General features: G+C 57.0%; 92 protein-coding genes and 3 pseudogenes (2 of these 95 cut by a window edge). 36 read left to right on the top strand and 59 right to left on the bottom strand.

Annotated features, from left to right (window positions below):
- On the bottom strand, nt 1–675 hold the 5' portion of the coding sequence (gene efeU, locus AACY18_RS13100; RefSeq protein ID WP_339465094.1) for an iron uptake transporter permease EfeU. 171 nt of this gene lie to the left of the window's left edge; the window shows 675 of its 846 coding nt (coding positions 1–675); the start codon lies at nt 673–675; its stop codon lies off the left edge, out of view.
- Nucleotides 676–905: 230 nt separating this feature from the next.
- Between efeU and AACY18_RS13095 the strand changes: the two genes are divergently transcribed.
- The 6 genes from AACY18_RS13095 to AACY18_RS13070 all read left to right on the top strand — a co-directional run bounded on the left by AACY18_RS13095 (nt 906) and on the right by AACY18_RS13070 (nt 7,899).
- Complete coding sequence (locus tag AACY18_RS13095) at nt 906–1,922, top strand: AraC family transcriptional regulator (protein WP_339465093.1); 1,017 nt, start codon at nt 906–908, stop codon at nt 1,920–1,922.
- 267 nt (nt 1,923–2,189) lie between these two features.
- Nucleotides 2,190–3,854, top strand: coding sequence for an AMP-binding protein (locus tag AACY18_RS13090; RefSeq protein ID WP_339465091.1), 1,665 nt, complete (start codon nt 2,190–2,192; stop codon nt 3,852–3,854).
- A 16-nt stretch (nt 3,855–3,870) separates the two neighbouring features.
- Nucleotides 3,871–4,632, top strand: coding sequence for an SDR family NAD(P)-dependent oxidoreductase (locus AACY18_RS13085; RefSeq protein WP_339465090.1), 762 nt, complete (start codon nt 3,871–3,873; stop codon nt 4,630–4,632).
- Nucleotides 4,633–4,644: 12 nt separating this feature from the next.
- Nucleotides 4,645–5,838, top strand: a complete 1,194-nt coding sequence (locus AACY18_RS13080) for an acetyl-CoA C-acyltransferase (protein WP_339465089.1) — start codon at nt 4,645–4,647, stop codon at nt 5,836–5,838.
- Nucleotides 5,839–5,981: 143 nt separating this feature from the next.
- Complete coding sequence (locus tag AACY18_RS13075; protein WP_339465088.1) at nt 5,982–7,109, top strand: acyl-CoA dehydrogenase; 1,128 nt, start codon at nt 5,982–5,984, stop codon at nt 7,107–7,109.
- Between the two features lie 16 nt (nt 7,110–7,125).
- On the top strand, nt 7,126–7,899 hold the full coding sequence (locus AACY18_RS13070; RefSeq protein WP_339465087.1) for an enoyl-CoA hydratase: 774 nt from the start codon (nt 7,126–7,128) through the stop codon (nt 7,897–7,899).
- A 130-nt stretch (nt 7,900–8,029) separates the two neighbouring features.
- Here the strand turns inward: AACY18_RS13070 and AACY18_RS13065 are convergent, their stop codons facing one another.
- The 13 genes and pseudogenes from AACY18_RS13065 to arnB form a co-directional block, all read right to left on the bottom strand.
- Nucleotides 8,030–9,181: an acyl-CoA dehydrogenase family protein gene (locus tag AACY18_RS13065; RefSeq protein ID WP_339465086.1), complete on the bottom strand. Its 1,152-nt coding sequence runs from the start codon at nt 9,179–9,181 to the stop codon at nt 8,030–8,032.
- 3 nt (nt 9,182–9,184) lie between these two features.
- The gene (locus tag AACY18_RS13060; RefSeq protein ID WP_339465084.1) at nt 9,185–10,291 is read right to left on the bottom strand and encodes an enoyl-CoA hydratase/isomerase family protein; all 1,107 of its coding nucleotides are present in this window, start codon (nt 10,289–10,291) and stop codon (nt 9,185–9,187) included.
- A 188-nt stretch (nt 10,292–10,479) separates the two neighbouring features.
- Nucleotides 10,480–11,166, bottom strand: coding sequence for an HPP family protein (locus tag AACY18_RS13055; protein ID WP_339465083.1), 687 nt, complete (start codon nt 11,164–11,166; stop codon nt 10,480–10,482).
- A gap of 155 nt (nt 11,167–11,321) precedes the next feature.
- Nucleotides 11,322–11,904: pseudogene (locus tag AACY18_RS13050) on the bottom strand (MFS transporter); the annotation flags it as partial.
- A gap of 105 nt (nt 11,905–12,009) precedes the next feature.
- Nucleotides 12,010–13,608, bottom strand: coding sequence for an ArnT family glycosyltransferase (locus AACY18_RS13045; protein WP_339465082.1), 1,599 nt, complete (start codon nt 13,606–13,608; stop codon nt 12,010–12,012).
- Nucleotides 13,605–14,984, bottom strand: a complete 1,380-nt coding sequence (locus tag AACY18_RS13040) for a UDP-glucose dehydrogenase family protein (protein WP_339465081.1) — start codon at nt 14,982–14,984, stop codon at nt 13,605–13,607. Before AACY18_RS13040 ends, AACY18_RS13045 begins: the two co-directional genes overlap by 4 nt.
- A complete protein-coding gene (gene arnF, locus AACY18_RS13035) occupies nt 14,981–15,385 on the bottom strand; it encodes a 4-amino-4-deoxy-L-arabinose-phosphoundecaprenol flippase subunit ArnF (RefSeq protein ID WP_339465080.1) in 405 nt (134 codons plus the stop codon). The genes AACY18_RS13040 and arnF overlap by 4 nt, the downstream gene beginning before the upstream one ends.
- Nucleotides 15,382–15,726 (bottom strand): 4-amino-4-deoxy-L-arabinose-phosphoundecaprenol flippase subunit ArnE, encoded by a 345-nt coding sequence (gene arnE / locus AACY18_RS13030; RefSeq protein WP_221731700.1) that lies wholly within the window; start codon nt 15,724–15,726, stop codon nt 15,382–15,384. The genes arnF and arnE overlap by 4 nt, the downstream gene beginning before the upstream one ends.
- Entirely contained in the window at nt 15,723–17,375 is a 1,653-nt protein-coding gene (arnT, locus tag AACY18_RS13025) for a lipid IV(A) 4-amino-4-deoxy-L-arabinosyltransferase (protein WP_339465078.1), read from the bottom strand. The genes arnE and arnT (AACY18_RS13025) overlap by 4 nt, the downstream gene beginning before the upstream one ends.
- Complete coding sequence (gene arnD, locus AACY18_RS13020) at nt 17,372–18,256, bottom strand: 4-deoxy-4-formamido-L-arabinose-phosphoundecaprenol deformylase (protein WP_339465077.1); 885 nt, start codon at nt 18,254–18,256, stop codon at nt 17,372–17,374. The genes arnT (AACY18_RS13025) and arnD overlap by 4 nt, the downstream gene beginning before the upstream one ends.
- A complete protein-coding gene (gene arnA, locus AACY18_RS13015; RefSeq protein ID WP_339465076.1) occupies nt 18,256–20,262 on the bottom strand; it encodes a bifunctional UDP-4-amino-4-deoxy-L-arabinose formyltransferase/UDP-glucuronic acid oxidase ArnA in 2,007 nt (668 codons plus the stop codon). Before arnA ends, arnD begins: the two co-directional genes overlap by 1 nt.
- Entirely contained in the window at nt 20,259–21,281 is a 1,023-nt protein-coding gene (gene arnC, locus AACY18_RS13010) for an undecaprenyl-phosphate 4-deoxy-4-formamido-L-arabinose transferase (protein ID WP_221731704.1), read from the bottom strand. The genes arnA and arnC overlap by 4 nt, the downstream gene beginning before the upstream one ends.
- Nucleotides 21,278–22,426 carry a UDP-4-amino-4-deoxy-L-arabinose aminotransferase gene (arnB, locus tag AACY18_RS13005; RefSeq protein WP_339465074.1) on the bottom strand — a complete coding sequence of 383 codons (1,149 nt, stop codon included), beginning with the start codon at nt 22,424–22,426 and terminating at the stop codon, nt 21,278–21,280. The genes arnC and arnB overlap by 4 nt, the downstream gene beginning before the upstream one ends.
- A gap of 429 nt (nt 22,427–22,855) precedes the next feature.
- Here arnB and AACY18_RS13000 point away from each other — a divergent pair, with 429 nt between their 5' ends.
- Nucleotides 22,856–23,746 carry a site-specific integrase gene (locus AACY18_RS13000; protein WP_339465112.1) on the top strand — a complete coding sequence of 297 codons (891 nt, stop codon included), beginning with the start codon at nt 22,856–22,858 and terminating at the stop codon, nt 23,744–23,746.
- Here the strand turns inward: AACY18_RS13000 and AACY18_RS12995 are convergent, their stop codons facing one another.
- The 6 genes from AACY18_RS12995 to AACY18_RS12970 form a co-directional block, all read right to left on the bottom strand.
- The gene (locus tag AACY18_RS12995; protein WP_339465073.1) at nt 23,747–24,805 is read right to left on the bottom strand and encodes an ABC transporter ATP-binding protein; all 1,059 of its coding nucleotides are present in this window, start codon (nt 24,803–24,805) and stop codon (nt 23,747–23,749) included.
- Entirely contained in the window at nt 24,802–26,397 is a 1,596-nt protein-coding gene (locus tag AACY18_RS12990; protein WP_445261954.1) for an ABC transporter permease, read from the bottom strand. The genes AACY18_RS12995 and AACY18_RS12990 overlap by 4 nt, the downstream gene beginning before the upstream one ends.
- Nucleotides 26,398–26,400: 3 nt before the next feature.
- Entirely contained in the window at nt 26,401–27,414 is a 1,014-nt protein-coding gene (locus AACY18_RS12985; protein ID WP_339465070.1) for an iron ABC transporter substrate-binding protein, read from the bottom strand.
- A 211-nt stretch (nt 27,415–27,625) separates the two neighbouring features.
- Nucleotides 27,626–29,143 carry an ArnT family glycosyltransferase gene (locus AACY18_RS12980; protein WP_339465069.1) on the bottom strand — a complete coding sequence of 506 codons (1,518 nt, stop codon included), beginning with the start codon at nt 29,141–29,143 and terminating at the stop codon, nt 27,626–27,628.
- Nucleotides 29,140–30,861 (bottom strand): lipid IV(A) 4-amino-4-deoxy-L-arabinosyltransferase, encoded by a 1,722-nt coding sequence (arnT, locus tag AACY18_RS12975; RefSeq protein WP_339465068.1) that lies wholly within the window; start codon nt 30,859–30,861, stop codon nt 29,140–29,142. Before arnT (AACY18_RS12975) ends, AACY18_RS12980 begins: the two co-directional genes overlap by 4 nt.
- Before the next feature lie 275 nt (nt 30,862–31,136).
- Nucleotides 31,137–31,802 carry a histidine phosphatase family protein gene (locus AACY18_RS12970; RefSeq protein ID WP_339465067.1) on the bottom strand — a complete coding sequence of 222 codons (666 nt, stop codon included), beginning with the start codon at nt 31,800–31,802 and terminating at the stop codon, nt 31,137–31,139.
- 328 nt (nt 31,803–32,130) lie between these two features.
- On the opposite strand from AACY18_RS12970, the gene AACY18_RS12965 reads away from it, so the two are divergent.
- The gene (locus tag AACY18_RS12965) at nt 32,131–33,435 is read left to right on the top strand and encodes a sensor histidine kinase (protein WP_339465066.1); all 1,305 of its coding nucleotides are present in this window, start codon (nt 32,131–32,133) and stop codon (nt 33,433–33,435) included.
- On the opposite strand, the gene AACY18_RS12960 is transcribed toward AACY18_RS12965, so the two are convergent.
- From AACY18_RS12960 to AACY18_RS12940, 5 genes are all read right to left on the bottom strand, one after another.
- Nucleotides 33,393–33,944, bottom strand: coding sequence for a PqiC family protein (locus tag AACY18_RS12960; protein ID WP_339465065.1), 552 nt, complete (start codon nt 33,942–33,944; stop codon nt 33,393–33,395). The two genes, AACY18_RS12965 and AACY18_RS12960, sit on opposite strands and share 43 nt — an antisense overlap.
- A gap of 16 nt (nt 33,945–33,960) precedes the next feature.
- Nucleotides 33,961–35,616 (bottom strand): PqiB family protein, encoded by a 1,656-nt coding sequence (locus AACY18_RS12955; RefSeq protein ID WP_339465064.1) that lies wholly within the window; start codon nt 35,614–35,616, stop codon nt 33,961–33,963.
- A gap of 105 nt (nt 35,617–35,721) precedes the next feature.
- Nucleotides 35,722–37,023 (bottom strand): NAD(P)/FAD-dependent oxidoreductase, encoded by a 1,302-nt coding sequence (locus tag AACY18_RS12950; RefSeq protein ID WP_339465063.1) that lies wholly within the window; start codon nt 37,021–37,023, stop codon nt 35,722–35,724.
- A complete protein-coding gene (locus AACY18_RS12945) occupies nt 37,020–38,108 on the bottom strand; it encodes a polyamine ABC transporter substrate-binding protein (RefSeq protein WP_339465062.1) in 1,089 nt (362 codons plus the stop codon). The genes AACY18_RS12950 and AACY18_RS12945 overlap by 4 nt, the downstream gene beginning before the upstream one ends.
- 98 nt (nt 38,109–38,206) lie before the next feature.
- Nucleotides 38,207–39,565: a glutamine synthetase family protein gene (locus AACY18_RS12940; RefSeq protein WP_339465061.1), complete on the bottom strand. Its 1,359-nt coding sequence runs from the start codon at nt 39,563–39,565 to the stop codon at nt 38,207–38,209.
- A gap of 162 nt (nt 39,566–39,727) precedes the next feature.
- Here AACY18_RS12940 and AACY18_RS12935 point away from each other — a divergent pair, with 162 nt between their 5' ends.
- Nucleotides 39,728–40,636: a helix-turn-helix domain-containing protein gene (locus tag AACY18_RS12935; protein ID WP_339465060.1), complete on the top strand. Its 909-nt coding sequence runs from the start codon at nt 39,728–39,730 to the stop codon at nt 40,634–40,636.
- Between the two features lie 83 nt (nt 40,637–40,719).
- On the opposite strand, the gene AACY18_RS12930 is transcribed toward AACY18_RS12935, so the two are convergent.
- The gene (locus AACY18_RS12930) at nt 40,720–42,969 is read right to left on the bottom strand and encodes a response regulator (RefSeq protein ID WP_339465059.1); all 2,250 of its coding nucleotides are present in this window, start codon (nt 42,967–42,969) and stop codon (nt 40,720–40,722) included.
- A 377-nt stretch (nt 42,970–43,346) separates the two neighbouring features.
- A complete protein-coding gene (locus AACY18_RS12925; protein ID WP_339465111.1) occupies nt 43,347–44,048 on the bottom strand; it encodes a VIT1/CCC1 transporter family protein in 702 nt (233 codons plus the stop codon).
- Nucleotides 44,049–44,264: 216 nt separating this feature from the next.
- Here AACY18_RS12925 and AACY18_RS12920 point away from each other — a divergent pair, with 216 nt between their 5' ends.
- Genes AACY18_RS12920 through AACY18_RS12900 form a run of 5 tightly spaced genes read left to right on the top strand, consistent with a single transcriptional unit; the run spans nt 44,265 to nt 48,094 of the window.
- Complete coding sequence (locus AACY18_RS12920; RefSeq protein ID WP_339465058.1) at nt 44,265–44,513, top strand: hypothetical protein; 249 nt, start codon at nt 44,265–44,267, stop codon at nt 44,511–44,513.
- Complete coding sequence (adhP, locus tag AACY18_RS12915) at nt 44,510–45,544, top strand: alcohol dehydrogenase AdhP (RefSeq protein WP_339465057.1); 1,035 nt, start codon at nt 44,510–44,512, stop codon at nt 45,542–45,544. The genes AACY18_RS12920 and adhP overlap by 4 nt, the downstream gene beginning before the upstream one ends.
- A gap of 13 nt (nt 45,545–45,557) precedes the next feature.
- The gene (locus AACY18_RS12910) at nt 45,558–47,048 is read left to right on the top strand and encodes an NAD(P)H-hydrate dehydratase (protein ID WP_339465056.1); all 1,491 of its coding nucleotides are present in this window, start codon (nt 45,558–45,560) and stop codon (nt 47,046–47,048) included.
- Nucleotides 47,049–47,073: 25 nt separating this feature from the next.
- Nucleotides 47,074–47,901, top strand: a complete 828-nt coding sequence (locus tag AACY18_RS12905; protein WP_339465055.1) for a c-type cytochrome — start codon at nt 47,074–47,076, stop codon at nt 47,899–47,901.
- A gap of 7 nt (nt 47,902–47,908) precedes the next feature.
- The gene (locus AACY18_RS12900) at nt 47,909–48,094 is read left to right on the top strand and encodes a hypothetical protein (protein WP_445261955.1); all 186 of its coding nucleotides are present in this window, start codon (nt 47,909–47,911) and stop codon (nt 48,092–48,094) included.
- 78 nt (nt 48,095–48,172) lie between these two features.
- Here AACY18_RS12900 and AACY18_RS12895 read toward each other — a convergent pair whose 3' ends face one another.
- From AACY18_RS12895 to AACY18_RS12870, 6 genes are all read right to left on the bottom strand, one after another.
- Nucleotides 48,173–48,979, bottom strand: coding sequence for a PRC-barrel domain-containing protein (locus AACY18_RS12895; protein WP_339465054.1), 807 nt, complete (start codon nt 48,977–48,979; stop codon nt 48,173–48,175).
- A 141-nt stretch (nt 48,980–49,120) separates the two neighbouring features.
- On the bottom strand, nt 49,121–49,576 hold the full coding sequence (locus AACY18_RS12890; protein ID WP_339465052.1) for a YeeE/YedE family protein: 456 nt from the start codon (nt 49,574–49,576) through the stop codon (nt 49,121–49,123).
- A 2-nt stretch (nt 49,577–49,578) separates the two neighbouring features.
- A complete protein-coding gene (locus AACY18_RS12885; protein ID WP_339465051.1) occupies nt 49,579–50,013 on the bottom strand; it encodes a YeeE/YedE family protein in 435 nt (144 codons plus the stop codon).
- A gap of 181 nt (nt 50,014–50,194) precedes the next feature.
- Complete coding sequence (gene dctM, locus AACY18_RS12880) at nt 50,195–51,478, bottom strand: C4-dicarboxylate TRAP transporter large permease protein DctM (protein ID WP_339465050.1); 1,284 nt, start codon at nt 51,476–51,478, stop codon at nt 50,195–50,197.
- Nucleotides 51,475–52,107 (bottom strand): TRAP transporter small permease, encoded by a 633-nt coding sequence (locus AACY18_RS12875; protein ID WP_339465049.1) that lies wholly within the window; start codon nt 52,105–52,107, stop codon nt 51,475–51,477. The genes dctM and AACY18_RS12875 overlap by 4 nt, the downstream gene beginning before the upstream one ends.
- Nucleotides 52,108–52,169: 62 nt before the next feature.
- A complete protein-coding gene (locus AACY18_RS12870) occupies nt 52,170–53,165 on the bottom strand; it encodes a TRAP transporter substrate-binding protein (RefSeq protein WP_401157649.1) in 996 nt (331 codons plus the stop codon).
- 454 nt (nt 53,166–53,619) lie between these two features.
- Here AACY18_RS12870 and AACY18_RS12865 point away from each other — a divergent pair, with 454 nt between their 5' ends.
- The 4 genes from AACY18_RS12865 (at nt 53,620) to arcC (ending at nt 57,459) form a co-directional block, all read left to right on the top strand.
- On the top strand, nt 53,620–54,384 hold the full coding sequence (locus AACY18_RS12865; protein ID WP_339465048.1) for a Crp/Fnr family transcriptional regulator: 765 nt from the start codon (nt 53,620–53,622) through the stop codon (nt 54,382–54,384).
- Nucleotides 54,385–54,455: 71 nt separating this feature from the next.
- Nucleotides 54,456–55,571, top strand: coding sequence for a hypothetical protein (locus tag AACY18_RS12860; protein WP_339465047.1), 1,116 nt, complete (start codon nt 54,456–54,458; stop codon nt 55,569–55,571).
- Entirely contained in the window at nt 55,571–56,479 is a 909-nt protein-coding gene (locus AACY18_RS12855; protein ID WP_339465046.1) for a F0F1 ATP synthase subunit gamma, read from the top strand. Before AACY18_RS12860 ends, AACY18_RS12855 begins: the two co-directional genes overlap by 1 nt.
- A 29-nt stretch (nt 56,480–56,508) precedes the next feature.
- Nucleotides 56,509–57,459 carry a carbamate kinase gene (gene arcC / locus AACY18_RS12850; RefSeq protein ID WP_339465044.1) on the top strand — a complete coding sequence of 317 codons (951 nt, stop codon included), beginning with the start codon at nt 56,509–56,511 and terminating at the stop codon, nt 57,457–57,459.
- Between the two features lie 68 nt (nt 57,460–57,527).
- On the opposite strand, the gene AACY18_RS12845 is transcribed toward arcC, so the two are convergent.
- The 3 genes from AACY18_RS12845 to AACY18_RS12835 form a co-directional block, all read right to left on the bottom strand.
- Nucleotides 57,528–57,914 (bottom strand): DUF1850 domain-containing protein, encoded by a 387-nt coding sequence (locus tag AACY18_RS12845; RefSeq protein WP_339465042.1) that lies wholly within the window; start codon nt 57,912–57,914, stop codon nt 57,528–57,530.
- Nucleotides 57,911–59,938, bottom strand: a complete 2,028-nt coding sequence (locus tag AACY18_RS12840) for a TRAP transporter permease (RefSeq protein WP_339465041.1) — start codon at nt 59,936–59,938, stop codon at nt 57,911–57,913. Before AACY18_RS12840 ends, AACY18_RS12845 begins: the two co-directional genes overlap by 4 nt.
- 82 nt (nt 59,939–60,020) lie before the next feature.
- A complete protein-coding gene (locus AACY18_RS12835; protein ID WP_339465040.1) occupies nt 60,021–60,974 on the bottom strand; it encodes a TAXI family TRAP transporter solute-binding subunit in 954 nt (317 codons plus the stop codon).
- 232 nt (nt 60,975–61,206) lie between these two features.
- On the opposite strand from AACY18_RS12835, the gene AACY18_RS12830 reads away from it, so the two are divergent.
- Nucleotides 61,207–62,529, top strand: coding sequence for a chloride channel protein (locus AACY18_RS12830; protein ID WP_339465109.1), 1,323 nt, complete (start codon nt 61,207–61,209; stop codon nt 62,527–62,529).
- On the opposite strand, the gene AACY18_RS12825 is transcribed toward AACY18_RS12830, so the two are convergent.
- A complete protein-coding gene (locus AACY18_RS12825) occupies nt 62,523–63,818 on the bottom strand; it encodes a DUF2254 domain-containing protein (protein WP_339465039.1) in 1,296 nt (431 codons plus the stop codon). The genes AACY18_RS12830 and AACY18_RS12825 overlap by 7 nt on opposite strands.
- 294 nt (nt 63,819–64,112) lie before the next feature.
- Here AACY18_RS12825 and AACY18_RS12820 point away from each other — a divergent pair, with 294 nt between their 5' ends.
- The 3 genes from AACY18_RS12820 (at nt 64,113) to AACY18_RS12810 (ending at nt 68,326) form a co-directional block, all read left to right on the top strand.
- On the top strand, nt 64,113–65,567 hold the full coding sequence (locus AACY18_RS12820; RefSeq protein WP_339465038.1) for a TrkH family potassium uptake protein: 1,455 nt from the start codon (nt 64,113–64,115) through the stop codon (nt 65,565–65,567).
- A gap of 162 nt (nt 65,568–65,729) precedes the next feature.
- Nucleotides 65,730–67,604: a DUF294 nucleotidyltransferase-like domain-containing protein gene (locus tag AACY18_RS12815; protein WP_339465037.1), complete on the top strand. Its 1,875-nt coding sequence runs from the start codon at nt 65,730–65,732 to the stop codon at nt 67,602–67,604.
- On the top strand, nt 67,604–68,326 hold the full coding sequence (locus AACY18_RS12810) for a 3'-5' exonuclease (protein ID WP_339465036.1): 723 nt from the start codon (nt 67,604–67,606) through the stop codon (nt 68,324–68,326). The genes AACY18_RS12815 and AACY18_RS12810 overlap by 1 nt, the downstream gene beginning before the upstream one ends.
- Before the next feature lie 28 nt (nt 68,327–68,354).
- Here AACY18_RS12810 and AACY18_RS12805 read toward each other — a convergent pair whose 3' ends face one another.
- The 6 genes and pseudogenes from AACY18_RS12805 to AACY18_RS12775 form a co-directional block, all read right to left on the bottom strand.
- Nucleotides 68,355–69,842, bottom strand: a complete 1,488-nt coding sequence (locus tag AACY18_RS12805; protein WP_339465035.1) for a SulP family inorganic anion transporter — start codon at nt 69,840–69,842, stop codon at nt 68,355–68,357.
- 161 nt (nt 69,843–70,003) lie between these two features.
- On the bottom strand, nt 70,004–71,125 hold the full coding sequence (locus AACY18_RS12800) for a mechanosensitive ion channel family protein (protein ID WP_339465034.1): 1,122 nt from the start codon (nt 71,123–71,125) through the stop codon (nt 70,004–70,006).
- Nucleotides 71,126–71,226: 101 nt separating this feature from the next.
- On the bottom strand, nt 71,227–72,897 hold the full coding sequence (locus AACY18_RS12795; RefSeq protein WP_339465033.1) for a BCCT family transporter: 1,671 nt from the start codon (nt 72,895–72,897) through the stop codon (nt 71,227–71,229).
- A 195-nt stretch (nt 72,898–73,092) separates the two neighbouring features.
- A complete protein-coding gene (locus AACY18_RS12790) occupies nt 73,093–73,716 on the bottom strand; it encodes a GH36-type glycosyl hydrolase domain-containing protein (RefSeq protein ID WP_339465032.1) in 624 nt (207 codons plus the stop codon).
- Nucleotides 73,717–73,729: 13 nt separating this feature from the next.
- A pseudogene (locus AACY18_RS28050) lies at nt 73,730–78,659 on the bottom strand (glucoamylase family protein); the annotation flags it as partial.
- 58 nt (nt 78,660–78,717) lie between these two features.
- Complete coding sequence (locus tag AACY18_RS12775; protein ID WP_339465029.1) at nt 78,718–79,365, bottom strand: BON domain-containing protein; 648 nt, start codon at nt 79,363–79,365, stop codon at nt 78,718–78,720.
- A gap of 208 nt (nt 79,366–79,573) precedes the next feature.
- Between AACY18_RS12775 and AACY18_RS12770 the strand changes: the two genes are divergently transcribed.
- The gene (locus AACY18_RS12770) at nt 79,574–80,263 is read left to right on the top strand and encodes an HAD family hydrolase (protein WP_339465028.1); all 690 of its coding nucleotides are present in this window, start codon (nt 79,574–79,576) and stop codon (nt 80,261–80,263) included.
- On the opposite strand, the gene AACY18_RS12765 is transcribed toward AACY18_RS12770, so the two are convergent.
- From AACY18_RS12765 to tpiA, 3 genes are read right to left on the bottom strand one after another with little or no spacing between them, the layout of a single operon-like run.
- Complete coding sequence (locus AACY18_RS12765; protein WP_339465027.1) at nt 80,250–81,293, bottom strand: class I fructose-bisphosphate aldolase; 1,044 nt, start codon at nt 81,291–81,293, stop codon at nt 80,250–80,252. The genes AACY18_RS12770 and AACY18_RS12765 overlap by 14 nt on opposite strands.
- The gene (locus AACY18_RS12760; RefSeq protein ID WP_339465026.1) at nt 81,290–83,716 is read right to left on the bottom strand and encodes a phosphoketolase family protein; all 2,427 of its coding nucleotides are present in this window, start codon (nt 83,714–83,716) and stop codon (nt 81,290–81,292) included. Before AACY18_RS12760 ends, AACY18_RS12765 begins: the two co-directional genes overlap by 4 nt.
- A gap of 2 nt (nt 83,717–83,718) precedes the next feature.
- Nucleotides 83,719–84,567, bottom strand: coding sequence for a triose-phosphate isomerase (gene tpiA / locus AACY18_RS12755; RefSeq protein WP_339465025.1), 849 nt, complete (start codon nt 84,565–84,567; stop codon nt 83,719–83,721).
- Between tpiA and AACY18_RS12750 the strand changes: the two genes are divergently transcribed.
- Both AACY18_RS12750 and AACY18_RS12745 read left to right on the top strand, forming a co-directional pair.
- Complete coding sequence (locus AACY18_RS12750) at nt 84,566–84,763, top strand: hypothetical protein (protein WP_339465024.1); 198 nt, start codon at nt 84,566–84,568, stop codon at nt 84,761–84,763. The genes tpiA and AACY18_RS12750 overlap by 2 nt on opposite strands.
- Nucleotides 84,764–84,862: 99 nt before the next feature.
- Nucleotides 84,863–85,471: a hypothetical protein gene (locus AACY18_RS12745; RefSeq protein ID WP_339465023.1), complete on the top strand. Its 609-nt coding sequence runs from the start codon at nt 84,863–84,865 to the stop codon at nt 85,469–85,471.
- A 388-nt stretch (nt 85,472–85,859) separates the two neighbouring features.
- Here the strand turns inward: AACY18_RS12745 and AACY18_RS12740 are convergent.
- Nucleotides 85,860–86,543: pseudogene (locus AACY18_RS12740) on the bottom strand (IS5 family transposase); the annotation flags it as partial.
- A 469-nt stretch (nt 86,544–87,012) separates the two neighbouring features.
- Here AACY18_RS12740 and AACY18_RS12735 point away from each other — a divergent pair.
- From AACY18_RS12735 to AACY18_RS12725, 3 genes are all read left to right on the top strand, one after another.
- A complete protein-coding gene (locus AACY18_RS12735) occupies nt 87,013–87,684 on the top strand; it encodes a hypothetical protein (RefSeq protein WP_339465022.1) in 672 nt (223 codons plus the stop codon).
- 77 nt (nt 87,685–87,761) lie between these two features.
- Entirely contained in the window at nt 87,762–89,678 is a 1,917-nt protein-coding gene (locus AACY18_RS12730; protein WP_339465021.1) for a hypothetical protein, read from the top strand.
- 16 nt (nt 89,679–89,694) lie between these two features.
- Nucleotides 89,695–90,651 carry a hypothetical protein gene (locus AACY18_RS12725; protein ID WP_339465019.1) on the top strand — a complete coding sequence of 319 codons (957 nt, stop codon included), beginning with the start codon at nt 89,695–89,697 and terminating at the stop codon, nt 90,649–90,651.
- A 1,743-nt stretch (nt 90,652–92,394) separates the two neighbouring features.
- Here the strand turns inward: AACY18_RS12725 and AACY18_RS12720 are convergent.
- On the bottom strand, nt 92,395–92,868 hold the full coding sequence (locus tag AACY18_RS12720; protein ID WP_339465018.1) for a helix-turn-helix domain-containing protein: 474 nt from the start codon (nt 92,866–92,868) through the stop codon (nt 92,395–92,397).
- Nucleotides 92,869–93,210: 342 nt separating this feature from the next.
- On the opposite strand from AACY18_RS12720, the gene AACY18_RS12715 reads away from it, so the two are divergent.
- Genes AACY18_RS12715 through AACY18_RS12705 form a run of 3 tightly spaced genes read left to right on the top strand, consistent with a single transcriptional unit; the run spans nt 93,211 to nt 94,493 of the window.
- On the top strand, nt 93,211–93,660 hold the full coding sequence (locus AACY18_RS12715) for a hypothetical protein (protein ID WP_339465016.1): 450 nt from the start codon (nt 93,211–93,213) through the stop codon (nt 93,658–93,660).
- A gap of 21 nt (nt 93,661–93,681) precedes the next feature.
- Nucleotides 93,682–94,077, top strand: a complete 396-nt coding sequence (locus AACY18_RS12710) for a DUF6957 family protein (RefSeq protein ID WP_339465015.1) — start codon at nt 93,682–93,684, stop codon at nt 94,075–94,077.
- A 41-nt stretch (nt 94,078–94,118) separates the two neighbouring features.
- Nucleotides 94,119–94,493, top strand: a complete 375-nt coding sequence (locus AACY18_RS12705) for a hypothetical protein (RefSeq protein WP_339465014.1) — start codon at nt 94,119–94,121, stop codon at nt 94,491–94,493.
- Between the two features lie 700 nt (nt 94,494–95,193).
- Here AACY18_RS12705 and AACY18_RS12700 read toward each other — a convergent pair.
- The 5 genes from AACY18_RS12700 to AACY18_RS12680 form a co-directional block, all read right to left on the bottom strand.
- Nucleotides 95,194–97,494, bottom strand: a complete 2,301-nt coding sequence (locus tag AACY18_RS12700; RefSeq protein ID WP_339465013.1) for a DEAD/DEAH box helicase — start codon at nt 97,492–97,494, stop codon at nt 95,194–95,196.
- A complete protein-coding gene (locus tag AACY18_RS12695) occupies nt 97,469–98,764 on the bottom strand; it encodes an ATP-binding protein (protein ID WP_339465012.1) in 1,296 nt (431 codons plus the stop codon). Before AACY18_RS12695 ends, AACY18_RS12700 begins: the two co-directional genes overlap by 26 nt.
- Nucleotides 98,761–101,199 carry a tellurite resistance TerB family protein gene (locus AACY18_RS12690; protein WP_339465011.1) on the bottom strand — a complete coding sequence of 813 codons (2,439 nt, stop codon included), beginning with the start codon at nt 101,197–101,199 and terminating at the stop codon, nt 98,761–98,763. The genes AACY18_RS12695 and AACY18_RS12690 overlap by 4 nt, the downstream gene beginning before the upstream one ends.
- 440 nt (nt 101,200–101,639) lie before the next feature.
- Nucleotides 101,640–102,920 (bottom strand): translesion error-prone DNA polymerase V subunit UmuC, encoded by a 1,281-nt coding sequence (gene umuC / locus AACY18_RS12685; protein WP_339465010.1) that lies wholly within the window; start codon nt 102,918–102,920, stop codon nt 101,640–101,642.
- Entirely contained in the window at nt 102,907–103,338 is a 432-nt protein-coding gene (locus AACY18_RS12680) for a LexA family protein (protein ID WP_339420457.1), read from the bottom strand. The genes umuC and AACY18_RS12680 overlap by 14 nt, the downstream gene beginning before the upstream one ends.
- Nucleotides 103,339–103,435: 97 nt before the next feature.
- On the opposite strand from AACY18_RS12680, the gene AACY18_RS12675 reads away from it, so the two are divergent.
- From AACY18_RS12675 to AACY18_RS12665, 3 genes are all read left to right on the top strand, one after another.
- Nucleotides 103,436–104,146 carry an SOS response-associated peptidase gene (locus AACY18_RS12675; protein WP_339465008.1) on the top strand — a complete coding sequence of 237 codons (711 nt, stop codon included), beginning with the start codon at nt 103,436–103,438 and terminating at the stop codon, nt 104,144–104,146.
- Nucleotides 104,147–104,442: 296 nt separating this feature from the next.
- Nucleotides 104,443–104,742 carry a hypothetical protein gene (locus AACY18_RS12670; RefSeq protein ID WP_339420459.1) on the top strand — a complete coding sequence of 100 codons (300 nt, stop codon included), beginning with the start codon at nt 104,443–104,445 and terminating at the stop codon, nt 104,740–104,742.
- 169 nt (nt 104,743–104,911) lie between these two features.
- Nucleotides 104,912–105,277: a histone-like nucleoid-structuring protein, MvaT/MvaU family gene (locus AACY18_RS12665; RefSeq protein ID WP_339420460.1), complete on the top strand. Its 366-nt coding sequence runs from the start codon at nt 104,912–104,914 to the stop codon at nt 105,275–105,277.
- Between the two features lie 517 nt (nt 105,278–105,794).
- Here the strand turns inward: AACY18_RS12665 and AACY18_RS12660 are convergent.
- The 6 genes from AACY18_RS12660 to AACY18_RS12630 all read right to left on the bottom strand — a co-directional run bounded on the left by AACY18_RS12660 (nt 105,795) and on the right by AACY18_RS12630 (nt 113,165).
- Entirely contained in the window at nt 105,795–106,472 is a 678-nt protein-coding gene (locus AACY18_RS12660; protein ID WP_339420461.1) for an NAD(P)H-binding protein, read from the bottom strand.
- A complete protein-coding gene (locus AACY18_RS12655; RefSeq protein ID WP_339428422.1) occupies nt 106,469–107,488 on the bottom strand; it encodes an AraC family transcriptional regulator in 1,020 nt (339 codons plus the stop codon). Before AACY18_RS12655 ends, AACY18_RS12660 begins: the two co-directional genes overlap by 4 nt.
- 4 nt (nt 107,489–107,492) lie before the next feature.
- On the bottom strand, nt 107,493–108,242 hold the full coding sequence (locus tag AACY18_RS12650; protein ID WP_339420463.1) for an SDR family NAD(P)-dependent oxidoreductase: 750 nt from the start codon (nt 108,240–108,242) through the stop codon (nt 107,493–107,495).
- 532 nt (nt 108,243–108,774) lie between these two features.
- Nucleotides 108,775–109,686, bottom strand: coding sequence for a LysR substrate-binding domain-containing protein (locus tag AACY18_RS12640; protein WP_339465007.1), 912 nt, complete (start codon nt 109,684–109,686; stop codon nt 108,775–108,777).
- 1,036 nt (nt 109,687–110,722) lie between these two features.
- The gene (locus AACY18_RS12635; RefSeq protein ID WP_339420465.1) at nt 110,723–111,643 is read right to left on the bottom strand and encodes a DMT family transporter; all 921 of its coding nucleotides are present in this window, start codon (nt 111,641–111,643) and stop codon (nt 110,723–110,725) included.
- A gap of 373 nt (nt 111,644–112,016) precedes the next feature.
- On the bottom strand, nt 112,017–113,165 hold the full coding sequence (locus AACY18_RS12630; RefSeq protein ID WP_339420466.1) for an aromatic ring-hydroxylating oxygenase subunit alpha: 1,149 nt from the start codon (nt 113,163–113,165) through the stop codon (nt 112,017–112,019).
- Nucleotides 113,166–113,796: 631 nt separating this feature from the next.
- Here AACY18_RS12630 and AACY18_RS12625 point away from each other — a divergent pair.
- Both AACY18_RS12625 and acnA read left to right on the top strand, forming a co-directional pair.
- Nucleotides 113,797–114,708: a LysR family transcriptional regulator gene (locus AACY18_RS12625; RefSeq protein WP_339428419.1), complete on the top strand. Its 912-nt coding sequence runs from the start codon at nt 113,797–113,799 to the stop codon at nt 114,706–114,708.
- A 146-nt stretch (nt 114,709–114,854) separates the two neighbouring features.
- Nucleotides 114,855–115,343: the start of an aconitate hydratase AcnA gene (gene acnA, locus AACY18_RS12620; protein WP_339465006.1), read on the top strand. Its footprint extends 2,190 nt past the window's final position; only the first 489 of its 2,679 coding nucleotides appear in the window; it begins with the start codon at nt 114,855–114,857; the stop codon falls past the right edge of the window.

Below are 115,343 nucleotides of genomic sequence, written 5' to 3'. Positions count from 1 at the left end.
CATCGGCAGCGTGGCACTGAAGTCAAAAACTACGGTTTGCAGGTGATTCCACAGCCCGGCTTCATGCAGCGCCTGCACCGAGTTGGCGAGAATCCCCGCAGCGACGACGAGAATGAACAGCCCGGTCCACTTGAAAAACGCAGAAAGGTTGAGGCGCATGCTGCCGCTGTAGATCAGGAACCCAACAACGATGGCCAGCATCAGGCCGAGCAGGGCGCCAATCGGCGCGCCGGGGCCTTCGCTCTGTTGGAACACGGCGAGCAGGAAGAACACCGTTTCCAGACCTTCGCGGGCCACGGCGAAGAACACCATGGCGATCAGCGCGATGACCTGGTGTCTGGAAGAGGTCAGCGCTTCGTCCAGCGAGGCGTGCAGCGAGTGTTTGATCGAGCGCGCGACCTTGCGCATCCAGAAGACCATGGCGCTTAGAACCCCCACGGCCACCAGCCCGACCATGCCTTCGAACAGCTCCTGCTGCTTTTGCGGGAACTCGGCACTGACCAGTTCCAGCCCGCCACCCACCAGCAGCGCTAGCGCGGCGGCGAGAAATACGCCGATCCACACGGCGGGCATCCATTGGCCACGGCCGGTCTGTTGCAGGTAGCTGGCGATGATGCCAACGATCAGCGCGGCTTCAATGCCTTCGCGCAGCATGATCAGGAAGGGGACAAGCATTCGGTATCCAATAGGTCGTTCGAAGAAGTTACAAGTTGTAACATAATGACACTCATTCGCAAATGAAACTGATTGGCATAAACCTGAACGTTAGCTGAACAATCCTGATTTTTGTGCTGCGCAGGTCTCTGGAGCAGCGGGCTTGCTCGCAACCACGGTTGATTCGTGTTGAATTCAAGTCCTGCGTTAAGATGCCGCACAGTCAAAAACAACCAGGTCTGCCTCGCTCCATGTCGGAAAAAGACACCATCGCCGTTCAATTGGTGCGTGAAGCACTGCTGCAGAGCTGTGCCCCGGGCGCGGCCACTGAAGACGTCTTGAACAAGGTCGGCATTGCTCCAGCCTTGCTGCACGCAGGCGATGGCCGAGTAGCGGCCTCGCAATACGCCAAACTCTGGCGCTTGCTGGCGCGGCGCGGCGATGACGAGTTTTTCGGCATGGACCCGCGCAAGCTCAAGTCAGGCAGCCTTGAGTTCCTCTGTCGTAGCGCGATGGCGCAACCGACACTTGCTGCCGGTTTGAGCAGCGGCCTGGGATTTCTGTCGCTGATGCTTGAACGTCTGCCTGCGCAACTGGTGCATCAGCAGAGCCTCGCGGAAATCGTTTTGCTTGAAGACGAACCTGAACCCGCCCGCGCCTTTACCTATTTCACCTACTGGATGATCGTCCACGGTGTTGCCTGCTGGCTGGCCGGGCGACGTATCCCGATCATGGCCATCGAACTGCGCTGCCCGGAACCGGACTTCACCGATGATTATCGAGTGATGTTTTCGGAAAACCTGCGGTTCGACCGACCTCGCACACGGATGATCTTCGCGGCCGACGTGCTGGATCTACCGATCAAACGCAGTGTCGAGGAGTTGCAACGTTTCCTGGCCCACGCGCCGGCCAACATCCTGGTGAAGTACCGCGACCCACAAAGCTTTGCCAGTCGGATCAAACAGGATTTGCGTCAGTTGCCCGCCGAGAGCTGGCCTGAAACCGAAGCGCTGGCGCAGCAATTGTGCATGTCGGCTTCAACGTTGCGCCGACGCCTGGCGGAGGAGGGGCAGACGTATCAAGGCCTCAAGGACAGTGTGCGCAAGGAGTTGGCGATTATGTGGCTGGCGGAGCCTTCGATCAGTTTTGTCGAGATCGCAGCGCGGCTAGGGTTTGCCGATGCCAGTTCGTTCTACAAAGCGTTTCGCAAGTGGTCGGGGTCCAATCCTGGGCACTATCGCACGTTGATCCTGAATGAGGCGGTCTGATCCAGATCATCCGTCGCCCGGCCCGACGCCTTCGGGAGCAATCCCCCTCCCACAGTTCAGATCAGCTCCCTCAGCTTGAAATGCATTCCCCTGTGGAAACAGACCCGCTCCCGAAGAGGCCGGAACGGGCAGCACACTTACCAGCGCTTGGCCAAACCAGTCAGCCACTTTGATGGCTTTGACCATTGCCCCAAGCCCACCACAGCGCGACTATCGCTGTGTTGTTTACGGTTCCCAGCCTAATAAAAACACAGAGGGATTCTGGCAATGCGCGATTACTTGTCTGCCACCGAACAGTTCAACTATCAGCACACCGTCGATGCCGCGCTCAGCGCAACGCTTGAGGCGCTCAACGCCTGCGTCGAATGTTGCGACCGTCATGCATTGCCGGGGCGCATCGCGCTGTTCTGGGAAGGCCGCGACGGCGCCAGCGCGACCTACACCTTCAGCGACTTGCAGGACAAAGCCGCGCGTTTCGCCAATTTTCTCCTCGCCCAAGGCGTGCAGAAGGGCGACAAGGTTGCCGGCCTGCTGCCACGCAACATCGAATTGCTCATCACCGTGTTTGCCACCTGGCGTATCGGCGCGGTGTATCAGCCGCTGTTCACCGCGTTCGGCCCCAAGGCCCTCGAACATCGCCTGAACAGCTCCGGCGCCAAAATCGTGGTCACTGACGCCGTCAACCGACCGAAACTCACGGAAGTTGCAGACTGCCCGACGCTGGTCACCGTCAGTGGCGCCAAAGGGCAGGGCATCGTCCGGGGCGATTTCAGTTTCTGGGCCGAACTGGCTCATTATTCCAATGCCTGCGAACCGGTGCTGCTGACTGGCGAAGACCCGTTCCTGTTGATGTTCACCTCGGGCACCACCGGCCCGTCGAAAGCGCTGTCGGTGCCGCTCAAAGCCATCGTCGCGTTCCAGAGCTACACTCGCGATGCCGTGGATCTGCGCCCGGAAGATGCGTTCTGGAACGTCGCCGATCCGGGCTGGGCCTACGGCATCTATTACGGCGTCACCGGCCCTATGTCGATGGGCCACCCGATCACCTTCTACGACGGCCCGTTTACCCTGGAAAGTACCTGCAGGGTGATCAACAAGTACGGCATCACCAACCTCACCGGTTCGCCAACGGCGTATCGCTTGCTGATTGCCGGCGGTGACGAGTTCGCCAAGTCGATCAAGGGCAAACTGCGCATCGTCAGCAGCGCCGGCGAGCCGCTGAACCCGGAAGTGATCCGCTGGTTCGCCGACCACCTCGACGTGGTCATACACGACCATTACGGCCAGACCGAACTGGGCATGGTCCTGTGCAATCACCACGGCCTCGAACACCCTGTTCATGTTGGCGCTGCCGGGTTTACCTCGCCGGGTCATCGCATCGCCGTGCTTGATGAGCAGTGCAACGAGCTCGGTGTCGGCCAGCCCGGCATCCTCGCCATCGACCGGCCCAGGTCGCCGATGTGCTGGTTTGCCGGTTACGAAGGCGTGCCGACCAAAGCCTTCATTGGCGATTACTACCTGAGTGGCGACACCGTGGAATGGAACCCGGACGGCAGCATCAGTTTCGTCGGTCGCAGCGACGACGTGATCACTACCTCTGGCTATCGCGTCGGCCCGTTCGACGTCGAAAGTGCGTTGATCGAACACCCGGCCGTGGTCGAAGCGGCGGTGGTCGGCAAGCCCGACCCGGAGCGTACTGAACTGGTCAAAGCGTTCGTCGTGCTCAGCGCGCAATACCGCGCCGCGCCGGAGTTGGCCGAAGAGCTGCGCCAACACGTACGCAAGCGTCTGGCCGCGCATTCCTACCCGCGTGAAATCGAATTTGTCAGTGAGTTGCCCAAAACCCCGAGCGGCAAATTACAGCGCTTTATCTTGCGCAACCAGGAAATCGCCAAGGCTCAAGAGGCCGCGGCGAAGAACGTTTCAGCTTGAATCCAAGGAAACAGTCATGCAGATCGAGAACAAGGTTTTTATCGTCACCGGCGGCGCGTCGGGCCTGGGTGCGGCCACCGCTGAACTGCTGGTCAATGCAGGCGTCAAAGTGATGCTGGTGGACATGAATGCCGAAGCGGTTGCCGCGCAAGCCGAACGCCTCGGTGCGCACAGCGTGGTGGCCGACATCAGCAACGAAGCTGCTGCCGAAGCCGCCGTGCAGGCGACCGTCAAAGCCTTCGGCAGCCTGAACGGTCTGGTCAACTGCGCCGGTATCGTGCGTGGCGAAAAGATCCTCGGCAAGAACGGCCCGCATGCGCTGGCCAGTTTTGCCCAGGTGATCAACGTCAACCTGATCGGCAGCTTCAATATGCTGCGTCTGGCCGCTGCGGCGATTGCCGAAAGCGAAGCCAATGCTGACGGCGAACGTGGCGTGATCATCAACACCGCCTCGGTGGCGGCATTCGATGGCCAGATCGGTCAGGCCGCCTATTCGGCGTCCAAAGGCGCCATCGCCAGCCTGACCTTGCCGGCCGCCCGCGAACTGGCCCGCTTCGGCATTCGTGTGATGACCATCGCTCCGGGCATTTTCGAAACCCCGATGATGGCCGGCATGACCTCGGAAGTACGCGACTCGCTGGCCGCTGGTGTGCCGTTCCCGCCGCGTCTGGGCAAGCCTGCCGAGTACGCCGCACTGGTTCGGCATATCATCGAAAACAGCATGCTCAACGGTGAGGTGATCCGTCTCGACGGTGCCTTGCGCATGGCCGCCAAGTAAGGAGGATTTGTCATGACCCTTTCCAACGATCCGATTGTCATCGTCAGCGCTGTCCGCACCCCCATGGGCGGCTTTCAAGGCGAACTGAAAAGCCTCACCGCGCCACAACTCGGCGCTGCCGCGATCAAGGCGGCGGTGGAGCGTGCAGGTGTTGCCAGCGACTCGGTCGACGAAGTGCTGTTCGGTTGCGTATTGCCGGCAGGCCTCGGTCAGGCGCCTGCGCGTCAGGCCGCACTGGGCGCCGGGCTGGATAAATCGACCCGTTGCACCACGGTCAACAAAATGTGTGGCTCAGGCATGGAAACCACCATGCTCGCCCACGACATGTTGGTCGCTGGCAGCGCCGATGTGGTCATTGCCGGCGGCATGGAAAGCATGTCCAACTCGCCTTATCTGCTGGATCGTGCCCGCGCCGGTTACCGCATGGGCCATGGCCGCGTGCTTGATTCGATGTTCCTCGACGGGCTCGAAGATGCCTACGACAAAGGCCGGCTGATGGGCACCTTCGCCGAAGATTGCGCCCAAACCCATCACTTTAGCCGTGAAGCCCAGGACGCGTTCGCTATCGCTTCGACCACCCGCGCCCAGCAAGCGATCAAGGACGGCAGCTTCAAGGCCGAAATCGTCCCGCTGACCGTGACCGTTGGCAAAGAGCAGGTGCTGATCAGCCACGATGAACAACCGCCGAAAGCCAAACTCGACAAGATCGCCTCACTGAAGCCTGCGTTCCGCGAAGGCGGCACGGTGACGGCGGCGAACGCCAGTTCGATCTCTGATGGCGCCGCTGCACTGGTGCTGATGCGTCAGTCGCAGGCGCAGAAACTCGGTTTGAAACCGCTGGCGGTGATTCACGGCCACGCAGCGTTCGCCGACACCCCGGGCCTGTTCCCGGTGGCGCCGGTTGGTGCGATCAAGAAATTGATCAAGAAAACCGGTTGGTCGCTGGGCGACGTTGATCTGTTCGAGGTCAACGAAGCGTTTGCTGTGGTCGGCATGGCGGCGATGACTCAATTGGAAATTCCTCACGACAAACTCAACGTGCACGGCGGCGCCTGTGCCTTGGGCCATCCGATCGGTGCATCCGGCGCGCGGATTCTGGTGACCTTGCTCTCGGCCTTGCGCCAGAGAAACCTCAAACGCGGTATCGCGGCAATTTGTATCGGCGGCGGCGAAGCGACGGCCATGGCCGTGGAATGCGTCTACTAAGGCCAACCATTCCCAACGCTGGGAGGAGATTTGCTCCCGAAGTGGCTGTGTCAGGCACATCACTTTTGAATGACACACCGCTTTCGGGAGCAAGCCCCCCCCACAGGGTTCTGTGTAGTCACCCCCGGATTTAAGGATTCACCATGATTGCCAACGAAGACCAAAACCAGATCCGCGACATGGCCCGGCAGTTTGCCGAGGAGCGGCTGAAACCGTTCGCCGCCGAGTGGGATCGCGAACACCGGTTTCCCAAGGAAGCCATCGGCGAAATGGCCGAACTGGGCTTCTTCGGCATGCTCGTGCCGGAGCAGTGGGGCGGTTGCGACACCGGTTACCTGGCCTATGCCATGGCCCTGGAAGAAATCGCGGCCGGCGACGGCGCCTGCTCGACCATCATGAGCGTGCACAACTCGGTGGGGTGCGTGCCCATTCTCAAGTTTGGCAACGACGATCAGCGCGAGCGCTTCCTCAAACCGCTGGCCAGCGGCGCGATGCTCGGCGCGTTCGCGCTGACCGAGCCGCAAGCCGGTTCCGATGCGAGCAGCCTGAAAACCCGTGCACGCCTGGAAGGTGATCACTACGTGCTCAATGGCTGCAAACAGTTCATCACGTCCGGGCAAAACGCCGGGGTCGTCATTGTGTTTGCGGTGACCGATCCGAGTGCCGGAAAACGCGGAATCACCGCGCTTATCGTGCCGACCGATTCGCCGGGCTACAAAGTGGCCCGCGTTGAAGACAAGCTCGGCCAGCATGCTTCGGACACCTGCCAGATTCTCTTCGAAGACGTCAAAGTCCCAGTCGCGAACCGTTTGGGCGAGGAGGGCGAGGGCTACAAGATCGCCTTGGCCAACCTTGAGGGCGGGCGCGTCGGCATTGCTTCGCAATCGGTGGGCATGGCCCGCGCCGCGTTCGAAGCCGCGCGCGATTACGCCCGCGAGCGGGACACCTTCGGCAAGCCGATCATCGAGCATCAGGCCGTGGCGTTCCGCCTCGCTGACATGGCCACGCAGATCGCCGTTGCGCGGCAAATGGTGCATTACGCTGCCGCCCTGCGTGACAGTGGTCAACCGGCCTTGGTCGAGGCGTCGATGGCCAAGTTGTTCGCCTCGGAAATGGCCGAGAAGGTCTGCTCGATGGCATTGCAAACCCTGGGCGGTTACGGTTACCTCAACGACTTCCCGCTGGAGCGCATCTACCGCGACGTGCGTGTCTGCCAGATCTACGAAGGCACCAGTGATATTCAGCGCATGGTCATTTCGCGCAATCTTTGAGAAGGAGTTTTTATTCATGACTTACGAAACGATTCTGCTGGAAATCCACGGCCGCGTTGGCCTGATCACCCTGAACCGCCCGCAGGCGCTGAACGCGCTGAACGCGCAACTGGTCAGCGAAGTGAACCATGCGCTCGATGGGCTGGAAGCTGACGCGAACATTGGTTGCATCGTCCTCACCGGTTCGAAGAAAGTCTTCGCGGCCGGTGCCGACATCAAGGAAATGGCCGAGCTGACCTATCCGCAGATCTACATGGACGATCTGTTCAGCGACAGCGACCGTGTCGCCAATCGACGCAAGCCGATCATCGCAGCGGTCAACGGCTTCGCCCTTGGCGGGGGCTGTGAACTGGCGTTGATGTGCGACTTTATTCTGGCCGGCGACAACGCCAAGTTCGGCCAGCCGGAAATCAACCTCGGCGTCCTGCCGGGCATGGGCGGCACCCAGCGCCTGACCCGTGCCGTGGGCAAAGCCAAGGCCATGGAAATGTGCCTGAGCGGGCGCATGATCGATGCCGTGGAAGCCGAGCGCTGCGGCATCGTCGCGCGGATCGTGCCCAGTGATGAACTGCTGGATGAAGCGCTGAAGGTGGCCGCCGTCATTGCCAGCAAGTCGCTGCCGATTGCAATGATGACCAAAGAAAGCGTCAACCGAGCGTTCGAGGTCAACCTGACGGAAGGCGTACGTTTTGAGCGCCGGGTGTTCCATGCCGCGTTTGCCACACAGGATCAGAAGGAAGGGATGGCGGCGTTCGTGGCCAAGCGGGCGCCGGAGTTCCAGGGCAAGTAATTACTGACGCTATCGCGGGCAAACCCGCCCTCACAGGGCTGCACAGAACCTTGTGGGAGCGGGCTTGCCCGCGAAGCTTTTGGGGGTTTGACCATTGGGCCGCCTCTCCACCGGGAGGAGGCCCGCACGGTTATAGCGGGTAGTTCTTCAATTCCCGGGCAATCACCATTCGCTGAATTTCACTCGACCCTTCATAAATCTGGGTAATCCGCGCATCGCGGTAATACTTCTCGACCGGATAATCCTCCAGATACCCATACCCGCCATGAATCTGAATCGCTGACGAACAGACCTTCTCGGCCATTTCCGAAGCAAACAACTTGGCCTGTGAAGCCTCTGACAGGCACGGCTTGCCCGCCGTGCGCAGCCGCGCCGCATGCAGGATCATCAGCCGCGCTGCGTTCAATTGCATGTGCATGTCGGCCAGCAGATTGGCGATGCTCTGATGCTCGTTGATCGGTTTGCCGAACTGCACCCGATCACGCGAGTAAGCCAGCGCCGCTTCAAACGCCGCACGGGCGATGCCGAGCGCCTGCGCAGCGATGCCGATGCGTCCGCCTTCAAGGTTGGACAGGGCAATCGCCAGACCCTTGCCGCGCTCACCGAGCAGGTTGGCCTCGGGAATGCTGCAGTTGTTCAGCGTCACCGCGCAGGTGTCGGAGGCGCGGATGCCCATTTTGTGTTCGGTGCGATCGACGATGAAACCGGGCGTATCGGTCGGTACCAGAAACGCGGAAATCCCTTTCTTGCCAAGATCCGGATCGGTCACCGCAAACACGATAGCCAGTTTCGCCCGTTTGCCGTTGCTGACGAATTGCTTGGCGCCGTTGATCACCCACTGGCCATCATGCAGTTCGGCGCGAGTGCGCAGGTTGTGCGCTTCGGAGCCGGCCTGGGGTTCGGTCAGGCAGAAGCAGCCGATGACCTGACCGCTGGCCAGATCCGCCAACCAGGTCTGCTTCTGGGCGTCACTGCCGTAATTGAGCACCGGGCCGCAACCGACGGAGTTGTGAATGCTCATGAATGCACCCGTCGCGCCGTCGCCAGCGGAGATTTCTTCGACCGCCAACGCATACGCCACATAGTCGACGTAAGTGCCGCCCCATTCTTCTGGCACGACCATGCCGAGCAAACCCAGTTCGCCCATTTGCGCCACCAAAGCGTCGTCGATCCAGCCAGCCTTTTCCCAGGCTTGCGCGTGGGGTGCGATTTCGCCGCGGGCAAAGTCCCGGGCCATGTCGCGGATCATGACTTGTTCTTCAGTCAGTTCGAGATCGTGCATGGCTCAGCTCCCGCTCTCATCAAAACCGTGGAAGAAACTCGCGACATGCGCAGCGTCCAGCGCGGCGAGGGTCGGTGGGTTCCAGCGAGGTGTCTTGTCTTTGTCGATCAGCAGGGCGCGCACGCCTTCGATCAAATCACCGCGTGCGAACCACTGGCGATCCAGATGCAGTTCCAGCGCGAAGCAATGTTCCAGGCTCAGATGCCGGCCACGACGAAGCATTTCCAGGGTCACGGCCATGGCTAATGGCGAACGGGTTTCCAGCAGATCAGCCGTAGTGGTCGCCCATTCGTGGCTGTTGGCCACGGTCACAGCGCGCAATTGCTCGACCATGCTCGGCACGTCCGGCAGGGCGAAGAAATGGTCGATGACCGGACGCAGTTTTTGCAATGGCGCATCGGACAGGGTTTGTACGCCCATTTTGGCGAGCTGGTTCTGCAGATCCTTGAGCGGCGTGTCACTCCATTGCAGATGATCGAGTTGCTGATCGAGGGTCGCCAGTTTGTCACTGTCGACGTACCAGTCGGCCAGCCCGCAATACAGTGCATCGGCGGCGCGAATCTGCACACCGCTGACGCCCAGATAAATCCCCAGTTCACCGGGAATGCGCGACAGGAAATAGCTACCGCCGACGTCAGGGAAATAACCGATGGCCACTTCCGGCATCGCCAGACGGCTCTTCTCCGTGACGACCCGCAGATCGGCGCCTTGCACCAGCCCCATGCCGCCGCCAAGGACAAAACCATCCATCAGCGCGAGCACCGGTTTGCGGTAATGGTGGATCGTCAGGTCGAGAGCGTATTCCTCGACGAAGAAATCTTCGTGCAGCGTGTCGCCGCTTTTGAAGCTGTCGTACAGCGAGCGAATGTCGCCACCGGCGCAGAAAGCTTTTTCACCGGCACCGCGCAGTACCACGGCATGGACATTGGCGTCCGCGGCCCAGGCATCGAGCTGCTGTTGCAGCAGGCGAACCATGTCGAGGGTGATGGCATTGAGGCCGGCGGGGCGGTTGAGGGTCAGGTGACCGATGTGGTTGCGAACCTCGGCCAGCACTTCGTTTTGCGTGGCATCCATGGACAAAGTCCTCGGGGATGAAGCCTGAGCAGTCATCACTAACTCCCTGCTTTTATTGTCTTTATTCGAGAAGCTCGCGCGCGAGCGTTACCGGATCGTAACAGTGCAAATTTGCCGTGTACAACGGGGATATGTGCAGGGGGAGTTTGCGTTTTTGCCTTGGGTACAAGATTGCCGTTGTGGCGAGGGAAGTGGCCCCCTCGCGCCATTGATGCAGGTGGCTGTCAGCTGAAAACTTCACCAATACTGCGACGTTTGGCATGCAGTTCACTGGCGTGGATCAGCCGTTCAAGATCCTCAGGAGTGACGTCGATGAACGCGTCCATGTCGGCCAGCGCCCGTTTCAGGTCTTGGGCGGTGATCGCCTGGCTGTCGACCGGGGCGACCGCTGGCGCCAGTTCAGCGGGGCGTTTTGGATAACGAATACGCGTGAGGTTGTTGTAGGCCAGCGCACTGAGCAGCATGCACGCCGCGCCGAGCATCGCGGGCGCCATGGCTTTCCAGTCCATGGCAATGGTGGCGGGATCGGCCAGCACCAAGGTGAGTGCCAACGCACCGGCCGGTGGGTGCAGGCACCGCAGCCAGCACATCAGGATCAACGCCATGCCCGCCGCCAGGCATGCGCTACCCAAAGTTCGCCCGAGTACGTGGGCAACCAATATCGACACCCCACCTGCGCACAGATAACCGCCGATGATCGACCACGGCTGGGCGAGCGCCCCGGACGATACGGCAAACAGCAACACCGCCGACGCACCCAACGGCCCGATCAGGTGATAAGCCACCTCATGGCCAAACACCTGCGCACACAGCCACACACTGAACAACGTGCCCAACGCCATGCCGATAGCGGCGCGGCTCCATTCGGTGGGGCGGGTGTTGATGGCGGCGGGCAACCAGCGAGCGAGCATGTGAAACCGATCCTGTAAAAAGTCCGGGCAAAAAAAAGGACTTGTCCGGCAATCCGGAAAGCCCTCGAAGTTGTTCCAACATTGGGGGAGGAACGCGCACAGTTTGCCGATCAATCTCTATGCTGACAAATTCATATTAATGCAGTTTTAGTGCATTATTTTTGCACTGAAGCGACACGACGACCACTGATGTAACAGAGGTAACCGCCTAATGCGGCCAGAGCGCTCAAGGCATAAAACATGCTCGGCGCGGGTGTGTGCATTAGCAGAAAACCGCACATTACGGGGCTCGCACCGCCGACCAGTGCCGCCAGGTTCTGTGCACCGTAGTAACTGCCGCGCAGTTCTTCAGGGGCCAGGGTGTCGACGAAGAGGAAATCCGCCGGGTAAATGATCATCTCGCCGAGGGTGAAGATGAACATCGCCACGCACCAGCCGACGAGGCTGTCAGCCAGACTGAAGCCGATCAGGCCAACGATGAACAATGCAGTGCCCGCCGCAATCCAGAAGTGCAGGTACCAGCGTGCTGAGCAGGCAACCGAGGGTGAACAGGATCATCGTGCGGTCGTTCTTCAGGATGATCAGGGTCTTCACAAAGCTTTGTGGCTGACCGACCGTTGATATTGGCTTTGCCTCCAGTGAGACACCGAGCAGCAAAAAAATGCTGCCAATGGCGATCATGCCGGCAACGATGAAGGGGGCCTGTGGCTGGATACCGGCAATCACCACACCCATCATCTCTATGTCCTTATTTCAGCGCTCGGTTGGCGCGCGGCCATCCTCGCCGCGCACAGGCCACCGGTCAAGCTGAACCCTCCCGATGGCGGGGAGGGTGGTTAGCGGCTACAAGGGCTTGAGGTACAACAGGACGTAGTTGTTTTTATCAAACGCGCCGCTGAGTACCGGTTGTAACGAATCGAGTGACGACCCCTTCAATGTCAGAAAATCACTGCGATCCATGATCAGCCACGCCGGGCCTTTAAGCGCTTCCAGCGCCTGTGCGGTGTCGGTGAACTGCGGTTGCAGATCCTGTTCGATGTTGACCATGAACTTGATCGCCTTGGCGTCCTTGCCCATCCCGTGCAGCACCAACGGTGCAGGGTTTTGCTGAACCTGGGCAAACGCGGCACGACTGAAGGTCTGTGTGTCATACAGCCGCCGCTCAACCGGCTCAAACACTGACGCATACACCGTCCACAACGCCAGCACTGAACACAGTGCCAATGTTTCAGCGCGCCAGCGGGGCCGCAACAACCGCCACAACGCCGCCAATTGGAGGGCGCCCAACACGATCATAACGAGGGTGATTTCGCCCAGTTGCTCGGGGAAACGCTTCTTTGCGACCAGCAAGGCCAATATCAACAATCCGGGCGTTACCAGCCAGAGGCCAAGTATCAAACCGCGCAGCCACGCGAACCCCCGACCTTGAGCAACCTGAAACGGATACGCCGCGATGATCGCCGCCATCGGCAACATCGGCAGCAGATACCGTGCCTTTTTCGCCTGCGGAATCGACAAGCCGACGATCACGATCAGCCCGGCCGCCGCGCAATACTGCACCAGCCGCAAGGCCGGCCCGCGCTGCTGTGGTTTGCTCAGCCAGGCAGCCGCCAACGCCAGTAAGGCCAAGGGATATGCCAGCGCATAGTTGCCCAGCGAACTGGTGAAGTAATACAGCGAACCGCTGACGCCTTCACTGCCGTCCATGCGCCCCATGAACTGCATGCGAATCACATCCTGCATAAACGCTGGCCCGCCGCTGAGTCTGGCAAACCACAGCAGCAGGCCCACACACGCCACCAGCAGCACTGAGGCCAACAGACCAAACACGAACAACCGCGACCACTGTCGGTTGAGCAGGTAATAACTGCATAACATGCCGGTCGGCACCACCAACCCGATCGGCCCGCGAATGCCGAAACCGAGCAACAGCAGCACGAAAATCAGCGGCCAACGTTGTCCGCCGCCGAAATGTTCATGGGCGTAACCGAGGTAGAACACCGCAAACGCCACGGCGGCTAGCATCAAGTCCTGAGATACAGCACGCACTTCGGTGACAAAAGTGCCGGTCAGCATCAGCAACAAAATGCTGATCAGCGCCCAGGGGTGCGAATAGGGCGCCAGTAGCCGGTACATCAACGTCACGATCACCGCGCCGGCGACAGCACTCGGTGCCCACGCCGTGAACGCATTGACCGCACCGAACGGCAACGACAAAAACCAGATAAAGAGCGTCGACAGCGCCGAGTAATCGGCATACGGCTGACCATACGTCGTGGGAAACACCGTCGGCCCGTGGCGCAGCATCTCCTGAGCGAACAGCACAAAACGCGAGTCAAAACCGATAGGGGCCTGCCCGTAGACCCCGGCGACGAACAACAAGAATGCCAACAGTCCCGCGATCAGGGACTGCTGGCGGATGGCAGGCGACAGCGTGTTCAAGCGACGTCTGAGGTGTGAGGCCACTGTTGCAGCGGGATCGGCAATGTGCGCGATTCACCACGGCCCATCGGGAAGTAGTGGAACCCGTTACGTGCCAGACGTTCCGCGTCGTACAGGTTGCGTCCGTCGAAGATCACCGGATTATTGAGGCGCTGTTTGATCAAGTCGAAATCCGGCGCCTTGAATTGCTGCCATTCGGTGCAGATGATCAGCGCATCAGCCCCCGGCAATACCGATTCCGGTGTACCCATGAGCATCAGTTTCAGTTCGTTGGGGTACAGGTTCTGGGTTTCCTGCATGGCTTCGGGGTCGAACGCACGCACGCTGGCACCTGCGGCCCACAACTCTTCAAGCAAAACCCGGCTCGGCGCATCGCGCATGTCATCGGTATTGGGCTTGAACGCCAAGCCCCAGAGCGCGAAGGTCTTGCCGCGCAGATCACCTTTGTAGAACGCGTTGATGCGCTCGAACAACTTGTGCTTCTGCCGCTGGTTGATCGCCTCGACCGCTTGCAACAAGTCGCTGGAGCAATGCGCCTCTTCGGCACTGTGGATCAGCGCACGCATATCCTTGGGGAAGCACGAACCGCCATAACCGCAGCCCGGGTAGATGAAGTGGTAGCCAATACGCGTATCGGCGCCGATGCCCTGACGCACCGACTCGATGTCGGCGCCCAGGTGCTCGGCGAGTTCGGCGATCTGGTTGATGAAGCTGATCTTCGTCGCCAGCATGCAGTTGGCGGCGTACTTGGTCAGCTCGGCGCTGCGCAGGTCCATGAACATGATGCGGTCATGGTTGCGGTTGAATGGCGAGTACAGATCGCGCATCACGTCGCGCACTTCGTCACCTTCACAGCCGATGACGATCCGGTCCGGACGGCGGCAGTCGGCAACGGCCGAGCCTTCCTTGAGAAACTCCGGATTGGAGACGATATCGAACTGCAGCAACCGGCCTGCCTTGACCAGCGCCTTTTCGAGGTGCGCACGCAGCCTGTCGCCAGTGCCCACCGGTACCGTGGATTTCTCCACCAGGATCAGGGGTTGCTCACGATGACGGGCAATCGCGTCACCGACTGACAGCACGTAGCGCAGGTCGGCCGAGCCGTCCTCACGGGACGGCGTGCCGACCGCGATGAACGCAACGCGACCGTGTTGCACGGCGAGTTGTTCATCGGTGGTGAATTGCAGGCGTTTCGAATCCAGACCTTCGCGCACCAGGCTGGCCAGCCCCGGTTCGAAGATGCTGACATGGCCTTGCTTGAGCAGATCGACCTTCTTCTGGTCGACGTCCATACACACAACGTCATGCCCGACCTCGGCCAACACAGCCGCTTGTACCAGACCGACGTAACCGCTTCCAAACACTGTGATTTTCATGGAGCACTCCTGAATTCGGGCGCACGAGCCGGACGAGTGTTAATGGTGATGACCCCGAGCATGACCAGCGCCACGCCCAGTGATTTAGTGAAACTGAAGGATTCGTTGAACAGCGGCAGACTGGCCGCCAGCAGGTAGACCAGCGCATAGCTGATGCTCAGCAGTGAATACGCGCGGCCCAATGGCAGATCGCGCAGCGCGGCGAGCCAGCACAGCATCGACAGGGCGTAGGCGAAAATGGCCGTGAACACGACCGCCAATGCGTGCAGGTCGATGCCGTCCAGCGCCAGCCATTGCTCAGGCGCTGGCAGGCGCGTCATGCTCCAGCGCATGCCCAGTTGCGCCGCGCTGACCAACAACACGCTGCCCATGGCGAAGGCGATCCCACGACGTTGGCTCATGATTGTTGCCCCAGCAGTACGACACCGCCGATCACCAGCGCTACCCCCAGCCAATGCCGGCGATCAATGTGTTCGCGGAAAACGAAGCGAGCGATCAACGTGATCAGCACGAAGTTGAGGCTGAGCATCGGGTAGGCGATGCCGACTTCCAGACGCTGCAATACCAACAGCCAGACCAGCAAGCCACTGCCCAGCGCCAAAAGTGCAAGCCACAACCACGGCGAACGCAGTTTTTCAGCCCAGGAGGAATCGACGCCGCGCCAACTCTCCACCGCGTATTTTTGCGCCACCTGACCCAGGCAGGTCAGCAGGCACGCGACCAACAGCAGCAACAGGCTCATGACGCCTCCTTGGGAAGGATCATGATCACCAGATTGCCCTGCTCGTAACGGATGCCGTCCTTGGGCAGTTTGTCGATTTCGTCCAGTTCTTCCTGCCCCTTGACGCGCATCACCACGCCGACCGAACCGCTGCGGCGAGCCTCGTGCATCCACTGTTGCACTTGATCGGAATCGACCCGTTGTTGAATGCCGTCAGGATAGGCAAGGCCATATTTCAGTTCGCCTATCGTGTTGTACAGCGCAACCTGCGGGCGTTTCAGGCGCCAGGCGAGGGCCGAGGCCGCGCCCAGATCGTTGCTCAACAAGTGCGTGGTTTGTGCCAGTTCAGTGACGTGATGACAGATGAACTGATCGGGCATCTTGTTGGCGACCACCGATTTGGGCAGCGCCGCGGGCAACACGCCAATCAGCAACAGGCTGCCGAATGCCGGCGCCGCCCAGCATTGCAGAGGCAGGAAGGCTTGCAGCAGGTTGGCGATGATCCAGCCGGTCAGGGCAATGAACACCAGCACCATGCTGTGCAATTCGTGGTCGTACAGCGGTTTTTTCAGTTGCAGGTAGACCACTGCGATCAGCGTCACCAGCCCCAACAATAGGTTCAGCAGACCATTGATGCTCAGCGCCCGGCCTTGCTCCAGACGTAAACGGTCGGCCAGCGCATGACCGAGCAGCAACGCCATTGGCAGCAGGCAGGGCAGGATGTAAGTCGGCAACTTGCCGTTGCTCAAGCTGAAAAACAGCAGCGGCATCAGCAGCCACAGCAGCAGGAACACGACTTGGGGCTGAGCGCGGGTTTGCCACGCCTGCTTGAATGCCGTCGGTAACAGACCGACCCACGGCAGACTGAACGCCACCAGCAGCGGCAGGTAAAACCACCACGGCGCATCGTGCTGGGCATCGTCACCGGCGAAGCGGCGGATGTGTTCGTGCCAGAAGAAGAACCGCCAGTAATCCGGCTCTTGCGCATGCACCGACAGCACCCACGGCAGGCTGACGATGATCGCGACGGCAATCGCCATCGGGCCGTACATCAGCAATTCACGCCAGCGTTTTTGCCAGAGCATCCACGGCAAGGCGATCAGCACCGGCAGCAGCCAGGCGAGAAAACCCTTGGTCATGAACCCCATGCCGCAGGCCAGTCCCAACAACGCCCAGGCGGCCAGGCGCTTGCCGCCGGTGTGACTGTCGACAGCAAACCACAGCGCCACCAGGCTCAGGTTGACCCAGAAAGTGAATTGCGGATCGAGGTTGGCGTATCCGGCCTGCCCGGCAACGATGGTGAAACTCATGTAGAGCAGGGCGCAGACAAAACTTTTGCGCGGGTCATTCCATAAACGTCGAGCGATCAAGAAGCACAACAACACGCTCAAACCGGTGCTCAATGCCGAGGCAAAGCGCACGCCGAACAGGTTTTGCCCGAACAACTCCTGACCCAGCGCGATCATCCAGTACCCGGCAATCGGCTTCTCGAAATAGCGCAGGCTCATGAAGTGCGGCGACACCCAGTTACCGCTCAGGAGCATGTCCTGGCTGATCTGTGCGTAGCGGGTTTCGTCTGGAATCCACAAACCGTGAGTGCCCAGCGGCAGCAAATAAGCGAGCAGGAAAAAAACCAGCAACAGCAGCGGCAATGTCCAGCGTTGAGTCATGCGCCTTGCACTCCCAACCAGCCTTCACGGCCATCGAGGACGCCGCGCTCTACGCGGCCTACGGGCAAGGTGTTGAGGAACTCGGGCAACAAGTTGCCCAAAGGGTTGAACTCGATGTTTCGCTGGCGTGCCTCGGCCAGCAATTGACGAAAATCCTGAGCCATCAGAATCCCTTCTACTTCGGCATGAATGGTATAGACGTTGAGGTTTTCCGGGCGCAAGCGATCGAGGATGTACGCATTGAAGTCCTGCGCAGCCACGCTCGGGCCGACGACTTCGTCGAAGGTCGGCAAGTCCACCGGTATCTGTGGCGTGCCCGGTGTGCCGTCAGCCAACAGCGCACGGAACATCCGCTGCCCACGGCAATCGCTGTTGTAGCGAAAACCGAAAGCTTGCTTGGCCTCGATCACGCGCTCGTCCGCACGCCAACCGGCGGCGGCCGAACATTCAATCTTCTGGCCAAGAATGTCGCTCAAGGTGTCGACACCCTGACGAATCTGCTCGATCAGTTGCTTGTCGCTCCAGCGCCCGGCATTGGCCTGCCAGCCATGGTGATCCCAGGCGTGCAGGCCGACTTCATGACCGGCGTCCCGGGCCTGACGCATCAGGTGCCCGAGATCGCGGCCAATCGGTTTGCCGGGCCAGGCCGTGCCGGCCAGCAGAATGTCCCAGCCGTACAGGCCAGCCGCGTTGGAACGCAGCATTTTCCAGAGGAACTGCGGGCGGATCAGGCGCCACAGATGCCGGCCCATGTTGTCCGGGCCGACACTGAAGAAAAACGTTGCCTTGACCTGCGCCTCGTCGAGCATCTCCAACAGTCGCGGCACACCTTCACGGGTGCCGCGGTAGGTGTCGACATCGATACGAAGACCTGCCTGCATCAGCGTGCCTCTTTATCGCAGCTCTCCGAGATTTCGAGCATGGCCTCGCGCAAGAAGAAGTCGAGCGTGTTGCCAATGGTCTCGCGCATCTCAACGGTCGGCTCCCAGTTCAACAGGCGCTTGGCGTTGGCAATGCTCGGTTTGCGGTGTTCGACGTCCTGATAACCGGCACCGTAGAACGCCTTGCTCTCGACGTCGCGGAAACCGGCGAACGGCGGGAAGTTGTCGCGCAGCGGGTGGGCTTCGAACTGACGCAGCAGCTCTTCGCCCAACTGACGGATGCTCGCTTCGTTGTCCGGGTTGCCGATGTTGATGATCTGGCCGTTGCAGGCGTCGTTGTCGTTATCGATGATCCGCGCCAGCGCTTCGACGCCGTCGGCGATGTCGGTGAAGCAGCGTTTCTGCTCGCCACCGTCGAACAAACGAATCGGCGTGCCTTCCACCAGGTTGAGGATCAGTTGGGTGATTGCACGGGAGCTGCCGATACGCGCCGAATCCAGACGATCGAGGCGCGGCCCCATCCAGTTGAATGGGCGGAACAGGGTGAAATTCAGCCCCTTGGCGCCATAAGCCCAGATCACCCGGTCCAGCAGTTGCTTGGACACCGAATAGATCCAGCGCTGCTTGTTGATCGGGCCAACAATCAGGTTTGAAGTGTCTTCGTCGAAGTTCTTGTCTTGGCACATGCCATAGACTTCCGACGTCGACGGGAAGATCACGCGCTTGTTGTACTTGACGCAGTAGCGCACCAGTTTCAGGTTTTCTTCGAAGTCGAGCTCGAACACGCGCAGCGGATTGCGGGTGTATTCGATCGGCGTGGCGATGGCCACCAGTGGCAGCACCACGTCGCACTTCTTGATGTGGTACTCGATCCATTCGGAGTGAATGCTGATGTCGCCTTCAACGTAGTGGAAGTGCGGATGACTGCGCAGACGGTCGATGGCATCAGAGCCGATGTCCAGACCGTAGACTTCATAGCGATCATCACGCAGCAGGCGCTCGGACAGGTGATTACCGATGAACCCGTTGACGCCCAGGATCAGCACGCGAGTACGGCGTGGCCCACGACCGGATTCAGCGCCGCGCAGCAACGAGCCGTCGACCAGACCCAGTTCGCTGGCCAGTTGCGGGCCACTGAGGAACAGACCGTTGTCGTTGCGCTGACCCGAGAGGATCACCAGCGAATCTTCACCGCAGGCAATGCGCAGCGGATCGACACTGATCACCCGGCCCGGGGCCTGGCCTTCGTTGCCTTTGACGACTTCGGCGCTCCAGACGATCAGCTTGTGTTCGCCCACGGCGCAGAAAGCGCCCGGATACGGCTGAGTCACGGCGCGAGTCAGATTGAACAGTTGCTCGGCCGGATTGGCCCAGACCAATTTGCCGTCCGCCGGCGTACGACGCCCAAACACCGTGGCTTTGGATTCGTCTTGCGGCGTTTCGCTGATCTTGCCTTGAAGCATCGCTGGCAAGGTGTCGCGCAACAGATCAGCGGCGGCAGTACGCAGTTTGCCGTGCAGGCTCAGTGCGGTGTCGCTGCGTTCGATGGCGACGCGTTGCTGAGCCACGATGGCGCCGGCATCGGCACGTTTGACCATGCGGTGCAGGGTCACCCCGGTTTCGGTTTCGCCGTTGACCAGCACCCAGTTCGCCGGAGCGCGGCCACGGTAGCGCGGCAGCAGCGAACCGTGCAGGTTGAACGCGCCTTTTTTGGCAAGGGCCAGCAGCGGCTCGCTCAGCAGGTTGCGGTAGTAGAACGAGAAAATGTACTCAGGGTCGAGTTTGGCAATGCGCTCGATCCACAGTGGGTGGTTAACGTCTTCCGGCGCGTGAACCGGGATACCTTTGTTGGCGCACAGTTGCGCCACAGAACTGTAGAAGGCGTTTTCTTTCGGGTCGTCGGCGTGAGTGAACACCGCTGCGATGTCAAAGCCGCTGTCGAGCAGGGCTTGAATGCCGGCGCAGCCAATATCGTGGTAAGCGAAGACAACAGTTTTTGCACTCATGAGTGAACCTGACCGGTAGTAGAGGAAGAAGAGAGACCATCAACAGTGACGGCAGGCGCCGGGCTATCGGCGTGGCTGCGCAACACTTTTTCAATGAAGAAACGCGGGCGGGCGCGCACATCGCTGTACATGCGGCCCAGGTATTCGCCGAGCAGGCCCATGCCGATGAACTGGCCGCCGGTGAACACGAACAGCACGGCGAACAGCACGAACGTGCCGTCACCGGCCCAACCGGCGCCGAAGGCCAGCCGCAGTACGATCAACGCCACCGCAAACAGCACGCCCAGCCCAGCCATCGCGAAGCCGACAATGCTCAGCAAACGCAGCGGTGTGGTGGTCATGCAGGTGATCAAGTCGAACATCAGGTTGATCAGGCGCATCGGGCTGTACTTCGAATCGCCATGCTCACGCTCAGCGTGGGCGACGACGATTTCCGTGGTGTGGCGGGCGAAGCTGTTGGCCAGAATCGGAATGAACGTGCTGCGTTCGCGGCAGGCGAGCATCGCGTCAATGATCGTGCGGCGGTAGGCGCGCAGCATGCAGCCGTAGTCGCTCATGGCGACGCCGGTTGAGCGTTGCACGGCAAGGTTGATCAGCTTCGACGGATAGCGGCGTAGGGCCGAGTCCTGACGGTTGCCGCGCACGGTGCCGACCACGTCGTAACCCTTTTCGGCTTCGGCCACCAGTCGCGGGATTTCTTCTGGCGGGTTCTGCAGGTCGGCATCGAGGGTGATGACCACGTCGCCCTTGCACTGTTCGAAACCGGCCATGATCGCCGCGTGCTGGCCGTAGTTGCGGTTGAGGATGACCGCCACAAACGGGCTGTCTTCGCGGGTGGCGGCTTCTTCAAGAAGCATGGCGGAGTCGTCGCGACTGCCATCGTCCACGAGGACAATTTCAAAGTCGTGACGCAGCAGCCGGCAGGCCGCTTCGGTGCGGCGCAGCAGTTCCGGCAGGCTCTCCTGTTCGTTGTAGACCGGGATAACGATCGACACGCAACGGATTGGGTAAGGTTTCACAGGCGTTTGTCCATTAGGGTGGCGATGGCGCCGACCACGCGATCAAGGTCTTGATCGGTCATGTCGGGGAACAGCGGAATCGAGCACAGCCGCGCCGAGTTCCATTCGGTGTTGGGCAGGTACAGGTCGGGGTCACGCTGGCGATACCAGGTGTGCAGGTGGGTGGCGATGAAATGGATACCGGTGCCGATGCCCTGATCCTGCAAACCTTTCATGAAGGCTTCGCGGTCCATGCCGCAACGCTCGCTGTCGATGCGCAGGATGAACAGGTGCCAGGCGTGCTGTTGCGCGTAGTCGGGCACGGCCAGTGGCTGCACCGGCAGGCCTTCGAGTTTTTGTCGGTAGGCAGTGGCCAACTCGGTACGGCGGGCGTTGATCGCGTCGAGGCGCTGCAACTGCACCAATGCAATCGCTGCGTTGATGTCGGCCAGGTTGTATTTGAAACCCGGCTCCATCACTTGCGCCTGTGGCTTGCGCCCACCGGTCAGGCGGTCGTAGGCATCGACGCCCAGACCATGGAATTTGAGCATGCGCACGCGACTGGCCAGGGCTTCATCGTCGGTGACGAACATCGCGCCTTCGGCGCAGGTCATGTTCTTGATCGCATGGAAGGAAAAGATGGCTGTGCCTTGCGCGCCAACGTGGCGGCCCTTGTAGCGGGTGCCGGCGGCATGGGCCGCGTCTTCGATCACTGCGATACCGTGCTTGTCGGCCAGGGCGTACAGCGGATCGAGATCGAACGCGGCACCGGCGTAATGCACCGGAATAATCGCTTTGGTGCGTGGGGTGATGGCCGCTTCGATGCGCACAACGTCGGTCATCAAGGTGTCGCGGTCGACGTCGACAAACACCGGTTTGGCGCCGATCAGCGAGATCATGTTGGCGGTCGACACCCAGGTTTGCGACGGCGTAATGACTTCATCGCCCGGGCCGATGCCCAACGCCAGCAACGTAATATGCATCCCGCCGGTAGCCGAAGACAGTGCCACGGCATGATGGCACCCCACGTATTGAGCGAACTGTTCTTCAAGTGCCTGGTTTTTCGGTCCGGTGGTGATCCAGCCCGAGCGCAATACTTGCTCGACGGCTGCAATTTCTTCATCGCCGATACTCGGGCGGGAGAAGGGGAGAAACGCCTGACTCATGGGCACCTCAATGAGAAAAAAAGAAAGCCTCACGATTTTCATCGGATCCAGTACCAGCGTAGACGCAGAATTCTTTTCTACATCAACAGGTTGTTAGAACAACCTGACGTCGGGCTTTGGTTGACTTTTCGAGCCTCGCCCGGCAGTTTGTTCACTGCCGCCGCTGGCTCTATCGGGCTTAAGGTTATGCCCGATTTTGTGAAAGGAATATGAAAAAGTAGTCGGCGATTCGTTTATCTAAAGTTCATTAAGCCACTGTTCAGACTTCTGCCTTTTATTGATTTTTTTACAGGAAAAGTCTTACGGAATTAATCGGCTTATATTAAAAACATTACATTTTAAAGTTGTTGTGTTGAACAGTTTTTACTCAAGGCATTTCGTTTGATTGACTTACCCCTTACACCGACAGAACCGCCAAAAACCAACCCGATGTCTCTGTATCTGGCGCGCTTGGCCCCCTCCAGCCAACTGACCATGCGCTATGTTCTGCAGGACGCCGCTGACCGTCTCGGCTTCGAAGACATGAATGTCGAGGACATTCCCTGGCACGCTTTACAACCGGAAGATGTTGTTGCGTTAGTCGCAGCATTGCGCGAAGACAACTATGCGCCGAATACGTCTTCGCTTTATGTAAATGCCGTGCGCGGCGTCATGAACGAAGCCTGGCGCATGAGCCTGATTAGTCAGGATCACCTGTTAAAGATGCGTTCGGTAAAAGGTATTGCCGGCACGCGACTGTCTCAGGGCCGAAATCTAAAGCGCACGCTGATCCATGAGTTGATGGAAGTCTGCGCCGCCGACCCTCGTCCGCAAGGGCTGCGCGACGCGGCGGTGATTGCGTTGCTGTACGGCACCGGCATGCGCAAGTCAGAGTCGGTGGACCTGGATCTGAACCAGGTCGACTTCAGCGAGCGCAGCCTGACCGTGGTGGGCAAGGGCAACAAGCAACTGATCAAGTACGCCCCCGCTTGGGCGTTTGCCAAGCTCAATGCATGGCTGGAATTGCGCCGTACGCAACTCAAGGAAGGCGAGAGCGACGATGCGTTTCTGTTCAACCGCATCCGCCGTGGCAGCCATATCACCCGCGAGCGCATCACCAAACACGCGATCTATTACATCGCCCGTCAGCGTGGCACGCAGGTCGGGGTAAAAATCATGCCCCACGACTTCCGGCGCTCATTCATCACCCGCGTCATCGAAGAACATGATCTGTCGATTGCACAGAAACTGGCGCACCACAGCAATATCCAGACGACCGCCAACTACGACGTGCGTGATGACAACGAGCGGCGGCGTGCGGTGGATCGCTTCGATCTGTGATCAGGCCATCGCCAACACATGGGCCGCGCCGAGTACCGACAGATGAACCTCGCTACCGGCCGGCGGCGCGTGCATGCCGGAGCTGCGCACCAACAGTGAACGGCCAGGGCCATGGCTGGTTTCTGCGCGTAGTTCGACCGTCAATGTGCAGGTGTTACCCGCGAACTCCCGCTCAGTGACCACCGCATGACAGCCTTTGGTGCTGGTCATGGCGTCGGACAACTGCAATTGCTCAGGGCGCAACATGATTTGTGCATGGCCGATGAAACCGTCGCTGTTGACCGGCACCGCGCCCAGCTCGCAATGGGCCCAGCCGAATTCGATCCGCGCCGGCATCACGACGGCTTCACCGAGAAAATGCGCGGTCTGCTCATCGTCCGGGTATCGGTAGAGATCCATGGGATGCCCGGATTGCACCAGACGCCCGGCACGCATGACCGCCAATTGATCGGCAAACGACAGCGCCTCACCCTGGTCATGGGTGACCAGGATCGTGGTGACGCCAGCGTCTTCGAGCAGCCGCGCGACCATTTTGCGCATGGCGCTGCGCAGGCCGGTGTCGAGGGCAGAAAACGGCTCATCGAGAAGCATCAGTCGGGGCTGCTGGGCCAGTGCCCGGGCGAGTGAAACCCTTTGTTGCTGGCCGCCGGACAATTCGTGGGGCCATCGACCCGCCATGTTGGCCTCCAGCGATACGCTGTCCATCAGCTGTGCGATGCGTTCATTTCGAGCCTCACCCGTCAGCGTCAGCCCAAAGCCGATGTTGGCGGCGACGGTCATGTGCGGAAACAGTGCCCCGTCCTGCGGCACATAGCCGATCTGGCGTTGATACGCCGGCACCGCATGAGTGCTGTCTACCAGCACCTGACCGTTAAGCAACAGGCTGCCGGCATCAGGAAATTCGAATCCGGCGATCATTCGCAGCAACGTGGTTTTGCCGGAGCCGGAAGGGCCGACGATGACCGTGCGGCTGCCGGTGGGGACGGACAGACAGATGTTATCCAGCGCTTTCTGTGCGCCAAAGGATTTGCTCAGGGTAATCAGTTCGAGTGCGTTCATCGGCCAGCGGTGCGCCTGGATTGGTGATAGAGAATGGCCGTCAGCGGTAGCGATAGCAGCACCATCAACAGTGCATAAGGCGCCGCAGCGGCGTAGTCGATTTCGCTGGTCATGGCCCAGAAGCCCGTGGCCAATGTCCGCGTGCCGTTGGGAGCGAGCAGCAGGGTCGCCGTCAGTTCATTGGTGATCGCCAGAAACACCAACGCGGCACCTGCCGCTGCGCCCGGTGCGGCCAGGCGCAAGGTGATCAGCCACACGGCGCGTAACGGCGAGCGGCCGAGGCTTTGCGCGATGTTTTCCAACTCCACCGGCGCTTGGGCGAAACCGGCACGCAGGCTGACCAGCGCCCGTGGCAGGAACATCAGCAGATAGGCCAGCAGCACAGTGATGGTGGTCTGGTAGATCGGCCGGGCGAAATGGATAGTGATCGTCACCAACGCCAGCGCCACAACGATTCCTGGCAATGAACTGGTGATGTAATTGCAGCCTTCAAGCAGGCGCTGCAACCTGCCCGGTGCGCGGATCGACAGCCAGGCAATCGGAATTGCCGCCAGGCTGGTCAACAGTGCACCGGCCACGCCCAATGACAGGGTTTGCAGTAAAGCGGGCAACAACTCATCGCCTTGCCAGACCTCAACGCCGCCAGTGACGAGCCAACGCCCCAACGTCAGTAAAGGCACCCCGAGGGCGAGCAGAGCGATCACGGTTTGCAGGGTCAGCCCGAGTGCAACGGTGCCGCGGCCCAAAAGCACCGTGCGTTGTTCACGCGCACTGCCTGAACCCACGCGGGCATAACGCGCCTGACCACGGGCGGCAGATTCGACCGTCAGCATCGCCAGACAACACAACGCCAGAACCCCGGCCAGCATGTTTGCCGCCGGGCCGTTAAAGGTCGATTTGAACTGATCGAAAATAGCCGTGGTGAAGGTGTCGAAACGGATCATCGCGTAGAGGCCGTATTCGGCGAGCAAATGCAGGCCGACCAGCAAGGCACCGCCGCCAATCGCCAGGCGCAACTGCGGCAATACCACCCTGAAAAACACCGCCCACGGTTTGAGACCCAGGGATTCGGCGACGTCTTCAATGGCCGGATCCAGTCGACGCAACGTTGCCGCAATCGGCAGATAAAGAAACGGGAAATAGGCGATCACCGAGACCAGCACACCGGCCGGCAGTCCGTGAATCGATGGAATCAGACTGACCCACGCATAACTGTGAACGAACGCCGGCACCGCCAGCGGCGCGACGGCCAATAAGGACCAAAAGCGCCGACCGGGCAGGTCAGTGCGCTCAGTCAGCCACGCGAGCGCGGTGCCGATCACGATGCACAGCGGCAGAGTGATCAACACCAGCAGCACCGTGTTGATCAACAACTCGGCTACCCGAGGGCGAAACACCAACGCTTCGATGGTCGCCCAACCCGTGGCCCACGACACACCGACCACAAACGCAATCGGTAGCAGCGACAACAATGAAACCCCGATCGCCAGGGCGACCACCCACGAGCCCCGACGCCCCGTCACGGCGCGGGCTCTGCGCGGGCGGTGGGCACCCGTGGTCGCGGCAACTTGTGCAGGTAAGGTTTGCGGCAGCACTTACAGCAGTCCTGCCTGGGTCATCAGCTCGACGGCTTTTTGGCTGTCGAGTTTCGACGCATCGACTTTGGGCGCATCCAGATCTTTCAGCGGCGTCAGCTTGGCATTGGACGGTGCGCCTTTGCCTACGGCGTATTCAAACGAATTGCCGCTATGCAGAATTTCCTGACCTTGTTTGCCCGTGATGTAGTTGAGGAACTGCTGGGCCTCCTCCTGGTGTTTGCTGGAGGCCAGCACGCCTGCGCCGGAAATGCTCACGAATGCACCCGGATCCTGATGTTTGAAGTAATGCAGTCGGGTGTTCTTGCTGTTTTCGCCGGTTTTGGACTGATCGACGAAGCTGTAATAGTGATAGATCACGCCGCTGTCGATCTGCCCGGCGTTCACCGCTTTGAGCACGGCGCTGTTCCCACGATACACGGAGACATTGGCTTTCATGCCTTTGAGCCAATCGAGCGTGGCGGCTTCGCCTTTCTGCTCAAGCACGGCGGCGACGATCGCCTGGAAGTCGGCACCGGCAGGGGAGGCGGCCCAGCGATCTTTCCAGCCGGGTTCTGCCAGATCGAGCAGGGATTTGGGCAAGTCTTTTTGCGCCAGTTTGGCCGGGTTGTAGACGAACACCGTCGAACGCGCTGCGATACCGACCCAACGCCCATGGGCCGGGCGGTACGCCGAATCCACTTGTTCCAGCGTTTTCGGCGCTACGGGGGCGAACAGCTTGGCGTTGTCGACCAGCACCATCGCCGGTGAGTTCTCGGTGAGGAACACGTCTGCCGGTGAGGCCGAGCCTTCCTGTACGAGCTGATTGCCCATCTCGGTGTCATCGCCATTACGAATCGTCACGGGAATACCGGTCTCTTGAGTGAACCCGGCGACCCAGGCCTTGGTCAGGCTTTCGTGCTGTGCGTTGTAGACCAGCAGGCCAACGCTATCAGCGGCGAACGTCTGGCCCGCACCGAGCAGGGCGGTGGCGAGCAACGCGCGTTTCAGAAAGGACGGAAACTGTGGATTCATGACGAGAACGCTCCTGATTTTCAGACGTTATGGGCAAGCACTCGCGCGCAGACTTCAATGCGAATGATTTGCATATGTTGGGCCGTCGGCAATGTAGAGAAACAAATGAGAAAAAAACGTCAAACGCACCGTTAATACATGTCATTTCTATTCAGATTGCCAGCGGCGTCGCAGACGCACGATTGCCGTGCGTCATTCAACGTCAGGTTATTCAGGAGGGATTGGGGATGTACGCGATGCTTTGGTCTGTGCGCCCGTGGAAAAACTGCTCGCCACGCGTGGGGGTGGTGGTGACGATCTGGTGATCGGCGCTCAGGTATTGGAGCGGCAGTGGGTCGCCTTTGCGGTACTGGGCAACGATGATTGTGCGTTGCGGCTTCCAGTGCTCGCCGCTGGTGCGTTCCAGCCACGCCATCATCTGCGCCGAACTGCCGGTGCGCGGAAAATCACGGCTTTGCGGCACATAGTAGAAGGGCGCGCCACCGGTTTGCAGGTACATCGGCACTTTGTTGTCGACCTCGACCATCACCATGCGCCACTGATTGAGTGGCGCCTGCAGGCTGGCCTGCTCGCGCACGGTTTCGCCAAAGCGAATCGCACCGCCACCGCTATTGGTCCATGGATAGATGACGCCGAGCACGGCGACCAGCACGACGGTGGCCGCAGCGAATCCTCTCATCCATCCGCGCCCCTGGGTATTGCGCGCCGCCATGCGCCGGGTGATCCACCACGCACCGAGCAGTTGCGCGAAAGGTACCAGCGGCAGTACGTAGTAACTGCGCCGACTGCCACTGGCGGTGAAAAACAGCATCAGCAGGGCCAGGCCCTGGATCAGCCAGCGGGCGTCGGGTTCGATGTGGCGCCAGCGCCGCGCCGCGACCCACAGCGCAATGATCCAGCATGGCGCCCATGGCAAGGTATAAACCGGCAGATAGAGCAGATAAGTGTAAATCGGGCCCATGTTGTCGAACGGCTCGAAGAACCGCACGACGTTTTCACGCAGTACCAGGCCCAGACCGCTTTGGCTGTAATTCGGCGCGCCATAGAGGTGGGACAGCAGGAACGGCAGCATGTAAAACGCCCCGGCGATCACCAGCGCTACCGCCAGACGTCCATTCAAATGACGTTTCCAGCGGCCTTCGCTGAGCAGGTGCGGCAACAGCAGCAGGCCCGGAAGGATGAATCCGATCAGCCCCTTGAACAGCGACGTCAGCGACAGCAGCCCGAAGAAGACGACGTAACGCCAGAGCCTTGTGTCCTCCGGCCCGCGCCAATACCACCAGAACGCAGCCAGTACGCCGCACACCGTCAGGATGTCGGCGGTGGCGACCCGCGCCCAGAAAACAAAATAGAAGGTCGTGGCGAGCATCCACCCGGCGATCAATCCCGTGCCTTTGCGAAATAGCTGCTCGCCGATCAGATACACCAGCCAAACACTCAGCCATGCCGCGATGACCGAAGACAGCCGTAACGACCAGTGGCCCAAACCGCCCATCAGCCAGGCTGAAGCGGTGATCAGCCAATACGACAGCAGCGGCTTGTCGTAGTACGGATCGCCTTTGAGATACGGGTCGAAATAGTCACCGCTTTGCAGCATCTGCAAGGCGATGTTGGCCCAGCGGGTCTCCGCGCCCCAGAGTTCACGGCTGCCCAGCCCCAGCAGCAACATCAGCGCGGTGGCGGCGAGAAGGATCAGCAAGGCACGCCGATCATTGGCACTCGATGTCATGGCTGGCTCTGCGCAAAGATGAAAATTTGCAGGTTGCCCCGCTGAAAGTGCTTGCCGTCCACCGGCAACAACTCAATTTCCTGGAACTCCTGGGCGCTGTTGACCCGCATCACCACCCCCACCGAGCCTTTCTTGCGCGCTTCGGTCATCCACTGGCCGACGCCGTCGAGACTGACCTTGCGTGAGGCCATGGCCGGGTCGTCGAGGCCGTACTTGAGTTCGCCGACCGTGTTGAACAGATCCACCTGCGGTCGTTTCAAGCGCCACGCCAGGGCTGACGCCGCACCGAGGTCGTTACTCAGCAGCGAGGTGGTTTCGCTCAGCGCCTGCTGATGCTCGGCAATAAACTGATCCGGCATCTTGCTGTCGACGATCTGCGCGGGCATCGCCGCCGGCAGCAGCGCGATCAACAAGCCTATCCCCAACGCCGGCATTGCCCACAACGTCAATGGCCGCAGCACCTGCAGCGCGTTGGCGATGATCCAGCCGATCAGCACGATGTAGGCCAACGACAGGCTGAACATCTCGGTATTCTGGTAAATCTCTTTGGTGGCCTGCAGGTAGAGCAGCGCAATCAGCGCAACACTCGCCAGCACGGTATTGATCACGCCGTTCAGGCGCAGTACCCGCGCCTTTCGCTCGTCCAGCCAGTTGATCACCGTGCGCCCCATCACCAGAGCCAAAGGCAACAGGCACGGCATGATGTACGTCGGCAGTTTGCCGCTGCTCAGGCTGAAAAATGCCAGGGGCAGTAGAAACCACAGGGCAACGAAGGCGATTTTCGGGTCGTGCCTCTCGCGCCAGGTGCGGATGATGGTCGAGGGCAGGAGCACGGCCCACGGCAGGCTGCAAGCGAAAAGCAGCGGCAGGTAGAACCACCACGGACGTGCATGCTGCGCGGCGGCGCCGGCGGCAAAACGGCGGATGTGCTCATGCCAGAAGAAGAACCGCCAGAAGTCCGGTTCACGGTAATAAACGGCTAATGCCCAAGGTACGCTGACGATGGCTGCGACCAGCACCGCCACCGGGCCGTAACGCAACAGTTCGCCAAACCGGCGTTGCCAGATCATGTAGGGCAGGGCGACCAGCACCGGCAATAGCAACGCGAGAAAGCCCTTGGTCATCAGGCCCATGCCACACGCGATCCCCAACAGGGCCCAACTGCCGAGGCGGGCGCGGGGAGTGGAACTGTCGATGGCAAACCACACCGCGACCAGACTCAGGTTGACCCATAGCGTGAATTGCGGATCGAGATTGGCATAACCGGCTTGCCCGGCGATCAGGCCGAAGCTCATGTACAGCAGAGCGACGGCTGCGCTGATTCGCGGGTTATTCCACAAACGGCGCGCTATGAGATAGGCCAACCAGACGCTTGCGCCGGTACTCAGTGCCGAGGCGATCCGCACGCCGAACAGGTTGTCGCCGAAAATCGCCTGACCTATGGCGATCATCCAGTAACCGGCAATCGGTTTTTCAAAATATCGAATGCCCATGAAATGTGGTGCAACCCAGTTGCCGCTCAGCAGCATTTCCTGGCTGATCTGGCCGTAACGGGTTTCATCGGGGATCCACAAGCCGTGACTCATCAGCGGCAGCAGGTAAAACACCACGAAGGCGAGTATCAGGCCCGGGATCGCCAGGCGTTCGGCGAGGGAGGGTGCATTGTGTAGCGGTGAGTTGCGGGCAGTGTGGCGCAGTGGATTATTCTCAGACGTCATGACTGGACCTTGGGGCAGAGCAGGGTGTTTGTTTCAATAACGCACTTGGCACAATCCGAGGCGAGCGTGTTATTGGTGGATGAATGCAAGTAAGTTAAGTCCGACAGACATTTCCTGTATTCAGCGAACTTTTCTGCTTCCAGTACAAAGTTCGCCTTGCTAAGACAAGCTAAAAAAACGCGAATGTCCAGCGTTCAAATATGTACAAAATCAATTATTACAAAGTCAGGGGCAAGTCGGAGAGACTTTTATGTTCGCTGCATTCATTGACCGGTTTATTGCTGGGCGATTTTCGACCACGCGTTTTCATTCAAAATGCCCAGGACTTTAAGTTCGCCTTGGGGGGCTATGCGTACCAACAATGCACTGCCGTATTGAGCTGTCACCGCGTGGGGGTAACCGGTCTGCTTTTCAAAATCGCTGATGCAGCCGCTGTGGGTGATCAGCACCAGGTTATGACCTGCCGTCTTGTGCGCCACGACGTCATTGCGCATCGTCGGCCCACACACCTCCAGCCAGTCCTGTGTGATGGCGTCCTGGCCGAACATGGAGTGGGCGGTTTGTGCGGTACGGGTGAGCGGACTACTGAACACTTCGGCCCGCTTCATGCCCAGCCGCACGAACCCTTGTCCGACGGCAACAGCCGCGTCACGTCCTACCTGAGTAATGCCATCTGCCGGCCCCAGGCAAAGGTTGGTTGACCGGTCACACCGTTCGGTATGTCGCACCAGTGCGACAACTTCTCCAGCCTGCCAGGCTTTCATCCATTGGGCGGTGACGGTGCTCGCAGCGTTGCCCAAATCCTTTGGGGAACGCTGTGACCAGACAAAACCGCTGACCAATGCGGTGACCAGCACCAGGCCAAAAGCCGTTAGCAAGAGACGCAGACGGGAATAACGCCATTGTTTGGCAGGTCTTTTTAATTGTAATGATTCAATCAAGTTACTGCCCCTTGTGTAGATACTTGAAGTCTCGCTGGTGCAATGGAGGGATGACGATTAAACCAGCTTCACGATTGTTTACTTGAATGGAGGCTGAACATTGCGCTGATGATCATGGCGGTGTGGTGAAGAACATGTGAAAAATTTGCGAGCGCATCAGCAAACAAACTAAAACGGCTATTTGATAACCAGACTCAATTGCTGTTTTATTCGTGAAGCCCCCTTAACAAAAGTTGCCAGTGCCGGTAAAGCTGCAAGCATGAACACAACCGTGCAGCGCCCTTTTTTTTGCGATTGAACTGAGCAGTCGTGGAGTCATTTCTAGCCAATGGACTTTAAGCAAAGCCTCACCAAACGGATTGTGGTCGTCTTCGCCTCGATGAGCGCCCTGGTCGCCGGTGTGTTTGCGCTAGGGATTGTCGCCACCGTGCACGTGGTCGAGCGCAATTTGACCCGTACCACGCTCGGCGGAGGGTTGCACCGGTTACTGGCGATGGATGACATCAGCCACTGGAACCATAAACCTGAAAAAAGTGAGCTGTTTTTTTTTGAGGGCGGACGAGGGGCCATGGCGCTCACCGCGCAACTGGCAGCATTGCCTTTGGGCTTTCAGGAGATCCAGTTTGACGGCGATGACTTCTACGCGATGGTGGAAGCTGTTGGCGGACGAAAATACGTACTGTTGCGGGACCAGGAAAACCTTGAGCAGCGTGAGCGCTTGCTGTTCATCGTGGTGATTGTCGGTTTCATGCTCAGCGTGTTGCTGGCCATTGGGCTGGGCCGTCTACTGGCGCGGCGGGTCATGGCCCCGGTGATCCGCCTGGCGAACCAGGTCAGGCATCGCGACCAACTCATTGAACTGGCTCCGCCTCTGCATCCGGACTATGCCGCCGACGAAGTCGGCGAACTGGCGTTGTCGTTCGATCAGACGCTGGGCCGGTTAAGGCAAACGCTGAGCCGGGAGAAACTCTTCACCAGCGACGTCAGCCACGAATTGCGCACACCGCTGATGGTGCTCGCCAGTTCCTGCGAACTGTTGCTGGCCAACCCTTCACTGGACGCGCGCTCCTCGGCGCAAGTCAACCGCATCGCCCGGGCCAGCGACGAAATGCGCCAGTTGGTCGAGACATTCTTGCTGCTGGCCCGCAAGCAACAGGAAGCCGGCACTGAATCTGCCTGCTCGCTCAGGGAGGTCGCCGATGCTTTGGTTGAAGTCTGGGGGCGGTTGATTCGTGAAAAGGGCCTGGAATTTATCTACGACGCGCAACACGCAGGAACGGCGCTCTACAATCTGACCTTTGTGCAGTCGGTCATGGGCAATCTGTTGCGCAACGCCTGGCACTACACCGATCAAGGGTTTGTCCGCCTGACCCTCCACGAAAACAGCTTTGTGGTCGAGGATAGCGGCATCGGTATCCCCGAGGAGCAACACCATGCGATGTTCCAGCCATTCGTGCGCGGCGATGAGCAACGCGGGGAGGGCCTCGGCTTGGGGCTTTCACTGGTGCAGAGAATCTGTAACCAGCAGCATTGGCAGGTGCAACTCACCAGCCGTGAGCCCAACGGTTGTCGTTTTACCGTGACGCTGACTCAGGAAGACGCTGGGCACCTGTGCAGATCGCCGGCGGTCTGACTGATCAGGGCAGCCAGACGTTTGACGTTGTTCTGCTGGGCCGAGACCAGTTCATCGATACTCGGGCCTGACGGCGTTTGCAGCGTGGAACGGCAGGTCAACAGGCCGTTGTCGGTATCGCCGAGCGGCCGCAGTCGCCATGTTGCATCGATCAACGCGTACTGGCCGGGAATCGAGTCGAAGCGTTGTACATCGATACGCACCGAGACAGTGCCCCGCCCGCTGGTGTTGCTCAGTTGGTCGGTCAAGGCACTGCGCAACTCATCCGCCAGACTCGCGCCCCACCAGTGGGTTTCCAGAATCGCCAGGCCGCTGCTGCCCTCGCGGACGACAATTTGCGGACGATCCACCTGGGGCGGCACGGTGATCCCTTCAATCGGGATTTGTGTGCCCGCCCGGTGACTACCGGGTTGCACCGGCGTCAGGGTGTGAAAGCTGATCGGGTCGCTGCGGCAAGCACCCAGCAACATGAACGCAGCGAGCACGGTGATCTTCAGCGGTAAAGCCATGGGTTAGCTCCTGTGCTCAATTGCGTGGCGGTCCTTTCAGGTCCAGTGGCGCGGCGTTGTCGGGGCGCCCGCGAATCAGCGATTCCGGGTGACGGCCCAGATAATCCGACAGCTCACGCAAGGAGCGCGACATGCGTGCGAGTTCATCGAGGGTCTGGTTGAGTTTTTCGCGCTGCGGCGAATCTTCGGCCAGGGTCGAGTTGGCGGACTGCAAGGTTTTACTGACGTCGGCGAGGGTGGTCTGCACGCCCGGCAGGGTCTTGGCGTTGAACTGGGTCAGACCTTTGCGCAGTTCGACCAGATTGCTGTCCAGGTTGCTGGCGATGCTGCCGACCGGGAGTTTGTTGAGCTTGTCGATCATGGCTTCGAGTTTGACCTGTAGCTGTTCGAGGCTGCCGGGAACCGTCGGAATCACCACTGGGCGCTGCGTCGGGTCAAACGCGACTTTTTCGGCTTTCGGGAAGAAGTCCAGGGCGATGTACAACTGTCCGGTCAGCAGGTTGCCGCTGCGGGCTTGCGCACGCAAGCCCTTGTCGATGAAGGTGCCGATCAGGCGTATGCCGGCAGCTTCGTCGTCGGGGTTGTGCTTGAAGGTCTTGAGCATTTTTCCGTAGGCCAGACCGAGGCGCTGCGGGTATATGACAATGCCGACATTCAGCGGGAAGCTGCTTTTGTTCGCGTCGAAATCCAGATTGATCGCCACCACCCGGCCGATCTCTATGCCGAGGAACTCCACCGGAGCGCCGACCTTGAGCCCGCGCAAGGACTGGTCGAAACGCAAGCTCAGGTATTGCGCTTTGCCGCTGGGTGGGGCGAGGGCGGTTTGCTGGTCTTCGAACAGTTCGAAGTGTTTGTCATCGGCCGCAGCAACGTCATTGGGGCTGTAGTCCGGCGCCCGAAAGGCAATACCACCGACCAGCATCGACGACAACGATTCGGTCTTTAACTGAAAGCCGTTGGCGCCGACGCTGACGTCAATACCGCTCGCGTTCCAGAAACGGGTGTTTTCGGTGACAAAAGCATCGTTGGGCGCATGAATGAACACTTCAATGTCCACGCCCTTGCCGTCAGATGCCAGTGCGTAGCTGACGACCTGACCGACCGGGATCTTGCGGTAGTAGATCGGCGAGCCGATGTCCAGCGAACCGAGATCCGGGGCGTGCAACATGAAGCGCTTGCCGGGTTCGCCATAGGTGATCGGTGGTGGGTTTTCCAGACCTTTGAAGTGTTTGGCTCGGGTGTTGGACTGGCCGATATCGGCACCAATGTAGTCGCCGGAAAGCAGGGTATCGATACCCGACACACCGCCGGCCCCAATACGCGGGCGCACCACCCAGAACTGAGAGTCTTCGCGGGTGAAGGATTCGGCACGCTTGGCCAGTTTGATGGTGGCGTTGACGCTTTTCTGGTCATCGCTCAGTTCGACATCGGTCACCTGACCGATTACCACGTTGCGGTATTTGACCTCGGTCTTGTTGGCCACCAGGCCGCTGCCGGTCTTGAAGTTGACGGCGATGGTCGGCCCTTCCTGCAGAAGGTTGTGCACCACCAGCGAAATCCCCACCAGCACCGCAACGATTGGCACGATCCAGACCAATGACACACTGAAGCGTCGGGTCTTTATCGGCGCCTGGCCTGGTGCTCGCGGCTCGTCGGTGGCTGACGACTTCATCCGTGTCCTCCTTCAATAATTGGGCTCTGAGCGTCAGGAACGCAAAAGCACTTCATCAATATAGAAGTGCTGGGCGATAGAGCAAATGTGCGGAAGGGAAAGACCTCAGCCGAGCATCTCGCGTAACCGATACCAGAACATTCCCAGTGCCAGCAGCGGCGAACGCAAGGCCGGGCCGCCGGGGAAGGTCATGTGCGGCACGCCGCTGAACACGTCCATGCCTTGGCTGTGACCGGCATCAATCGCCTCGCCGAGCAGTTTCGCGCACCAGTGTGTGACGTTCAGGCCATGGCCGGAATACCCCTGGGCGTAGAACACGTTCGGGTGCTGCTTGAGTCGGCCGACCTGCGGGAAGCGGTTGGCGGTGATGCCGATTTTGCCGCCCCACTGATATTCGACGCGCACGTCCGCCAGTTGCGGGAAGACCTTGAGCATCTTCGGCCGCATGTAGGCGGCGATGTCCGCCGGATCGCGTCCGGAATAATGGCAAGCACCGCCGAACAGCAGGCGCCGGTCCGCCGAGAGCCGGTAATAATCAAGCCCGACCTTCTGATCGCACAGCGCAAAATTGTTCGGGATCAGTTGCGCGGCACGTTCGTCGGACAATGGTTCGGTGGCGATGATGTAACTGCCCGCCGGCAGCACTTTGCCGCTGAGCTGTTTTTCGAGCTCATCCAGGTGCGCGTTGCAACCGAGTACCAGGCTGCCGGCACGTACGGTGCCGGTGGCGCAACGCACTTGCACGGTTGTGCCGTGGATGATTTCCAGCACCGGACTCTGCTCGAAGATGCGCACACCCAGGGACGCGGCCAACCGCGCTTCGCCCTGTACAAGATCAAGCGGATGCAGGTGACCTGAGCCCATGTCGATCAGACCGCCCGCATAGCCTTCGGCGTTGACCACTTGCTGGCGGATCTGCTCGGGGCCGACCAACCGGGTTTCATGGGCGTAACCGAGTTCGGCGAGGCCAACGTGTTCGTCCCTGAAGGCAGCAAATTGCGCGGCCGTGTTGGCCAGCTCACAGAAGCCCCAGTGCAGATCGCAATCGATGCTGTTGTCGCCGATGCGCTGGCGCACCAGCTCCACCGAATCGATGCCGGAGCGCTGCAAGTAGCGCACGCCTTCCTGACCGACATAACGGGCGAAACCTTCGACCTCGTGGCCGATCCCGCGAATCAACTGACCGCCATTGCGCCCGCTGGCGCCCCAGCCAATGCGCCGGGCTTCGATCAGGATCACCGAGAGTCCGCGCTGCGCCAGTTCGATGGCGGTATTGACCCCGGTGAACCCGCCGCCGATCACGCAGACATCGGCACTCAGATCGCTGTCCAGTATCGGGTAGGGCGTGGTCGCCCGCGCTGAAGCAGCGTAATAGGAGCGGGCGTGTTCTTGGCTGTACTGATTCATTTGTTGGACTTCACTTTGCTCCAGGAGCGGGTCATCAGACGCATGATCGCTTGGGGCGGGGTAGAGGAGATGTAGAGTTTGTCGAGCACGGCCTGCGAGGGATAAACCTCAGGGTTGTTGACCAGGTCCTGATCCATGTATTGCTTGGCGGCCGGGTTCGGATTGGCGTAACCGACCGAAGTGCTGACTTTGGCGATCACTTGCGGATCGAGCAGGTAATTGATGAAGGCGTGGGCTTCTTTCGGGTTGCTGGCGTCTGCCGGGATGGCTAGCAGGTCGAACCACAGGTTGGCGCCTTCTTTGGGAATGGCGTAGGCGATGTTCACGCCGTTCTTGGCTTCTTTGGCGCGGTTGGCAGCCTGGAACACGTCGCCGGAGTAACCGAAGGCTACACAGATGTCGCCGTTGGCCAGGTCCGAGACGTATTTCGATGAGTGGAAATAGGTGATGTAAGGGCGAACGCTCAGCAGCTTCGCTTCAGCCTTTTTAAAGTCTTTCGGGTTTTCACTACGAGGGTCCATGCCCATGTAGTTGAGTACGGCGGGGAAAACTTCGTCGGCCGAGTCCATCATCGAGACGCCGCACTGGCTGAGTTTTTTCATGTTCTCAGGCTCGAACAGCACGGCCCAGGAGTCGATGTGATCGATGCCCAACACTTGCTTGACCTTGTCGACGTTGTAACCGATGCCGTTGGTGCCCCACAGGTAAGGCACTGAGTGCAAGTTACCGGGATCGTTCTTTTCCAGCAGTGTGAGCAATTTCGGGTCGATGTTCTTCCAGTTCGGCAACTGCGAACGATCCAGTTTGAGAAAGGCGCCGGCCTTCACCTGACGGGCGAGGAAATGGTTGGACGGCACCACGACGTCATAACCGGTGCGACCGGCGAGCAGCTTGCCTTCGAGGGTTTCGTTGGAGTCGAAAACATCGTAGATCACCTTGATTCCGGTCTTGGCCTGGAAGTCGGCGAGGGTGGTTTCACCGATGTAGTCGGTCCAGTTGTAGACGCTGACCTGGGGTTCGGCGTGGGCCACGGCGCTGAACAGCACGCTCAGAGCAACCGGAAGTACGGATTTCAATAGACGCATATCGACACCTCTTCGAATTATTGGATTTTTCAGGTGGTTCGCTATTCCCCTTATGGGAGGGGGCTTGCCCCCTCCCACAGAGGATTTGTGGAATTGGCTTAAACGCTCAGCATCAGGAACTCGCGTTCCCACGAGCTGATCACGCGCTTGAAGTTTTCATGCTCGGCACGTTTCACCGCGACGTAGCCGCGTACGAATTTGTCGCCCAGGTAGTGCGCAACGGTGTCGCACTCTTCCATTTGCGTCAGGGCTTCTTCGATGGTGATCGGCAAACGCAGGTTGCGGCGTTCGTAGGCGCGGCCTTGTACTGCCGCACTTGGCTCGATGCCCTCGACCATGCCGATGTAACCGCAGAGCAGACTCGCGGCAATTGCCAGGTACGGGTTGGCATCGGCACCCGGCAGGCGGTTTTCAACGCGCATGGCTTGCGGGCTGGAGGTCGGCACACGCAAACCAACGGTGCGGTTCTCTTCGCCCCATTCGACGTTGACCGGTGCCGAGGTGTCCGGCAGGAAACGGCGGAACGAGTTCACATTGGGCGCGAACATCGGCAGCACTTTAGGGATGTACTTCTGCAAACCGCCGATGTAATGCAGGAACAACTCGCTCATTTGCCCATCGGCGGTGGCGAAGATCGGCTGGCCGGTGGCGATGTCCACCACACTTTGGTGGATGTGCATGGCGCTGCCCGGTTCGTCACCAATGGGCTTGGCCATGAACGTCGCCGCGACGTTGTGCTTGAGCGCCGCCTCACGCATGGTTCGTTTGAACACGGTGATCTGGTCGGCCAGATCCAGGGCGTCGCCGTGACGGAAGTTGATTTCCATCTGCGCCGGGCCGTCTTCGTGGATCAGCGTGTCGAGGTCCAGACCTTGCAGTTCGCACCAGTCATAGACGTCTTCGAACAGCGGATCGAATTCATTGGCCGCATCGATGGAGAACGACTGCCGGCCGCTCTCGGCGCGCCCCGAACGACCCAGCGGTGCCTTGAGCGGCAAGTCCGGGTCTTCGCAGCGCTGGGTCAGGTAGAACTCCATTTCCGGCGCCACAATCGGCTTCCAGTCTTTGTCGGTATACAGCTGCAAGACTTTCTTCAGCACGTTGCGCGGCGACAGTTCGATCGGGTTGCCGAACTTGTCGAAGGTGTCGTGGATGACGATGGCCGTCGGCTCGATGGCCCATGGAATCACGTAGACCGCATCGCTCACCGGTTTGCAGATCATGTCGATGTCGGCCGGGTCGAGCAGGTCGTAGTAAATGTCGTCGTCGACAAAATCCCCGGTTACCGTTTGCAGCAGCACACTCTCCGGCAGGCGCATGCCGCGCTCCTGGAGGAACTTGTTGGTCGGTGCGATCTTGCCGCGGGCGATGCCGGTCAGGTCGCTGACCACACATTCAACTTCGGTAATCTTGTGATCTTTCAGCCAAGTGAACAGCTGATCGAAAGGGGCATTCATAAAGACCTCGTTATTGGTTTTAGAGACGCCGGGGAGGGCGGGTTTCATCTTCCGCCCCTTCCCCTGTGGCGCATTGACGACTATCTTGGGCGAGCTTTGCGGTTCCATCTATCCACTTTAAGCAGCACCAAAGCGCACCAAAAGAGTGCGCAAGGTCACCCCATGACAACGTGCAATCCGCTACAGGTTCAAGCATTCAACACCGCCGATGTGGCCGAGCAAGTCCGCGCCACACCGGGCTGGGTTCAGCATTACCAACAGATGTCGCCGGGGCATTTCGCCGGGCAGATTCGTTATCTGGATCTGCAGGGTGTCGAGGTCTACGAAGAGCAGATGAACACCCGGGTCGAGCAGAATTTCAGTGCGCCGCAAGGGGCTTTGGCGTTCTGTTTTGATCGCAGTGACAACGCGCTGTATCTGCTCAATGAAGACAGTCGCAACATCTGGATCACCCCGGAGAACTACCAGGAAATCGCCGTGGTGTTCGGCCCGGAGTTTGTCCGTCAGCAAGGTCTGGATCTGGCGAAACTCGAAGGCTTGTTCATGACGCAACTCAAGGGCGGGCAGAACGCGCTGTTCAGTCGCTGGTTAAGCTCGATTCTCACGAAGCTTTCGCAACCCATTGATTCAAAAGAAAAAGACGCGCTTACTCGGCAGCTTTTAGAGGATTGTCTGTTTATCCTCGACAACGCACGTATAGGCCTGGATCACGGTGAATTGCAGCGTCGTACCGAAGAGCGAACGCTCATGAAACGGATCGGGGAGTGGGCTGCCGATTCACCGGAAGAGACGTTGAATTTGCTGGAGCTTTCCCAAGTGGCAGGGGTGTCATTGCGGCAGTTGCGACAGGCGTTCAAGGCCTACACCGGGATGACCCCGAGTCAATGGTTGCGTCTGCGCCGGTTGAACAGTGCTCACCGCGAATTACTCAAGTGCACACCGACGCAAACGACGGTCGCCGAAGTGGCGATGAATTGGTCGTTCTGGCACTTGGGGCGGTTTTCCAACAGTTACCGGTCGCTGTTCAAGGAACTGCCAAGCGAGACGCTCAAGCGTTCACCCATGGCGTAGCGAAGCAAAGTCCTTTGTGACCCACACCAGAATGCGAACAACGTGCACGACCACTGTGCGCAACCCGGGAGCCCGTCGCTCATTCAAATTCTCAAATCGGCGGCCAGTGCCACACGCGCCAGGGCGGGAATGGACTTGGAGTGGGTTCGAGTCATGACCGCGGCGCGGTGGTTTTCCACCGTGCGCTGGCTGATTCCGAGTTGCGCTGCAATGTGTTTGCTCGCAAATCCTGCCAGTACCATGTCCATGACTTGTCGCTGCCGTAAGGTCAGGCTATCGATGCAATGAGTCGCTTCCTGCATCCACGCCAGTTTTTTATTGGCGTCCTGCGAGTGTTCCAAGGCTCGCGCAATGCTCTGAAGCATCTCACTACGACCGAATGGCTTTTCAATGAAATCTGAAGCGCCGGCCTTCATGGCATCGACGGCAATCGACACTTCATTGCTGCCGCTGATCACGACAGCGGGCAAGTCATCGCCGTTCTTTCTCAGTTGGTGCAGCAGTTCAACGCCTTCCATTCCTGGCAGGTGGGCATCGATCAGCAGGCAGGCGGGCGGGCCGGGGGCATAGTCTGCAAGAAACGCTTCACTGGTCGCGTAGTCGTGAACCGCGTAGCCGTGGGATTCAAGCACGCCGCGAATCGTGTGGCGAAAGAGATCGTCGCGATCGACTACGAAGATGATCGATGAGCGCGCAATGCCGGGGGCGAATTGTTCGGGTCGCTCACTGTCGTTTTTTGCGGCGCGTTGCTGTGCAAGCAACGACGCAATGACGAACGTGACCTCTTTTAGCTTCGCCGGTTTGTTCAGTTGAACGCAGTGTTCGAACGCTACGTCGCGGGAGGTCAGGCGCGAGATATCTCCCGTCAGAATGATGGCAGGCATGCTGCGATGAAGTGCCATGCGTAACTGAGTGATCATCTGTAAGCCGTTGATCGCCCCGGGCAGATTGAAGTCGGCCAGAATCAGATCGGGTTGTACGCCGCCACGCGTGACACTTTCCAGTGCCGTCATCCCGTCTTTGGCCATTGCCACTTGATAGCCTGCGGATTTGAGCAATGTCCCCAACAACTCGAGCAGTTCGACGTCATCCTCGACAACCAGGATCATTTCACCGTTTGCCGTGCGGCCTTGCGCCGACTGATCCGTTGGATGCATGGCACCTGGCAACGCTGCACTTTCAGGCGTCAAGACGACATCAATGGCGAAGGCAGACCCCTTTTGGATGCGCGATTGCGCACGCAGTCGATGCCCGAGCAGGGCACATAAGCGTTTGACGGCAGGCAAACCCGTTTCAAATCCAGCGACAGGCTCTTTGCCTGGCGGATCGGCCGCAAGGATGGATTCCAGATGGGACGGCTCGATACCCAGACCTGTGTCCCAAACTTCGATACTCAGCCACCCGCCATGTCGCCGGCAGCCCAGGAGTATCCGACCTTCATGGGTGTATTGCAGCGCGTTGGACAGCAGATTGCGCAGGATCTGCTCCAATAGGCGCGGATCACTTTCGACCGAGAGATGGCAGGGCACGACCTTCAGCCTCAACCCTTGGGCAGAGGCTTTGTAATTGAATTCGTCGGCGAGTCGGTCCAGCAGATCACTCACTCGAAAAGTAACGGGGTTTGCCTGAACGGCACAGGTTTCAATGTGGTTGATATCCAGTAGCGCATTCAACATGCCGGACATGGCGCCCACTGTTTCGCCAATTCTGATGGTCAGTTTTCGAGGCTGTTCCTCTTTCAACAGGCTCAGTAACAGGCCTTGCAACAACTTGAGCGTTTGTAAAGGCTGGCGCAGATCATGACTGGCACAGGCCAGAAACCGTGTACGGTCAGCCGTTGCCAACTGCGCGTTATGCGTCGCTTCTTCAAGTGCCTGGGCGACCTGCTTTTTGTCGCAGATGTCGGTAAAGGTGATGATGACCCCTTCCACACAATGGTCGTGCTTGATGTAAGGGGAAATCCGCCGAGTAAAACTCATACCGCTCTGTGATCGGACTTCTCGCTCCAGCGGCGTCGTGTCACGCATCACCGCTCTGGCGTCTTCCAGAAGATTGGCGTCTGTTGCCAACGAGCATAGCTCGGCCAGCGGACGTCCAATGTCGGCGGCACGCATGCTGAACAAGGTTTGGGTGGCCGGTGTGAACAGACGAATGTTCAACTGCTCGTCCAGCAAGACAGCCGCGATGTTGATGCCGTTCAGCACATTCTGGCAGTCCAGCGCAGCGTCCCGTTGCTGGTCGAGCTTGCTACGAAGCTCATGATTCATCTCGGCCAACTGGCCATTGAGCAAACGTAACTGATCGAGGGCGTCTGTTGTTTCATTGGGGGCCATTCGCGCTTTGGAGCCCAACGTTGCAGCATCAGCCAAAGGAGATGGAGTCATCATCCTGGGCGTGGCGGTTCCAGTGTCGAGTGGCGGACGAACTGCCATTGTGACTTTCCGCGTGAGTGCATTCCGGGTGAACACGTCCTTGGATCCTACACCCCTTTAATCACCAGGCAATGCTCGCTGGCGCGCGAGGGGCGGTTCAACGACGTGAACGGACGCAATGATTGGGCGCAGGACGGCGTCAGACATTTCTCTCCGACCGGCGGTCGTCGCTTGAGGCTTTGCGCAACGACTTTCGCTTAGCGCTGAGTAGTTTCCGAGCCCACTGACGCAACCCGGCCAAGCGCCGCCGACAGTGCGTTGATAAAAGCTGACCGGCCCTAGACAACCGCACCGAACACGCGCCCAACCACAGCGGTGCTGACCATCGCCAACGCCCCCCAGAAGGTCACACGCCAGGCGCCTTTGAGCAAAGAGGCGCCTCCGGCCTGCGCGGCGACTGCGCCCAGGGAGGCCAGGAAAAGCAGCGACATGATCGATATCCAGAGAATCACGTTCTGAAGCGGCACGATCAGCGTGACCGCCACTGGCAAAACGGCGCCGACGACAAAGCTCGTCGCCGACGCGAAAGCGGCAGAAAGGGGTTTGGCACTGAGCGTCTCTGAAATACCCAACTCGTCGCGGGCATGTGCGCCCAATGCGTCGTGAGCCATTAGCTGACTGGCGACCTGGCTGGCCAACTCGGGTTCAACCCCTCGATGGATGTAGATCTGCGCCAGCTCCCGGTGTTCTGCCGCAGGTTTGGTATCAATCTCTTTTTGCTCTTTTGCCAGATCCGCGTGCTCGGTGTCGGCCTGAGAATGCACCGAAACATACTCGCCTGCGGCCATCGACATGGCGCCCGCTACAAGGCCGGCCATGCCGGTCACCATCAGCGTGTTGTGCGTGGCGCCGGCGGCGGCGACGCCTATCAACAGGCTGGCGGTTGAGACGATCCCGTCATTTGCCCCCAGCACGGCCGCTCTGAGCCAGCCGATACGGTCGCTGTTATGGGTTTCGGCATGACGGCGTGTGAACCTGATCATTGTGTTTGGCCTTTTGCGCGATGGTTTCAGCACGGAGTGTAGGTAGTTTCCGAGGCTACTCATTAGCGGGTCAGGCGCCTAAGTTGAGGTTTGTGACGTTGGCTCGACACGTCAGCATCCTCGTCTCCTTCTGACGTTCAGGCGGTGCGCGACGGATGAGCACACGTGTCTTGCAGCGTTTTCAGACATGTTTCAACGATCAGGCCTGCGACCATGAGCATCAGCCGTAATAATTTCTACATTTTCAAGACCCACGCCGACGCTGAAGAAGCAATCCGTACTCTGAATCAGGCAGATTTTGACGTTAAGAAACTCTCCCTCGTGGGCAAGGGCTACCAGACTGAAGAGCATCCGATTGGCTTCTACCAACTCGGTGACAAGGTGATGGCCTGGGGTGGCATGGGTGCCTTGTGCGGATCGTTCTGGGGGCTTACGGGGCACCTCAAGAGGAACATTTCATGACGATGAAAATGCAGGCCGCGGTGGTCGAGCAGTTCGGCCAACCGCTGGTCATCAGAGAGTTTGACGTCCCTTCAGTGGGCCCTGGGCAGATCCTGGTCAAGACCGAAGCCTGTGGTGTCTGCCATACCGATCTTCACGCCGCGCGTGGTGACTGGCCATTGAAGCCGACGCTGCCCTTTATTCCCGGGCATGAGGGGATTGGCGTGGTAACGCAGATCGGGGCAGGGGTCAGCAACGTAAAAATCGGGGAACGGGTGGGTGTGCCATGGCTTTACTCGGCCTGTGGGCATTGCGAGTACTGCCTCTCGGCCTGGGAAACGGTCTGCGCCCAAGCACAGTTCGGTGGCTATACGAAGAACGGCGGCTTTGCCCAATACATCCTCGCCGACCCGAACTACGTGGCGCACATCCCCCATGGTCTTGATCCGCGGGAGGCTGCGCCGATCATCTGTGCCGGCGTCACGACTTACAAAGGCATCAAGGAGACCGGAGCCCGACCAGGACAGTGGATTGCGATTTCCGGTGTCGGTGGCCTCGGTCACCTGGCGGTTCAGTACGCCAAAGCGATGGGGCTGCAAGTCTGCGCCGTGGATATTGATGAGCGCAAACTGGCCCATGCCACCCGGCTTGGTGCCGATGCCGTGGTCAACGCCAAAAATGGGGATCCGGCGGCAGCGGTCAAAGAGGCTACCGACGGTGGCGCCCATGGCGTACTCATCACGGCCCCCTCGCTCAGTGCGTTCAAACAGGGTGTGGCAATGACCCGTAAACATGGGGTTTGCGTACTCGTGGGATTGCCGCCGGGCGAGTTTCCGGTGCCGCTGTTTGATGTGGTTGTCAATTGCATCACCGTTCGCGGTTCTTTTGTCGGCAACCGCCAGGACATGGCCGAAGCACTGGCCTTCGCCGCTCAGGGCAAGGTCAAGGCCGACATCGAGTTGCAGCCGTTATCGGCGATCAACCAGATTTTCGAGCGGCTGGAACACGGTGATGTTCCATCGCGCGTGGTCATCGATTTCAGTGCCGGTTGAAGAGTGCCAAAGCATGAACATCTTGATTGGCGAGGCAGCGCTGAAAAGTCGTCAGACTTCGGTCTTGACGATTCGGCAGATGGCAGAGGCCGATCGCTTGTCGGTCGTTGCCGGCGTGTCGTCTTTCGAGCTGATGGCCAACGCTGGTGCAGCCGTAGCGCACCAAATCGAGCGGCGCTGGGCACCACGGGCGGTGCTGGTGCTGTGCGGGCCGGGCAACAACGGTGGTGACGGTTTCGTCACGGCGCATGTGTTGGCGCAAGCCGGCTGGCCGGTGCGGGTGGCGATGCTGGGCAGTCGATTCAGCCTGAAGGACGAAGCCCGGCAACACGCCCAGCGCTGGGAAGGGGACGTTGAAGACATGAGCCCCGCGGTGCTTGAGGGGGCTGAACTGATTGTCGATGCGCTTTTCGGTGCCGGCCTCAGCCGCCCCCTTGAAGGCCAGGCATTGGCGACGCTTGCTGCCGCCAGCAAGGGCGGTGTGCCCCTCATCGCAATCGATATGCCCAGCGGGGTCATGGGGGATACCGGTGAAACGCTGGGGGCAGCCGCGGCGGTGCTGACGGTCACGTTCTTGTGCAAGAAAGCGGGGCACTTGCTATTGCCAGGCAGGGACCTGTGCGGCGAAGTCATTGTTGTGGATATTGGCACTCCCAACGCGGTGATCGACACCATCGCCCCCCGCACCTTTGAGAACAGCCCGGCGTTATGGCTGGCCAGTTTGCCCCGCCCCAAGGCGAGTACCGACAAACACAGTCGTGGGCATGCCCTGATCTTTGGCGGGTATCCAATGACCGGTGCGGCTCGAATGGCTGCAAGAGCTGCAGCCAGAGCGGGCGCGGGGCTTACCACCATTGCGGTGCCGGAACTGGCGTTGGCCATTTATGCGACAGCGCTGGACAGCATCATGGTGCGTCCATGGGTGACTCCGGAAGATTTTGGGCACCTGCTCAACGGCAGTCGCTTTTCTGCCTGGTTGATAGGACCCGGTGCAGGCGTGGACAAGGAAACCTTTGGGCACGTACTGGCGATGCTTGCCAGTGGACGCCCGACCGTCATCGACGCGGACGCGATCAGCGCTTTTGAGGACGAACCCGGTGTACTCGATCGCGCGATTCACGGCCCCTGCGTGCTGACACCTCATGAGGGGGAGTTTCGACGGGTGTTCGACTTCGCCGGCGACAAGCTCACACGCACCCGTGCTGCGGCCCTGCGTTGCGGCGCCGTCGTGGTGCTCAAGGGCAGCGACACGGTGATAGCCGCGCCCGACGGCAGGGCAATCATCAATGCCAACGCGCCTCCGACATTGGCCACCGCTGGCTCGGGCGACGTCTTGAGCGGGATCATTCTTGGTTTGCTTGCGCAAGGAATGCCGGTCTTCGCCAGCGCGGCGGCGGGGGTCTGGCTACACGGTGCGGCGGCCGCCGAATTCGGTCCCGGCTTACTGGCCGAGGACCTGCCCGACCTGTTGCCAAAAGTGTTGTGTCGACTGCTCGACGTCTAGCTACCCGTCGAGGCCCGATAGCCCCGTGCCCGCGTTTCATACCGGCGGCGACAGACTATTTTGGGAAGACATTCCTACCGACGTGCTGATGACGCAGGCGCAATTGTCGGTCATCGCGCCGCCGTCCATGGCAGCGATCCTGGGGTCGATTGCCGGCAAATGGGGCGAGTACTTCGTTGGTATCGCTATGGGTTTCCACTGTAGTGATGCAGGCCGTGATGATCCTCATGTATTTCTCCAACAACGCCTGGAACATGATGATCTCCATCACGGGCGTGATGATATTTCCGGCCTATATCGGCGCTACCGGTTTTTTGTGGAAAGTCATGGCAAGCGGGCGCTATCCAGCCACCGCAAAATCGGCAACCTGGTGTTCATCTGTGCGCGCGCAGCCCACTCACGCAAGACGAAAATGGCTCGTGCCTTCGTAAAAGGTATGGGCCGTAATAGGCCAGACCGCAGGGCTTGGCCCACTCACAACCGGGAGCTTTCGATGAAAAGTTCATATCTTGCGATTGTGTTGCTCTTGAGTTCGACCTTTTGCCTGGCCGCGCCACTCGATGGCGCGGCCCTGTACCAAAGCAACTGCGCCCAATGCCATGGCGAACGTGGAATGGGTGGGGCGGTTGGCATGGGCGCGATGACACCCGGTATGGGAGGTTCAAACGGCGGGCAGGGCATGATGAATGGGATGGGCACAATGGGCGGTCAGGGCGGCTCGGGAATGACGGGGCTTCAAGCGCCCAAACTGGTAGGCGATGCCAGTGCCTGGAAGCCTGAGTTATTTGAGCGTGCAGTGCTCCAAGGCATCGATGATGAAGGTGAACCTCTGAGCAGGGTCATGCCGCCCTGAGTGTGGCATGACGCTGGAACCCGTCATCCAGAACCTTGGCTTTGCGCTTGTCTACAATGCGCTCGGCGTGCCGTTGGCTGCCGGTTTGTTGTTTCCGTTCACGGGTTGGTTGTTGTCACCGATGGTTGCCGCGTTTGCCATGAGTCTGAGTTCATTGTCGGTCGTGACCAATGCACTGCGCTTGCGTGGCTAGGGTTCTACTGCGCAGAGTCACTTGCCCGTTCAGATATCTGACGGGCAAACGATGTTTTCTCTTTGATTTGTCGCGCACTTACTGCTTGTGCTCGATAACGGTTTCAACCAGCCAATAGCCGGTCCGTCCGTAGTGGTGATGCAGATTCGATTCCTGTTCCCGGTTCAACTGCTCAGACGACTCATAAGGCGGCGATGCCTTGATCGAGGCGCATTCGAGGTCGACCGACACGGATTTATCCAGCCAACGGATATCGTCAATCCATTCAGGAGCAATCAACACTTTGTGCCCGAGCCACCAGTTGCTGGTGTTGACCACAAGGTATTGAATCGCCCAGGTCTGTTCGTTGATCAGCACGCTGTCGACATGCCCGACCTCGCCATCGGTGGCTTTGATGTGATACCCGATGATGGCTTTGCAACTGCGTAAGTGCGGGTCGTCATCTTCATGGCGCGCGCGCTCGGCTTTTGCGCTCTGTTCGCGGGCATGTTCATCTTGAGCGGGACCACCCGGCAGCCCGTAGCCACCGGGGTACATCCCGGCATTCCACATGCCTGCGTTTCCCCAGTAATACGGATACCCGTAGTAACCCAGGTATTGCATTTCATGTTGTCGAGAGACCGGTTTGTCGACGTCGATACTTGGGCTGTTTTTGACTTGATCCTTGGTGAGCGCTACGTGCAGCCGACGTTGCGTCCAGTCGGCGTCCTGGATGGAAAGGGGCGTGATCAGGACCTTGCGGCTGGCAAGCCAGGCGCCGGTCTCAACGACAAAATAACGGATCACCCACGCCTCATTGTCGAAATAGAAGTCTTTGACTTCCCCGATGTCACCATCGGTTGCCGCAATGGTGTAATCCTTGAGATCTCGCATGCTTCGTAACATAGGACTGTCCTTCGTAGCGCACCGATCGATGTCCTCGGCACATGGAAAGGCTGCAGGCCGATTATTCGACCTGCCCAAGGACAGGGTGTGCTTTTAGCGGCGTCAACGTCTGTTCGCTGGCGCACGCTGAAGACGCAGGAATCAGGTGGGTTTATTCACGGAGGACGGGATCGGCGACCCGCGACGTTTTTGTCGCTCAAGCCATTCAAACAGCCCCATGCCGACCAGCATGGCGATGACGAAAACGGCGCCTTTGCCGATGCCCGCACCGAGCAGAACCAGGGAAGGCCCCGGGCAAATGCCTGCCAGGCCCCAGCCCACCCCGAACAGGAGGCTGCCGATGACCAGACGCCGGTCGATGTGTCGAGCGGTGGGCAGGTTCATGGGCAGGCCGAGCAGTGATCGGGTGCGTGCTCTGGCGAACTTGAAGCCTACCGCCGCCACCGCGATGGCGCCGGCCATGACGAAGGCCAGCGAGGGGTCCCAGCGCCCGCCCAGATCGAGGAAACCAATGACTTTGGCCGGGTTTGTCATGCCGGAAATCAGCAAACCGAAACCGAAAATCAGCCCGGCAAGCCACGCGTAGAAGAGTGGCATGGTCAAAGGCCTCCCAGAAGGTGCTTAACGACGAAAACGGTAACGAAACCCGCCCCCATGAATACCAGTGTCGCGACCGCAGAGCGCGTCGATAATCGCGATAACCCACACACACCGTGGCCGCTGGTGCAGCCAGCGCCATAGCGCGTGCCGATGCCGACGATCAGGCCCGCGACAATCAACAGCGGATACCCGGCATCGATCTCTATCGCGGGCAAAGAGGCGACCAGACCAAAAGCCAGTGGTGCCATTAGCAGGCCCAAAACAAACGCCGCACGCCAGGCGATATCCCCGGTTATCGGGCGCAGCAGACCGCCGACAATGCCGCTGATGCCTGCGATGCGCCCGTTGAACAGTATCAACAGCACTGCACCCGAGCCGATCAGCAAGCCTCCGATCAAGGCGCTCAACGGCGTGAAGTGGTTCATGTCGATCATGACGCTCTCCTTACAGGGGCGTGTGGAGTGAAGGTTGATCGCGATGCAATCCTGATCATCTGATGGCCGTCGCGCTGGCCGCCAAAGCAGTCAGCGCGAGGATAGGCTGATTGAAGCTCCCGAGCGGCAAATATCGCAAGATCTGTCGGGAGCCCTCGTCAAGGATTGGGAGAACCTGGGATTAATTCATGCCCAGCCAGTTGGGGAGCGCCAGGGTTATCCATGGGACATAGGTGATCAGTATCAGGAACAGCAGCAAAAGCATCAGCCAAGGCATCGCGGCCTTGATGGTCGCGGGCACTGACATCCCCGTCACGGCGGAAGTCACGAACAGGTTCAGACCGACGGGCGGTGTGATCAAGCCGATCTCCAGGTTGACCACCATGATGATGCCAAGGTGAATCGGGTCGATACCCAGCTTCATGGCAATGGGGAAAAGGATCGGGGCCAGAATCAGGATAATGGCCGAGGGTTCCATGAAGGCACCGGCGATCAACAAAACCACGTTCACCACCAGCAGGAAGGTCACTGGCGTCAGCCCTGCTTCAATGACCCAGGCCGTGATTTGCTGGGGCAGTTGCTCGGTGGTCAATACGTGAGCAAACAACATGGCGTTGGCAATGATGAACATCAGCATGATGCTCAGCTTGGCCGAGTCCAGCAGGACTTTGGGCGTTTCGCGAAACGTCAGGTCCTTGTAGACGAACAAGGCGATGAATGCCGAATACACCGCAGCAACGGCAGCAGCCTCGGTGGGGGTGAACATCCCGCTGTAAATGCCTCCCAGGATGATCAGCATCAACAGCAGGCCCCAGATCGCCTTGCGTGCGGTGCTGAGAAACTCACGCAGTGTGGCGCGCGGCATGGCGGGCAGGTTTTTCTTCACCGCGACGATGTAGATGGCCACCATCAGCGATACACCCAGCAACAAACCGGGTATGACGCCGGCCATGAACAACTTGCCGACGGAGGTCTCGGTGGCAGCCGCATAGACCACCATCACGATCGAGGGCGGTATCAGAATGCCCAAGGTCCCGGCGTTACAGACGATTCCCGCGCCGAATTCCTGCGGATATCCAGAGCGAACCATGCCGGCAATGGCAATCGACCCGACGGCTGCCACCGTTGCCGGGCTGGAGCCGGAAAGGGCTGCGAACAGCATGCAGGCCAATACGGCGGCAATCGCCAGGCCGCCACGGATATGACCGACACAAGCGTTGGCAAAGTCGATCAGGCGACGTGCAACGCCACCGGTGGTCATGAAGGCGCCTGCCAGCAAGAAAAACGGAATGGCCAACAGTGTGTAGTGTTCTGAGGTCTCAAACAGCTTGATCGCGAGAGAGCGGACGGAGTCCGGACTGAAAAACACAATGGTCAGTGAACCGGCCAGGCCCAGGGATATGGCAATCGGTACACCGATGAACATCAGTGCAAAGAGTGTCGCGAACAGGAAGGCAATGGTCATTGTTTGTCGTCCTCGTGCTCGGTCAGTTTCATCACGTCAGCGGCTTCATCGGCCAGGCCCAGCCCGGTCTGGCGGTGCAACAGGATGCGCACGAAAATTTCGGCGAAACGGATGAATACCAACGCAAAACCCACGGGAACAATCAGCCCTATGTGCCATTGCATGATGCCGAAATGGCCCAGATCTTCGGCGCCTATTCCTGCTGTCATCAAGGTATGAATCCACTCGAAGCTGGCCACACTGAGCAGCCCGGCGTAGGTCAGGCAGCACAGACAGGCCAAAATGCCGATCAATCGCTGCACGGGTTTGCTGGCCAGTTTTACCAGGGCGTCCACGCCAATATGCCCGGCGGTACGCACGCCGTAGGACAACCCGAAAAAGATCAGCCAGCCAAATAGCGCCTTGGTGAGCGAGGTACTCCAGGTCATGGCCTGCGCCATTGTCATGACCTGATCGCCCATGGCGAATAGTGTTTCGCTGGCGCCTTCCCAGTTGTCGGCAAGTCGGTAGAAGAGCGTATAGAGGTTGTTGAGGATGACGTAGACGAACGTCACCAGGGTCATGGCGGCCAAAAGGAAGACAATGAAACCCTCCTCGAAGTGTTCCCATATGCGCCGAAAGGCATTCATGGATGGCATCTCCTGTAGCGTGATGACAGGCAGGTGCTGGCGTGCCAGCACCTGCCCTCCGGTCATTTGGCCTTGTTGGCGGCTTCGGCAGCAGTGATCAGCTCAGGGCCGATATCGGCTTCGAATTTTTTCCAGACCGGCTTCATCGCGACGCGCCATTGCTCGCGTTGCTCAGGTGTCAGGGTGATGATTTCGGTGGTTTTGGCGGCAACGATGCTTTGCTTGGCGTCCTGATTGAGTTGCTCGGCCTCTTTGTTCACCTGGGCGGTGACTTCCACAATGATTTTGTCCAGTTCACTGCGAATATCCGGCGGCAAGCCATTCCAGAACTTGGTGTTGGTGATCAGCATGTAATCCAGCACGCCATGGTTGGACTCGGTGATGTATTTCTGTACCTCGTTCATTTTCTGGCTGTAGATGTTCGAGTAAGGGTTTTCCGCACCGTTGACCACACCGGTTTGCAAGCCCTGATACACCTCGGCAAAGCTCATTTTGCGCGGATTGGCGCGCAAGGCCTTGAACTGCTCTTCAAGTACGGCCGAGGCCTGTACCCGGAATTTCAGGCCTCGGGCATCGCCAGGAACACGCAGCGGCTTGTTGGCAGATAGCTGCTTCATCCCGTTGTGCCAGTAGGCCAGGCCCGTGATGTTCTTGCTCTCCATGGATTTGAGCAGACCCTGGCCCTGCGGGCTCATTTGAAAACGGTCTACCGCGGTGATGTCGTCAAACAGAAAGGGCAGGTCGAACAACTGGAGGGTCTTGGTGTACTGCTCGAATTTGGCCAGAGATGGCGCAATCAACTGTACGTCGCCCAACAGCAGGGCTTCCATTTCCTTACCGTCACCAAACAAGGACGAGTTCGGATAGACCTCAACTTTGACCTTGCCGGGCAAACGTTCCTCGACCAGCTTCTTGAACAGCACCGCGCCTTGCCCCTTCGGGGTCTGCTCGGCGACAACGTGTGAGAACTTGATGATGATCGGATCAGCGGCCATGGCCGTGCCCATGCTGCCTAAAGCAAGCGTGCAGGCGAGTGCCTTGCATAGGGATTTGAACATTTGGGGGAATTCCTCTTCTTTTAGTTTTTGTACAGTTCAATGTTCTGACGCGCATTCGTTATACGGCCAACCACAAGTCTAGGCAAAAAATCATGTTTGAAGGCTGATTTGCTGATTTGCTGATTTCGCTGGAGCGTAATGCGAATAACGTCAGGCCCCCGCGCGCCAAGACCTGCAATTGCCCCTGAGTAGTTTCCGAACCTTTTGCCAATCACCTTGGTGGCTGCCCAGGCACTCGAGATACGGTGCGTATAGGTAGTTTCCGAGGCTACTCATCAACCCTTCAGACGCCTAGATTGAAGTCATCGCAATGCAAAGCCAGGGCGGGCGCTTTGGCGTTTTTGCCGAATGCCTGGCAGTGGTTGCCGGCCCTCACAGGCGCAGCCATGGCCCCATCCATTTTGATAGAGACAGACAGGCAGGCTTATCTGGCTCTGAACAAAAGGCGACTGACATGTCCGAGTTACCAAACCCTCAGCAAAATCATTTGCTTGCCGCGCTGCCGGTCGAGATTCGGCATCGCCTGCTGCCTCAACTGGAGCTGGTGTCATTCCCGCTGGGCAAAGTCCTTTACGAGTCCGGAGACGTTTTGCGCTACGTCTATTTCCCGACCGACTCCATCATTTCATTGCTCTACGTCATGGAAAACGGCGCGGCGGCTGATATTTCGGTGGTGGGTAATGAAGGGCTGATCGGTGTCGCCTTGTTCATGGGCGGCGAGAGCACCTCAAGCCGGGCGGTCGTGCAGAGCGCCGGCTACGCGTTCCGGCTCAGAGGGCAACTGCTCAAGGACGAGTTCAATCGTCACGGCGAAATGTTGCGTCTGATGCTGCGTTACACCCAGGCGTTGATCACGCAAATGGCGCAGACGGCGGTCTGTAATCGTCATCACTCAATCGACCAGCGCCTGTGCCGTTGGCTGTTGTTGTCGCTGGATCGCCTGCCGGGTAACCAACTCGTCATGACTCAAGAGCTCATTGGCAACATGCTCGGTGTGCGGCGTGAAGGCATTACCGAGGCCGCCCGCAAGTTGCAGAAGCTTGGTGTGATCGAGTACTGCCGAGGGCTGATCACCGTGCTCGACCGCCCCCAACTCGAGGAATTGAGTTGCGAGTGTTACGCCGTCGTTAAGCATGAAACCGACCGACTTCTGCCTTGCGCCCAGCCAGAGCACTTGCGCAGGCCTGTCTGTCATGCACTCACGGCGCATGTCCACTGATGCTGTGACGGCCTCCTGTGTTCGCTACCGCACAGCGGCCAGTGAGCGCGCGAGTGATGATGGAGCAAGGTTTGACGGGAGACGATGCGCTGATCCCCATCGGGCGTGGCCAGCGCGAACTGATTCTGGGCGACCGCCAGACCGGCAAGACCGCGATCGACACCATTTTCAACCAGCGTGACAAAAACGTTTTGTGCGTTTACTGCGCCATCGGCCAGCGCGCGTCGGCAGTGGCCAAAGCGGTGGCCAACCTGCGTGAGAAAGGGGCGCTGGCCTACACCGTTGTCGTGGTGGCCGAAGGTAACGAGGCGCCGGGGCTGGCCTACATTGCGCCTTACGCGGCCACCAGCATCGCCGAGTACTTCATGGAGTCTGGTCGTGACGTGCTGATTGTCTACGATGACCTCACCCACCACGCCCGCGCCTATCGCGAACTGTCGCTGCTGCTGCGTCGTCCTCCGGGCCGCGAGGCGTTTCCGGGGGATATTTTCTACATCCATTCGCGCATGCTGGAACGCGCCACGCACCTCAATGAGGAGCGCGGAGGCGGTTCGATGACCGCACTGCCCATCATTGAAACCGAAGCACAGAATATTTCGGCTTATATCCCGACCAATCTGATTTCCATCACCGACGGGCAGATTGTGCTGTCGCCATCGCTGTTCGAACTGGGCGTGCTGCCGGCCATCGATGTCGGGCAGTCTGTCTCGCGGGTGGGCGGCAAGGCGCAGCGCGCGGCGTATCGTGCGGTGGCGGGCGACCTCAAGCTTGCCTACGCGCAGTTCGAAGAACTGGAAACCTTTGCGCGCTTCGGCGCCCGACTGGACGAAGACACGCGACAGTCCATCGTCCACGGCAAGCGTATCCGCGCCTGTCTGGCTCAGGCCGAATTCTCGCCGGTGACGGTGCCTGCACAGATTGCCATTTTGCTGGCGTTAAATGCCGCGCTGTTCGACCCGGTGCCCCTCGACAGCATGCTTGCCGCGCAGCAAGCCGTGGAGAAAGCCGCTGATGGGCTGCCCGAAGACGTGAGCCAACGACTGACAGCCGCCGGTAAACTGACCGACGCCGATCGCGAGCAGGTCACCGAGGTGGCGCGCCAGGTCCTTGCCGCGTTCCTGGCGCCAGCGCAGCCAAACACGGTTGCACCCAAGGATGGTGTCGTGACCGACACCGGCCAAGCCTGATGGCTGCCACCATCACCGCACTGCGTCGCCAGATCAGCAGCGCAGGGGACCTGAAGTCCGTGGTCCGTGTCATGAAAGCGTCGGCAGCCTCGGCGATCGGGCAGTACGAGCGCTCAGTGGCGGCCTTGGCCGATTACGCGCGCACGGTCGAACTGGGATTGGGGGTGTGTTTGCGCTCGGTCGATTCCAGTGGGCCGCCTCCACGGTTATCGGCAGCGCGCGCCGAAGACATCGTGGTGCACGCGTTGGTATTCGGGTCGGATCAGGGATTGGTGGGGCGGTTCAACGAGGCGGTGGTCGACTATGCCTTGGGCCAGTCGGCATCCCCGGCGACAAAGCTCTGGGCCGTGGGCGAACGCGTGCATGAGCGATTGCTTGATGCGGGCCGAGAACTCGAAGGCACCTTTGTCGTTCCGGGATCGGTCGAGCAAATCACGCGACTGGTCGGCCAGATTCTGCAAAGAATCCCCATGGCCGGCAGCGAAGTTGAACCGCACAACACCACGCTGATTCTTTTCTATAACCGACCCAATGGCGCTGGCTACACGCCCGTGAGCCAGCGATTGCTGCCTCTGGACGGACATTGGCAGCGGGACTTGGCACACCAGCCCTGGCCCACGGCGCAACGGCCCGAAGTGCTGAGCGCCAATGCGCAGACGCTGCGCGCGTTCATTCGCGAGCACCTGTTCGTGTCTTTGTTTCGAGCCAGCGCCGAGTCGTTGGCCAGCGAGAACGCCAGTCGTCTCGCCGCCATGCAGCGCGCCGATCGCAACATCGGCGAACTTCTGCAAGCGCTGAACGCCAACTACCACCGTTTACGCCAGGCCGGCATCGACGAAGAGCTGTTCGACGTGATTTCTGGCTTCGACGCCTTGCTGCCGAGTGCAGATTCTGGCCCTCAGCACTGAACAGACAACTGTGAACAGGAAACCGAATCATGAAAGTCGTGGTCGCCTTGGGCGGAAATGCACTGTTGCGGCGCGACCAACCGCCGACGGCAGAAAATCAGTTGGAGAACATTCGCGGTGCAGCCGCACAACTGGCGCGCGTGGCCGCGCATCACGATCTGGTGCTGACGCATGGCAATGGTCCTCAGGTGGGGTTGCTGGCGCTTCAGGCGGCGGCCTATGAAAAAGTGCAAGCCTATCCGCTGGATGTGTTGGGCGCGCAGACCGACGGCATGCTGGGCTATCTACTGGAGCAGGAATTGGCCAACCTGCTGCCGCAAACGCGCACGGTAACCACACTGATCACACGCGTAGAGGTCGATCCGCACGATCCTGCGTTCAGCCATCCCAGCAAGCCGATAGGACCGATGTACAACCAGGCCGAGTCTGCGCGTATCGCCTCGCAAAAGGGCTGGGTGATGGCCAGGGACGGTGATGCGTTTCGGCGCGTCGTTGCATCACCAGCGCCCTTGCGAGTGCTCGGGCTGCAATCGATCCGCTGGCTGCTGGAACATGGCGCACTGGTCATTGCCGCCGGTGGTGGCGGCATTCCGGTGGCGGCCACGGGGGAGAAGGGCGACAAGAAACTGCACGGCGTGTCAGCGGTGATCGACAAGGATCAGTGCACCAGCCTGCTCGCCCGCGACCTTGAAGCCGACTTGCTGGTCATCGCCACTGACGTGTCGGCGGTCTATCTCGACTGGGGTTTGCCCACGCAGCGCGCGCTCGGCAACGTCACACCGCAGGAACTTGCCCAGTACCCGTTCCCTGAGGGTTCGATGGGGCCGAAGGTCGAGGCGGCGCGAAGCTTTGTACTCGCCACGGGGCATCGCGCTGTCATCGGTTCGCTCGAGCAGATCGAAGAAATGATCGCCGGCCATGCGGGCACTCAAGTGGCCCTTGCGAAAAGCACTGATGGCGGTGGCCCGTTGAGGTCCTGAATGGGGGCGCTGACACGCTGACAGGTCCGGAGCCTCTGGCTGGACTGTCAACCGGAACGGGAATTCATTCAGCCCGCCTCGCAGGCCCACATCTCAATGGACGGCTGGCTGGAAGTCGGCATACCAACCCATTGGCTCATTGGCTGGCACTGGCCGTTGAAGCACAACTGGTAGTCGCCAGCCTCGGGGGTGCGCCCCAGACTCAGTGGCTGCATAGGCGCCAGTGTGCGGCGGTAGTGCCAACTGCCATTGTCCAGTCGGGCACCCTCGGGAATTTCCATGCCCGCGCCGTTACCGCGCACCCGAGCCTCTTCCAGCACAAGGCCTTGGGCAGTGACGCGGTAATCTTCCTCCCAGCGAATCTTTTCGATGGTGTGATTCCACGCCAGCGTGAAGTGCGAAATCGGTAGCTGAGCCCACACCGCCCCTGTGAGGCCCAGACACAAACCGATCATGCGCGGGCTATCCTGGCCTGGCGGGAACGCCAGATGTGCTGAAGGATCACGGCGGCCCCAAGGGCGAAGCCCAGTTCATCGGTCAACGGCAATGCCACCACCAGCAAGCCTCCAGCCGCCACGCACAATAAGCGCTCCCATGCGGGCATTTTTCGTTGTAGATAACCGGTGGAGGCCATTCCCCAGAGTCCGACCGCCAATACCGATTTGATCACCATGTAGGCGGTCATCCACAAATTATCGCCTTGCAGCATGAGCGCCGGGTTGTAGACCGCCATGAATGGAATGACAAATCCGGCCAACGCGATTCGCACCGCCCAGAGGCTGATCTTGAAACCGGACTCTTTGGCAATCGGTGCCGCAGCAAAGCAGGCAAGGGCGACAGGGGGTGTCAGGTCGGCGAGGATGCCGAAATAGAACACGAACATATGCGACACGATCAGCGGCACACCCAATTCCAGCAGGGCAGGGGCCGCGATCGAGCTGGTGATGATGTAGTTGGGAATGGTCGGAATGCCCATGCCCAGCACCAGGCAGGTGATCATTGTCAGTATCAGCGACAGCAGCAGGTTGTCTCGGCCAATGGCCAATATGTAGCCTGCAAACGTAGAGGCCACACCGGTCAGTGACACCACACCGATAATGATGCCCACCAGTGCACAGGCAATGCCCACCGGAACGGCATGGCGCGCGCCTTCGACCAGCGCGTGCAGGCAGATGGTCAGTGTGTCGTGCCCCCCTTTGATGAACGCACAAATCAACACCAGCACCGCAACGACCGCAAAGATCACACCAATCCCCAACTGGAAGAAACCGGTACACAGAATCCCGAGCGCGATCCAGAAGGCGCAGCGCAGGCCGAAACTCTGCACCCTGAGAATGATGGCCGAGCCGAGAATCACGATGGCGGTCAGGGCCAGTCCGACCATGCCGGAGAACAACGGCGTGCGCCCGGAAAACAGCAGATAGACCAGAACCAGCAGCGGGATCAGCAGGTACCATTTCTCCTTGACGGCGCCCAGTGCGCTGGGACATTGATCCTTGGGCAGGCCCATGAGATTGGAGCGTTTGGCCTCCAGATGAACCATCCAGAACACCGAGCCGAAGTAGAGGGTGGCAGGAATCAACGCCGCCTTGGCTATTTCCACGAACGGCACGTTGATGGTTTCGGCCATGATGAAGGCGACAGCGCCCATCACCGGCGGCATCAGTTGGCTACCCATGCTGGAGGTCGCTTCAACGCCGGCAGCAAACGCGGGCCGGTATCCAAAGCGTTTCATCAACGGAATGGTGAATTGCCCCGTGGTCACGACGTTGGCAATCCCTGAGCCCGTGATGGTGCCCATCAGCGCCGACGACGCGACCGCAACTTTGGCCGGGCCGCCCACCTTGTGGCCGAACAGGCCCATGGCGAAGTCGGTGAACAGTTTGATCATGCCCGCCTGTTCAAGGAACGCGCCGAACAGGATGAACAGAAAGATGTAGGTTGCCGAGACATAGGTCGGAGTGCCGTACAGCCCTTCGGTGCCGAAAGAGAGCTGGTTGATGATCTGATCGAAACCGTAGCCGCGATGCGCCAACTCTCCCGGTAGATATTCGCCGAACAGACCGTAGGCCAGGAACAGGCCGCAAATGATCGGCAGGGCAATCCCCATCACTCGCCGTGCGGCTTCGAACACCAGCACGATCAACACAATGCCCGTCACCGTGTCAGTGAGCGTCAGATCCCCGGAGCGCTGAATCAGGTCAGCCTCAAACACCCACTGATAGATGGCCGTAGCAATGGCGGCCAGGCTGAGTATCCAGGCCAGCGGCTGCCATGGACGGTCCTTGCCATAAGCGGGGTAGCTCAGAAAAACCACCCACAGCAGGAAACCTACGTGTACGGCGCGCAAGACCTGGCTTGAGATCGGTGCAAATGCGGCGGTGACGATCTGAAAGATCGAGAACAGCAAGGCTACGTAAAACAGGGTTTTCGGCCACTCTCGCGGATTCGTGGAGATGCCGTGATGATCATCACTCATTAGTTGCCTGCCTCATGACTGCATTGAACAAGGGCGAACAATGGGCGCAGCGACAATGGGCGGACGCTGCGCCTCTAAGCCGTTACAACGCGCCTTTTTCCTTGTAGTAGCGCTCGGCGCCTGGATGCAGGGCAATGGGCAGGTTCTTGGCGGCGCTTTCAAGCGTGATGTCTTTGGCCGCCGAATGAGAGTTCCCCAGACGGGTGAGGTTTTCGAACAGCAGCTTTGTCATCTGATAGGCCAGTTCGTCGGGTACATCCGCGCGGGTGACGAGGATATTGGTGATCGCAACAGTGGGCACCGCCTCAGGCTGCCCGTCATAGGTATTGGCCGGGATCATTGCACTCTGATACGCCGGATTGCCGATTTTGGCGACAACGTCAGTAGGGATCGCAACATAGTTCAATGGCATTACCGAGGACAGGTCGCGAATGGCCGCCATGCCCAAACCGGAGGACTGCAACGTGGCATCCAGTTGCCGGTTCTTGATCAGTTCGACCGATTCGGCAAAGGGCAGGTATTGCACCTTGCCCATGTCTTCGTAGGTCAGACCCGCCGCCTTGAAGATCGCCCGGGCGTTGAGTTCGGTGCCCGACTTCGGCGCCCCGACCGAGATGGACTTGCCTTTGAGGTCTGCAAGCGTCTTGATTCCGGACTCTTTGCTGGCCACGATTTGAATGTAGTTGGGGTATGCCCCGGCAATTGCGCGCAATTTGCTCAGCGGCGCTTTGAAGCCTGCATCTTCAACGCCGTTTTTTGCATCGGCCACGGAGTCACCCAGTGCCAAGGCCAACTCGCCTCGACCGGCCTGCAGCAAGTTCAGGTTCTCCACTGACGCCTTGGTGGCCTGCACCGACGTCTTTACATCTGGAATGCCGTCACTGTAGATCTGCGACAGACCGACACCAATCGGGTAATACACCCCGCTGGTTCCCCCCGTCAGTATGTTGATGAACACCGGCGCAGCATGCGTCGCGGTCGTTATTGCCAAGGTTGCAGCGGCGACCAGGAGGGTGAGGCGGTTTTTTACTGGCATGGGAAACTCTCCGTCTTTTTATGGCTTTATGCAGAGTGACTCAACTGTAGTTGATCGCGCCGCAGAAGTGGCAACTGATCGTCAATATCGCAATCGCCTGGCGAGCGAGAGGCGTGACTTAGCCGTGTTTGGCGGTTTTTTGGTGGATCAGGGCCGCCGCGGTTGGAGGTCACCCCCTAACCGGTTAATCTTGGTGCTTCACATTCTTGAACTTCCACGGGAATCCGCTCGGGTGATCAAACCGCTATTGCTGATACGACGTCGTTTTACCTCGATCCGTTGGCGCACTCGAGTGACGCTCTGGGCCGCCGCCACCCTCGCGGGCCTGCTGGTGGTGATGTTTGCTCGACTGGCCGACCTGGCATTGACGCAATTTGCCCAACAGACCGCCGAACGCCCTTGGCTGCCGTTCATTTACACGCCTCTGGTCGGCATGCTCGTGGTATGGATGACCACGCGGTTCTTTGAAGGCGCCCAAGGCAGCGGCATTCCCCAGGTCATCGCGGCCACACGTCTTGCTCATCAAGGCAAACCCCTTGGCAAGCTGATATCGCTGCGTATTGCGTTCGCCAAGATAGGCCTCGGCACCCTGGCACTGACCGGTGGTTTTTCTGCCGGGCGCGAGGGGCCTTCGGTTCAGGTTGCCGCCTCGATCATGCACTTCTTTCACCGTTACCTGCCCAATGCACGAATCATCCGTCCCGAGGATCTCATCCTGGCCGGTGGCGCTGCAGGCATCGCGGCGGCGTTCAATACGCCTCTGGCCGGTGTCGCCTTTGCGGTCGAGGAGTTGGGGCGCAAGCTGGAAACCCGTACCAGCGGGGTATTGCTCAGCACGATCATCCTGTCAGGGATGGTCGCTATCGCCTTGCAGGGCAATTACAACTACTTCGGCCATTTCGACGTTCAGGGCATCAATCTGGGTATTGTGGTGCCGGTGCTGGCAAGCGGAATCGGCTGCGGTCTACTGGGTGGGCTGTTCAGCCGGATGCTCCTGTGGCCGCAACGGCATCATCGATTTGTGGTCTGGGAGTGGCGCCGCATGCATCCGGTCTGGTTCGCCGGTGCGTGTGGATTGATCGTGGCAATACTGGGCTGGCTCAGCGGCGGGATGTCATTTGGCAGTGGTTACGGGGTGACGTCGCAGATCATTGCGTCGGATGTCGGCCTGCCCTGGCACGCGCCGATCACGCGTTTTCTTGCGACCGTGGTGACTTATTTTTCCGGTATCCCGGGCGGCATTTTTGCCCCATCCCTGGCGGTAGGGGCAGCGGTGGGGGCCAATGCTGCCGAATTCTTCCACTTGGCTGCGCAGCCGATCATTGCGCTGTGCATGGTCGGTTTCCTGGCGGCGGTCACGCAATCACCCATCACGTCCGCCATCATCGTTATGGAGATGATTGACAGCCATGGGATGGTGATCAGTCTCATGGCGGTCGCGCTGATTGCCAAAGCGGTCAGTACAAGGATGGGCCCCGAGTTGTATCAGCAGTTGGCACGGGGCTTTCTGCAATCATCAACGGTGAAACCGCCGGTCGACAAAGCCAATCAGTAGTCAGGAACGTTCTCGTGCAATAGCTCCCCGGCCGATGCTCGCAGCCGTTCTTTGTCCTCCTTGAGCGTGAGTGCATGGTCTGCCCGCTGGAGTAATAGGATCGCGTGCCGGGTACAGGCGCTTTTGAACAACACCGGGTTGATCTGCGCGAGGCTGACAAGGGTCTTCATCATCCGAAGATCGACCTCAAGCAGGGCCGCCCCATCCCGGGCAATCGGCGCGAAAAAGTCATCGAACAGATCGTCGACCACCAGACCGCGCAGGTAAACCTGCTCGCAATCTGAATGGACCTTGGCCACGGGGTCTTGTGGTGTGCCCCAGCAAGTAAAGCTTCTGAGTCCGCGGCCAATCACGTCAATCGCCGTGCCGGGATCGTTGACCGCTGGCGACAGGGCCCGTGAGGCGATCTCTGACAGCACCGACAGCCCAAACCGGGGGTCGTGTTCAAAGGTGCGCCGCACGCCTATGGTAAGGGCCGCGAGGATCTTCTCGTTGCAGGCATGCTGCTCATCGACGCGCTCAGTGTTCAAACTCACGATCCGGGCGAGCGGCATGCCAAGGTGAACAAAACTCCCCGGAAGCACCTCCAGAAAAAGCTGTATCTCGCAAGCCTTGGCGACGGCGCCCAACGCGTTCACATCGATGTGCTGCACATACCCGGTTTGCTGACTTTGCAGCGCATAGGCGCTGGAGGGAATGCTCGTGACGTCAGGGTAGGGCGCACCGCCCAAGTGAGGCCATTGCACGCGATTGTCTATTGCGTCGATAGTCGCCTGTTCGACACGATCGATGGTTTCGCCCACCCGTCCAAGCTTGGAAAGATGATCGATCCAGCGCAGCAGGGTGTAGACAATCAGAATCACGACGGCAATCGTCACTGCAAACAGCAAGACCCTTCCTTGCCTGCCGTAAGCCCCTGTACTCAAGGCGATGATCCCCACGAGGCTGAACAGAAATGAGCCGATGAAGGTTGCGAGGGCATTTTGTGTTGTGGTGTCTTCCATCACCAGCGTGGTGGCGCGGGGCGTGACGCCGCTGCTGGCCGCACCGTATGCGGTGACCATCGTGCTTAGAGAAAAGGTGGTCACTGCCAGCATGCTTGAGGCGATGATGCCCAGTATCTTGTCGACGGCGTCGGCGCCAATACGTGCAGGCAGTGAGGCGGGAATGTAGTCCTTGAAGACAACGGCGAGCAACGCCGTTGCCACGCCCAGTAAGGAAAACAGGCTAGCTCTGAACCACAGCCGTTTGGTCAGTTGTTGTAACAGCCAGCGCCAGCGAGCGATCATTTTTCATACCTTTGAATAGTGGTGTGATCAATCTTCAGGTTCCGGTCAGTAAAGACCGCAAGATCACGCCCCATGATTGAGTTCCCATGGGTACGGATGGTTCATCCAACAGTCGCCCTGAGCACACAATATTGGGATAAAACCGGGGAGATAATAAAGTTTTGAGGTGGACGCCCCCCTTAATCGGCGAGAATCACGCCAACGCATTGTGATCCTGCTGATCGCACTTAGAATGGCGGGTCCCGGAGGCTGAGCCTCCGATACCGCGCGGCACTCATATTTCAGGTTAGTTCTATGTCCATAGCGGCAATACGGCTTATTGGCTTCATTTTGGGTATTTTTCTTATCACGCTGGCTGTCAGTATGGCCATCCCCATGCTGACGTTAGTGCTCTATGACCGCAGCGACGATCTGTCAGCCTTTCTCTGGTCCAGTCTGATTACCTTCATCTGCGGTCTTTTGCTGATCGTGCGCGGGCGCCCGGAGACGGCACAACTTCGTCCCCGGGATATGTACTTGCTCACGACCGGCAGTTGGGTGGTGGTGTGTACCTTCGCCGCGTTGCCAATGGTCTTTATCAGCCACATCAGTTACACCGACGCTTTTTTTGAAACCATGTCCGGTATCACAACCACCGGCTCAACCGTTCTGAGTGGCTTGGATACGGCCTCGCCGGGTTTGTTGATCTGGCGTTCGATGCTGCAGTGGCTGGGCGGCATCGGCTTTATCGGTATGGCCGTGGCGATCCTTCCGCTGCTGCGAGTGGGGGGCATGCGTCTTTTCCAGACTGAATCCTCGGACTGGTCGGAGAAGGTCACTCCGCGCTCTCATGTGGCTGCCAAGTACATCCTCTTCCTTTACCTGGGGCTTACCGGGGCCGGCGCACTTGCGCTCTGGATCGCCGGGATGACGCCGTTTGAAGCGATCAACCACGCCATGTCGATGATCTCCACCGGGGGATTCTCAACCTCGGACGCCTCACTTGGGCATTGGACGCAGCCCGCGATTCACTGGGTGGCGGTGGTGATCATGATTCTGGGCAGTCTGCCCTTTACCTTGTATGTCGCGACCTTGCGTGGTCATCGACGTGCGCTGCTCAAGGATCATCAGGTACGCGGTTTTATCGGATTCTTGATCGTCACCTGGCTGGCGGTGGGGACCTGGCTGTGCTTTAACAGCGACTACGGATGGTGGAATGCCCTGCGTATCGTGGCTGTCAATGTGACCTCGGTCGTCACCACCACGGGTGTTGCATTGGGTGATTACACCCTATGGGGCAGCTTCGCCGTTCTGCTCTTTTTCTACCTGACCTTCGTCGGCGGATGTTCAGGCTCCACGGCGGGCGGGCTGAAGATTTTCCGTTTTCAAGTGGCTGCCACGTTGCTGGTCAGCAGCTTGAAACAACTGATTCACCCTCGTGCCGTGATTCAAAAGAAGTACAACGGTCACCCCATCGATGAGGAGATCTTGCGTTCGCTTTTGACCTTCTCGTTTTTTTTCACCATTACCATTGCCGCCATCGCTTTGGGCCTGGCCCTTATCGGGCTTGACTGGACAACAGCCCTGAGCGGCGCAGCGACGGCAGTGTGTAACGTCGGGCCTGGGCTTGGCACGATCATTGGGCCGGCGGGTAATTTCGAATCTTTGCCTGACGCTGCCAAATGGCTATTGACCATCGGAATGCTCCTCGGACGGCTGGAAATCCTGACGGTGCTGGTGCTCATAACGCCGGTGTTCTGGAGATATTGACCGTCGATGTCATGGCTCACGAAGGTGGGACGCGACGTGATCACTGCCAAAGGTTGAACAACGTGACTGGATATGGTCTGGTAAGCGCTGTCTTCAGTGCGCCAGACCCCATAGGCAGGTGCCAGGCTCAGTCATCTTTTTCTTGATCATCTCCGAGGTTCCATGCAAATCGAGTTACAGGAGATTCGCGACCACCTTCATCGTTTCCCTCCCTTTGATCAGTTGCCTCAGGAGTCGCTGGACGCAATCGCCCGGCGTATCGACGTCAGTTATTTCAAGGCCGGCAGCGAAATTCTTGTGGCCGGCGCCGTCATTCAGGATTTGCACTACGTGCGCAGCGGCGCCGTGGAGATTTATCGGCGCAACGGCGATCTCTATAACCGCCTCGTCGAGGGCGATATCTTCGGGCAGGCGGGTTTATTACGCAGCAACAAAGTTCGTTTTCCCGCCAGGGCTCTCGAAGACAGCCTGATCTACTTTATTCCCGCCGATATGTTCGCAGACTTGTGCGCGCAGCATGATGCGTTCGCTGACTTCGTCGAGGCTGAAGGTCACTCAAGGCTACAGACCGCCGTCGAGGCACAGGGCCGCGCGAGTGAACTCATCCAGTTGAAATGCCGCGCCTTGATATCGCGTGAACTGGTATGGGTGAGCAGCGACACTTCAGTTCATGAAGCGGCGAAAGTGATGACCGAGCAAAGCGTTTCTTGTGTCGTGGTCATGGGACCCGCGGGGCGGCAAGCGGAAATGGTCGGCATTGTCACCGACCGCGACTTGCGTACCCGTGTGGTCGCTGAAGGACGAAGTGACAGTGCTACCTGCATCAGTGAAATCATGTCGACCGATCCGGCGGCGATCCAGGGCGATGACTCGGTATTCGAAGCCATGCTGGTCATGTTGCGACGCAATATCCATCACCTCCCGGTCGTCTATAAAGGCAGGACTTTAGGTCTGATCAACCTGTCGGACATCATCCGGTACGAATCCCAAAGCAGCTTGTACCTGGTCAACCGAATCTCCAATCAAACTTCAGTCGAGGGCCTGCGATCACTGTTGCGTGATCTGCGCGCGACCTACATCCGCATGGTGCGTGACGGCGCTACAGCGCACATGATCGGCAGCGCGATTGCAGGTGTTGGCCGTGCCTTCACTCAGCGTTTGATCGAGTTGGCGGAGAAACAACTGGGGCCGCCACCGGTGCCGTATTGCTTCATGGTGCTGGGGTCGATGGCCCGAGACGAGCAGTTGCTGGTGACCGACCAGGACAACGCCCTGGTACTCGATGATCGATTCGACCCCGTTCAGCATGATGAATACTTCAAGCGCCTGGCCACATTTGTCAGCGATGGCCTGGCCGCCTGCGGTTATAGCTATTGCAAGGGTGGAATCATGGCCACCAACGATCAATGGCGGCAACCGCTGCGGGTTTGGCGCACGTACTTTGAGCAATGGATCGAAAAGCCCAATCCGGCCACTTTGCTTAACAGCTGTATTTTTTTCGATCTGGACGGGGTCTACGGTCAACTTGAGTTAGTGCAGGAGCTCAAGAATTTGTGCGCCAGTAAATCCAGTCGCAACCCAGGGTTTCTCCATGCCCTGGCCCGGATCGCACTTAATCGGACGCCGCCGCTGGGGTTCTTCCGCACGTTCGTGGTGGAAACAGACGGCCGGCAGAAGGGCATCATCAACCTCAAGGGCCGAGGCACTGCGCCGCTGACTGACCTTATTCGCATCCACGCCCTTGCTTGCGCAAGCACGGCGCAAAACTCCTTTGATCGCCTCGATGCCATCAGCAATACCCAGCTCATGCCACCGGACGCATTGATGCACCTGCGTTACGCTCTGGAGTTCCTGTCCATGGTCCGGATCCGGCACCAGGCCGATGCGCTGGAGCAAGGAACCCTGCCCGACAACTACATCGAGCCGGAGCGGTTTTCCACCAGCGAACGGCATAACCTCAAAGATGCATTTCAGGTCTTGAGCAACGCGCAGAATTTCTTGCGATTCCGCTACCCACTCAAGGGGCGTCAATCGTAATGAACACCGTAAAAGTCGATCGACAGTTCGAGAAAATAGACTGGGCTGCAAGGTTTCAGGTATTGGCAGAGGGCGCTTGCCATCCCCATCTGAAAACGTTCTATCAGGCCGGGGCTGTGCCGGCACAGACCTCAATAGAGCAGGTGCAACTGCTGGCGATGGACATTGAAACGACCGGTCTTGATGCCCAGGCCCACAGCATCGTCAGCATTGGCCTGATCCCGTTCACGCTGCAGCGGATACATTGCGGTCAGGCGTTGTATTGGGTCATACAACCGCCGTCAGAGCTTAACGACCAGTCGGTGACGTTCCACCACATTACCCACACCGATATTGTGGACGCCCCGCGACTTTCCGAGATCGTCGGGGCGTTGCTGGAAGCCATGGCCGGTAAAGTCATGGTCGTGCATTACCGAAACATCGAGCGGGGCTTCCTCGATCAGGCGCTTCGCCTTCTGTTGGGGGAGGGCGTGCAATTTCCGGTGATCGACACGATGCAGCTGGAAGCACGCATGCATCGACAAAAGCGAACCTGGCTCGACCGGCTGCTGCGCCGCCCCAGGCGTTCAATAAGGCTGGCCGACAGTCGCGCGCGCTACCACCTGCCGGCTTACCACGCGCACCATGCCTTGACCGATGCCCTGGCGGCCGCCGAACTGTTGCAGGCACAAATCGCCAACCACTATTCACCGTCGACGCCGATTGAGGCGCTGTGGAACTGAGGTCGCCTCTCAATCTTTGAGCTGTCGATTAATGGCCTATCAGCGTGTCAATGCCATCCGGCTTGTCGTGCACGCCGAATCGATCCACGAGCGTGGCTGTCGCCCGGTTCATGCCAATCACATCGACTTCAATGCCTTCGCGACGAAGCTTGAGTACCACTTTGTCCAAGGCCGCGACGGCGGTGATGTCCCACAAATGCGCTTCGCGCAGATCGATGGTGAGCGTTTCGAGCTGTTCATTGAGGTCGAACGCGTTGGCAAAGCGATCTGCCGAGCCGAAGAAAACTTGCCCCGTCACATAGTACGTACGGTGACGATGCTCGGGATCACGTTTTGAGGAGATGTCCAGGTAGTGGGCAATCTTGTTGGCGAAGAACATCGCGGCCAGCAATGTCCCGGCGATCACACCAAAGGCCAGGTTGTGGGTGGCAACGACGACGATCACGGTCACAACCATTACCACGTTCGTGGACAGCGGGTATTGCTTGAGGTTGCGAATGGAGCCCCAACTGAACGTGCTGATCGACACCATGATCATCACCGCCACCAGTGCGGCCATCGGAATGCGCGCCAGCCAGTCACCCAGGAAGAGCATCATGATCAGCAACAACACGCCCGCGCTGAGCGTCGACAGGCGAGTGCGGCCGCCGGACTTCACGTTGATCATCGACTGGCCAATCATGGCGCAACCGGCCATACCGCCAATCAGCCCACTCACGATATTGGCAACGCCCTGACCTTTGCATTCGCGGCTCTTGTCGCTGGACGTATCGGTCAGATCATCGACGATCGTGGCGGTCATCATCGATTCCAGCAGACCCACCACCGCCAGCGCGGCGGAATAAGGCAGCACGATGAGTAGGGTGTTCAGATTCAGCGGCACCTCAGGCCACATGAAGATCGGCAGGCTGTCCGGCAGCGACCCCATGTCGCCGACAGTATGGATATTGAGCCCCATCGACACGGAAATCGCGGTAAGCACCAGGATGCACACCAAAGGCGAGGGCAGCACCTTACCCACGACCGGTAATAGTGGGAACAGGTAAATGATCGCCAAACCTGCAGCCGTCATTGCATAGACAGGCCAGGTGACGCCGGTGAGTTCCGGTAGTTGCGCCATGAAAATGAGGATCGCCAGTGCATTGACGAATCCGGTCACGACCGAGCGCGAAACGAAGCGCATCAGCTCGCCTAGTCGCAGGTAACCGGCAATGACCTGCAAGACGCCGCAGAGGAGCGTGGCAACCAGCAAATATTGCAGACCGTGATCCTTGACCAGATTGACCATCAGCAATGCCATGGCGCCGGTGGCCGCAGAGATCATCGCCGGGCGACCGCCGACAAAGGCGATGACGGTACAGATACAGAAAGAAGCATAGAGGCCAACCTTGGGGTCGACTCCGGCAATGATGGAGAAGGCGATAGCCTCGGGAATGAGCGCTAGCGCAACGACGAGACCCGCCAGTACATCCGCCCGGATGTTTGATAGCCAAGCGGCTTTGATATTCTCAAGCATTCATTTACCCATATCAGGCACGTCATGACCCGTAGCTCAGAGCGCTGAGCCATGCAGGCGTGGCTGTATCCAGTTGGTTGTGGGTTTGCTACGGCAAAAATTGCGTGCAGCAGAGTTGGACCGCAGCAGGGAGGCGGGCCGGTTTTTGCTCGATCACTGCATCAACGGTGCTGTTCAGCGGCCATGTTGGCCGTCTCGGGCGCCTTGGCATCCGGTAATGAAGCGACATAAACAGTGCGCGAAGGGAACGCAAAACTCACACCCAGTTCGGCAAAAGCGTCCATCATCCCCAGGTTTATGTCTTGCTGAACATCCATGTAAACGTTGTAGCTGGGATCAAGCACGATATACACCGTTTCGAACTCCAGGGCGCTATCGCCGAAACTGCGGAAGTGCGAGCGGTCGAACCGCGCCAGCTTTTGCGCTTTGATGATTTTCTCGATCCGCTGCGGTACTTCCTTGACCTGTTGGGCAGAGCAGTCGTAGGTCAGGCCAACCTCAAACACAATGCGGCGCTCTTGCAGACGTTTATAGTTTTGTATGGTGCTGCCGATCATTTGCGCATTCGCCATCACGATCTGCTCGCCACCGAGGCTGCGGATCCGTGTGGTTTTCAGACCGACATGTTCGACCGTACCGGACAGCGAGCCGACGACAATAAAGTCGCCCACTTCAAAAGGCTTGTCGACCGCGATGGAGAGAGAGGCGAATACGTCTCCAAGGATGTTCTGCACCGCTAACGCAATCGCAATACCGCCCACGCCAAGGCTGGCAACGAAGGCGGTGATGTTCACCCCGACGTTTGACAGCATTGCCATGACCACGACGACCCACAGAAATACTTTCGCACCCCATAGGCTGAGCGTTGCCAAGGCACTGGCCTGGAAAGTCTCGGCAGAGCCATGGCGTCGAAAGTAGCGTGCTAGCGCCAGTGCAATCGCACGGTTCGCCCAAAGGCCCGCTTGCAAGGCGGCAACCACGAACCACAGGCTGCTGACACGCCCCAGCCAGCGCTCAGGCAAATCAAGAAAGCCGATGCCGATAAGGACCGAGGCTAAAAACAAAAGGGTGTTGCTGGTAACCGAAAGCACTTCGAGCGCGATGTGACTGAGGTCAGCGTCGGGTAGCGAGGATCTCTTTCGGATTTTCTTGAGGGCAAATCGAATGGCCGTTCTGGCCAGAATGAAGCTGAGGACTGTTGCCAGGAGCGCCAGTAGCCAATGCCCTAAAGCGATCCCCAGAAAACTGTAATTTACAAAGAGGTCAATTGTGTTTTGTAGCATGCAGGTCTCCAGTAAAGCCCTGCGAGACATGTAATCGAACAACCAAATCACAGTCTCGCAGGTAAATCGAACTTACCTATCCATTTGAAAGCAATGACGCATCAGGATCGGGGTTCAGACAGCAGTCCTTTGACCAGAGAGATACATCCCACCATCAGCACAATAGCGAAAGGCAGACCGGTGGAGACCGCCATGGCCTGTAGCGCCACCAAACCACCGCCGAGCAGCAACGCGATAGCAATCACACCTTCGATCACAGCCCAGAAAACACGCTGCGGAACAGGTGCGTCGACCTTGCCACCCGCGGTAATGGTGTCGATCACCAGCGAGCCGGAGTCCGAGGAGGTAATGAAAAACACGATGACAAGAACAATGCCCAGGAATGAAGTGATTTCCTTGAGCGGCAAATGCCCCAGCATGGCGAACAGCTTCAGTTCGAGGACGGCATCTTTAACGCCCACAAAACCTTGAACGGTCGCTTGATCAATCGCCGTTCCGCCGAACGTCGTCATCCACAGTACCGAAACCACAGTAGGCACCAGCAGAACGGAGATCAGGAACTCTCGTACGGTACGACCACGGCTCACCCGGGCAATGAACATCCCGACAAAAGGCGACCAACTGATCCACCACGCCCAGTAGAACGCCGTCCAGCCTTCGGTGAACTCAGTGTCGGTTCGTCCAAAAGGATTGGAAAGGGCGGGCAGATACTCGGCATAACTCACCAGGTTTTTGAAAAAACCCGTGAAGATGGCCAGGGTAGGGCCCACGACAATGATGAACCCGAGCAGAAGCAAGGCCAGGCCCATGTTGATCTGGGACAGCACCTTGACGCCCTTGTCCAGGCCGGCAAGCACCGACCACAACGCGACCATGGTAATGCCGATGATCAGCAGTACTTTGCTGAGATTCGTCGACTTGATGCCAAAGAGATATTCGATCCCCGCTGCGGCCTGTTCCGCGCCGATGCCCAGGGACGTCGCCAACCCGAACAGTGTCGCGAATACCGCGAGGATATCGATGATATGCCCCGGCCAGCCCCAGACCCGTTCACCCAGCAATGGGTAAAAGATCGAACGGATCGACAGTGGCAAGCCTTTGTTATAGGAGAACAGCGCGAGCGACAGAGCAACAATCGCGTAAATCGCCCAAGGGTGCAGGCCCCAGTGGAAGATCGTCGTGGCCATGGCCAGTTCGGCTGAGCCTTTCATATCGCCTGCGGCACCACTCAGAGGTGCCCAGTCAGTACGAACCCCGTTGGCGTCGAGCGTGACGCCCCCCATCGAGGCCGCGTAGTGCGACATGGGTTCGGCAACGCCGTAGAACATCAGACCGATGCCCATGCCGGCAGCGAAGAGCATTGAAAACCAGCCCAGATACGTGTGATCAGGCTTGGCGTCGCGGCCGCCCAACCGAACCTTTCCCAGTGGCGAAACGATCAACGCCAGACACAGCACTACAAAGATGTTGGCGACGCTCATGAAGAACCAGGCCAAATGGCTGGTCAACCAGTTACGGATCGAACTGAAGAGTGGCTCTACTTCGTTTTGCAGTGCCAGCGTCAAGATGACGAAGAGCACGATCGTGGCTGCCGAGATGATGAAAACTTTGCCGTGGATATCGAGCGAGAACGAAAACTCACCTTTGATATTGTCTTGACCGATGACGTAGTCGGTATCGATCAGATTGGCTGCTCCGCTTGGAGCCGGGATGCCATCCTCACTGGCAGATTGAGAATTAGCTGGTAGATCATCCATAGGGTTTTTCCCCATGAGAGCCTCCTTGGTAGTGGCACGCTTGTGCGTGCGATGGTCTGTAGCCCCGCTGTTCCTATGTTTAAACGAGAAATTTGCCGCTCTATCCTAACAAGTTTTGACACAAATCCCGAAAATCCATCGAAATCTCCAATCAATATCGACGTAGAAATGAATAGATTTGTCCAGACACCTATACGTCGACAGATATATCTACTCATCGTTCGCTTTCGCATACTCGCGCTGCTGCCGGCCAGGCGAGCGAACGCGGCACTCGATGTGAACCCGGTGTTCGATGCCATCATCGATCAGTAACAGTGCATCTTCTTCAACGCGCTGGTCGTCAAGCGTCATTGAGGTGGTGTCTGTCGTGCCTTGATTGATTTGGAAATGGTACTGGGTTGCACCGAAGCGGTAGGTCAGCGTAAACCCGGGCCAATCCTGCGGGATCAACGGCTCGATCCTGAGCGTGTTGCCACTGCGTTGCAGGCCGAGCAGTGACTCCACCCCCAAGCGGTACATCCAGCCCGCCGAGCCGGTATACCACGTCCAGCCGCCCCGTCCGGCGTGGGGGGCTTTGGCGTAAACATCGGCGGCCATCACGTAGGGCTCGACTTTGTAGGTCTCGATCCTGGCGTTGTTGAGCGGGTCGGCGGGGTTGATCAGGTTCAGCAATTCCCAGGCTTTTTCGGTATCGCCCAATTGAGCAAATGCCATTGCCGCCCAGATTGCGGCGTGGGTGTATTGTCCGCCGTTCTCTCGCACACCTGGCACATAGCCCTTGATATAACCGGGGTCTTGTTCGCCTTTGTCAAACGGCGGATCAAGCAGTAACACGGCGCGAATTCTCGCCGCTGGCGATGTCCCGCAAATAACAGAACGTGCCCCCATTATCTTGCGTGATGTCCTCGCGCCAACGCGTCACGGCCATGTCGCTACGGCGACTGTAGCCGCCGCCGACACTGCTGAGCATCACATGGTAGTTGCCGTTCGAGAGCAATTGAACGGCGGTGCGCTTATGCCCTGGATGGGCAAAAAAACGCAGTGTGTTGTCCTGGTTGAGACCTTTGTCACCCACGGCTGTCGGTTGTTCGGTTTGCAGATAAGGCTCTGCGGTCTTGGGGACGCGCTCTTGCAACAACAGCAGGGCCGATCGCAATGCCGGGTCGGACTCGAAACGACGTTGCATCGGCTGGTTGAGCAGTACGCTCGTCAAGGCGAGCAGGCTCATGCCTTGATGGTGAGCCATGAACGATTGCACTAAGGCGAACCGCTGGCCTCGCGGCAATCGGGCTTCGGTGTAGTCAACGGCTTCGTAAAGTCCGAAACGTCCCGCCGCCCCCTGACTCGCCAGGCGTTGCAGGTTTTTGCAGGCCGCCTCGGGATTTACCATCAGCGCCAGGGCACTGGCGTAGGGCGCTATCACCACGTCTTCGCTCAAGCCGCGCTTTAGGCCCAGCGCCTGCACGCCAAACGCTCGGTATTGGTAATTGAAGTGGGTATCGAGCATGTAGTAGCCCGACTCCGATACGCCCCAAGGGATGCCCAGGCCTTTGCCTTGTTCGATCTGTAGAGTGACGGCGGCACGACAAGTCTGGTCGAGCAGACTGCCGTCATAGTTGGGCATGACCAGCAACGGCATCAGGTATTCGAACATCGATCCGGACCAGGACATCAGGGTCGGTACGCCGGCATAGACGCCTAACAATCGGCCCAGGGTAAACCAGGCCCGTTGGGGTATTTGGCTCTGAGCAATCACCACGAAATTGGTCAGGCGCACCTCGGAGGCCAGCAGGTCGTAGTAGCCGGTGTCCAGGCGACGTTCTTCAGCGTTGTAGCCGATGAAGAACAAATCGCGGTTGCTGTCAAAGAGCAACGAGAAATCCATCTGCGCGAGGTCGCCGCTCAGCTCGATCAACCGGTCCAGGACGCTGATGGCCTCGCCGGCGCGTTTACGTACCGCCTCAATACAATCATGGTGTTCGGCGGACCAGTCGTCACGGTTGAGCCGGGCCAGTTGCCTTAGCGTTTGGCTGAACGGTTCGTGGTTGCTGAGTGGCGCAGGCAGTTGATAGCGAACAAGTGTGGCGATCCAGTCGTCGCATTGAGCGGTGAACACACGCTGCCAGTAGGCGCTTTCGTCATCGGCGTTTGCCTGCGCGGCGGCGGCGATGGCCCTAGCCGTTTGCAAGTGATCCAGCAAGGCATGGGGTTCGATGGTTTGCGCGGCGCGCTCAAGGACCGGGCTTAGCTGATCACACAGCGCTTTCGTACCTTGGGTTTCAGCCAGTGTGTTCAACGTGTCTTGCAGGCCCTTAATGACGCCAAGGTCGAAGAGTGGTTGATCCGGCAGTTGCACCAGGCCCGCCCGCAAAGTGAGTAACAAGCCCGCCAGGTTGCCGCTGTCCACCGTCGAGATGTATTGCGGCCTCAGTGGCTGGCAGGTCTGCGTGTCGTACCAGTTGTAGAAATGCTGCCGGTGACGCTCCAGCGCATTCATGCTGTCCAATGAGGCGGCCAAGCGTTGCAACAGGCGATCGGTACTTAAATAACCGAAGTCGTGGGCCGCCAGGTGGGCGAGCAGCGCCATGCCCATATTGGTGGGGGAGGTGCGGTGGGCAATCGCCGCTTTAGGTTCTTCTTGAATATTGTCCGGCGGTAACCAGTTGTCCTGCGGGCCTACGTACTCATCGAAAAACGCCCAGGTTCGACGGGCCAGCACCCGCAAAAAGTTCAACGACTCGGGCGAAGGGGTGAATGTCGCGTGCTCAGGTTTGGCGCTCAGGCGCCAGGCGATCCATGGGCCGACCAACCAGGCCAGTAGCAGTGGGGCGGCAATGGCCAGCCTGAGCGGTTCAGTCAATAACCCGGCCAGCGCGATCAGCGCAAGCACTGGCCCAAACCACATCTCGCGGTAGAGTCCGGACAGCCGATTCGCCGAACTGCGCTCCACCTCGCGGGACGGTTGCCATTGCAACAGCAAACGCCGGCTGAAAAACATCCGCCACAGCGACCGCGCAATAGCGCCAGCGCTGTAGTACATCTCGAAAGGCAGCCAGGCGATGGTGGCGCAGACTTGTGCGAGGTCTTGTGCCAGCCCATCAAGAAGGGCTCTGAGGTACGCCCGATAAGGCACGTTCAGCGGCGGTTGCAGGACATCGGTAAGGGTTCTGAGCAACGGCTGGATGACGAGCAAACCGACCACCGCCAATGTCCAGGCCAAGGGCTCACTGCTGGCAAACCAGCCCCAGACCAGCATTGACAGCAACGCCAGTGGCTCCAGGCTGCGCCGCAGATTGTCGAGAATCTTCCAGCGCGCCATGACACCCAAGCGATTGCGCGTCCATTCACCTCGTGTATTGCGCCCAAGGGAGCAGCCATGGGACTAACTGCCAGTCACCACGGATCCAGCGATGCCTGCGTTTAATGTCGGCGCTGTAACGCGAGGGGTATTGCTCATACAACTGCACATCGCTGAGCAAACCCGAGCGTGCGTAGCAGCCTTCGATCAAGTCGTGGCTGAGTATCTGGTTATCGGGCAGGCAGCCTTCCAGCGCACAGGTAAAGGCATCCACGTCATAGATGCCCTTGCCAATGAAAGACCCTTGCTGGAACAGATCCTGATAGATGTCCGACACCGCACGGGTGTAGGGGTCGACACCCCCGTCACAACCAAACAGCCGGGAATACAGGGTGCGTGGTGTGCTCGCCAGGCTGATGCCGACACGCGGCTGCAACAACGCGTAACCGGATACGATTTTTTCCTTGCCAGTGTCGAACAAGGGCCGGCTGAGTGGGTGCATTATGGCGGCCACACATTGGCGAGCAACATCCTGCGGCAGCAATGTATCGGTATCCAGGGTCAGCACGTAACGCACGGACAGAAGGGGGCGTATGTCGCCGACAATCGTCGTGAAACGCGTCTCGCCCGTGCCACGCAGCAACGCATTGAGGTCATTGAGTTTGCCGCGCTTGCGTTCATGCCCCATCCACACCTGTTGGCCGGGATTCCAGCAACGCGATCGATGAAACAGGAAGAACCGGTCGACCGTGCCTTCAGCATATTTACGATTGAGCTGGTTGATCGCCTGAGCGGCGAGTGCCAGCAATTGTGCGTCGTGAACCTCGACCTCTTCTGGCGCATCGAGAAAATCAGTGAGCAAGGCGAAAAACAGATTGCCGTCACGATTGGCCAGGTACCTGACCTCAAGGCCTTCTACCAACTCCTCGACATCGGCACGCGTGGCGATGAGTGAAGGAATGGCTACCAGCGTGCGAGCTTCCTCAGGAATACCGCCGGCGTAGTCCATCTTCGGCAATATCGTGGGCAACAGGCTGAAGGTCACCAGCCAGTTGATCAGGCTGATGGCCAGGCGACTGGTCATGATCAGGCAGGGCACTGCCAGCGCCAGCAAGGCAACGTCGGGCAGTCCGTCGCGACTTGCAGATGCGAGCAATGGCAAGGCAAAAATCAGCGTGAGAACGCCAACCGGTGTCAGGTAAAACACCAAAGGAGAAAACTGCAGAAGGCGTTTCCAACGCTCATGCAGAGGCACTTTGGCGACAAGCCTTTGCTCAAGAGCACCGATGCCGGCGCCGATCAGGTAATACCCGATGTGGTTGTGCAGCGCACTGTCGAGTGCCGCGGCGTGCTGCTGTCCCGATAGATCCACGACGATCTGAGCCACCTGGATCTCTGAGCGATGGCTACGCCTGGCGAGCCGTTCGATCATGTGTCGATAACTGTCGCGGGTGGCGAAATCCATGAATGGGTAAACGGCGGCGGGGTCGTTCTTCAGGGTCTGTTCGACATGACTCATCGATTCGACGAACTCGCGCCAATTGGTGGCCGTCAGCAGGCGCAGGCTTGCGATGCTATTGCTGATAGACACTTGGTCGGCAGACTGTTGCTGCGCGTCGAGGTGCACCTGACGCTCTGTGCTGGAGCCCGTTTCACCCAGTATTTGTTCGATCCAGTTGAGGGGCAGGGCGAGGGCCACACTCTGGCCCTGCAAGCGGCGGGCGAACTCGGCGACGAACGCTGCGCTCAAACGGGGTCCCGAATGGGCCATGTCGGCGACGGTCAGTACGACATTTTTTACATCGCGACCGGAGACCTCGATCAGACGTTCGGCCCAGTCGTCCGCCCTGTTTCGGTCGTCCGAATTTGCCATTACCCGTGACGCCACTCGGCGCAGGTTTTCGATCAATGCAAGGCGCACCATGATCGGGATCGCCCACAGTTCCCCCAGTGCCAGTGGCATGACGGTCTGATACGCAACGATGAAGCGCCTGAGGCTCAACTCATCGAATCGGCCGTCGCCATGGGAGATCGTTTCCAGCGCAATGTCGTAGACCCTTGGAAGGCCCGCGGAAGGGCCGTTGGTCAAGCGTGGCAACTCTCGGCTATAGCCTTTGGGCAGATGCTTTCTGGCGGTACGAATGTGATCTTCAACGAGGAAGTAGTTGTCCAGTAACCACTCGGCGGCCGGGGTGACAGGCCGACTGGAAGACTGCGCCTGTGTCAGCGCGGTGCAACTGCGGTTGAGCACCACCTCATTGTCGTCCAGCCTGCCCAGTAGAGCGTCGCGGGAAGACACGGCACTGACCTGATGCTGGTTGGCCAGAGCGATGCCGTGACTGGCCATTTGGTCAGCATTGAACAGTTCGGCGCGCAGAATCGGCTCATAGGCGAACTTGAGACTGGGGAACTTGCCGGTTCGACAAAAGGCAGCCAAACGAGGTAACAACAGCCTGATGCGTGTCCCTATGCTGGTCATATTTCTCCTGATCTGAGACATGCGCGCGCACACCCGGATAACCGCGCGCGGTGCTGGGTCAACTGATGAGCAGGTGATTTTCTACACGATAGACACCGGGTACTGCCCAGGCTGTGTGTTCCACCGCTTTACGTTCGAGCCATCTGTTAACAGTGCCTTCGAGCGTTACTTGATTGCCATGAACCGTGACGTGAATCTTGCCGGCATCCAGTTCGGCACTTCGTGCCAAGGCTTCTTCGATAAGTGTTTTGATGTCTTGAATGCTGTCTTTAGGCTTTATCGCTAGGCAATTGTCGATGCCCACAATCCCTTGCAATTGTTGTATGAGCGCTTTCACGGCGTCTTTCTGGTATTGCCACTCCACGTTTCCCTCAATCGTTACCCACCCGTGCTGCACTTTGATGTGAATGGGTTCCTTGGAAATCGCCGTGTCCCAGCGGATCAGATCCAGGCAACGCGAGGCGATCACGCCATCATCGATAGTGTGAGCGCCGGACACCCGCACTTCGAGTTCCTCGGCCACGGCGACGACGCCTTTAACGCTCTGGACGGCGCGCTCAGCGGCGATTTTTTCAGCGTAAGTCCGCACATGCCCGCGGAGCACGACAACACCGTTTTCGAGGGTGACACCGATAGCCGCAGCATCGATGTGCGGCAAAAACTCCAGCTCGTCCAGAATGGTTCTGCGTAACGTCAGGTCATTCATCATCAATCCTTTTGGCGCTTGCCCGAAGCCACAGTGACCTCAAGAAAAACAGCCGTCTGTGCGTCAGCACACAGACGTGCTGCAACGACCTCGCGCACGCTGCCTGATCGTCTGCCAACACCACAAAGGAGCGTCGCGCCTTGAATCCTCACGGCACTGCCCCAGATGCACTGCTACAGGTCGGTCAAGCCCAACGAGCCTGCCGATGATGGCTGACGTGGTGTTCCTGCTGGACGTCGACAACACGTTGCTGGACGGCGACCGCGTTGTCGCCGATTTTCACCGGCACTTGAAGGCGCAATTGGGTGACGTCCTTGCACAGCGATACTGGGCGGTCTTCAACGCGTTGCGCAAAGAGCTCGGCTATGTCGATTACCTGGGTGCCTTGCAGCGCTTTCGGCTGGAGATTGGGCAGGGCAGTGCGGATGAACAAAGACTGTTGTTGATGTCATCCTTCCTCATCGACTACCCGTTTGCCGATCGACTCTATCCCCACGCAATGGACGTCATCACGCATTTGGGCCTGTACGGCCTGACCGTAATCCTGTCCGACGGCGATGTGGTTTTACAGCCGCGCAAGTTACAGCGCTCAGGTCTGTGGCAGGCCATGGAGGGCCGTGCATTGGTCTATGTTCACAAGGAAAAGATGCTACAGGCCGTAGAACGCCACTATCCCGCCCGGCATTACGTGATGGTCGACGACAAGCTGGCGATTCTGGCGGCCATGAAGGCCATATGGGGTGAACGGTTGACCAGCGTTTTTGTGCGACAGGGCCATTACGCGATGGATCCGCGAATCATCGCCGCCCACCCGCAAGCCGATTTAACGATTGAGTGCATCGGCGATCTCGCCACGCTTGATCTCTCGCACCTGTGTCCGCCGGCTATGCGCCGATGATCAGGTTTACCGGGTTTTCCATGTCGACCGAGTAATCACCTTGCCGCGCCGCCCGGTTGCAGGCGGCGCGGTGCAGTAACGCACGTTGAGCTTGCGCGACTTTACCGGGGTCGCCGCCCCAGATCTCGAGGGCTGGCTGCTGGATTGCGCGCGCGAAAGAAAACGTCAACGCCCAAGGCAATCGCGACTTGAAGCGTCGGTTCATCGCGTTCAGCCGCGCAGAAGCCAACTCGGGACTCTGCCCGCCAGACAGGAACGCAATGCCCGCCACGGCGGCTGGCACGGCACGTAGCAGGGTCGTCACGGTGGCGTCGGCGACCTCGTCGACACTGTCCTGATGGCGGCAGCTCAGGCCCGGCAGGAGCATGTTCGGTTTCAACACCATGCCTTCGAGCAGCACGCCCTGTGCCTGTAGCTGCTCGAAGACCTCGTGCAGCAGTTTTGCGCTGACGTCGGCACAATGTCGTAGCGAGTGATCACCCGCCATCAACACTTCAGGTTCGACCACGGGGACAAGCCCGGCCTCTTGGCAAAGGGCCGCGTAGCGCGCCAGTGCATGGGCGTTGGCCACGATGCACGCCGCACTGGGAAGATCGGCGCCCATTGAGATCACTGCGCGCCATTTAGCAAAGCGCGCACCGATGGCCGCATAGCCTTGCAAACGCTCACGCAAACCGTCCAACCCTTCGGTAATCCTTTCGCCGGGATGCCCCGCCAGTGCTTTCGCACCGGCATCAACCTTAATCCCGACCAGGATGCCGGCGTCAGTCAGCGCCTTCACGAACGGCGTGCCGTCGGTACACTTCTGGTGGATTGTTTCGTCGTAGAGAATGGCGCCGCCGATACTCTCGCACAGCCCCGGCGCCGTGATGAGCAGTTCACGCCAGGCACGGCGCGACGCTTCAGACGGCGTAATGCCGAGTGCAGCGAAGCGGTCGTTGCAAGTCGGTGAACTTTCGTCCATCGCCAGCAGGCCCTTGCCGTTAGCCAGCATTTGGCGCGCCGTGTCGACAAGTTGCACAGCGTTCATGCGGGCGCCCCCCATTTCCAGTTACGAATCTGCGGCAGATCCTCGCCGTGCTCATTAATGTAGAGTTTGTGTTCGACCAGCTTGTCCCGTGCCATCTGCTTCAGATAAGCCCCCCGGCTGCCGAGATGAGGGAGGCGGTCGACAACGTCCTGTACCAAATGGAACCGGTCCAGGTCGTTCTGAACGCGCATATCGAACGCCGTGGTAATCGTGCCTTCTTCCTTGTAGCCACGTACGTGCAGGTTGCGGTTGTTTCGGCGATAGGTAAGCCGGTGCACCAGGCTGGGGTAGCCGTGGAAGCCAAAGATGATGTGCTTGTCCTTGGTGAACAGTGAGTCGTAGTCCGCATCGCTCAACCCGTGCGGATGTTCGCTGGCGGACTGCAACTTCATCAGATCAACGACGTTGACCACGCGGATTTTCAGTTCGGGCAAAAACTCGCGCAGGATGGACACCGCCGCCAGAATCTCCAGTGTCGGCGTATCGCCGCAGCAAGCCATGACGACATCCGGTTCGCTGTCCTGATCGTTGCTCGCCCACTGCCAGATGCCAACGCCCTGAGCGCAGTGCACGATTGCCTCATCCATGGTCAGCCATTGCGGCAACGCATGCTTGCCAGCGACGACGACATTGACGTAATTGCGGGTGCGCAGGCAGTGATCGAATGTCGATAACAGGCAGTTCGCATCGGGCGGCAGATAGACGCGAACGATGTCGGCTTTCTTGTTGATCACATGATCGAGGAAGCCGGGATCCTGGTGCGTGAAACCATTATGGTCCTGCTGCCAGACGTGCGAGGCGAGCAGATAGTTCAGCGAGGCGATCGGCCGCCGCCACGCCAGCTCTTTGGTGACCTTGAGCCATTTGGCATGCTGGCTGAACATCGAATCGATGATACGGATAAAGGCTTCGTAGCTATTGAAAAGCCCATGCCGACCGGTCAGCAGGTAGCCCTCCAGCCAACCTTCGCACTGATGCTCGCTGAGCATCGAATCGAGCACGCGGCCGGCCGGTGCAAGAAACTCGTCGTTTGAAACGGTCGCCGCATCCCATTGGCGGTTGGTGACCTTGAAGACGGCGCCAAGCAGGTTCGACATGGTCTCGTCCGGGCCAAAGATACGAAAGTTGTCGGGGTTCAGCTGGATGATGTCCTTGAAGAACTCACCGAGTACCAGAGTGTCCTGGGCGAAGACGGCGCCGGGGGAGGGGACACGCACCGCGTGCACACGGAAGTCGGGCATGTGCAGATCGCGTAGCAACAGACCGCCGTTGGCATTTGGATTGGCACCCATGCGCCGCAGGCCTTTGGGCGCCATTTCAGCCAGTTCTTCGATCAATCGGCCGTTGGTATCGAACAGTTCTTCGGCCTTGTAACGCTTCATCCAGCGCTCAAGCTCGGCCACGTGCTCAGGGTGATTGGCATCGACCAGCAACGGCACCTGGTGCGAGCGGAAGGTCCCTTCGACAGGCAGCCCGTCGACAACTTTCGGCCCGGTCCAGCCCTTGGGCGATCTGAGAACAATCATCGGCCAGAGGGGGAGTGTGGGCGTATCGGTCGTTCGGGCGTGCGTTTGCAATTGCTGGATTTGCGCGATGGCTTTGTCAGTGGCACGGGCCATCAACTCGTGCATCGTCATTGGGTCGTCGCCTTCAACAAAGTACGGTTCCCAGCCGGAGCCTCGAAGGAACTGCTCCAGATCGTCATGACCGATGCGCGCAAGTACCGTCGGATTACTGATCTTGTAGCCGTTCAAATGCAGGATCGGAAGCACCGCACCGTCGGTGACCGGATCGAGAAACTTGTTGGACTGCCACGCCGTAGCCAAGGGGCCGGTTTCGGCTTCGCCATCGCCGATGACACAGGCGACGATCAGATTAGGGTTATCAAATGCGGCACCGAAGGCGTGGCTGAGCGAATAGCCGAGTTCACCCCCCTCATGAATCGAGCCTGGCGTCGTCGGTGCGACATGACTGGAAATACCGCCCGGAAAGGAGAACTGCTTGAACAACTTCTTCAGCCCGGCTTCATCCTCACCCACATCCGGATAGACCTCGCTCCAGGTGCCTTCGAGGTAAACGTTGCCCACGATTGCCGGGCCGCCGTGGCCGGGACCGGCAACGTAGATCATGTCCAGATCGTGGTTCTTGATGACTCGGTTCAAATGGACGTAGATGAAGTTTTGTCCCGGTGTCGTGCCCCAGTGACTGACAACAAGCGGCTTGACGTGCGCCATTGTCAGCGGCTCGCGCAGCAGCGGGTTGTCGTAGAGGTACATCTGGCCGACCGAGAGGTAATTGGCGGCGCGCCAGTAGGCGTTCATCCGCTGCAGTTCTTCTGCACCCAATGTTGGGACATCAGCGGCTGAAAGGCCGGGGAGTTCTACGTTTTCACTCTCTTGCGTCAACGTGATCGCATCATTCATGGTCACTGTTCCTTTGGGAAATTGGCGGAATGAGCAGACGTGGCCGTGCTTGCTTGGCAGATCGCAAGAAAATCCGCAGACTTCTGGCTGGCGCCGCCGACGAGGACACCACCGACTTCCGGCAGCGTGAGGATGGAGTGGGCACTGGCCGGTTTGACCGACCCGCCATACAGGATGCGCAGGTTTTTACCCTCAGCCCCCAGACTCTGGGTCAGACAGGCCCGGATGTGCGCATGCATTTCAATGATTTGTTCGCACGTTGGTATGTGGCCCGATCCGATCGCCCAGAGAGGCTCGTAGGCGATCACCGCGTTGGACGCCGTCATGCCTTCAGGCACGCTCCCGGCGATCTGATCACCACAGACGGACATGGCGTTCCCTGCCAGCCGCTGTTCACTCGTTTCACCGATGCAGATGATTGCCAGAAGACCTGCGCGCCGCGCCGCTTTTGCCTTCCTCGCCACGATTGCATCGGTCTCCGCGTGATGTTGGCGGCGTTCCGAATGCCCAACGATGACCGCGCTGGCGCCGGCCCCCTTAAGCATCTCTGCGCTGAGGTCGCCGGTAAAAGCCCCCGAAATATCGCCACTGCAATCCTCACCGCCAATGGCGATGCGGCCAGCGGCCGTCAACACCGCTTGCGCAATCAGCGTCGCGGGCAGGCACATCAAAACCTCGACCGGTGGCTGCTTCGTTTGCACCGAAGTCGCCACCGCTTCAACTTCACTGAGCTGGGCCACCATGCCATTCATCTTCCAGTTGCCGGCGATCAGCGGCTGCCGGTACTTCTGGAGCGACACAGGATCGACATTGGGCGGATGAACCGCTTGTGCTGGGTCAAGCATCGTCATGAAAACCATCCCGCAAGGCTCATCAATAAGGCTCGACGATGCGCTTGAACAGCGCTTTGTTCTGTGCGCCAGCGCACGCTGCGCTCGACTCGTGTTATTGCCCAAGCTCAACGACAGGAGCGAACTGAAAGGCAAGGGCGGTGAAGCGGCAGGTCGCGTCAGCAAGGACTTAGGCAAGCTCCTTGTTTATAACTAAACTAAATTGCTATTTAGTGTAGTTATATCTTCAGGTTATTAGTTTCCACTATTAGGAAGGCTACAATTTGCTTCAGCAACGAAGAATAACGAGGATCAGATGACCATACCTGTAACGATTGATTGTTGTGCATGGGACTTTTTTTTCGACAATAACTACGACCTTTGCGTCGAGTTACCTGCTGAGAGATTTTCTTTGTTCATCACTCGCGAGGTTGAATTAGAGCTGCTTCAGATCCCTGACGAGTCCAAGCAAGGTGTTGATAAGCGGCCCTTGAAGGAGTTCATCCGCAATAGCATCGAGCGCCGTCAGGTTGAGACCACCTGCGTGTTTGGTTTTTATTGTGGAGAAAGCCCCGATGATCCTGCTCGTTATGGCGGCTTTGGCCAAGGCACCTTTGAATCTGATATCGAGCGAGATTGGCGTCAGCGCGAGAATACTAAGCGTTATGTGATCGGCGCTTCGAAGAGTAAATCCTCGGTCCTGAGAAAAAATGAAGCGGACGTTTCTCAGGCTGTGGCCTCACTGAGTTCAGTTCTGATCACCGTTGACCAGAAGAAAGGTGCAAAGCTAGGAAAGAAAGGTCCAATCCATGATGCAGCTATCAATGGTGGCCGGGTCGTATACACCGGAGATTTCAAGAGCAGTGGCTTGACGTTGGCCGACTTCATCGAAAAGCGTTTTGTCGAGCCTAGCGGCACTTCATGATCGAGGAGTACGTTGAAGCAAATACGACTCCCAACCCGCCTCAGGCAACTGGCTTAATTTTCAGTAAGTTAGAGGCTAGTTTTAGAAGATTTTTCAAGTTTTAGGATCGCTATTCCTTCATCAAAATTGAAGCAACGACATGACAACGAGTCAGCTTGAAGGAAATCGATGAATAGGTGTATGACCTGGAATCCGATACGTGAAGGAACGCAGCGAATAGGTTATCTACGAAAGTCGGCGAGCGAAGGTCAGACAACCAAAAACGGCGAGGAAGGGCCGGGGGCGCTTTCGATTCCAAGTGTTGAAAAGAGTATCCTGAGCCTGTTTTTAACGCAGCGTCACCGATCGCAGCCACTTTTATCCCCTCAATGATGTTGCGCTGCCGTTACTTTGGACGATCAAAGAGTCGACACGAGCCAAATCGGAGTTTGTGAGGCATTGCCCTTAGCGGCATCACAGGTTTAGGTAACGATCGTATAGTTGCGCAGGTGTTGTGCGTGGTAGCCCTTGTCAGCTATCAACCATGTATCGCGTTTGCGTGGTCGCCACGGCTGTCCGGGAATTCGTATCTGATTCAGCAACGCCTGGGGGGCGGGCTATATCGCTGACTTGTTCCGGTGAAAGCGTGCAGCGCAATGGCACGCCACTGGCGTCGCAACCATATGAATTTTGATTATCAGGCCGCCTCGACTGCGCCCCACAGCATGGCCTAGCGGTTCTTCAGGCCCTTCCTTTCTTCCGGCGCCTTAAGAGGCTCGGAGTGCTCATATCGCCGTGGGCTTATCATCCAGGTGTCCAGTTCGATCAGTCCTTCCTAGCTGAGTCGAATGAAAAAGCGTTCCAGTTTCCGGTCGAACGTACCGTTGTTGTGCCAGTCACGAAAACGCTGACATGTCGACTAGGGCCCAAAAGCGTTCCGCCAGATCGCGCTAGGCAGCGCCCGAGTACATCCAAAGGATTTCGTGGAGTACCAGACGATCCTCATCACGTCGGCGACTCATTTCTGCTCGGGAGAATCCAGATCCTTGATCAACTCCCACGATGCGTCGGAGAGTTCGTAACGCTTCGCCATCTGAGACTCCCGCCAATCATGGCGACAATTCTCCCTCCACCGACTTTTCGTACAAAATTTAACGCGACGGAGAACTTCCTGTTCAGTCCCATCTCATACTTTAAAGCGTCGGCCCGGCATCTGCATCGATGGCGAATACGTGTTTTCCATCTATCGCGTGTTTAATGTTGAGTTGCCAATATTCAGGTAGCGGCATGGGGTTTATCGGCGAAGAAACAAAGTTATAATTCAAGGCGCCTTGCCCGCCTTCTGATGCGCAATACGAATTACAAGCTTGTCAGTATCTTATGCCGATCCCGCAATATAACATTTAGGCGTTAATTGACATAATTAAAATCGGATATATATCAGTTTTGATATATATGATTAAATATTAATCTTGATTTTGTTATTTCGCAAAAATATAACCCATCTGTTCTCGTGGTCTACTTTTTATGCATGTGCACTGTACGAAAAGATGGAAGGCCACATGGCGTCGTTGAAAAGTAAGTTGCGTAAAGGTTTGATGTCCTCGCGCGGCTTTAGAGCCAACACTAGGAATAATCTATGGTTGGTTTATAGCAATAAATTAAACACTGACGTGTCGCTTGCGAGTAATCGCGAGCTGATATATTGGCTGGCTAAGTTAGAGGTCGATCCTTTGATTGAGTGTTTCAGCTTTGGGTATCAAGCCTCATTGAAGTTAGACGGTGCTCAAGATAAGTATTCATCCGTAGAAGTCATCAAAGTCGACTACAGTGATCGGCCATTTGAATTTCACCATTTATCTTCCGGCGCGAGCGAAACGAAATGCTTTCGTATTCCTTTCCTAAGTGAGGTGGGAGAGGAAGTTGAGGTGACTTATGTCCAAGTACATGAAGGTTATCTGGCTGCTCAAGCTACATTTTGTGTACGCTTGCTCAAGGTTGTTTCATTTGTTGCGCAGATTCGCGATGGTACTTGGAAGGCTGAGACCGAGAATATTTCCAATGTAGTTAGATCTTTCAAGAATGGAACAGTGCAGGACTTAATTGAGCTGTGCCATGGTATTGATGTCATGATAATAATCGGCATCTGTTGCAGGATGGTTCTGTCTGGGCAGTTAATTCTCGATCTTGAGCTGAATGAGTTTGGTCGGAAAAGCAAGTGGAGATTGCCGTGAGACAGCGAAAGTCTAGATCTGACATTGTTCAATATCTTCTAGCAACTCAACCATGGGCAGAGGTTCTGCTAGAAGCAATGGAACCCAAGACCCGTGAGAAATATTTGAGCCGAAAAAAAGCATTAGATTTATATGTCGAAGGAGAGCCACTTGCGACTATTTATCAGCTAACCGGAATTACTTCGCAAGGTATCCATCGTTTAATAACGAGGTGTATGAAACTGTCGCCAGAAGGAATAGTTTTTGGATACAGGGCGCTTATCCCCAACCTATCAATTTTAGGGTATGTCAGAACTGCACCCGTAGAATCTAAACTTCCCGAATCCAAGTCCGGATATGCGGGCGCATTGCATCAGCTCTTTCGCCGCTGCCCTGGATTAGAAGATCATCTGAACGACAAGATTCTAAAGAGAGGCAAACGGCAAGGCATTCACGAACACGCGATTAAGGCTCAAGCGCTGCATCGTAGCTTCATCGACTATCTGAAGCGTTGTGATTATCCCCGAGATGCTTGGCCGTTCAATACCACTTATCTGGGATATCGTTCTATAGCCAAGTATCTGAGTGATTACATTGCTACAAATTTTGACTCAGCTGTCATCGTGCGTGGGGATGAACATGCGAAAGCACATCTTAGTGTAAGTAATGGTGTAGACCCTATATTGCTTATAAATCAAATTCTTTCCGTCGTAGAAGTTGACAGTTATAAGATTGATGCGCATTTTGTTATTGGCGTGAGAAGCCTCGAAGATCTTGTGGTTTATGTCCCGATGAAGAGAATCAACGTGCTAGCTCTTGTTGAGCGCGCTTCAACCGCTGTTTTATGGTATCTGGTTGTTTACAGCTCTGAAGTGTGCGCTGCTGACGTTGTTCGGCTAATTACTGAAAGTCTAAGGGAAGTGCTGCCCGCACCGGTAAACCATACACTCGGATTGATTATGCCAGATGGTGGAGGCTTTCCAGCGGAAAAAATACCAGAAATGCGACATGCTCTCCCAACAGTGATAATGCCAGACAATGCATTGTCAAACCTTGCTGGCGCAATTTCCCAAGATCTAAGGAAGGAACTAGGTTTTTCGTTGTGCTATGGCGCACCAGGTCATTTTGAAATTCGTCCAAACGTAGAGCGTACTTTCCGAAACATGGCATTATCAATTTTTCAACGGTTTCCCAATACAACGGGGTCAAAACCTAAAGAAGGACGCGATAGCGTTAAAATAGCGATCAGGCTCAAAATGGTCGCTGACGAGTTGGAGGAAATGGTTCACTATCATTTTGGTCGTCATAACGCGCTTAAAACTGAAGGGCTGAATTTTCTAAGTCCCATGGATTATTTGAGACAAAAGCTTTTGGCAAACGAGGGGCATTTGATAAATAGAGTCCTGCCTATTCATAAAGTCGATAAGGTTACTCATTATCGTTTAGTTCGGGAAGTCACGGTAAGGTGTTATATAGACAAGGGTGTTCGACCTTTCATTACTATCGACCGTGTCCGCTATAGTAATCCGGTACTCCGTGACTCTGCTTGGTTAAACGGCAAGAAAATATTTGTCCATATCGACGAGCAAGATCTTCGTATTGTTCAAGCGTATTTCCCAGATGGCTCCCCCATTGGCCCGTTGCGTGCGGCTGGTAAGTGGGGTGTTACCAGGCATAGCGCAAAAACGCGCAAGGCCATTAACAAGCTACGCTCTGAAAGATTATTGCAGCTACTAGATTCCGATGACCCAGTTTTAAAGTATTTAGAGTATAAGAATCAGGAAATAGCTGCGTCCAAAAGCGGGAAAAAATCCGCAGTAGCATCTGAACTAAAGCGTGTACAAATAGAAGTAGAAAAAGGTAAATCTTCGCTTACGGTGGACGTTGCCCCAGAGTTAACCAATGATGACGAAGTGGTCGTGTTTGCAGGCGAAACGGAAAAAGTCAGCGTACCATTGCAGACATTAATTCCCACGTTGATGCCTGATCTAAAAAAATTATTAAATCGCTCATAACCTGGAGCGCAATTCTGTGGATTTCGACCCCAAAGATTCCGCGTTAAGAGAGCAACTTCTTCCTGATCATCCGATGGTCAAGAAAAGTTTTATTGCATTTACTCCATCTATCGAATGGGCCTATCAACAGATCAGGGACTTGATATGGTTGAGCGCGCCCAGTATGTATTTTAATTCTGTTCCGCGCATGGGAAAAACTCTCTGTGCTAAAGCTTTAGTAGACGTTATCCGTTCAGAATTTCCAGATCGTTATGTGGTTTTGGTTACCGCAGATGTCGCTGGCTTAGAAGGAATAATCAAAACAATTGCCATGAGTATTGGCCTCATTATGAAGGCGAGAGAAAACCTAATATCCATTCGCGAGAAAGTTTTGACACACATTTCTTGTGAATTATCCTCGATAAATGGTTCGCATTTTGTGTTAGTTGTAGACGAAATGCAGTGTCTTAAGATTCAGGATTATCTACAACTGCAAGTGTTGCAGAATCGCCTAAGCCTCGCAGGTGTAAACATGACCAATGTAGGATTTGCTCAGACGGAGATTAATAGCGTGCGCTCGTCTTTAATATTGGGTCAAAATGCTGCTGTCGTTGCTCGTTTTCTGAGCGAACGCGTTGAATTTTCTGGATGTCAAAATTCGAAGTGGCTGGCAGAAACGCTGAAAGGTTTTGATGAGAACTTAATATATCCGTCAGGCAGCGGATGTAGCTACACGAATTTTTTTCTTCCCTTGGCTTACTCTAACGGCTTTAGACTTAATAATTTCGCCGATTTGATATTCGAAAGAGCGAAATATTGCATACGGAACTCAGTTAAACCAGAGTTACCCACAGCGCATTTGTTCGCGGCGCTGGGCTATATGATGATTGCCGTACGAGTTCTAGATAAAAGCGATTTTGAATTGACCGCTCCAATGATTGATGCGGCGATCTCGAAATCGGGAATGGCGAACTTTGCAAAGCTCATGGAGTAAAAGGCATGAAAAAAGTTCTTTCGTTCGTTAGAAAGCTTGTACCATTTGAGTCGATTTGGCTTATCCTTATCAAGACTTTAACCCTAAATAAAATGCCCTACATTGACTTTCTTAAACTTATCGAGCGAGATGGATATTCGAGTGAAAGATCTTGTCGATCGTGGTGGTCTACTGATTGTGTCTCATTGCATAAGTTAGAATCTTTGCTACAGCTGGAACGGGGAAAGTTACACAACTCATTCATTGAAAATGCGGTTCCTTTAGCGTCCTCTGGTTTAAATCTTAAGATCAGGCACTGTCCTCAATGTATAGCGTGCAACTACCATTCGTCCCTGTTCACTCTGCCTTATTTTACAAACTGTCCGTGGCATTTTGATGAGCTGTTCGATTGCGCTAGTTGTGGAATATCTGTCCAATGGGCGGGTATCGATTTAGTGAGTTCCGGCGATAGTTCTAATCTAATCTGCAAACATGCACAATCTTTGAGTTTGCAGCCTTACCATAAATTCAGCGATAACGAGCTTTCAGTTGTTAATCATTGGTGTAGTGAATTTGTCAACTGGTTATCTTCAGCAGATAAAATTGTTGCTCACGATGTTCTCCTCGCGCTAACGGCGTCCGCTAGCCTTCGGCGGCAGGTGGATTTATTATTCTGTTATTTAAAACCAAGAATCGGATCGCCATTTTCGCAATTCTCAAATACAGAGTTCCCAGTTATACGTGTTGCGACTTCTACCGACGCTGTTAGATGGCTTCAAATCAGGCAAATAAGAAGGAAAAAAGCTCGATCTAGCTTCCTACGGTCGGAATGTGAAGCATCGTCTATTATTTGCGATAAAGACATGATCGCTAGTGCGAAGTCGCTTCGGCGATTCATAACGAAGAATTTTTTAAACAAGCATAAAAAATGTTTCAAACGGTTAAGAAAACTTACGCATGATCAACGGTTAAGACTCGACTTTGATTGTAGGTGCAGCTGTTCGATTGCGTATTCTTGTTGGCTATTTCAGCTTCTAGAGGTTGATAAATTCTCTTCCGTTTTTGCAAAAAAAAAGCGGAAATATCGTAGTCCTAGACATGTGAAAGGCTACCCTAAGTCTTTCTTTAAAATAGACTTAATTAATTGCATGGTAAAGTTTCACAGTGCTTGGGCTGCAATTGAATTTTCGGAGCGCGAAATTCCATTTTCCAAGCTAGAAATTCATTGCATTGGGGGAGGGTTTCGTGGGGTCTATAATTATTCATATTTTTGCAGCCAACCCCCCTCTAATGCAAGCGATGACGAATGCAGTGTTTCTCATTATCTTGTTGAGCCGACGTATGTTAATTCATGCAATCTTTTTAGATGCAAAAAGGTAAGGGGTAATAATCTTTCCGTTTCGTTAGTGGAGGCGTTTCAACCCGAAGAAGGCTTTAACACCAACACAGCTGTGGCGTACAAGTTGTATCTTGGGGGTGGCGTATCTCGGGATACATTTTTTGTAACTGTAGATTCTCCGAGATATCCAACGTGACACAGTTGCAAAAAATTCAGCACTTATCCTTAGTTAAGTTTGAGAACTCTGCGCTCTCAGTTGCGTGCTAATTGAGATTTTTTAAGTTTTGGTGGATGCTTTTTTCTATTTCTAATTTTCTATATTCTTTGATGATTATCGGATGAGGTCTAGTGCCTCTTAGTAAGGATAAGCGTGTACGTGACAAAGATTCTAATCAGATTATGAAATGCTTGCGTCAATTTTGTTATCAGACGCTGCTGTGCCAATTCCGGCTCACGGTCGCTGTTGAAATACCGAGTTCCTTTGCCGTTTCTTTCTGATTCATGCCGCGCTGTCGACACGCTCTAATCGCCTGTATTTTGGGTAGGGGAGTCCTTCTACCTGCCGGCATCCCGACTAGGAGGCCCTCCTGAAACTCGCCAGGCCATTGCTTCATGATGCCCAGTGCATCGAGCTCACTTCCTTCCTCACCGAGATGCTTGAGCAGCTGCTCATGCGACTGTCCACGGTCAAGGCTCGCCGCCACAGTGAGCAGGGTGAGAAGGTCAATCCCAAGCGCCGAGGCCAATTCCTCTAGGGTATCGAGAGTCACGCTGCTACGAGCATTCTCTAAGTTGTAGATATGCTTTTGATCAAGCACACCCTGGAGGTCATCCTTATTCAGGCCTCGCGACCTTCTCACGAGCCGCACCACGGCCGCTAATGACTGTTTCAGTGGCATGGAAGCTCCCCAAAGCTGAGGATAGAGCCACATTGATTAATTTCAATCCATGGAATATATTCCCTGCAAATGCAATTTCTGGTGCACGACGCTCATCCATCGATGCAGTGCGCACTGAAAGGGCACTCCGCCAATTTATGAAAATGTTTAGGGCGGGGAAGCCGATCCTTAAGGGGGAGGCAGTCGCAGCGGCTCGAATTTTCGAAATCTGTTTGCCGACTGATCTCCCTAGCGGCAGCCTCTCGTTGGATGAGGCTGCTGTAATGCTCACCGCCTGAAGCGGCAGACCATTCACTACAAACCCCAGTGCATCGCCTTCGCGATGGATTCAACGAGAAACCGATGTTTAGAACAGACGATAATGATTTGGCAGGCGTTCCAGGAGTTTTCGGGGAGGGCCTTGCGCACTGGCATGCAGTTTCCAGGATGCTCAGGAAGCACTGGTTCCACCTCACCGTAAAAATGATCGTGAAGGGTAGGGCGCAAGAGTTTGAATTGATGGTCAATGACGAGCCAAAGCTTCAGCAAGTGCTCCAGTCACAAGACGATGAAGTCTTCGTCAAAGAGATTCAGATTGTCACCCCAGCCAACATGAATGGTGGCGACGCTTGGCGGATGGAGAAGGTCGAGAGCTTGGCTCTAGGACACGATTCGGATGGTGACGCCGTCTGTGTAGTGACAGTTGAGGGTGGCGCGAATTACCACGACTCGTATCGTTCCAGCCTGGATGTGACGACGTTGACCCATATGCGACCTCTTTACGATCGCCGCGCTGGGAAAGGCGTGCACTGACTCGTCTGAGGAGTAGCGGGAATGGCTAGCGCGGATGGTAACGAGCTGTTGAATGATGACCGTACTTTTATTGAAGGCGCATCACTGAGTTTGGACGAGGCACGTGCACTTGTGTCTGAGCGCTTTCCCAGGAAGGCTTATTGCATGGTCGAGCAGTGGACTCTTTTCCAAGCAGACGTATCCGCAGATGATCTGGCCAAGATTCACGCCGCTGGGCATCTTCCATTGGTGGTCTTTGCCCACCGAGTGATAGAAGATAGCCGAGGTCGCTTTCAGCTTGGTGATTGGGTGCGGTCGAGTATATGCACATCATTCGACGGTAGCATCCTGGCTGAGACGAAGAACACGTTGTATGTATTGGTTGGCCCAGGTCGACGTCAAACGGCGAGTCTCAAGACGATTTTCTCTTTTTTCTGATCGCGTATAGCAGTGGTCAGTCCATCTGGTAAGGACACTTAATGCCCGGCTCCATCGATGTAGATTTTCACAGCAAACAGCATTCTGACTTTGATCTTCAGTGCATAGCCGGAGCCGTTTCTCAAGGCTTCGATCAGCCGGTGACTGCATACATCACTGAAGCCTTCATCAAGTCTCGGACATGTGTTGGAGTGGTATTCGGACATCAAGGGGACGACCCTCACGGCAGGTTCGAAGACGGCCGGGTTATCCAAACCGGTGTTGTGGTGATGGCTCAGAAGGAAGGGGGTTATTGGGTCTTATCAGATGAGGCGGGCAGCAGGTACGTGCTTGTTACATTTCGACCGGATGGTGGAAGCGAGAGTCTGCTGAATTACCTAAGAACGGCAGAACCGCAACCAGAGCTACCTTGCTGAGCTGAACATGAACGATATTCCCACGAACGGCTAGGCTCTACCTGAAATCGAGATTGAAGAGTTCAGAGCGCGTTATCCGCAGCTTTTCTCGGATCCTAGAGTGGATGAGATCTACTGCAATTTAGGCTGGCGCGGTCTTCTCTTTACTCTCTGCGATACGCTGCAGGCACATTTAACGCGGCATCCTGGTGTTGCGCCGGTGACTATCGGGCAGATCAAATCTAAGTTTGGCGAGCTCCATTTCTTTTACGACGGTGGTGATTCGTACTGTCGTGGAGCGGTAGATCTGGCGGAAAGGCTCTCTTTAAAAACTTGTGAGAGGTGCGGGGCTCCTGGCAGCCTTGTCGGAGGGCAGTGGGTAAACACTCTGTGTTCGACCCACGACGGTAGCAGTACTGAATAAAGCCGAAGGATCCGACTGATATAACTGGCGTGGCGTGCCGCTTTCGCGGACGGCTGTTGTAAACCGAGCCACTACGCGTCTCGGCCCTGCCGGGCTTCCATCCTCACGTCTTCGGCCGAAGGCCTACGCGCTCCGCTTGCGGGTAGATGAGCCACGCTCCGGTCAATGCTCCATGAAGCGGAGTGCATTTTGATCAGACGGCTGAACCTCATTGGCCTGATCGACAGGTTTCGCCCTTGCTGACGACAGTATTCTGAATTCACGCGCGGACACGAACTCGGCTACGTGAACTCAGTATCAATGGACGGTAGTGCTTTCAAAGGCGCCTCCACTGGGCAGCCACCGAGTAGTGAAGAACTTTGCAAACTCTACCGCTCCTTTGAAATTCAACTGAGATGACGCATAGGATTTCATGAGTAGTGAGCGGGGGAGCGTCCAATCCCATTTTTCCCTGATGAGATTCTCGACTCCTTCTAGTAAGGCTTCGATGTCGTCAGGGTCTAGCTCAGCGATCTTAGCGAGGGCGTCAGCGACATTTTTTTGTGACCCTCCGATGGACAACGCAAGGCCTGAGCTCTCACAACTCATTCCTACATGATTGAACATGAGTACCAGAGCGTCATTGGTTTGGTCACCACGCCAGGTCAGTAGATGAGTTTTCGAGTCAGACCCGTAGGTAAATTCATCTACCAGCCCGAGAGATCTGAAGGATTTACGGGCTTCGGTGAGTAGTTCCTGCGCCTTGCTATCAATGAAGGGACAGGGGGTGTCCTCGGTCAGCACAGCCCTCATTTCCTCGCGGACATGATCGTGCACCATCGCACCGAGCCCGTCGAATTGTGGGGGCTGACCGCCCCGAGCGGCTGTTACGACGATCACCTTTTTTTCAATATCTACATCCAGTACCCGCCAACGCCGGCCACCAAAGATGATTCGCTGACCCTTCATCAGAGGCCGACTTACAGGTATTGACCCAAGCGGCTTGCCCTCGCGGATAAGCCTGAACTCTTCATCGCTTGTGAAGGCGCTATAGAATTCGTAATGGTTAATTAATCGTTCGCCGACTTCTCCTGGCAGCAGGTGACCTGAGCTGTCTTGCACGATCAGTTTCTTCTCGCCGAGTCCCTTCAGTAGAGCAAAGAAGTCGGGCTTGGAAATGCTTTTGAATGTCCCGCTTTCAACGAGACCACCCCATAGCTGCGCCGCGCTGGCGCCTCCTTGCTGTGCGATCACTGACAGAATCTGTTGCACCAGAGTAGAGGCGTGCAAACCTTCAGCTCTTGGTGGCTCGAACCAGTTACCAATAAGCAGCCTGATCATCGCGATGGTTTGGACGAGGTTCTGGCGAAGTAGGTCTGATAACAACGATTGATCTGTAAGCTCACGTTCCTGACAGTACGCCCGCAGCGTAGCAGGTTCACCGTTCCGGCGACCTGACCGACCTAGACGTTGGCGAAGGCTTGCGACTGATGGCGGAGAGCCTATCTGGACGACAGTCTTGATGTTGCCGATATCTATCCCTAACTCCAAGGTCGTGGTGCATACAGCGGATGCTGGAGGTGTACCGGCCTTGAGTGCGCGCTCCGTGTCTTCTCGCAGATCTTTCGAGAGGCTGCCGTGATGGGGAAGAAACTCATTGGGCATCCCGCTGATCTCACAGAGCCGCCGCAACCGATCCGCGTACCACTCCACCTCTTGCCGGCTGTTGGGGAATATCAGGTTGTTACTGCCGCGCAGCACTTTGTACATGTGCGCCGCGATGGCATGCCTCGAGCCAGATTTGTCTTCCTCTTCCTCTTCCTCTTCGTCTCCATCTATGTCTTGGTCGCTGTCGGCGGTTGGTAGTTCTACCTGACGGAGCTTTTGCATGGGCGGCATCATGTAACCGCGCACTTGCACCTGAAGATTCTGGCCAGATGATTTCGATTCAACCACCTGAACCCGTTGAGGGTGCCCAGGCCTGAGAAACTCACTCGCTAGCGACATGTCTCCCAGCGTGGCGGACAAACCGACCCTCGGTAGGGTTCTCCCCGCTACAAGCTCTACACGCTGCATCAATGACTGGAGCTGCTTACCACGCTCGCTGCCTATGAAAGCATGCAGCTCGTCAACCACGATGTAACGCAGGTTCTGGAACAGCCCGGCCAAACTCGAGCCCCTGTTTACGAACAATGCTTCCAGAGACTCAGGTGTAATCAGCAGGACGCCGCTGGGAGACTTGAGAAACTTGTGTTTTTTGCTTGCTGACACATCGCCGTGCCACGCCACAACAGGGAGATCCAGTTGTTCACACAGTCGACTCAGTCTGTCCCACTGATCGTTGATGAGTGCCTTTAGTGGGCTGATATAGAGGACAGCACCTGCAGGGGCGGGGTGATTCATCAGGTTCGTGAGGATGGGCAAGAACGCAGCCTCAGTTTTACCCGCAGCTGTTGAGGCCGCGATGATCACATCACGGTCAGCATCGACCAGCGCGGAAATCGCCCATTCCTGGGCGTCCCGCAATGCTGTCCATCCTTGGGCCCAAACCCACTGTTGGACGTCTGGATGCAGGCGCTCGAAAGACGAGGATTCAGAGTTTGAAACTGGTGAGCTCATCGTCTGCCTCGATGCTTAGATCCTGCATGGCGCCGTCGTCCTGAGCAATCTGGACAGCGCCTACTAATGTACGCCAGTCCGCTCCAGGGTTCTGCTCCAGTACGGCGAGCAAGTTGATGAACGCCGTAATAGTCGTACGTGGCGTCCGGAAGTAGGCTTCCCCCAATCGTTGGTTGCAGTGCGACATGAAGGCAGGAATTGCCTCATCCGGCATCAAATACTTGTCCGGGTCGCCGTAAGCATAAACGGTGCGCAGCTTTTGAAACAGTACGTAGAAGTCTTCCGGAGTCAGGCTGCTTAGGCGGATTACTGGCCCGGAAAGGTCGATCAATCCAGATTTGGCAAACGTGTTTTCAGCAAGCCGTGACTGCAAGGCGGGGTAACTGTAGAGCCCGCGACGCGTATCCATCAAAAACTCTGGCGTACCGCCAAGCACGAAACCTAGACCCTCAGTCGAGCCTTGTAAGGAATCATTCAAAATCCGCAAGATCTGCTCGTAGTTGGCGTTGCGTGCCTGGGTGTTCGCAAGCTTGTACAGGTTCACTAGCTCGTCCAGGCAAATCATGAGGCCGCCAAACCCTGCAAGCCGGACGAATCGCGACAGCAACTTCAGCTGATCGTAGACCGATGCGTCATCAATAATGGTTCGGACACCAAGCGCCGAACGAGCATCTGTCCTGGTAGTAAATTCTCCTCGTAGCCATCGAATGGCATCTGCCTTCAGCTGCTCGTTGCCTTGTTCAAACCCTTGGCAGTATTTGGCAATTACGTCGGCGAAATCGTAGCCGTTTACCATCTCAGTGAGCTCGGCCAGAAATTCGCGAATAACGGCTTCGCTCTCGACACCTCGAGTTTTGGCTTCAGATTTGGCTTGAGAAATGAATTTCTCAACAATACCTTGCAGCGCGCCACCGTCCGGTTTCGTCCGGGTGGACATGTTTTTAGCGAGCTCGGCATACAGGGAGCGTGCTTGTCCTCCGGATGCATGAAGTCTGCGGTCGGGATTCAAGTCGGCGTGCATTGTGACCAGCTTTCGCTCCATCGCAATGCCTCTGACAAGGTTGAGAAAAAAGGTTTTCCCCGCACCATATTCGCCTACAACGATCCTAAAGGCGGAGCCGCCATCAGCTAGTCGATCTATGTCTTTCAGAAGAGCGTCCAGCTCTCCCGCTCGACCCACCTGAATTAGATGTTGGCCCGCACGGGGAACTACACCGGCTCGCAATGACTGGATGACCGCATCGCGATCTTTGGGGCGTATCGTGCTCATAAGGCTAATTCTTCCAGGATATCCGGGTTGATCTCGATGGGGTCATCCCCCTCGGAGACTGGCATGTCGAACCGTTCAAACGCCATGTCGTTGATGTGCTCGAGAGCACCGTCCAGCATGAGTTCCATATCAGTGGCAACATCTTCCAGCTCTTGGCGGCTCCATTCTCGGCGTGACACGATCATTCGCAGAAACGCTGAGTGTTCTGTGTCGAGCCCATGCACAGTCGCCGTATGATCAGTTGGCTGATCCCTGATACTGACTTTCACGATAGGCGGTTCTGGAGATTCATCATTGAATACCTCTGCCAGCAATGCTGAAACCGCTGCCGTCTCGCGTTGGAGCTGCGCAATTTTGTCCATGTCCAAATTGAAGGCTTGGGAGGCGTCATTAACGCTTGGCGTACCACCGGCCTGTTTGGCACTAGGCTCGGCACCAAGTGCGGACGCAATGGAAGAATTCCTAGAAGGGGTGATGGCCGCGCCGTGTAAATCCCCGTAAAGCAGCTGTGGATCCAGCTCAAGTGTTTTATACACGCGCTCCAGCAGCCGGACTTCCTGGGGCGAAACGTTTCCGTCAGCTTGAGCGAGATGAGCTAGGAACCCAGCTATGCTGCGTTTGGCGTCGGCATTCAGAGGGCTTAACTTTTTCTTTAGGCTCGCCAGTGTAGGCGGCTGAAGAATTTGGATTTGCAGGTGGGCTTTGAGCCGTTTCTGATGAGATACGCGGAGATGACTCCAGGAATCGATATGCCGCCCTAGCTGGGTCATCTCATCGCTTGAGCTTTCACCATCGACGGCCGCAACCGCGCTTGCCAAATCCAGTGTTACTAGAGCAGCGTGATAGTCCGAAGTTGTCCGAAGGCTTCCATCATCTTCACTCGTCGCAAACAATACGATCGTGTCCGAATTTTTGGGAGTACGGCTACCGGATAGTACATCTGGCTCAAAGCCGATATTCAAAGACTCGAGGGCTCTTGCCAAGGCTACAATTGTTCCACGAGGCAAAGCTCCTGAAGATCCAAAGCGATCTGCCAGATCCCCCAAAGTCATCACCAACTGCTCATCCCCGACTTGGATTTGCAGTTCAGCGATTGCATCCTTCGCCGCTGCCGGCCATAAGGCCACGGGCAGTTGCAGAATACCCTCCAGATGTGCGGCTCCTTCAGGGTTACGACCTAGGTATCTGCTGTATGGGTCGAGGACTATCGTGCACTCATCCACTATAGCCTGCAGCTTGTTACGCGTTGCCGACGTAGCGGAAACATCCGGTATATCACCCAACGCAATTTCGGGAGCGCTCAAGCGCGAAGAGGCGGATCGATAGGCGATTTTGAGCAGGGTCTTATTTTGGGTAAGCACAAGGCCCTTCGGATAAAGGGCGGAATATCGGGCCAGGAACAGCTGCGCAAACTGATCCGCGCATCTGCTCACAGCAGTGCGGCGGCTGATGTTAGGGTCTGACTGTACCCATGCTATTGCCCACGCCGCGTTCAGGGGATGTTTGTCCAAAGCCATTTGGCCTAATGCCAGTCGTAGCGCAATCGGCAATTCAAAGCCATTCGACTCAAATCGAGGCGGTGCATTCAAGTACATCTGCGGTTCCACATCCATGAGTTGTATGTGGTTGAGCAGATTCGACGCGTAGTTTCGAAACGATGAATTGTCCCCGTAGAGGGTTTTAAGACGCTCAATCTCCGCTGCGATGGTCGGGAGTTCCGAACGCGCGGCCTCATCTGTAATTGAATCAATGATGGCCCGACGCTCGAGACCGTAAAAAAAGATGAAGACATATCCTATATCCACACTGGGTGCACAGCGGCCCTCGGACAGCCATTGCAGGTACCCACGTCGTGCTGCAGGAGAAATGCCGCTGTAACTCGGCCAATACCCGGTTAGCTTCTCAGTGAGATCCACATGCGCAGCGTGCACAGTCAACTGGCCGTCAATCAGCGAGGGCTCTTGGTCAAACGCCCGATCTGCTCTCTCAGTGAAATACACAAAGGCAACCTTAAGGGCCTGTCCACCGACGGTGATGGTTTCATCTTTTCCAATCCATCGCGCTTTCGGGGTTAGGTTTTTAGGCTTGGGAATCGTGAATTGCTGCTCAGGCGAGCTCACCCTGATCGTATGGAAATCTGAGCCAGCGCGGTCTCCGCTGTTCACATCAACGCTGATTTCAGATTTTTGCTCGTGATTTGACAAGGAGGCGGTCTGACCTAATGAGTCGGCTAGGATATTCGTTTTAAGGCGAGGAGGGCGCTTCGGTAGCGCTGCGGAGTACTTCATTATTAGCCAAATGACGGCAACGATTCCTGCCAAAACTGCGACTGTGAGCCGCAGCTTTGATGGTGCAGCGGCGATGGCCACGACCAATATCAGTATCAAGATCACCGCGCTCGACATGCCTAGGCTGCTTTTTTGCTTCCGTGCCATCAGGCGCTCCATGAAGTTCGGCTGGCTTATTGGCAGTATCTGCATTTTTTCGATTGGCGCCAAGCATGGCAGTTGATGTAGGTTTATCTCGCCGACGTACCGCAACAAAATTCTCCTTAGATTGAGCTAGGTGGAGAGCATCGTCCTTATTTCTGGAATCGCGTACCTTGTCTCTAACGAAGTCATCGTCGCGGGTTTGCGTGCAGCAGAGGTTTGGCCGCTGCTAAGCCAGGCGCAGAGATGGCCCTCGTACTATGCCAATTCGGCAAACGTCGTACTTCATTATCACATCGGGCCGGATCTTAAAGACGGGGTATCTTTCTACTTCGAAACGTTCGGCTTAATGCGCACTTCGATGAATCGCGGATGAGCGCTTTGGCCGCTATCACTCCGTCGCGATAATCTGACTTTGTAAAGTAGCGTCCGCTTAGGCCGGAGCGCTACCTAGCCTTGACCGTCCACAACTGATCCATTTTGGTCGTGTAGCTCTGACTCATCAGCTCCCGACGCATCGCCCAACCAGGCGCTGCTGGCACACTCGCTACCCGAAGGATTCCCTTTCCCCAGCGGCCATTGATCTCATCCAGAACGCTCATGACCTTGTCTGCCATTACAGGTTGCGAATGAGCGAACAGGTCATCAGTGAACTCACCAGGCTGCCGTAGATCCATCAGCAGAACCTCCGCCTTACTGTATTTGTAGCCCGGTCGGAAGAGGCGATTGACCGCCTCGGTTGCGGCCTTCGTCATGAGTCGCACGTCGTTGGTCGGGTACGGCAATTCCACCAGAGCGCCATTTGCATATTTCGCTTCTTGGGGATTGAACATCCCGGTTCTAACGCTCACACGGATCTTCTTGCATAGCGAGTTTTGTGCTCGGAGCTTTTCCGCCGCGCGTTGTGTATAGGTAGCGACCGCTTCCCTAATCGGCTCAATTTCGGTGAGCCGCGTACCGAACATCCTGCTACAGCAAATCTCCTGCTTGGGAGGATCAGCCTGACCCAACTCCAGGCATGAGGTGCCGGCAAGCTCGCGACCAGTCTTCTCGATCACCACACTGAATTTCTGGCGAAGCATCGTCGGGTCGGCTTTCGCTAAATCCATGGCCGTCTTGATGCCCATCACTTCCAGGTGCGCCTTCATGCGCCTGCCGATGCCCCAGACCTCGCCGACATCGGTGTTGCGCAGCGTCCAGTCACGTTTGAACGGGTCGCACAGATCCACCACACCACCAGTGATATCTAACAGGCGCTTAGCGGTATGATTTGCCAGCTTCGCTAGGGTCTTGGTGCGGGCAATACCCACCCCGACTGGAATTCCCGTGCGCTTGAGAAGAGTGGAGCGCACGTGTCGCCCAAAAGCAGGTAGATCGCCAGGTATGCCAGTGAGATCGGCGAACGCCTCATCGATGCTGTAGACCTCGAGCGCTGGCACCATCGATTCGATAATGGTCATGACGCGTTCGCTCATGTCGCCGTACAGAGCGTAATTACTGCTGAAGGCCACGATTCCATGCCGGCGTAGATGGTCTTTGATCTGGAAGTACGGCTGCCCCATCTTCACAAACGGTTTGGCGTCGTAGCTGCGTGCAATCACGCAGCCATCGTTGTTGGACAGCACCACGATGGGCGTTCGCGCCAGGTCGGGCCGGAAAACCCGCTCGCAACTCGCGTAAAACGAATTGCAGTCAATCAGAGCGAAGACAGGTTCAGGTGTTGTCATGATTGCGAACGCTGTATTTCACGACACCCCAGATCACGAGCTCATCGCCCTCCATTACATGCCTTGCCGGATATTTTGGGTTCTCCGATAAAAGCATCACGGCGTTCTCACGCAGAAGCAGGCGCTTGCAGAATGGCTCTGAGTTCAGCGCCGCGATGACGATATCGCCACTGACCGCATCAACGCTGCGATCGACGACCACCAGATCCCCTGAATAGATGCCGGCGCCCTGCATGCTGTCTCCATCAATTCTCACCAGGTACACATGCGGCGCGCGGATATCGAACAGCTCATCGAGGGAAATGTGCTTTTCGATGTGATCAGCCGCTGGTGAGGGGAAGCCCGCCGGCACCCTGGATGAATAGAGGGGCAGTTTCCTGCCGCCAGACGCGAGAGGGCCGAGAATGGTGATGCTCATGATGCAAGCCTTAGGGGTTGACTGTACGTATATACAGTTAACGATTTGGTTCACTTGCGGTCAATCTCTTAGGTACGACAATTCGACGGGTGACATCATGTGCGGACGCTATTCGATCTACGAATCGATGGATCACTACCTCAAGGAGCTTGCGCTAAAGCAGCTGGTGATCAATGGCTATGACCTCTGGCCTGTCGAGCGTTACAACGTCGCGCCGTCTACGCGGGTGGAAATTATCCGGCCAGCGGGAGAGGGCTTGAGTGTCGATAAGGTTAAATGGGGATGGGCGCCGTTCTGGGCGAAAGGAAAGCGGCCTGACTCAATAAACGCGAGAGTCGAGACTGTCATGACCGGGAAATTTTTCAATCAGCTCTGGCCAAATGGTCGCGTACTCGCGCCGGCGAACGGGTGGTTCGAATGGGTCAAGGACGAAGATGATCCAAAGAAAAAACAGCCCTATTTCATAACACTGAAAGAGCAGATTCCGATGTTCTTTGCGGGTTTAGCTGAGGTGCATGAAGGGCTGGAACCGGACGAGCGGAACGGTTTCGTCATCATCACTGCCACGAGCGATGAGGGCATGGTCGATATCCACGACCGTAAACCTCTGGTTCTGGCACCTGAGCACGCTCGCGAATGGATTGATCCTGAAACTTCAGTTGAACGAGCGAAGGAAATCGCGATGGAGCACTGCAGGCCTGCTACCGATTTTCACTGGTACAAGGTTGGCAAGGATTTAGGCAACGTTCGTAACCAAGGCCCGCATTTAATTCAGCCCCTCTCGCTGGTCGAAGACGTCGATGACTGATTTCAGCAACAGTCTGAGAGCCGGCGTATCGGCAGCTGCGCGCCAGCGAACTGGGGGTATGGGGATGAGGAGGGGAATAAGGTTCTTCCATGTGCGGCCATCTGAATGTAAAAGCAGCCAGATTAGTCATGGAATTCCCGTCGTTTATTCGTACGTTACCGCTTCAATCGTTGATTGTCCGATCTCAATCAGGGACGGATTCCACCAGCATCTAGCCGGGTGACCTGCCAGCAGTTGGAACGACCCCATGTACCCTGAAGTCTACCTGTAACTGTTTATAGGTAAGGTACAGAGCAATGGATAAGACAATCACAGTCGATCAACTGGCTACCACCGACCTCAGATCAATCAACGAGATATGGCTCGGCGAGACTCATACCCAGCTATGCCTTTGGCGTGGCGAACAAGTCTTCACCCACGAGATGATGAGCGAGGGCACCCACGATCAGAATGTCAGACGCTTGTGCCTGCAATTGGTCAACCCTGAAGATCAAGCCGCAGTTGCCAGCGTTGAGTTGATCGTGCGCGAGCAGCTAAAAAGGATGGGGAAGGAGGGCGAGTTTTATCCGGCAGAGGAGGCGGATACTCATCAATAAGAAAAGGAGCATCGGCCATTTACAAGTCATCAACCCAAGATCTATTGTCGCTTGGAAACCGATATTTATATCGGTTGGCCGGGTGAAATACCTCAGGCGCAACTACCTGTAAGTGCGGGCCATGATTTATGGTGTAACCTTCTAGTATCACTCCCATCGAGAATCATTTATGTCAAAACTTGCCGAATTCCGCCAGCTTGAAAAACACCTCGCCGAACAGCTCCAAGCGCTCGAAGCCTTGAAGGGTGATGCTGGTCTCAAGAAAGAAATAGAATTCGAAACGAAGCTGCGCGATTTGCTCGCAAAATACGGCTACAGCCTGAAAGACGTGATCAATCTGCTTGATCCGCAAGCAGGTCGTCGCGCTCCAGCTATCGAGTCCAAAGCTGGCAGTCGCAAGCCTCGCCAGTTGAAGGTTTATAAAAATCCGCATACCGGCGAAGTCGTAGAGACCAAAGGCGGTAATCACAAAACGCTCAAAGAATGGAAAACAAAGCACGGCGCTGCGACCGTAGAGTCTTGGCTGACTAAGTGATTTCGGTTGAGTACAAGAGGCCCTTTGAGGGCCTTTTTCAAAGGTGCTCATAACCTTTCTGTGAATTACCAAATCAAACAGCCCGGTTGAGGATGCTTACAAGCGTTTGGATTTTTAATGTTCCATCAGAATGACTTGTTCATTAACCGGCTTGATGGTTGGCGCCTGCAGCAGACAGAGCCAAATCAGGCGCGCGTTGAAGGGGGCTTGGAGGGACGTGAAACCGCTCGGGTGAACGAGTGTTTGCAGTTCACGTTTTTGCTGAAGACACCAGACAGCGATCATTAGCTCAGAGTACGTGCGAGGCATATATTCGGCCATAAACGGGGGGCAGCATTTGGCAGCGTATGCAGACTCTCAACATGGATCAGGTAGGCCGGGGTGGAGGTCAGTAAGTCAAGTGTGTCTTCTGCTCTTTCCAGAAGCTTCAAGCATGTGCTGTGGGCCAGCCCCAGCGCTTCGGCACCTGGCAAAGACTGAGGTATGTCGTCTCTATAAGCAGCGGCTGGCGAACGCCTCAATGTACCGATAGGCTTGCTAGCGGAAAGATGTCTCTGGCTTCTACGATTGTACGACCACCTTCTTGGCGGGCTGCATTTAGCATGGCCTTGCCGATACTCTCCGTTGTCACGATAGCGCTAGGCGCTATCCAGCGGATCAGCGACAGCAAGGGGCTGGCCAGGTAATAGAAATAACGGTAAGACGGTGTTTTTGAGCGGAGCCTCTGGAGAGGCTGAATGATTCCCGGGCGAAAGAGGTACACGCCTTTGAAGGGCAGTTTCTTCAGGGCGTTTTCAGTCTTGCCTTTCACCCGCGCCCACATGCTGCTCCCTTTTTCACTGCTATCCGTACCCGCTCCCGATACGTAAACAAAGGTCATTTGCGGATTCCAGCGTGAGAGCAGCCGGGCAGCATGCACCGTCACCCCGTAGGTGATTTGGCTATACGCTTCTTCGCGCATGCCGGAAGACGAAACACCTAGGCAGAAGAAGCAGGCGTCAAAACCCTGCAACTCATCACTAAGACTCTCCAGCCCCATGAGATCGGCCTGTACCAGCTGTTTCAGTTTAGGATGAGCAAGTTCAACGAGCGAGCGCCCCACTGCAGTGACATGGCTAACATCAGGCGCGACAAGACTTTCGCGCAGTGCGCCCTGGCCCACCATGCCTGTGGCACCGAAGATCAATAGCTTCATTCAGAAATCAACTCCTGATTGCGCTCACGCCAGATTGCAGGCGTGTTACTCTCCCATTGCCGGAAGGCACGAAAGAACGAGTTCTGATCCTCATAACCCAGCATGTAGGCCACTTCCATGAGGCTCAGTGTCGGATCGGTCAGATACTCAAGCGCTAGTTGGTGACGTGTCTCGCCGAGCAAGCCTTGGAACGTAAGCCCCTCGTCGGTCAGTTTGCGCTGCAATGAGCGCTCGCTCATGGCCAGCTCAGCGGCGACCGAGCGAACATCGGGCCGGCCAGCGGTCAGCCTACAACGCAGCACCCACTTGATCTGCTCGGCCAGGCTGAGACTGAGCGCCTGTTGTTGTAGGCGTCGATCCAGCTCAGGAAGAAGAATATCGAGCAGCTCTGCGTTGTAGCTCACGAAGGGCTTGTCCAGATCGGAGCACCGCAGTGTAAGACAGTTACGCTTTGCGGCGAAGCGCACTTTGCAACCGTAATAGCTCTCGTAAAGTGCACGCGAACCCTCCGGGCGCATCAGCTCGACTGCCGCAGCGGTCAGACCTTGTGCGGTGCCACGCTTGCCTAATTCGAATAGCGAGGCCAGCGTTGCATCCACCAGTGCAGATGGCACCTCACGCTCATCGGCATGCAACCAATTCACCACAATTTCGCAGTTCTGGTTTCGCTCCTGCAGTATCAGCTCCTCAGGTGCACATAGGCGTTTGAAGCGCGCCACGCGCTGCAAAGCATCGCGGAAGTCCCGAGCATGGTAGGCCGCTAGAAATGCGGTCGGCATCGCACCGCCCTCTAGTCCCGTGGCGAGACGCAAGCCAATAGCAGGGTCATTGCTAATGTCCACCAACGAACGCCAGAGACCGCAGAACTGTGCCGTTGAAATCGGCGCTCCATCGCGGACGGAAGCAATCGGTAGCTGAGCAGCTCGCTCGACATCTGCACGACTGATTCCGACGCCGCTCAATCCCGCCCACAACGCATCGGGAATCCTAATTTTGTCCGGCACAGTATTTTTCATCTGATCACTTAGCCTGGAAGCCACCATCGACATTGAGCACATGGCCGGTCACAAAACTTGACTCGTTGCCCAGTAGCCAGCAGATGGCATTGGCCACCTCGGCAGGATTTCCGACTCGCTGCATCGGATGCATTGCTTCCAACTCAGCCAGATTGCTGTTCAGTTGCTCCGCAATGATGTCCGTTCGGATCGCCCCAGGTGCTACCGCGTTGACACGAATGCCTTGAGCTGCGTGATCCAGAGCAGACGACTTGGTCAGTCCAACGACGGCATGTTTAGTAGCAGCGTAGGTGCCGCCCCATGGGATGCCATTCAATCCAGCGATGGACGCCAAGTTGACAATGGAACCGCCTCCCTGCCTGAGCATTTGTGCAATCTCAAATTTCATGCAGAAGTACAGGCCCATCACGTTGATATCGAGCATGTCGCGGAAGTTGTCAGTTTTGGACTGATCCAATGTGCAGTATTCCTTGAAGATACCTGCGTTGTTGACGGCCATATCCAGACGTCCGAACTCAGCCACGATACCTGAGATCATAGCTTGGACGGCCTTCTCGTCAGACACATCGTTGCGTACAAAGCGCACCTTAGCGCCATGCTGGGCAATTGTGGCGATCTCATTTACTGCGATATCACCTGCTTCCTCGCGACGCCCGCTGATGATTACGCTGGTGCCTTGAGAGGCGAGCTTCAGGGCAACAGCTTTTCCGATGCCGGTAGCACCGCCGGTGATGAGAGCGACTTGATTGGACATTTCAGACCTCTTTGAAGTGGTGAGAAGAGTCGCTCTAACCTACGCTGCGCTCCTAAGTCAGGATATGCACAATGCGCCAAACCACTCGCAGACTGCGCCAAATATCTTTGTGATTCGGATAGCAGGCAGTCGTTACCGTTCTGAATGCGATCTAACAAGAGGGCTTCCGGGATTCTCGTGCGGGTTTCTGCCGGGACGTAGCCAGCACGATGCGCTGGATGCGTTAATGGTCGTTCTGAAGGGCCAGATGGTGAACTGGATATCAGATGCGGATATCACGTAATTCTTTGATGCCAGAGGAACCGGCTTCAGTCGTCGCGATATGGGCGCCTTGCCGACCTCTATATCCCAGGCCCAGAACCGCTCATCCCTACCCAGTAGGACGCCTCGCGTCACGTACTGATGCAGAAGCCATTTGGGTATTCCGCACGTACGGATCTGTGCGGGGGACAGGTAACTGTCATCCCTACCGCAACCAGTGGTTCGCGTTTGACGCATCATGCCGCTCAGCCCCGGCAGTCCTCGACAATCGTCAATTTCGAATAAGCGAGTGGAGGCACCAGTCAATAAACCCGCGTATATTAGGATGGCTATTAGCACCAGCTGGCCACAGGACATAATAGCCAAGTTCTGATTCGATCGTCGTGTCTGGAAGTGGGTTGATCAGCGTCCCGTTCGCTATCTCGCGACTCACGAGATGATCCCAACCCAACGCAATGCCGTGCCCCTGTGTTGCGGCTTCGATCACTAGGGGATAACTGTTGACGGTTAGACCCTTTGTGACAATGGCCGTGTTGACGCCATTCCGGTCGAGCCATTGCCGCCAGCTCATCCAGTTCCAGTGCTCATCCTCGAGTTCGATGAGCTTGTGTTCTGAGAGATCGCTGGCCTTTTGAAGTTCGGGACTGTTCTTAAAATATTTCGGACTGCAAACCGGAAAGATACGCTCGAGAAAGAGTTTCTCCGCATGGAATCCGTGCCACATGCCGTCGCCAAAAATGATCGCCGCATCGACATCGGTCGTCAAACAGATCTTCTCGACGTCCGAAATCATCAAGCGCGGCGTGATTTGCGGGAAGGCGGCGGTTAATTCGGGGAGCTTCGGCATTAGAAGCATATTGCCGATTGCTTGGTCGCATCCTATTGTCAGGACGCTTCCATCTCCCTTAGCCCGCAGATCAGTGGTCGCGCTGGCGAGGTTTGCGAGCGTTGTCGCGACCACATGCTGGAAGTTGCGCCCTTGTGGGGTAAGGCTCACCGAACGATTGTCTCTGATGAATAGCTGCACCCCCAAGTAGTTCTCGAGGGATCGAATCTGCTGACTGATAGCAGCTTGAGTGAGATGTAGCTCCAGCCCAGCTTTCGTAAAACTTAGGTTCCGAGCCGATGCTTCGAACGCGATCAACGGATCCAGCGGAGGAAGCTTTTGTCGATAATTCTTCATAAGTTTTATTTATCCAATTGCCTAAATAATGGCTGTTGGGCAGGCCGGAAGTATTAAATTATATTGTCCGAAAGAGGTATTCAAATCAACTGAAACCACTCGAACTTGATCAACTCGAGCAGGAGAAATAGTGTGCGGCGGCGCAGAATCGAACAGCTTTAGATGAGAATTCATCGCGATAGTGTGGAGCGCTCCCTCAGCGACTGAGGAACTGATTATGAGGTATTTTAAAATCTCGAAAATAAGTGAAGAAACGGCGTCTATTCGAAGCTTTTCGCTCGTAAATCCTTTGGCAGATATGCCGCTGCCGGAGTTCTCGGCGGGGGCGCATATCACGGTGCGCGCCCCCGAGACCATAAGTAGGCAGTACTCGTTAGCAAATACCCCTGGCTCATCGGATCATTACTTAAACTCGGTTCTCAGGGGGCAGGAAGGACGTGGCGGTTCGCATTGGATACATGAAAGCTTAAGATCGGGGATACTATAGAGGTAGAAGACCCTGCCAATAATTTCAGATTCGACGAATTGGCGGGCGAGGTTATTCTTATTTTCGGCTGCATCGGTATAACTCCTATCCTGTCGATGGCTAGACGCCTGCAACAAATCGGGTCAAGTATAATTTATATTATTGCGCGCGCTCAATTCAGGAGACTGCACACTAGAACGCTATAGTAAATTCGCCCCTGTGCGATAATTTAACGCTCATTCACAAAACATCACTGAGTCGACAGCCATCCCGATAACCGGCAGGTGCGACGCAGTACTTCGCTCACTACCATTTTCCACGCACAGTTCTTGGCATAACCACACAGTAGCCTTCTGCCTACATCCGAGGGTGGACGCTTTTCGTGCGGCGAGATTGCCACGGGGATACGTGTACACCACTAATTGCCTCACACAACCACACGCAAGCCTTGATCGTCTTAAAATACCTGCTAACAGCATTGCCCATTGTTTCCCGAAGAGCCTGCGTGAGCGGTTTCACGTACTGACGCACGAAATTAGGCAGTCAATCAACGATGTCCCGCAATGGTTTTCAACACCCGCGATCATCCGCCAGCTGCGGGGTCGACGGCGAGACTACCGCCATCAGGCCGGCTATAACGACCAAGAAGGTGCCCACTTGCATCAGGACACCATAGGGTTCGTCTGCAAACAATGCTGCGGAAACGGCACCAACGGCCACCTCTATCATCATATAAATTCCGAGCCGTGTTGGCTCCAAGAAGCGCGCAGCCCACAGGAACCCGGTGAGCGCGACCGCCCACCACCCTATTCCAATGATGATGATAGCCAGAATACCAGTGCCGTAGTCGATTGAAGGCTTCGCCTCCAGGCTAGGGCCCTCCATCACACAAGCCAAAAGTACCGCGGACAAAAGGGCGCCGATGCTGAAGATGAAGTTGCTGCTGGAAGGGTCGAGACGTGAGTGCGTGTACATGCCAGTGCTTGCGACCGACCACAGGACGCCACCAGCGAGGCCAAGCCAGTCGCCGATTTCGCGCGGCAATGGGATGCCGGTATTGCCACCCTGTAGAACCAAGAATATTCCGACCATACCGATAGCGATCGCCGCGTAACGTGCCAGGGAGGTCTCCTGTTTGAACCATAAGCGTGCGATTAGAATGCTCCATACCGGCGTCAAGTAATATAAGACCACCACTACTGCGACATTTCCATACAACAGGCCAGCTGAATAAAGCGTGAATGATGCCCCGCCGATACCGGTAGATAGGAGAGCGTAACGGTTGGATGAGTAAAGGGATGTCCGGTAACGCCAAGCGGCGGGCGCCAGAGCCAAGCAGGCTACAATCACCACGTACACGGTGCCCCAGACACCAGCACCAATGGATGCTTCTATATAGCGGGCCGGTATCCAATATACGCCCCACATGACGGGAACTAGGAGCGCGACCGAGTGCGCTGTAATCAACTTTCGTGTAGATACTGCGCTCATTCGATACTCTCCATAGACGTCACTGTGACTATAAAGTGTCTAAAACCCTGCGCTCGTTAGTCAGTTCGCCTGCTCAGGCACCCCTTTCCGTGTTGAATCATTACAGCTCCGATGAGCACGATTTTCTCAGAGTTAAAAAGCAAGATAAAATGCCCCCTCGGGAATAAACAGCCAGACGCTCAAGCAGATAATGCTATTCAAGAGGAGCAGTTCCAACAGCAGGAGCATTCAAGTCAGATGGTCTCCCACTGCTACCAATAGAGGAGATGAATTTTTGTTAAATACCGCTTGTCTGGGTTGGTAAAGGGTTGCGCACACAGCGAGCAAATGGATAAAAACATATTACATATCCACGCCCGCTGTATCGGCCTAGTTACTGGATTCCAATTTTGAGTCCAAGAGCATTGACCACCAGGCTCTGGAAGTGGTGTACCGGCGCTTCGGTCACCTGGACACGATCACCTCCAACGACGAAGCGTCCTTGATTGTATCCAATGGATTTCAGCCCTCTCTGCACGTTCTCACAAATAGGGATATCTTCCGCGTACTGCAGCGTATCGCGCTGGAATTTGATAGTGCCTTCCAACTCCTCGCTAACGGTTCCGTCCTTCGTGAACCAGTCGTGGCGCTCATAGGATGTCGTTGGAGTGAGCGGGTCGACACGCATAACCGAGAGTTGTTCTTCGCCCGGATAAACCCAGATCGTGAGATTGGGCCACAGGAACCACCCACCGTAACCGTCGATGTCGTTTCCGCTCACCTGATAGGCCGCGCTGTCACGAGTTGTCCGAGTGGAACAGTGACTGGTGAATATTCCATTGGAATAGGGGTTGTAGGCTTCATCGCCGAAATCGACCAGTACCGAAAAGTCTTTGTGCGCAACAGCGCAGTGGTAGCATTCTTGGAAATTCTCGACCAAAATCTTCCAGTTCGCCTGCGGCTGGAATTCTTGGCAGTCGGCATACACAAGGTCATCGGCATTAGGCACGTAGCTGCGAATTTCCTTTTCCAACTCTGGAGCCTGCTCACGCAGAGGCACTGCTTGGCCATCCAAGTTGACAAAGACCATGCCACAGAATTCTTCCAGCGCAACCTCTTTGAGCGAGAACTCGCTTTTGTCGAAGTCTTCGATGGATCCCGTTTCGCGTGCTGCGCGCAAAGTACCATCGAGGTCATACGTCCAGGCGTGGTAGGGGCAGACAATCATTTGCGCCTTGCCACACCCTTTGAGCAGTTCATGTCCGCGGTGTTGACACACATTGTGAAATGCCCGAATTTTCTCATCTCTGCCCTTTACTATGATCACATTCTGATCATGAACTAACTCTGTGACATAGTCGCCCGGCTTAGCGACGCGGCTTTTGTGACAGACATAGACCCAGTTCTTATAGAAAATCGCTGCTTTTTCCTGTTCAAATATGTCTTGGTCGTAGAAGTAGCGTGCCGGCAGTGTGTGCGACTTGCTCGGATCTTCAATAAACGGTTTGTCTTGGTCTTTTTTATAGAACTTATTTGCAGACATGACCTGTCCTCTCAATTAGTTTAGGCTGTTACGGCTTCGATACGTCTTCGGTCGTTGATGCACAGGTGTAACGCTATAGACGTTGAGGAAAGAGCCTCTGGAGGCCTGTGGCACCGCACAAACCAATAGTGCCCATGCGCCGCGCCGCCGACAAACAATGTTATTCAGGGCAGATGGATAAGCGTTCGTTATGTCAAAGCATTAAGTTCTCGATTCTATGTACATAGACGCGCAATGTGCTACCGCGTGGGACTAAGTCCCGCTGGGCGCAGCACCACCTATCGAGATGAAAATTTGCGGAAATATTCATCAGTCAGATGAACTTGATCGCTGTTCCGGACACTGCAGAAGGCCGTTAAGGAAAGCGAGCGGGTTAGTACCGATCCAATAAGCTTCCCACGGATTGATCTCGAACATTGAGTTTGACTGTGATGACCTATTGCCGGAGCAGGCAGGGCTGGCCGCGGCGAAAATATATCCGGATTTGAAATTAGCCTGTCCGGTGTGTTCGCCGGGGTCAAGAACTCTTTCCCAGCTTTGTCCCTCAAATTGTCGTTAGCCAGGGATGTCCATCGACAGTTACCATTCAGGCCCGTTCTGCGGTTGCATCGTACAGCCGTAGCGTATGCTGATGGGTATCAAGGAAACTGCCGTGCGTTATGACCTGACCAGCCTGGATATTTTCATTACCGTCGCCGAGGAGAGGAACCTAACGCGCGTGGGCCGCATGAAGCACTTGGCTGTTTCCGCTATCAGCAAGCGGGTTTCGGAGCTCGAAAGTCAAGTCGGAGCGCCGCTGTTGGTGCGTAACGCTCGAGGGGTCGATCTCACCCCAGCGGGACAATCGTTGCTGTTCTATGCGCGGCAAGTGAGGCAGACGCTTGCGCAGCTTGATCAGGAGCTTGGCGACTATACAGCTGGCGTCAAAGGCCATCTGCGTATTCATGCAATAACCTCCGCCCTTTCCCAGTTTCTTCCTCAAGACATCGCCCACTTCGTTTCGCTTTATCCGCAAATCAAATTCGACATTGAGGAACGGGTCGGTTCTGCGGTCATTCGGGCGGTCGCGGACGGCCGAGCAGATCTTGGCATTATCGCCAGTCAGACCCATGCTCAAGGATTGGAAGCAATACCCTATCGCAACGATGAACTGACATTGGTTGTACCGGCTGAGCACGCGCTCTCAGGTCGCAAAAGTATCCGTTTCAAGGAAGTGCTGGAACATGAATTCGTCGGGCCTCATCTTGAAAGCTCTATGCACACGCTGCTGACCTCCGAAGCCGAGAAATTGGGGATGGCGCTTAAGCTCAGGATAAGAATCAGCAGCTTCGACTGCATGTGTCGAATGGTCTCTGCGGGATTGGGGCTGGCGGTTTTGCCGCGCAGTGTGATCAATCAATACCTACGCAGCCATAAGCTGAAGGCTGTGACCCTCGAAGAACTTTGGGCCCGAAGATCGTTGCAGTTGGTTGTCAAACGATACGACACCGCCTCACCCACGCTCAAAACCCTGATCGACAATTTAAGATTGCCAGAGCAGTGATCGAGCGTTCTCCTTTGGAGAACGCAGCTTTGGCGAATCATCAATTTTCAGCTATGTGTAGTAGTCCTAGTATCGGCTCATCAGCGGTATAGATCGGCTAGCCCCCGAATCCCGCGACCATTATAAAAAGCCTGAGCGATACGAGAATGACCGAGACTGCCTACGACCTCATCAATCATCTGGTGATCGACGAAGAGCGATTTGCCTACGTCGATCTGACCAAGATGCTTTCCTCAGTACAGCTATCGAAACTTCCCTACTCGATCCGAATCCTGCTGGAAAACGTGGCGCGTTGCTCTCCTGAGGCATTTCCGTCTGTTCTGGCTCGTGCCACTGGCCAAGGCCCTGACTGTGAAGTCCCGTTTCAGCCCAACCGTCTGATGTTCCATGACACGACCTGTCTGCCGGCGTTGGCTGACTTCGCAGGAATGCGCGACGTTGTGGCGGAGCTGGGCGGCGATCCCAAAACCATGAACCCGCTGATTCCAGCCGTGCTGACCATCGACCATTCCGTAATCGTGGAGCATTACGCCGAAGCAGATGCGGTCGAGCAGAATCTGGACATCGATTTTCGCCGCAACAGCGAGCGTTATCGCTTTATCAAGTGGGCGCAGAAGAGCCTGACCAATTTTGGT

Origin of the sequence: Pseudomonas sp. EA_65y_Pfl2_P74, assembly GCF_963970575.1 — a bacterium.
In the GTDB taxonomy this organism is placed as follows: domain Bacteria; phylum Pseudomonadota; class Gammaproteobacteria; order Pseudomonadales; family Pseudomonadaceae; genus Aquipseudomonas; species Aquipseudomonas baetica_A.
Note: the sequence above shows the minus strand (reverse complement) of the source record. Positions and strands in the feature narration are given on the sequence as shown.

Coding starts and splice junctions, on each gene's coding strand:
- AACY18_RS13075 (WP_339465088.1), top strand. CDS start 5,982: ATGATTGCCAACGAAGACCAAAACCAGATCCGCGACATGGCCCGGCAG.
- arnE (WP_221731700.1), bottom strand. CDS start 15,726: ATGAGCCTGTTGCTGCTGTTGGTCGCGTGCCTGCTGACCTGCCTGGGT.
- AACY18_RS12735 (WP_339465022.1), top strand. CDS start 87,013: ATGGCGTCGTTGAAAAGTAAGTTGCGTAAAGGTTTGATGTCCTCGCGC.
- AACY18_RS13060 (WP_339465084.1), bottom strand. CDS start 10,291: ATGACTGCTCAGGCTTCATCCCCGAGGACTTTGTCCATGGATGCCACG.
- AACY18_RS12815 (WP_339465037.1), top strand. CDS start 65,730: ATGCAAATCGAGTTACAGGAGATTCGCGACCACCTTCATCGTTTCCCT.
- AACY18_RS12820 (WP_339465038.1), top strand. CDS start 64,113: ATGTCCATAGCGGCAATACGGCTTATTGGCTTCATTTTGGGTATTTTT.
- AACY18_RS12750 (WP_339465024.1), top strand. CDS start 84,566: ATGAAAACCATCCCGCAAGGCTCATCAATAAGGCTCGACGATGCGCTT.
- AACY18_RS12675 (WP_339465008.1), top strand. CDS start 103,436: ATGTGCGGACGCTATTCGATCTACGAATCGATGGATCACTACCTCAAG.
- AACY18_RS12800 (WP_339465034.1), bottom strand. CDS start 71,125: ATGCTACAAAACACAATTGACCTCTTTGTAAATTACAGTTTTCTGGGG.
- arnB (WP_339465074.1), bottom strand. CDS start 22,426: ATGAGTCAGGCGTTTCTCCCCTTCTCCCGCCCGAGTATCGGCGATGAA.
- AACY18_RS12890 (WP_339465052.1), bottom strand. CDS start 49,576: ATGCCACTCTTCTACGCGTGGCTTGCCGGGCTGATTTTCGGTTTCGGT.
- AACY18_RS13095 (WP_339465093.1), top strand. CDS start 906: ATGTCGGAAAAAGACACCATCGCCGTTCAATTGGTGCGTGAAGCACTG.
- arnA (WP_339465076.1), bottom strand. CDS start 20,262: ATGAGTGCAAAAACTGTTGTCTTCGCTTACCACGATATTGGCTGCGCC.
- AACY18_RS12805 (WP_339465035.1), bottom strand. CDS start 69,842: ATGCTTGAGAATATCAAAGCCGCTTGGCTATCAAACATCCGGGCGGAT.
- AACY18_RS12865 (WP_339465048.1), top strand. CDS start 53,620: ATGTCCGAGTTACCAAACCCTCAGCAAAATCATTTGCTTGCCGCGCTG.
- AACY18_RS13055 (WP_339465083.1), bottom strand. CDS start 11,166: ATGCTCGCTCGCTGGTTGCCCGCCGCCATCAACACCCGCCCCACCGAA.
- AACY18_RS12630 (WP_339420466.1), bottom strand. CDS start 113,165: ATGTCTGCAAATAAGTTCTATAAAAAAGACCAAGACAAACCGTTTATT.
- AACY18_RS12945 (WP_339465062.1), bottom strand. CDS start 38,108: ATGCGTCTATTGAAATCCGTACTTCCGGTTGCTCTGAGCGTGCTGTTC.
- AACY18_RS12765 (WP_339465027.1), bottom strand. CDS start 81,293: ATGAACGCTGTGCAACTTGTCGACACGGCGCGCCAAATGCTGGCTAAC.
- AACY18_RS12985 (WP_339465070.1), bottom strand. CDS start 27,414: ATGAATCCACAGTTTCCGTCCTTTCTGAAACGCGCGTTGCTCGCCACC.
- AACY18_RS12730 (WP_339465021.1), top strand. CDS start 87,762: ATGGAACCCAAGACCCGTGAGAAATATTTGAGCCGAAAAAAAGCATTA.
- AACY18_RS12690 (WP_339465011.1), bottom strand. CDS start 101,199: ATGGCACGGAAGCAAAAAAGCAGCCTAGGCATGTCGAGCGCGGTGATC.
- AACY18_RS12910 (WP_339465056.1), top strand. CDS start 45,558: ATGAACATCTTGATTGGCGAGGCAGCGCTGAAAAGTCGTCAGACTTCG.
- AACY18_RS12950 (WP_339465063.1), bottom strand. CDS start 37,023: ATGAATCAGTACAGCCAAGAACACGCCCGCTCCTATTACGCTGCTTCA.
- AACY18_RS12895 (WP_339465054.1), bottom strand. CDS start 48,979: ATGTTACGAAGCATGCGAGATCTCAAGGATTACACCATTGCGGCAACC.
- arnD (WP_339465077.1), bottom strand. CDS start 18,256: ATGCAGGCAGGTCTTCGTATCGATGTCGACACCTACCGCGGCACCCGT.
- arnT (WP_339465078.1), bottom strand. CDS start 17,375: ATGACTCAACGCTGGACATTGCCGCTGCTGTTGCTGGTTTTTTTCCTG.
- arcC (WP_339465044.1), top strand. CDS start 56,509: ATGAAAGTCGTGGTCGCCTTGGGCGGAAATGCACTGTTGCGGCGCGAC.
- AACY18_RS12655 (WP_339428422.1), bottom strand. CDS start 107,488: ATGAAAAATACTGTGCCGGACAAAATTAGGATTCCCGATGCGTTGTGG.
- AACY18_RS12720 (WP_339465018.1), bottom strand. CDS start 92,868: ATGCCACTGAAACAGTCATTAGCGGCCGTGGTGCGGCTCGTGAGAAGG.
- AACY18_RS12745 (WP_339465023.1), top strand. CDS start 84,863: ATGACCATACCTGTAACGATTGATTGTTGTGCATGGGACTTTTTTTTC.
- AACY18_RS12960 (WP_339465065.1), bottom strand. CDS start 33,944: ATGGCTTTACCGCTGAAGATCACCGTGCTCGCTGCGTTCATGTTGCTG.
- AACY18_RS12715 (WP_339465016.1), top strand. CDS start 93,211: ATGTTTAGAACAGACGATAATGATTTGGCAGGCGTTCCAGGAGTTTTC.
- AACY18_RS12705 (WP_339465014.1), top strand. CDS start 94,119: ATGCCCGGCTCCATCGATGTAGATTTTCACAGCAAACAGCATTCTGAC.
- AACY18_RS13000 (WP_339465112.1), top strand. CDS start 22,856: ATGTCTCTGTATCTGGCGCGCTTGGCCCCCTCCAGCCAACTGACCATG.
- AACY18_RS13040 (WP_339465081.1), bottom strand. CDS start 14,984: ATGAAAATCACAGTGTTTGGAAGCGGTTACGTCGGTCTGGTACAAGCG.
- AACY18_RS12835 (WP_339465040.1), bottom strand. CDS start 60,974: ATGCCAGTAAAAAACCGCCTCACCCTCCTGGTCGCCGCTGCAACCTTG.
- AACY18_RS12875 (WP_339465049.1), bottom strand. CDS start 52,107: ATGAATGCCTTTCGGCGCATATGGGAACACTTCGAGGAGGGTTTCATT.
- AACY18_RS12625 (WP_339428419.1), top strand. CDS start 113,797: ATGGGTATCAAGGAAACTGCCGTGCGTTATGACCTGACCAGCCTGGAT.
- AACY18_RS12825 (WP_339465039.1), bottom strand. CDS start 63,818: ATGATCGCTCGCTGGCGCTGGCTGTTACAACAACTGACCAAACGGCTG.
- AACY18_RS12695 (WP_339465012.1), bottom strand. CDS start 98,764: ATGAGCACGATACGCCCCAAAGATCGCGATGCGGTCATCCAGTCATTG.
- AACY18_RS12775 (WP_339465029.1), bottom strand. CDS start 79,365: ATGAATGACCTGACGTTACGCAGAACCATTCTGGACGAGCTGGAGTTT.
- AACY18_RS12810 (WP_339465036.1), top strand. CDS start 67,604: ATGAACACCGTAAAAGTCGATCGACAGTTCGAGAAAATAGACTGGGCT.
- umuC (WP_339465010.1), bottom strand. CDS start 102,920: ATGACAACACCTGAACCTGTCTTCGCTCTGATTGACTGCAATTCGTTT.
- tpiA (WP_339465025.1), bottom strand. CDS start 84,567: ATGACGATGCTTGACCCAGCACAAGCGGTTCATCCGCCCAATGTCGAT.
- AACY18_RS12995 (WP_339465073.1), bottom strand. CDS start 24,805: ATGAACGCACTCGAACTGATTACCCTGAGCAAATCCTTTGGCGCACAG.
- AACY18_RS12770 (WP_339465028.1), top strand. CDS start 79,574: ATGGCTGACGTGGTGTTCCTGCTGGACGTCGACAACACGTTGCTGGAC.
- AACY18_RS12795 (WP_339465033.1), bottom strand. CDS start 72,897: ATGGGGAAAAACCCTATGGATGATCTACCAGCTAATTCTCAATCTGCC.
- AACY18_RS12885 (WP_339465051.1), bottom strand. CDS start 50,013: ATGATCGACATGAACCACTTCACGCCGTTGAGCGCCTTGATCGGAGGC.
- arnF (WP_339465080.1), bottom strand. CDS start 15,385: ATGAGCCAACGTCGTGGGATCGCCTTCGCCATGGGCAGCGTGTTGTTG.
- adhP (WP_339465057.1), top strand. CDS start 44,510: ATGACGATGAAAATGCAGGCCGCGGTGGTCGAGCAGTTCGGCCAACCG.
- AACY18_RS12760 (WP_339465026.1), bottom strand. CDS start 83,716: ATGAATGATGCGATCACGTTGACGCAAGAGAGTGAAAACGTAGAACTC.
- AACY18_RS13090 (WP_339465091.1), top strand. CDS start 2,190: ATGCGCGATTACTTGTCTGCCACCGAACAGTTCAACTATCAGCACACC.
- AACY18_RS13080 (WP_339465089.1), top strand. CDS start 4,645: ATGACCCTTTCCAACGATCCGATTGTCATCGTCAGCGCTGTCCGCACC.
- arnT (WP_339465068.1), bottom strand. CDS start 30,861: ATGACGTCTGAGAATAATCCACTGCGCCACACTGCCCGCAACTCACCG.
- AACY18_RS13065 (WP_339465086.1), bottom strand. CDS start 9,181: ATGCACGATCTCGAACTGACTGAAGAACAAGTCATGATCCGCGACATG.
- AACY18_RS12965 (WP_339465066.1), top strand. CDS start 32,131: ATGGACTTTAAGCAAAGCCTCACCAAACGGATTGTGGTCGTCTTCGCC.
- AACY18_RS12710 (WP_339465015.1), top strand. CDS start 93,682: ATGGCTAGCGCGGATGGTAACGAGCTGTTGAATGATGACCGTACTTTT.
- AACY18_RS12650 (WP_339420463.1), bottom strand. CDS start 108,242: ATGTCCAATCAAGTCGCTCTCATCACCGGCGGTGCTACCGGCATCGGA.
- AACY18_RS13070 (WP_339465087.1), top strand. CDS start 7,126: ATGACTTACGAAACGATTCTGCTGGAAATCCACGGCCGCGTTGGCCTG.
- AACY18_RS12845 (WP_339465042.1), bottom strand. CDS start 57,914: ATGATCGGTTTGTGTCTGGGCCTCACAGGGGCGGTGTGGGCTCAGCTA.
- AACY18_RS12680 (WP_339420457.1), bottom strand. CDS start 103,338: ATGAGCATCACCATTCTCGGCCCTCTCGCGTCTGGCGGCAGGAAACTG.
- AACY18_RS13085 (WP_339465090.1), top strand. CDS start 3,871: ATGCAGATCGAGAACAAGGTTTTTATCGTCACCGGCGGCGCGTCGGGC.
- AACY18_RS12940 (WP_339465061.1), bottom strand. CDS start 39,565: ATGAATGCCCCTTTCGATCAGCTGTTCACTTGGCTGAAAGATCACAAG.
- AACY18_RS12920 (WP_339465058.1), top strand. CDS start 44,265: ATGAGCATCAGCCGTAATAATTTCTACATTTTCAAGACCCACGCCGAC.
- AACY18_RS12635 (WP_339420465.1), bottom strand. CDS start 111,643: ATGAGCGCAGTATCTACACGAAAGTTGATTACAGCGCACTCGGTCGCG.
- AACY18_RS12700 (WP_339465013.1), bottom strand. CDS start 97,494: ATGAGCTCACCAGTTTCAAACTCTGAATCCTCGTCTTTCGAGCGCCTG.
- AACY18_RS12955 (WP_339465064.1), bottom strand. CDS start 35,616: ATGAAGTCGTCAGCCACCGACGAGCCGCGAGCACCAGGCCAGGCGCCG.
- AACY18_RS12670 (WP_339420459.1), top strand. CDS start 104,443: ATGGATAAGACAATCACAGTCGATCAACTGGCTACCACCGACCTCAGA.
- AACY18_RS12900 (WP_445261955.1), top strand. CDS start 47,909: ATGACGCTGGAACCCGTCATCCAGAACCTTGGCTTTGCGCTTGTCTAC.
- AACY18_RS12660 (WP_339420461.1), bottom strand. CDS start 106,472: ATGAAGCTATTGATCTTCGGTGCCACAGGCATGGTGGGCCAGGGCGCA.
- AACY18_RS12980 (WP_339465069.1), bottom strand. CDS start 29,143: ATGACATCGAGTGCCAATGATCGGCGTGCCTTGCTGATCCTTCTCGCC.
- dctM (WP_339465050.1), bottom strand. CDS start 51,478: ATGACCATTGCCTTCCTGTTCGCGACACTCTTTGCACTGATGTTCATC.
- AACY18_RS12640 (WP_339465007.1), bottom strand. CDS start 109,686: ATGAAGAATTATCGACAAAAGCTTCCTCCGCTGGATCCGTTGATCGCG.
- AACY18_RS12840 (WP_339465041.1), bottom strand. CDS start 59,938: ATGAGTGATGATCATCACGGCATCTCCACGAATCCGCGAGAGTGGCCG.
- AACY18_RS12935 (WP_339465060.1), top strand. CDS start 39,728: ATGACAACGTGCAATCCGCTACAGGTTCAAGCATTCAACACCGCCGAT.
- AACY18_RS12665 (WP_339420460.1), top strand. CDS start 104,912: ATGTCAAAACTTGCCGAATTCCGCCAGCTTGAAAAACACCTCGCCGAA.
- AACY18_RS12870 (WP_401157649.1), bottom strand. CDS start 53,165: ATGTTCAAATCCCTATGCAAGGCACTCGCCTGCACGCTTGCTTTAGGC.
- AACY18_RS12930 (WP_339465059.1), bottom strand. CDS start 42,969: ATGGCCCCCAATGAAACAACAGACGCCCTCGATCAGTTACGTTTGCTC.
- AACY18_RS12855 (WP_339465046.1), top strand. CDS start 55,571: ATGGCTGCCACCATCACCGCACTGCGTCGCCAGATCAGCAGCGCAGGG.